75 protein-coding genes, 3 tRNA genes and 2 pseudogenes are annotated in these 96,468 nt (G+C 71.6%); 34 read left to right on the top strand and 46 right to left on the bottom strand.

Annotated features, from left to right (window positions below; translation table 11 throughout):
• From ACIGWZ_RS06395 to ACIGWZ_RS06405, 3 genes and pseudogenes are all read right to left on the bottom strand, one after another.
• Positions 1-684, bottom strand: a pseudogene (locus ACIGWZ_RS06395) (hypothetical protein); the annotation flags it as partial.
• A gap of 87 nt (positions 685-771) precedes the next feature.
• On the bottom strand, positions 772-2,697 hold the full coding sequence (locus ACIGWZ_RS06400) for a TIGR03960 family B12-binding radical SAM protein (RefSeq protein WP_400061413.1): 1,926 nt from the start codon (positions 2,695-2,697) through the stop codon (positions 772-774).
• Between the two features lie 79 nt (positions 2,698-2,776).
• Positions 2,777-4,372, bottom strand: a complete 1,596-nt coding sequence (locus tag ACIGWZ_RS06405; RefSeq protein WP_400061415.1) for a CHAD domain-containing protein — start codon at positions 4,370-4,372, stop codon at positions 2,777-2,779.
• A gap of 168 nt (positions 4,373-4,540) precedes the next feature.
• On the opposite strand from ACIGWZ_RS06405, the gene ACIGWZ_RS06410 reads away from it, so the two are divergent.
• Positions 4,541-5,029 carry an ATP-binding protein gene (locus ACIGWZ_RS06410; RefSeq protein WP_400061416.1) on the top strand — a complete coding sequence of 163 codons (489 nt, stop codon included), beginning with the start codon at positions 4,541-4,543 and terminating at the stop codon, positions 5,027-5,029.
• On the opposite strand, the gene ACIGWZ_RS06415 is transcribed toward ACIGWZ_RS06410, so the two are convergent.
• From ACIGWZ_RS06415 to ACIGWZ_RS06460, 10 genes are all read right to left on the bottom strand, one after another.
• Entirely contained in the window at positions 5,026-5,316 is a 291-nt protein-coding gene (locus ACIGWZ_RS06415) for a hypothetical protein (RefSeq protein ID WP_400061418.1), read from the bottom strand. The two genes, ACIGWZ_RS06410 and ACIGWZ_RS06415, sit on opposite strands and share 4 nt — an antisense overlap.
• A 58-nt stretch (positions 5,317-5,374) precedes the next feature.
• Positions 5,375-6,586, bottom strand: coding sequence for a rod shape-determining protein RodA (rodA, locus tag ACIGWZ_RS06420; RefSeq protein ID WP_400061420.1), 1,212 nt, complete (start codon positions 6,584-6,586; stop codon positions 5,375-5,377).
• Positions 6,583-8,727, bottom strand: a complete 2,145-nt coding sequence (gene mrdA, locus ACIGWZ_RS06425) for a penicillin-binding protein 2 (protein ID WP_400061422.1) — start codon at positions 8,725-8,727, stop codon at positions 6,583-6,585. The genes rodA and mrdA overlap by 4 nt, the downstream gene beginning before the upstream one ends.
• A gap of 110 nt (positions 8,728-8,837) precedes the next feature.
• Positions 8,838-9,548: a rod shape-determining protein MreD gene (gene mreD, locus ACIGWZ_RS06430; RefSeq protein WP_400061424.1), complete on the bottom strand. Its 711-nt coding sequence runs from the start codon at positions 9,546-9,548 to the stop codon at positions 8,838-8,840.
• 3 nt (positions 9,549-9,551) lie between these two features.
• Positions 9,552-10,490 carry a rod shape-determining protein MreC gene (mreC, locus tag ACIGWZ_RS06435; protein ID WP_400061426.1) on the bottom strand — a complete coding sequence of 313 codons (939 nt, stop codon included), beginning with the start codon at positions 10,488-10,490 and terminating at the stop codon, positions 9,552-9,554.
• A 290-nt stretch (positions 10,491-10,780) separates the two neighbouring features.
• The gene (locus ACIGWZ_RS06440; protein WP_003985182.1) at positions 10,781-11,800 is read right to left on the bottom strand and encodes a rod shape-determining protein; all 1,020 of its coding nucleotides are present in this window, start codon (positions 11,798-11,800) and stop codon (positions 10,781-10,783) included.
• A gap of 294 nt (positions 11,801-12,094) precedes the next feature.
• Positions 12,095-12,508: a nucleoside-diphosphate kinase gene (gene ndk, locus ACIGWZ_RS06445; protein WP_400061428.1), complete on the bottom strand. Its 414-nt coding sequence runs from the start codon at positions 12,506-12,508 to the stop codon at positions 12,095-12,097.
• Between the two features lie 106 nt (positions 12,509-12,614).
• Complete coding sequence (locus tag ACIGWZ_RS06450) at positions 12,615-12,956, bottom strand: DUF4233 domain-containing protein (protein ID WP_400061430.1); 342 nt, start codon at positions 12,954-12,956, stop codon at positions 12,615-12,617.
• A 2-nt stretch (positions 12,957-12,958) separates the two neighbouring features.
• The gene (locus ACIGWZ_RS06455; RefSeq protein ID WP_400061432.1) at positions 12,959-14,488 is read right to left on the bottom strand and encodes a bifunctional folylpolyglutamate synthase/dihydrofolate synthase; all 1,530 of its coding nucleotides are present in this window, start codon (positions 14,486-14,488) and stop codon (positions 12,959-12,961) included.
• Positions 14,489-14,570: 82 nt separating this feature from the next.
• Positions 14,571-16,025 carry a peptidoglycan D,D-transpeptidase FtsI family protein gene (locus tag ACIGWZ_RS06460; protein WP_400061434.1) on the bottom strand — a complete coding sequence of 485 codons (1,455 nt, stop codon included), beginning with the start codon at positions 16,023-16,025 and terminating at the stop codon, positions 14,571-14,573.
• A gap of 306 nt (positions 16,026-16,331) precedes the next feature.
• Between ACIGWZ_RS06460 and ACIGWZ_RS06465 the strand changes: the two genes are divergently transcribed.
• Positions 16,332-17,507, top strand: a complete 1,176-nt coding sequence (locus ACIGWZ_RS06465) for a hypothetical protein (protein ID WP_400062015.1) — start codon at positions 16,332-16,334, stop codon at positions 17,505-17,507.
• On the opposite strand, the gene ACIGWZ_RS06470 is transcribed toward ACIGWZ_RS06465, so the two are convergent.
• The gene (locus ACIGWZ_RS06470; protein ID WP_400061435.1) at positions 17,473-20,094 is read right to left on the bottom strand and encodes a valine--tRNA ligase; all 2,622 of its coding nucleotides are present in this window, start codon (positions 20,092-20,094) and stop codon (positions 17,473-17,475) included. The two genes, ACIGWZ_RS06465 and ACIGWZ_RS06470, sit on opposite strands and share 35 nt — an antisense overlap.
• A 163-nt stretch (positions 20,095-20,257) precedes the next feature.
• On the opposite strand from ACIGWZ_RS06470, the gene ACIGWZ_RS06475 reads away from it, so the two are divergent.
• Together ACIGWZ_RS06475 and ACIGWZ_RS06480 are read left to right on the top strand one after the other, a co-directional pair.
• On the top strand, positions 20,258-21,208 hold the full coding sequence (locus ACIGWZ_RS06475) for a hypothetical protein (RefSeq protein WP_400061437.1): 951 nt from the start codon (positions 20,258-20,260) through the stop codon (positions 21,206-21,208).
• A gap of 201 nt (positions 21,209-21,409) precedes the next feature.
• Complete coding sequence (locus ACIGWZ_RS06480; RefSeq protein ID WP_400061439.1) at positions 21,410-21,691, top strand: hypothetical protein; 282 nt, start codon at positions 21,410-21,412, stop codon at positions 21,689-21,691.
• A gap of 78 nt (positions 21,692-21,769) precedes the next feature.
• On the opposite strand, the gene clpX is transcribed toward ACIGWZ_RS06480, so the two are convergent.
• From clpX to ACIGWZ_RS06505, 5 genes are all read right to left on the bottom strand, one after another.
• Complete coding sequence (clpX, locus tag ACIGWZ_RS06485) at positions 21,770-23,053, bottom strand: ATP-dependent Clp protease ATP-binding subunit ClpX (RefSeq protein ID WP_400061441.1); 1,284 nt, start codon at positions 23,051-23,053, stop codon at positions 21,770-21,772.
• Between the two features lie 169 nt (positions 23,054-23,222).
• Positions 23,223-23,900: an ATP-dependent Clp protease proteolytic subunit gene (locus ACIGWZ_RS06490; protein WP_400062017.1), complete on the bottom strand. Its 678-nt coding sequence runs from the start codon at positions 23,898-23,900 to the stop codon at positions 23,223-23,225.
• Positions 23,901-23,966: 66 nt separating this feature from the next.
• Positions 23,967-24,569 carry an ATP-dependent Clp protease proteolytic subunit gene (locus ACIGWZ_RS06495; RefSeq protein ID WP_400062019.1) on the bottom strand — a complete coding sequence of 201 codons (603 nt, stop codon included), beginning with the start codon at positions 24,567-24,569 and terminating at the stop codon, positions 23,967-23,969.
• 308 nt (positions 24,570-24,877) lie between these two features.
• A complete protein-coding gene (gene tig / locus ACIGWZ_RS06500; protein WP_400061443.1) occupies positions 24,878-26,266 on the bottom strand; it encodes a trigger factor in 1,389 nt (462 codons plus the stop codon).
• Between the two features lie 240 nt (positions 26,267-26,506).
• A tRNA-Pro gene (locus ACIGWZ_RS06505) sits at positions 26,507-26,583 on the bottom strand.
• A 148-nt stretch (positions 26,584-26,731) separates the two neighbouring features.
• Between ACIGWZ_RS06505 and ACIGWZ_RS06510 the strand changes: the two genes are divergently transcribed.
• A tRNA-Gly gene (locus ACIGWZ_RS06510) sits at positions 26,732-26,802 on the top strand.
• Positions 26,803-26,868: 66 nt separating this feature from the next.
• A complete protein-coding gene (locus ACIGWZ_RS06515) occupies positions 26,869-27,249 on the top strand; it encodes an arsenate reductase family protein (protein ID WP_400061445.1) in 381 nt (126 codons plus the stop codon).
• Here the strand turns inward: ACIGWZ_RS06515 and ACIGWZ_RS06520 are convergent.
• Positions 27,246-27,440, bottom strand: a complete 195-nt coding sequence (locus ACIGWZ_RS06520) for a hypothetical protein (protein ID WP_400061447.1) — start codon at positions 27,438-27,440, stop codon at positions 27,246-27,248. The genes ACIGWZ_RS06515 and ACIGWZ_RS06520 overlap by 4 nt on opposite strands.
• A 729-nt stretch (positions 27,441-28,169) precedes the next feature.
• Here ACIGWZ_RS06520 and ACIGWZ_RS06525 point away from each other — a divergent pair.
• The gene (locus tag ACIGWZ_RS06525) at positions 28,170-29,297 is read left to right on the top strand and encodes an acyltransferase family protein (protein WP_400061449.1); all 1,128 of its coding nucleotides are present in this window, start codon (positions 28,170-28,172) and stop codon (positions 29,295-29,297) included.
• A gap of 351 nt (positions 29,298-29,648) precedes the next feature.
• Here ACIGWZ_RS06525 and ACIGWZ_RS06530 read toward each other — a convergent pair whose 3' ends face one another.
• From ACIGWZ_RS06530 to ACIGWZ_RS06545, 4 genes are all read right to left on the bottom strand, one after another.
• Positions 29,649-30,536: a DUF1963 domain-containing protein gene (locus ACIGWZ_RS06530; RefSeq protein WP_400061451.1), complete on the bottom strand. Its 888-nt coding sequence runs from the start codon at positions 30,534-30,536 to the stop codon at positions 29,649-29,651.
• 32 nt (positions 30,537-30,568) lie between these two features.
• Positions 30,569-31,675, bottom strand: coding sequence for a PP2C family protein-serine/threonine phosphatase (locus ACIGWZ_RS06535; RefSeq protein WP_400061453.1), 1,107 nt, complete (start codon positions 31,673-31,675; stop codon positions 30,569-30,571).
• Between the two features lie 349 nt (positions 31,676-32,024).
• On the bottom strand, positions 32,025-32,843 hold the full coding sequence (locus ACIGWZ_RS06540; protein ID WP_400061455.1) for an Fpg/Nei family DNA glycosylase: 819 nt from the start codon (positions 32,841-32,843) through the stop codon (positions 32,025-32,027).
• 130 nt (positions 32,844-32,973) lie between these two features.
• Entirely contained in the window at positions 32,974-33,459 is a 486-nt protein-coding gene (locus ACIGWZ_RS06545; protein WP_400061457.1) for a ribose-5-phosphate isomerase, read from the bottom strand.
• 180 nt (positions 33,460-33,639) lie between these two features.
• Between ACIGWZ_RS06545 and ACIGWZ_RS06550 the strand changes: the two genes are divergently transcribed.
• The gene (locus tag ACIGWZ_RS06550) at positions 33,640-35,139 is read left to right on the top strand and encodes an amino acid permease (RefSeq protein ID WP_400061459.1); all 1,500 of its coding nucleotides are present in this window, start codon (positions 33,640-33,642) and stop codon (positions 35,137-35,139) included.
• Between the two features lie 64 nt (positions 35,140-35,203).
• On the opposite strand, the gene ACIGWZ_RS06555 is transcribed toward ACIGWZ_RS06550, so the two are convergent.
• The gene (locus tag ACIGWZ_RS06555) at positions 35,204-35,797 is read right to left on the bottom strand and encodes a biotin transporter BioY (RefSeq protein ID WP_400061461.1); all 594 of its coding nucleotides are present in this window, start codon (positions 35,795-35,797) and stop codon (positions 35,204-35,206) included.
• 340 nt (positions 35,798-36,137) lie between these two features.
• Between ACIGWZ_RS06555 and ACIGWZ_RS06560 the strand changes: the two genes are divergently transcribed.
• The 3 genes from ACIGWZ_RS06560 to ACIGWZ_RS06570 all read left to right on the top strand — a co-directional run bounded on the left by ACIGWZ_RS06560 (position 36,138) and on the right by ACIGWZ_RS06570 (position 40,070).
• Entirely contained in the window at positions 36,138-37,550 is a 1,413-nt protein-coding gene (locus tag ACIGWZ_RS06560; protein WP_400061463.1) for an amino acid permease, read from the top strand.
• A 270-nt stretch (positions 37,551-37,820) separates the two neighbouring features.
• The gene (locus tag ACIGWZ_RS06565) at positions 37,821-39,251 is read left to right on the top strand and encodes an amino acid permease (RefSeq protein WP_400061465.1); all 1,431 of its coding nucleotides are present in this window, start codon (positions 37,821-37,823) and stop codon (positions 39,249-39,251) included.
• Positions 39,252-39,428: 177 nt separating this feature from the next.
• Positions 39,429-40,070 (top strand): superoxide dismutase, encoded by a 642-nt coding sequence (locus tag ACIGWZ_RS06570; RefSeq protein ID WP_400061466.1) that lies wholly within the window; start codon positions 39,429-39,431, stop codon positions 40,068-40,070.
• A 118-nt stretch (positions 40,071-40,188) separates the two neighbouring features.
• On the opposite strand, the gene ACIGWZ_RS06575 is transcribed toward ACIGWZ_RS06570, so the two are convergent.
• Entirely contained in the window at positions 40,189-40,833 is a 645-nt protein-coding gene (locus ACIGWZ_RS06575; RefSeq protein ID WP_400061468.1) for a DsbA family protein, read from the bottom strand.
• Between the two features lie 122 nt (positions 40,834-40,955).
• Between ACIGWZ_RS06575 and pepN (ACIGWZ_RS06580) the strand changes: the two genes are divergently transcribed.
• The gene (gene pepN, locus ACIGWZ_RS06580; protein WP_400061469.1) at positions 40,956-43,544 is read left to right on the top strand and encodes an aminopeptidase N; all 2,589 of its coding nucleotides are present in this window, start codon (positions 40,956-40,958) and stop codon (positions 43,542-43,544) included.
• 124 nt (positions 43,545-43,668) lie between these two features.
• Positions 43,669-44,691, top strand: a complete 1,023-nt coding sequence (locus ACIGWZ_RS06585) for a hypothetical protein (RefSeq protein ID WP_400061471.1) — start codon at positions 43,669-43,671, stop codon at positions 44,689-44,691.
• Positions 44,692-44,760: 69 nt separating this feature from the next.
• On the opposite strand, the gene ACIGWZ_RS06590 is transcribed toward ACIGWZ_RS06585, so the two are convergent.
• The gene (locus ACIGWZ_RS06590; protein ID WP_400061473.1) at positions 44,761-46,509 is read right to left on the bottom strand and encodes a TIGR03767 family metallophosphoesterase; all 1,749 of its coding nucleotides are present in this window, start codon (positions 46,507-46,509) and stop codon (positions 44,761-44,763) included.
• 536 nt (positions 46,510-47,045) lie between these two features.
• On the opposite strand from ACIGWZ_RS06590, the gene ACIGWZ_RS06595 reads away from it, so the two are divergent.
• Positions 47,046-48,077 (top strand): aspartate-semialdehyde dehydrogenase, encoded by a 1,032-nt coding sequence (locus tag ACIGWZ_RS06595; RefSeq protein ID WP_400061475.1) that lies wholly within the window; start codon positions 47,046-47,048, stop codon positions 48,075-48,077.
• An 81-nt stretch (positions 48,078-48,158) separates the two neighbouring features.
• Here the strand turns inward: ACIGWZ_RS06595 and ACIGWZ_RS06600 are convergent, their stop codons facing one another.
• Positions 48,159-48,692, bottom strand: coding sequence for a DUF1203 domain-containing protein (locus ACIGWZ_RS06600; RefSeq protein WP_400061477.1), 534 nt, complete (start codon positions 48,690-48,692; stop codon positions 48,159-48,161).
• Between the two features lie 243 nt (positions 48,693-48,935).
• Here ACIGWZ_RS06600 and pepN (ACIGWZ_RS06605) point away from each other — a divergent pair, with 243 nt between their 5' ends.
• The gene (gene pepN, locus ACIGWZ_RS06605; protein WP_400061479.1) at positions 48,936-51,509 is read left to right on the top strand and encodes an aminopeptidase N; all 2,574 of its coding nucleotides are present in this window, start codon (positions 48,936-48,938) and stop codon (positions 51,507-51,509) included.
• Positions 51,510-51,770: 261 nt separating this feature from the next.
• Here pepN (ACIGWZ_RS06605) and alc read toward each other — a convergent pair whose 3' ends face one another.
• The 7 genes from alc to ACIGWZ_RS06640 all read right to left on the bottom strand — a co-directional run bounded on the left by alc (position 51,771) and on the right by ACIGWZ_RS06640 (position 59,096).
• On the bottom strand, positions 51,771-52,916 hold the full coding sequence (gene alc, locus ACIGWZ_RS06610) for an allantoicase (protein WP_400061480.1): 1,146 nt from the start codon (positions 52,914-52,916) through the stop codon (positions 51,771-51,773).
• 162 nt (positions 52,917-53,078) lie between these two features.
• Positions 53,079-54,035, bottom strand: a complete 957-nt coding sequence (locus tag ACIGWZ_RS06615; RefSeq protein ID WP_400061482.1) for a LysR family transcriptional regulator — start codon at positions 54,033-54,035, stop codon at positions 53,079-53,081.
• Between the two features lie 23 nt (positions 54,036-54,058).
• Complete coding sequence (locus ACIGWZ_RS06620; protein WP_400061484.1) at positions 54,059-54,994, bottom strand: DMT family transporter; 936 nt, start codon at positions 54,992-54,994, stop codon at positions 54,059-54,061.
• 119 nt (positions 54,995-55,113) lie between these two features.
• Positions 55,114-56,091 (bottom strand): acyl-ACP desaturase, encoded by a 978-nt coding sequence (locus ACIGWZ_RS06625; RefSeq protein WP_400061486.1) that lies wholly within the window; start codon positions 56,089-56,091, stop codon positions 55,114-55,116.
• 275 nt (positions 56,092-56,366) lie between these two features.
• A complete protein-coding gene (locus ACIGWZ_RS06630; protein WP_400061488.1) occupies positions 56,367-56,618 on the bottom strand; it encodes a hypothetical protein in 252 nt (83 codons plus the stop codon).
• Between the two features lie 60 nt (positions 56,619-56,678).
• Positions 56,679-58,820, bottom strand: a complete 2,142-nt coding sequence (gene malQ / locus ACIGWZ_RS06635) for a 4-alpha-glucanotransferase (protein WP_400061490.1) — start codon at positions 58,818-58,820, stop codon at positions 56,679-56,681.
• 6 nt (positions 58,821-58,826) lie between these two features.
• On the bottom strand, positions 58,827-59,096 hold the full coding sequence (locus ACIGWZ_RS06640) for a hypothetical protein (RefSeq protein WP_400061491.1): 270 nt from the start codon (positions 59,094-59,096) through the stop codon (positions 58,827-58,829).
• Positions 59,097-59,593: 497 nt separating this feature from the next.
• On the opposite strand from ACIGWZ_RS06640, the gene ACIGWZ_RS06645 reads away from it, so the two are divergent.
• On the top strand, positions 59,594-62,548 hold the full coding sequence (locus tag ACIGWZ_RS06645; RefSeq protein ID WP_400061493.1) for a beta-N-acetylglucosaminidase domain-containing protein: 2,955 nt from the start codon (positions 59,594-59,596) through the stop codon (positions 62,546-62,548).
• Between the two features lie 80 nt (positions 62,549-62,628).
• On the opposite strand, the gene ACIGWZ_RS06650 is transcribed toward ACIGWZ_RS06645, so the two are convergent.
• Positions 62,629-63,165 carry an HNH endonuclease gene (locus tag ACIGWZ_RS06650; RefSeq protein WP_018088296.1) on the bottom strand — a complete coding sequence of 179 codons (537 nt, stop codon included), beginning with the start codon at positions 63,163-63,165 and terminating at the stop codon, positions 62,629-62,631.
• Between the two features lie 289 nt (positions 63,166-63,454).
• Between ACIGWZ_RS06650 and ACIGWZ_RS06655 the strand changes: the two genes are divergently transcribed.
• The 8 genes from ACIGWZ_RS06655 to ACIGWZ_RS06690 all read left to right on the top strand — a co-directional run bounded on the left by ACIGWZ_RS06655 (position 63,455) and on the right by ACIGWZ_RS06690 (position 71,870).
• Positions 63,455-64,540, top strand: a complete 1,086-nt coding sequence (locus tag ACIGWZ_RS06655) for a mechanosensitive ion channel family protein (protein ID WP_400061495.1) — start codon at positions 63,455-63,457, stop codon at positions 64,538-64,540.
• A gap of 150 nt (positions 64,541-64,690) precedes the next feature.
• The gene (locus ACIGWZ_RS06660; protein WP_400061497.1) at positions 64,691-64,825 is read left to right on the top strand and encodes a hypothetical protein; all 135 of its coding nucleotides are present in this window, start codon (positions 64,691-64,693) and stop codon (positions 64,823-64,825) included.
• 304 nt (positions 64,826-65,129) lie between these two features.
• Entirely contained in the window at positions 65,130-66,326 is a 1,197-nt protein-coding gene (locus ACIGWZ_RS06665) for an ROK family transcriptional regulator (protein WP_400061499.1), read from the top strand.
• 86 nt (positions 66,327-66,412) lie between these two features.
• On the top strand, positions 66,413-67,753 hold the full coding sequence (locus ACIGWZ_RS06670) for an ABC transporter substrate-binding protein (protein ID WP_400061501.1): 1,341 nt from the start codon (positions 66,413-66,415) through the stop codon (positions 67,751-67,753).
• A 12-nt stretch (positions 67,754-67,765) separates the two neighbouring features.
• Positions 67,766-68,728, top strand: a complete 963-nt coding sequence (locus tag ACIGWZ_RS06675; RefSeq protein ID WP_400061503.1) for a carbohydrate ABC transporter permease — start codon at positions 67,766-67,768, stop codon at positions 68,726-68,728.
• Positions 68,729-68,733: 5 nt separating this feature from the next.
• Complete coding sequence (locus ACIGWZ_RS06680) at positions 68,734-69,636, top strand: carbohydrate ABC transporter permease (protein WP_400061505.1); 903 nt, start codon at positions 68,734-68,736, stop codon at positions 69,634-69,636.
• A gap of 9 nt (positions 69,637-69,645) precedes the next feature.
• Positions 69,646-70,899, top strand: a complete 1,254-nt coding sequence (locus ACIGWZ_RS06685; protein WP_400061507.1) for a 6-phospho-beta-glucosidase — start codon at positions 69,646-69,648, stop codon at positions 70,897-70,899.
• Complete coding sequence (locus ACIGWZ_RS06690; RefSeq protein ID WP_400061508.1) at positions 70,890-71,870, top strand: N-acetylglucosamine kinase; 981 nt, start codon at positions 70,890-70,892, stop codon at positions 71,868-71,870. The genes ACIGWZ_RS06685 and ACIGWZ_RS06690 overlap by 10 nt, the downstream gene beginning before the upstream one ends.
• Positions 71,871-72,157: 287 nt before the next feature.
• Here ACIGWZ_RS06690 and ACIGWZ_RS06695 read toward each other — a convergent pair whose 3' ends face one another.
• The 3 genes from ACIGWZ_RS06695 to ACIGWZ_RS06705 form a co-directional block, all read right to left on the bottom strand.
• On the bottom strand, positions 72,158-72,406 hold the full coding sequence (locus tag ACIGWZ_RS06695; protein ID WP_400061510.1) for a hypothetical protein: 249 nt from the start codon (positions 72,404-72,406) through the stop codon (positions 72,158-72,160).
• Positions 72,407-72,582: 176 nt separating this feature from the next.
• Positions 72,583-72,930 (bottom strand): hypothetical protein, encoded by a 348-nt coding sequence (locus ACIGWZ_RS06700; protein ID WP_400061511.1) that lies wholly within the window; start codon positions 72,928-72,930, stop codon positions 72,583-72,585.
• A gap of 158 nt (positions 72,931-73,088) precedes the next feature.
• A complete protein-coding gene (locus ACIGWZ_RS06705; protein WP_400061513.1) occupies positions 73,089-73,796 on the bottom strand; it encodes a FadR/GntR family transcriptional regulator in 708 nt (235 codons plus the stop codon).
• Between the two features lie 538 nt (positions 73,797-74,334).
• Between ACIGWZ_RS06705 and ACIGWZ_RS06710 the strand changes: the two genes are divergently transcribed.
• From ACIGWZ_RS06710 to ACIGWZ_RS06745, 8 genes are all read left to right on the top strand, one after another.
• Positions 74,335-75,732, top strand: a complete 1,398-nt coding sequence (locus ACIGWZ_RS06710) for a hypothetical protein (protein ID WP_400061514.1) — start codon at positions 74,335-74,337, stop codon at positions 75,730-75,732.
• A 65-nt stretch (positions 75,733-75,797) separates the two neighbouring features.
• On the top strand, positions 75,798-76,790 hold the full coding sequence (locus ACIGWZ_RS06715) for a glutamate ABC transporter substrate-binding protein (protein ID WP_400062020.1): 993 nt from the start codon (positions 75,798-75,800) through the stop codon (positions 76,788-76,790).
• Positions 76,791-76,987: 197 nt separating this feature from the next.
• Positions 76,988-78,319 carry a hypothetical protein gene (locus ACIGWZ_RS06720; RefSeq protein WP_400061516.1) on the top strand — a complete coding sequence of 444 codons (1,332 nt, stop codon included), beginning with the start codon at positions 76,988-76,990 and terminating at the stop codon, positions 78,317-78,319.
• On the top strand, positions 78,316-80,856 hold the full coding sequence (locus ACIGWZ_RS06725) for a tetratricopeptide repeat protein (protein WP_400061518.1): 2,541 nt from the start codon (positions 78,316-78,318) through the stop codon (positions 80,854-80,856). The genes ACIGWZ_RS06720 and ACIGWZ_RS06725 overlap by 4 nt, the downstream gene beginning before the upstream one ends.
• A gap of 1 nt (position 80,857) precedes the next feature.
• Complete coding sequence (locus ACIGWZ_RS06730) at positions 80,858-82,231, top strand: PP2C family protein-serine/threonine phosphatase (RefSeq protein ID WP_400061520.1); 1,374 nt, start codon at positions 80,858-80,860, stop codon at positions 82,229-82,231.
• Positions 82,232-82,335: 104 nt separating this feature from the next.
• Positions 82,336-83,694: a VWA domain-containing protein gene (locus ACIGWZ_RS06735; protein ID WP_400061522.1), complete on the top strand. Its 1,359-nt coding sequence runs from the start codon at positions 82,336-82,338 to the stop codon at positions 83,692-83,694.
• A 49-nt stretch (positions 83,695-83,743) separates the two neighbouring features.
• Positions 83,744-85,306 (top strand): FHA domain-containing protein, encoded by a 1,563-nt coding sequence (locus ACIGWZ_RS06740; protein ID WP_400061523.1) that lies wholly within the window; start codon positions 83,744-83,746, stop codon positions 85,304-85,306.
• 127 nt (positions 85,307-85,433) lie between these two features.
• Complete coding sequence (locus tag ACIGWZ_RS06745) at positions 85,434-85,838, top strand: globin (RefSeq protein WP_400061525.1); 405 nt, start codon at positions 85,434-85,436, stop codon at positions 85,836-85,838.
• 117 nt (positions 85,839-85,955) lie between these two features.
• Here ACIGWZ_RS06745 and ACIGWZ_RS06750 read toward each other — a convergent pair whose 3' ends face one another.
• The 7 genes from ACIGWZ_RS06750 to ACIGWZ_RS06780 form a co-directional block, all read right to left on the bottom strand.
• Positions 85,956-86,690 carry a hypothetical protein gene (locus tag ACIGWZ_RS06750; protein WP_400061527.1) on the bottom strand — a complete coding sequence of 245 codons (735 nt, stop codon included), beginning with the start codon at positions 86,688-86,690 and terminating at the stop codon, positions 85,956-85,958.
• Positions 86,687-87,121, bottom strand: coding sequence for an acyl-CoA thioesterase (locus ACIGWZ_RS06755; RefSeq protein WP_400061529.1), 435 nt, complete (start codon positions 87,119-87,121; stop codon positions 86,687-86,689). The genes ACIGWZ_RS06750 and ACIGWZ_RS06755 overlap by 4 nt, the downstream gene beginning before the upstream one ends.
• 5 nt (positions 87,122-87,126) lie before the next feature.
• Complete coding sequence (gene ettA, locus ACIGWZ_RS06760) at positions 87,127-88,791, bottom strand: energy-dependent translational throttle protein EttA (RefSeq protein WP_400061531.1); 1,665 nt, start codon at positions 88,789-88,791, stop codon at positions 87,127-87,129.
• Between the two features lie 262 nt (positions 88,792-89,053).
• A complete protein-coding gene (locus ACIGWZ_RS06765; protein ID WP_400061533.1) occupies positions 89,054-90,439 on the bottom strand; it encodes an LAETG motif-containing sortase-dependent surface protein in 1,386 nt (461 codons plus the stop codon).
• 300 nt (positions 90,440-90,739) lie between these two features.
• Positions 90,740-91,216: a single-stranded DNA-binding protein gene (locus ACIGWZ_RS06770; RefSeq protein ID WP_400061535.1), complete on the bottom strand. Its 477-nt coding sequence runs from the start codon at positions 91,214-91,216 to the stop codon at positions 90,740-90,742.
• 165 nt (positions 91,217-91,381) lie between these two features.
• Positions 91,382-93,454: a GTPase gene (locus tag ACIGWZ_RS06775; RefSeq protein ID WP_400061537.1), complete on the bottom strand. Its 2,073-nt coding sequence runs from the start codon at positions 93,452-93,454 to the stop codon at positions 91,382-91,384.
• Positions 93,451-95,190 carry a dynamin family protein gene (locus ACIGWZ_RS06780; protein WP_400061540.1) on the bottom strand — a complete coding sequence of 580 codons (1,740 nt, stop codon included), beginning with the start codon at positions 95,188-95,190 and terminating at the stop codon, positions 93,451-93,453. The genes ACIGWZ_RS06775 and ACIGWZ_RS06780 overlap by 4 nt, the downstream gene beginning before the upstream one ends.
• Before the next feature lie 303 nt (positions 95,191-95,493).
• Here ACIGWZ_RS06780 and ACIGWZ_RS06785 point away from each other — a divergent pair.
• Positions 95,494-95,569: transfer RNA gene (locus ACIGWZ_RS06785), tRNA-Arg, on the top strand.
• A 600-nt stretch (positions 95,570-96,169) separates the two neighbouring features.
• A pseudogene (locus tag ACIGWZ_RS06790) lies at positions 96,170-96,468 on the top strand (hypothetical protein); the annotation flags it as partial.

Raw genomic sequence — 96,468 nt, forward strand, 5'->3', positions numbered from 1 at the left:
ACCACGGGCCAGCCACACGATCCCCCGGCCCACCGGCGCCAGCACCGCCGCGTACAGCCACCGGGCGGGCACCACGACCAGGTGGTGGACCAGCCACGCCAGCGCCGTTCCGGCCGCCCGCCCGAGCGGCGCCAGCACATGGCGCCACAGCGCCACCCAGGGCCACACGCACACCGCCATGCCCAGCCAGACCAGCGCCGCGCCCACACCACGGGCCAGCCACACGATCCCCCGGCCCACCGGCGCCAGCACCGCCGCGTACAGCCACCGGGCGGGCACCACGACCAGGTGGTGGACCAGCCACACCACCGGGAGGACGACGAGGTACCGCCACACCCAGGCGACCGGGACCACGACGAGGTACCGCCACACCCAGGCGACCGGGACCACGACGAGGTACCGCCACACCCAGGCGACCGGCGCCACGACCACGTACCGCCACACCCATACCGCCGGGACCGCGACCAGGTACCGCCACAGCCAGGCCAGCCCGCGCCCCAGGGGGCGCAGCACCGTGCGGTCCACGGCCCTGGCGCAGACGACCAGCGCGTCCCACACGATCCGCACCGGCACCACGAGCACCAGCACCACCACCCGCACGGGCAGTCGGACCACCGCGGTCAGACAGCCCTCGCCCGGCTCCTCGCGCGCCGGCACCCGCCGTTCCCCGTCCCTGGGCTCCATCCGGCCCTCCCCCTTGCCGTTTCGTATGTGCCTCGGCCCGGCCACCGCGCGCTGCGGGGCCGGGCCGAAATGGCGTACGGATGCTGGTTACTTGACGACCGTCAGCGGCAGCATCTTCTTGCCCGTGGGGCCGATCTGGATCTCGGTGTCCATCTGCGGGCAGACGCCGCAGTCGAAGCACGGGGTCCAGCGGCAGTCCTCGACCTCAGTCTCGTCGAGGGAATCCTGCCAGTCCTCCCAGAGCCAGTCCTTGTCGAGGCCGGAGTCGAGGTGGTCCCAGGGCAGGACCTCCTCGTAGGTGCGCTCGCGCGTGGTGTACCAGGCGACGTCCACGCCGAAGGCGGGCAACGTCTCCTCGGCGGCCTTCATCCAGCGGTCGTAACTGAAGTGCTCGCGCCAGCCGTCGAAGCGGCCGCCGCCCTCGTAGACGGCCCGGATGACCGAGCCGATGCGGCGGTCGCCGCGGGAGAGCAGGCCCTCGACGATGCCGGGCTTGCCGTCGTGGTAGCGGAAGCCGATGGAGCGGCCGTACTTCTTGTCGCCGCGGATCTTGTCGCGGAGCTTCTCCAGGCGGGCGTCGGTCTCCTCGGCGGAGAGCTGCGGGGCCCACTGGAAGGGGGTGTGCGGCTTGGGGACGAAGCCGCCGATGGAGACCGTGCAGCGGATGTCGTTCTGCCCGGAGACCTTGCGGCCCTCGGCGATGACCTTGACCGCCATGTCACCGATCTGGAGGACGTCCTCGTCGGTCTCGGTCGGCAGACCGCACATGAAGTACAGCTTCACCTGCCGCCAGCCGTTGCCGTAGGCCGTGGAGACGGTCCGGATCAGGTCCTCTTCGGAGACCATCTTGTTGATGACCTTGCGGATCCGCTCCGAGCCGCCCTCGGGCGCGAAGGTCAGGCCCGAGCGGCGGCCGTTGCGGGTCAGCTCGTTGGCAAGATCGATGTTGAACGCGTCGACACGGGTCGACGGCAGCGACAGGCCGATCTTGTCTTCCTCGTACCGGTCGGCGAGGCCCTTTGCGATGTCGCCGATCTCGGTGTGGTCCGCGGAGGACAGCGACAGCAGGCCGACCTCCTCGAATCCCGTGGCCTTCAGACCCTTGTCCACCATCTCGCCGATGCCGGTGATGCTTCGCTCCCGTACGGGACGCGTGATCATGCCGGCCTGGCAGAAGCGGCAGCCGCGGGTGCAGCCACGGAAGATCTCGACCGACATCCGCTCATGGACGGTCTCGGCCAGGGGGACGAGGGGCTGCTTGGGGTAGGGCCACTCGTCGAGGTCCATGACGGTGTGCTTGGACACCCGCCACGGGACGCCGGAGCGGTTGGGTACGACGCGGGAGATGCGGCCGTCGGCCAGGTACTCGACGTCGTAGAACTTGGGGACGTAGACGCTGCCGGTCTTCGCGAGACGGAAGAGCAGCTCGTCGCGGCCGCCGGGGCGGCCCTCGTTCTTCCAGGCGCGGATGATCTCGGTGATCTCCAGCACCGCCTGCTCGCCGTCGCCGACGACCGCGCAGTCCAGGAAGTCCGCGATCGGCTCCGGGTTGAAGGCGGCGTGGCCGCCCGCGAGGATCAGCGGGTGGTCCTCGGTGCGGTCCTTGGCCTCCAGCGGGATGCCGGAGAGGTCCAGGGCGGTGAGCAGGTTGGTGTAGCCCAACTCGGTGGAGAAGGAGACGCCGAGGACGTCGAAGGCGCTCACCGGGCGGTGGGCGTCGACGGTGAACTGCGGGACGTTGTGCTCGCGCATCAGCGCCTCGAGGTCCGGCCACACGCTGTACGTGCGCTCGGCGAGGACGCCCTCCTGCTCGTTGAGGACCTCGTAGAGGATCATGACGCCCTGGTTGGGCAGCCCGACCTCGTACGCGTCGGGGTACATGAGCGCCCAGCGCACGTCGCACTCCGACCAGGGCTTGACGGTGGAATTCAGCTCACCGCCGACGTACTGGATGGGCTTCTGCACATGCGGGAGCAGGGCCTCGAGCTGTGGGAAGACCGATTCGGCAGACATCTCGACGAACTTTCGTGAGCTGACAAGGGCGATTCTCAAGCGTAACCCGGCCGAGGGCACCCCCCGGACGGCCTGCGCCCTACCAGCCGGACGGCGGCGCCGCCTTCGCCCACACTCCGGGCAGTTCGCGCTCCCGCTCCGCCGCCAGGGCCTCCTCGCGCCCGTAGAGCAGGCCGAAGGTGAAACCGCCCTCGCCGGCCCGCTGGGCCTGGGTCGCCAGTTCGCGCAGGGCGCCGCGGGCGACCACGCTGTCCTGGTGGTCGCCGAGCAGCTGCTGCACCCGCTTGGTTCGCTTGGTGAACTTTTGTGCGGGCTTGCCGAGCACGGGGCGGGCCGCCTCCGTCGCGTACCGCAACCGCTTGGCCGCCTTGCGCGCGGCGTGCAGCGCCTCGTCCCGGCCGGGCCCGGCCGGTGCCTGAAGCGCGGCCTCGACCCGGTCGGCCAGCCGCGCGTAGTCCTTCCGTACGGCCTTCACCAGCACCTCCGGCGCCGGCCGGGTGGCGGCCGGACGCAGCGGCGGATCGGCCAGCAGGGCCTCCAGGCTCCGCAGCAGCTCCAGATAGCGCTCGCCGTCCAGGACGGCGAGCACCTCCCGCCGCGAGCCCAGACGACGCCGCTGCGACCAGATGCGCAGCCGGGCGGACACCGGGCCGAGCCGCAGCGTCCGGGGCAGCCGCGCCAGCGCGCCGCTCAGCCGTGCGGTGAGCACCTCACGGTCCCGGTCCACCCCCAACTCCGCGGCCAGCCACTGGAGTTCGAGGCCGAGGGGCCGGGTGGCGGCCCGGTCGAGGACCTGGGTGTACGAGCGGAAGGTGCTGCGCAGGCGGCGGGTGGCGACCCGCATCTGGTGCACGGAGTCGGGCAGGTCGCGGCGTACGGCCGGGTCGAGCGCGATGAGCGCCCGCACCTGTTCGCGGGCGTACCGCAGGACGACGTCACCGGCGGTGTGCGCCTTCTTGCCGGACCGCCTGCCGGGCTTGCCGGGCTTGCCCGAGCGCTTGTCGCGCTTGCCGTGCTCGTCGCGCGTGCCGTCCACGCCGGGCTCGCGGGGCGCGCTCCCCGCGGCCGTCTCGTCCGTCTCGGCCAGCGCCCGCGCCAGCTTCGACGCCGCCGCGGCCGGCCGCACGCCGGCCGCGGCCAGCACCCCGCCGACCTCGTCCAGGAACGCGGCACCGCCCCCGCTCTCCCCCGTCAGCTCCACCTCGATCTCGTGCCAGGCGGCCTCGGCGCCGGTCCGGTCGGCCCGGGTCGCCCGCACCGCGTCGACCGCGAGCTCGGCGAGCACCGTGCCGTCGGCGTCCTGGAGCAGCCGCACCGTGCGCCGCGTCCGCAGCCGGACGACGGGCGCCAGCTCGCGGCCGAGCGTCCGCGACCGTACGAGCGCCGTCAGCTCCGGCGGCGGGGCGTCGGAGAGCGGCGTCCGCACCTCGTCCCGGACCCCGAGCGCAACCGGCAGCTTCAGATGCCAGCCCGCATCCTCACCGCCGGTACGCCGGCGCAGCGTGATACCGGCCGCGGCCAGCCTCTGCTCGGCGGTGTCGTAGTACGTGGCGTCCAGGTCCACCACGCCCCGCTCGACCACGGCCGCGACCCGCTCCACCGCGGTCAGGTCGGGCAGCTCCGTCTGGTCGGTGGCCTCGTACTTCCGCTCGATCTCCCGCACGGTGTCCGCCATGCATCGAATCTAGTCATCCGGCCCAGGGGCGACCACCCTGCCGACGGCGCCTCCGGGGGCACCGGAGGCACTGGCGCGCACAACCGGCGGTGACTTACGGTGTGTTACCGGACGTCCACGCCGGGTGGCGCCAGGCGTTCGCTCGGCCCTCCGGGGAGGGAGACACTCGTGCAGCCCCCCACCGTCCCGGCCGTCGTCTCGACACCCGGCCGCATCCCACCCGGCGGCCGCCCCCATCTGCTGACCATGCCCAGCAGCCCCGTCGCCCCCAGGCTCGCCCGCGACTTCGTGCGCCCCGTACTGCGCCGTACCCGGCTGCACCCCCTGCTGGAGACCGCGGCGCTGCTCACCTCCGAAGCGGTCACCCGCTCCCATCTGTGCACCCCCGGGACGGCCGACATCCTGCTGCGGGTGCTGACCGCGCCGCACGGTCTGCACATCAGCGTCCATGACGCGGCCGCCGGGCCCGTACGGGTCCCCGCGGCACCCCGGGCGGACGAGGACGCCGACCTCGGGCTGCTGCTGCTCACCCGGCTCGCCGATCACTGGGGCACGACCCCGTTCGCGGGGCCGCCGCGGTCCGGGTCGCTGTGGTTCGAGCTGTACGCCGAGGGGGCCGGGGCAGGCGCGCCGGCCCCCTCGGCGCCGCGCCGCTAGGACGGGCCCCGGGCGTCCAGTCGTTGCAGGATCGCCAGGAGTTCCTCCGGCGGCTCGATCGCGAGCGTGCGGCTCTCCTCGTCGACCGCGGTCAGCGAGGTCAGGGTGCCGCCGCGCCACCAGTACAGCCACGGGGAGACGGAGTCATCGGAAGTGTCTTCGTAGGCGCCGAGGCCGAATTCCGCGAGGGCGTTGGCGGCGGTGACCGCATGGTGGTCGGTGATCGGGTGCGCGAGGTTGGTCCGTCCGGCCGCCCGCAGGGCGTCCAGGCGAACCGGCCACGTCACTGTCGGTGAGCAGGCGGATGGCGTCGGGCAGGTCGAAGGCGAGGGCCTCGACCAGCCCTCAGCCGGCCGACACCGGGCGCTGCACCCGGATCGACTGCAGCAGCCCTATGGCGATCCATACGGCGAACATCGACGTGCCGCCGTAGGAGACGAAGGGCAGCGGGAGGCCGGTGACGGGCATGATGCCGAGGGTCATGCCGATGTTCTCGAAGGCCTGGAAGGAGAACCAGGCGATGATCCCGGCGGCGACGATGGTGCCGTACAGCTCGGAGGTTTCGCGGGCGATCCGGCAGGCGCGCCACAGGACGACACCCAGCAGGAAGATGATCATGCCCGCGCCGAGGAAGCCGAGTTCCTCGCCGGCAACGGTGAAGATGAAGTCCGTCTGCTGCTCGGGGACGAACTGGCCGGTGGTCTGGCTGCCGTGGAAGAGGCCGGAGCCGGTCAGTCCGCCGCCGCCGATGGCGATCCGTGCCTGGTTGGTGTTGTAGCCGACGCCGGCCGGGTCGAGGCTGGGGTTGGCGAAGGCGGCGAAGCGGGCGATCTGGTAGTCGTCGAGCAGGCCGAGCTGCCAGATGGCGAGGCAGCCGACGACGCCGGTGCCGAGCAGGCCGAGGATCCAGCGGTTGGAGGCTCCGGAGGAGAGCAGGACGCCGAGGATGATGGCGCCCAGGACCATGACCGAGCCGAGGTCGGGCATCAGGAGGATGACGCCGACGGGGATCGCCGCCAGGCCGAGGGCCTGGACGACGGTGCGGTGGTCGGGGTGCGGGCGGTCGCCGGCGTCGACCCGGGCCGCGAGGATCACCGCCATGCCGAGCGTGATGGTGATCTTCGCGAACTCGGCCGGCTGGAGGGAGAAGCCGCCGGGGATCGCCAGCCAGGAGCGCGAGCCGTTGATGGTGGCGCCGAGCGGCGTCAGGACGAGCAGCGCGAGGATGACCGACATGCCGTAGAGGACGGGGATGGCGCCGCGCAGGGTGCGGTGGCCGAGCCAGATGGTGGCTGCGGCCAGCGCCAGGCCGATACCGGTGTTGAGGAGGTGGTGCAGGAGGAAGAAGTACTCGTCGCCGTGGTTGAGCTCGGTGCGGTTACGGGTGGCCGAGAAGACCAGCACCGCACCCATCATGGACAGCGCCACACAGGCCAGCAGCAGCACCCAGTCGAGCTTGCGCACCAGCGAGTCGCGCGCGGTGAGCTTGCCCCAGGTGCCGAGTTCGGGGCTGTAGCGGCGGATGGAGAACGTCCGGGACGTATGGCTGGTCGTCACTGAGGCTCCCCCGATGCGGACGACGACGGCTTCGGCGGGACGTACGGCTTGATGGCCTGGGCCTCGATCGTGCCGTCGTCCTCGATCGTGGGCAGCTTGGCCTCCGGCTTCGGGAGCAACGCGGCCTTCGGGTCGATGGCGCCCTCGTCGCTGACGCCGTAGAGGGCGTTGTAGATCTTGCGTACGGCCGGACCCGAGGCGCCGGAGCCCGTACCGCCCTGGGAGATCGTCATCACGATCGTGTAGTCCTTGGTGTACGTGGCGAACCAGGACGTCGTCTGCTTGCCGTAGACCTCGGCGGTACCGGTCTTGGCGTGCATCGGGATCTTGTCCTGCGGCCAGCCGCCGAACCGCCAGGCGGCGGTGCCGCGGGTGGCGACGCCGGCGAGGGCGCTGTCGATCTGCCGGAGCGTCTTGCGGCTGTCGGGCAGCTTGCCGTGCGACACGGGCTCGATCTCGCGTACGTGCTTGCCGTCGGGGCTGACGACGGCCTTGCCGACGGTCGGGTTGTAGAGGGTGCCGCCGTTGGAGAGGGCACCGTAGATGGTGGCCATCTGGATCGGGGTGACGAGGGTGTCGCCCTGGCCGATGGAGTAGTTGACCGAGTCACCGGCGCGCATCTTCATGCCGGATTCGCAGTTCTCCTTGGCGATCTTGGAGACATAGTCGTCGGCGTTCTTGCCCTGCGCGCACCAGCCGTCCTTGTTGGCCTTCCAGTAGTCCTTCTTCCACTGGCGGTCCGGGATCCGGCCCCTGACCTCGTTGGGGAGGTCGATGCCGGTCTCCTTGCCGAGGCCGAACTGGTGGGCCGTCCGGTAGAACCAGTCCGCGGGGTCGCTCTTGGGCCGGTTGCCGCCGTCCTTCTGCCACTGCTGGTAGGCCAGCCCGTAGAAGACGGTGTCGCAGGAGACCTCCAGCGCGCGGCCCAGGCTGATCGGCCCGAAGTTCTCCGACTCGAAGTTCTTGAAGGTCTGGCCGCCGATGTTCATGGCGCTGGTGCAGGGGTAGTGGCCGTCGAACGGGTAGCCGGCGTTGACCGCGGCCGTGGTGGAGATGACCTTGAAGATGGAGCCGGGGGCGGCCTGGCCCTGGATGGCGCGGTTGAGCAGCGGGTAGTTGGACTTCTTGCCCGTCAGATGGGCGTAGTCCTTGCCGGAGATGCCGCCGACCCAGGCGTTGGGGTCGTAGGCGGGGCTGGAGGCCATCGCCACCACCCGGCCGGTCTTGGCCTCCATGACGACCGCGGCGCCCGAGTCCGCCTTGTAGTTGGTGCCGGTGTTCTTGTCGACCTCTTTGCGGGCGTCCTTCATCGCCTGGTCCAGCTCTTTTTCGGTGACGGCCTGGACGCGGGCGTCGATGCTGGTGATGACGTTGGCGCCGGGGATCTGCGGGTCGCTCTTGGCCTTGCCGATGACCCGGCCGAGGTTGTCGACCTCGTAGCGGGTGACGCCGGCCTTGCCGCGCAGATCGCTGTCGTACGTCCGCTCCAGCCCGGAGCGGCCGATCTGGTCGGAGCGCAGCAGCGGCGAGCGGCTGTTCTTGGCCTTGTTGATCTCGGCATCGGTGACCGGCGAGAGATAGCCGAGGACCTGGGCGGTGTTGGCGTTGCCAGGGGCGGCGTAGCGGCGTACCGCGGTGGGCTCGGCGCTGATGCCGGGGAAGTCCTCGCTGCGCTCGCGGATCTGGAGGGCCTGCTGGGTGGTGGCCTCGTCCGTGATCGGGATCGGCTGGTACGGGGAGCCGTTCCAGCAGGGCTGCGGGGTCTTGGCGTCGCAGAGCCGGACCTTGTTGCGGATCTCGCGCTCGGACATCCCCAGCACCTTGGAGAGCCGGCCGAGCACGGCCTTGCCGTCGTCCTTCATCTTCAGCAGGTCGGTGCGGCTGGCGGAGACGACCAGCCGGGTCTGGTTGTCGGCCAGCGGCACACCGCGCGCGTCGAGGATGGCGCCACGGGTGGCGGGCTCGACGACCTGCTGGACGTGGTTGGACTTGGCCTCGTTGGCGTACTCCTGGCCGTTGCGGATCTGGAGGTACCAGAGCCGGCCGCCGAGGGTGAGCAGCAGCGAGAAGACCAGGATCTGGATCGCGATGAGACGGACCGTGACCCGGGAGGTCCGGCCGGTCTCAGGGATGTTACTCATGGCGCGCAGCGCCTCCTTGAGGGGTGGTGGCCGGGCGACGGGAGGGCTTGCTCACAGCGCCCCCACTGTCTGTCCGATGGTCGCCCGCGCCCCTGCGGTACGTGCGCCGCTCACGGCCGCTTGACCCCCTTGAGGCGGTCCGCCTTGCCGCGGGAGGGCATGCTGAGCAGCCCGCCGCGCTGGCCGCCGATCCGGCCGGCCTTCTTCAGGCCGCCACGGCTGGACTTGAAGCCCGTGCCGGTGCTCAGCCAGCCGTAGGCGGGGTCGCGGCTGCCCGCCGAACCGCCCTTGCCGCCCGAACCGTCGGCGGCCAGCGGATCGTTCTCCGTTCTGCGCGCGACGGCCATCACCAGCGGGACGATGAACGGGGCGAGCAGCAGGTCGTAGAGGGTGGCGCTGAGCAGCAGCCCCACGAGGCCGACGTGCCGGGCCGCGGTGTCGCCGACCAGCGCGCCGACGCCCGCGTACATCAGCGTCGAGCCGATGGCGGCGCCGATGACGACCATCAGGGGGACGGTCGCCGAGCGGTGCTGGCCGGAGTCGGGCTTGGTCAGGCCCGCGGCATAGCCGATGACGCAGAGCACCAGCGCGTACCGGCCGATGGCGTGGTCGGAGGGCGGCGCGAGATCGGCGAGCAGCCCGGCGCCGAAGCCGACCAGGCAGCCGCCGACGTGACCGTAGACCAGTGCGAGGGCGAGGACGACCAGCAGCAGCAGGTCCGGTACCGCGCCGGGCAGTTGGAGGCGGGCCAGGACTCCGACCTGGACGACCAGGGCGACGACCACCAGCGGGGTCGCGAGCAGGATCCGGTTGATGCGCATCGGTCAGCTCCTGGAGGGGTCGTCGTCGCTCGCGGTGGGGGTGGCCGTGACGGTGACCGTCGGCGCCGGCTTCGGCTTGGCCGGTTTGGCCGGCAGGACGGTGTCGCGCGGGTCCTGGCGGGGCGGCTGGACGACCACGCCGACGACGTCGAGCTGGGAGAAGGCGACGTAGGGGCGGACCTGGAGGGTGCGGGTCAGATCGCCGTTGGACGGCTCGACCTTGACGATCTGGCCGACCGGAACGCCGGGCACGAACGGCTTGTCGGCGCTGGAGCCGAAGGTGACCAGGCGGTCGCCCTTCTTGACCGCGGCCTTGCCGTTGAGCAGCTGGACGCGCAGCGAGCGGCCGCCCTGACCGTTGGCGAAGCCGATCTCGTTGGTCTTCTCCATCCGGGTGCCGACGGTGAAGTCGGGGTCGTTGGCCAGCAGCACGGTGGCGGTGTCGGCGCCGACGGTGGTGACCCGGCCGACCAGACCGTCTCCGTTGAGGACCGTCATGTCGCGGGCGATGCCGTCGCGGCTGCCGGCGTCGATGGTGACGGTCCAGGAGAAGCCCTGAGCGGCGCCGATGGCGATGACCTGGGCGCCCTTGATGCCGTACTGGCCGGTGCCGGCGGTCTTGAGAATCTTGTCGAGCTGGGTGGCGCGGCTGCGGTTGCGGTCGGAGGAGCCGAGCTTGGCCTTGAGGGCGGCGTTCTCCTGCTCCAGGCGGGCGATGCGGTTGTGCCGTTCCCCGGAGTCCCGTACGGCGCCGACGGCGTTGCCGACCGGGCTGACGACGTGTGCGACGCCGTTCTCGACCGGTCCGAAGACGGAGGCGGCGGCTTGCCGGGCACCATCGAGCGGGGACTGTTCACCGCCGCGGATATCGACCGTGATCAGCGCGAACGCGATCGCGACCAGCAGCACCAGCAGCAGCCGGCTCTCTCGTGTGTCCCTCACGTGCGGCGGCCGTGTCCTTCCTCGTAGGACCGGCCGGCTGCGGGCCCGCGCCGGTCTCGTTCGGGAGTTGAGCGTTGTGCCTTTATGAGCGGTGCCAGCCGATGAAGCGTCAGCGCACCGTGCCTGTGGAGATGCAGCGCCCGTACGGAGTCATCGGCCGTACGGACGTGTTGCACCTGTCGTGCCTGTATATCAACGATTCAGCGGATGAATCGGGTACTGCGGGTGTGGCGCCGGCCCCGCGGCGCCCCGTACGGCGCGCCGCGGACGGGGCCGGGCCCCAGGACGTCCTACCTGCGCGGCTGGGAGTCGAGGACCTGCTGCAGCGCCTCGAACTCCTCGACGCACTTGCCGGAACCGAGCGCGACGGAGTCGAGCGGGTCCTCGGCGATGTGGATGGGCATGCCGGTCTCGCGGCGCAGCCGCTCGTCGAGGCCGCGGAGCAGGGCGCCGCCTCCGGTGAGCACGATGCCGCGGTCCATGACGTCTCCGGACAGCTCCGGCGGGCACTTGTCGAGGGTCGTCTTGACCGCGTCGACGATGGAGTTGACCGGCTCCTCGATGGCCTTGCGGACCTCTGCGGCCGAGATGACCACGGTCTTGGGCAGGCCGGAGACCAGGTCGCGGCCGCGGATCTCGGTGTGTTCGTCCTGCTCGAGGTCGTAGGCCGAACCGATGGTGATCTTGATGCTCTCGGCGGTGCGCTCGCCCAGCAGAAGGCTGTACTCCTTCTTGATGTGCTGGATGATCGCGTTGTCGAGCTCGTCGCCGGCCACCCGGATGGACTGGGCCGTGACGATCCCGCCGAGCGAGATGACCGCGACCTCGGTCGTACCGCCGCCGATGTCCACGACCATGTTGCCGGTGGCCTCGTGGACCGGCAGGCCGGAGCCGATCGCCGCGGCCATCGGCTCCTCGATGATGTGGACCTGGCGCGCGCCGGCCTGGGTCGAGGCCTCGATGACGGCGCGGCGCTCAACTCCGGTGATCCCGGAGGGAACGCACACGACCACCCTCGGGCGGGCCAGATAGCGCCGCTTGTGGATCTTCAGGATGAAGTAGCGGAGCATCCGCTCGGTGATCTCGAAGTCGGCGATCACGCCGTCCTTGAGGGGGCGTACGGCGACGATGTTGCCGGGCGTGCGCCCGATCATCTTCTTCGCCTCGGCGCCCACTGCGAGGATGCCGCCGGTGTTGGTGTTGATGGCCACGACCGACGGCTCGTTGAGGACGATGCCGCGGCCCCTGACGTACACCAGCGTGTTGGCGGTCCCGAGGTCGACAGCCATGTCACGGCCGATGAACGACATGTTGTTCCCCATGAGGATACGTCTGGCCTTCCCAACTGGAGCGAATGCTTACTTGAGGTCGGCAGGAGGTGATGCGCTGAATAACGCGGAAGCTCCATCGTAGTCTCGTCGTGCCACCCACTCGAACACGGTGGAGCCTTGCGCGCCATTGTCAGCCGTACACGCACCCGCCCCCCTTAATGGTGACGTCGTGTCGCGGGGATGCGTTCCCCCGATCGAGTCGCATATGCCAAGGGGCGACCGATGATTCCATCGGTCGCCCCTGGTCACAAGGGTTATGGGCCTGACGTTGTGTCAGGAAATCCCGGGGAAGAAAATCTTGATCTCGCGCTCCGCGGACTCTTCGGAATCCGAGGCGTGGATCAGATTCTCTCGGGTGATCGTGCCAAAGTCCCCACGAATGGACCCACTCGGTGCGGCAATCGGGTCAGTCGGCCCGGCCAGCGCGCGCACGCCCTCGATGACCCGCTCCCCCTCGACGACGAGCGAGACCACCGGTCCGGAGGACATGAACCCCACCAGCGGCTCGTAGAACGGCTTGCCCACGTGCTCGGCGTAGTGCTGCTCGAGGAGCTCACGGTCCAGGGTGCGCAGCTCCAGCGCGGCGATCGTCCAGCCGGCCTTCTTCTCGATCCGGCCGATGATCTCGCCGACCAGACCACGTCGGACGGCGTCGGGCTTGAGAAGAACGAGCGTGCGCTGGCTCACGAAGGGGCTCCCTGTATACGTACAAACGGTCAGCGGGTGCACCGAGGCTACATGGCGTGTCCGACGGACAACGCCTGCCCCCGCCTTCCTCCTCACCCACTACGGCTCAGCCGGCCGCAGGCGTCTCCGCCCAGCGGGCCTTCGCCTCGTCGATCTTGCGTCCGAAGTGCACCGAGGCCCACCACAGCGCCGCGAACAGCACGCCCAGGAAGAACATCGTCGGAATGACGAAGCCGCTGGCGATCAGGGCGATCTGCAGCGCCCAGCCGAGCTGGACCCCGCCGGGACGGGTCAGCATTCCGCACAGCAGGACGCTCAGCAGCATCGCGATTCCGCTGACCATCCAGACCGTTGCCGTCGGCAGATCGCTGAGCTGCATGGCCACCAGCCCGGCGAAACCGATCACAAAGAATTCACCGATCAGCGTGCTCGCACACAGGGTCCGCATCGTCAGCTCCTCCCCAGCAGCAGTCGGGCCTCGCCGACCGTGATCACGGAGCCGGTCACCAGCACACCCGCACCGGAGAACTCGCCCTCTTCCTCGGCGAGGGTGATGGCCGCCTCCAGCGCGTCGTCGAGACGCGGCTCGACGACGACCCGCTCGGCGCCGAACACCTCGACGGCGACCGCCGCCAGGTCATCGGGGTCCATCGCGCGATGGCTGGAGTTACGGGTCACCACGACCTCGGCGAAGATCGGCTCGAACGCCTCCAGGAAGCCCCGTACGTCCTTGTCCGCGCTGGCGCCGACGACGCCCACCAAACGGCTGAAACCGAACGCCTCGGTGACCCCCTCGGCCGCCGCCAGCGCGCCCGCGGGGTTGTGCGCCGCATCCAGGACGACGGTCGGGCTGCGCCGTACGACCTCCATCCGGCCCGGCGAGGTGACCGCGGCGAACGCGGAGCGGACGGTGTCGATGTCGAGCGTCCGGGCGTGGTCCGAGCCGACGCCGAAGAACGCCTCCACCGCGGCGAGCGCCACCGCGGCGTTGTGCGCCTGGTGGGCGCCGTACAGCGGCAGGAAGATCTCCGGGTACTCGCCGCCCAGCCCGCGCAGCGTCAGCATCTGGCCGCCGACCGCGACCTCCCGGGAGAGCACGCCGAACTCCATGCCCTCACGGGCGACCGTGGCATCGACCTCGACCGCGCGCTTGAGCATCACCGACGCCGCGTCCACCGGCTGCTGGGCCAGCACGACCGTGGCGTCCTTCTTGATGATCCCGGACTTCTCACCGGCGATCTGCTCGGGCGTCTCGCCCAGCCGGTCGGTGTGGTCCAGCGAGATCGGGGTGATCACGGCGACATCGCCGTCGATGACGTTCGTCGCGTCCCAGGTGCCGCCCATGCCGACCTCGACGACCGCGACGTCCACCGGGGCGTCCGCGAAGGCGGCGAACGCCATCGCCGTCAGCACCTCGAAGAACGACAGGCGGTACTCCTGCTGGGAGTCGGTCATCTCCACGTACGGCGCGATGTCGCGGTAGGTCTCGATGAACCGCTCGGCCTCGATCGGGGCCCCGTCCAGGCTGATCCGCTCGGTGACCGACTGGACGTGCGGGCTGGTGTAGCGGCCGGTACGCAGCTCGAACGCGCCCAGCAGAGCCTCGATCATGCGGGCCGTGCTGGTCTTGCCGTTGGTGCCGGTGATGTGGATGGCGGGATAGGCGCGCTGCGGCGAGCCCAGAATGTCCAGCAGCGCCACGATCCGCTGGACCGACGGGTCGAGCTTCGTCTCGCCCCAGCGGCCGGCCAGCTCGTCCTCGACGGCGCGCAGCGCGCGGTCGACCTCGGGGTCGGCGGGCCGGGCGGGAACGCCGTCGCCTTGCGGCGGCCCGGCCTGCGCGCGCAGCGTCCGGCTGCCGGCCTCGATCACCGCCAGGTCGGGGTCGCGGTTCGTCTCGGCCTCGACCAGCTCCTCGAAGCCGTCGGCCGGGTCGGGGGTGGTCGGGTCGGGGTCGTCGTTTCGGGGGCGCTCGCTCACGAAGACAAGTCTACGAGGCACCTCCGACAGCGCTCGCGCCGCGCCGCCCCCGCCGCATTCGCCCAGGGCAGCCCCCCTTCCCCTAGGAGAGCGCAGCCTTCATCATGGCGCGGGCCACCGGCGCGGCGAGCCCGTTGCCGGAGACCTCGTTGCGCGCCGCATGCCCGTCCTCGACCATCACGGCGACCGCCACCTGCTGCCCCGCGTCGTTCTTCGCGTACGAGACAAACCACGCATAAGGCGTACCGCTGTTGTCGACACCGTGCTGGGCGGTACCGGTCTTGCCGCCGACGGTCAGTCCGTCGATCTTCGCGCCGGATCCGGTGCCTTTGTCCACGACCGTCCGCATCGCCGACCGCAGCTGCTCCGCCGTGTGTGCGGACATCGCCCTGCCGCCGCCGTACGTCTTCGGGCCGTACTGCTGGACGGTGTTGCCGCCGCCGTCGGTCAGCTTGTCGACCAGCCGCGGGGTCTTCAGCTCGCCCCCGTTGGCGATGGCCGAGGAGACCATCGCCATCTGCAGGGGCGTCGCCTGATCGTTGAACTGGCCGATCCCCGACAGCGCGGTCCCCGCCGCGTCCATGTCCCTGGGGTAGACGCTCTTGGCGGCCCGCACCGGGACGTCCACCTTCCCGTCGTTGAAGCCGAACTTCTCGGCCTGCGCCGCGACCTTGTCCTGGCCCAGATCGGCGGCGATCTTCGCGAAGACGGTGTTGCAGGAGTACTGGAGCGCGGTGCGCAGGGTGGCGTTCTTGCAGGGGGCGGAGGCGTTCTCGTTGGTGAGCTCGGTGCGGGTGTGGGGCAGGGTGTACGGGTCGGGGCTGTCGGTGGGCTCGTCCACCGAGGAGTACAGGCCGTTCTCCAGGGCGGCCGCGGCCACCACCAGCTTGAAGGTCGAGCCGGGCGGCAAAGCCTGGCGCAGCGCGCGGTTCACATTGGGCTCGTCGCCGTCCTCGGACATCGCCTTCCAGGCCTTCTGATCCGCGCTGCCGGAGCCGGCGAACTTCCCCGGGTCGTACGAGGGCGTGCTGACCATGCCCAGGATCCGCCCCGTCGCCGGGTCCAGGGCGACGGCCGCGCCCTTCTTGTCCCCCAGCGCCCGGGACCCCGCCTTCTGCACCTTGGAGTCGATGGTGGTGGCCACATCGCCGCCCTTGGCCCGCGTGTGCAGCACCGCGTCGGCGGGGTTCTGCAGCCGGCTGTCGGATCCGTCCAGGAGGTCGCCGTACAGGCTCTCCAGCTGGTTGCTGCCGAAGATCTGCGAGGTGAAACCGGTCACCGGCGCGTACAGCGGGCCGTCCTTGTAGGTCCGCTTGTACTTCAGCGTGGCGGAGGTGGCGGCCGATCCGGTCACCGGCTCCCCGTCGACGAGGATGTTGCCGAGCGGCGCCGCGTACTTGCCGATCGCCACCCGGGGATTGTGCGGATCGTCCATGTAGTCGCTGGCCCGTGCGCCCTGGATCCAGGTGACCCAGCCCATCAGCGCGAGTATCAGGGCGAGGCAGAAGACCGAGGCCCGGCGCAGGGGCTTGTTCATGGGGCGCGGCTCCTCGTTACGGGACGTGCGGTGCGGTGCGGTGCGGTACGGCCGGAGCGAACTCCGGCATTCCGGTCCACGGTGCCTCGCGTTCATGAGAGGGCCATGAGAGCGCCATGAAAGCGCCGCGAGCGCGGCCCTCACCCGCCGAACCCGCCGGTCCGCGGCCGGTACCGGCCGGTCCGGGACAACTGTCCGCGGCGTTTCTCCCTCTTCCACGGCGGGACGGGTGCGCACCTCGCGCGCCACCTTGCACACCGACCGGAAGGCAGGAGCTGAAGACGGGTGCCGGCAATCAGTCAGCGGATGCATTTGGTGCTGCTCACCGCCTGGACCGTCCTGTGGTTCCTCGTCGTCGAACCGCACGGCGGCTTCTCCTGGCACTATCTGCGCACCGGCGGCGCGCTCCTTTACCAAGGCACCTCGGGCGACGGCACCGGCGGGCTCAACCTCTACGCCCACCACCCCGAGCTCCAGATGGGCCCGCTCAGCTTTCTGACCGCCGGCCTGTTCAACCCGTTCCCGGAGGCCCTCGGCCAGTTCCTCGCCGCGGCCCTGATGTCGCTGCTCGGCCTGGTCATCGTCGTCCTCGCGGGCCGCAGCGCGGCCCACCACTTCCTGGGCACCGGCACCAACCACCAGCGGCTGCGGCAGCGCGTCCTGATCGCCGGGCTGGCCTTCATCCCCATGTGGATCGAGGTCGCGGTCCGCTTCGGGCACCTCGACGACGTCCTCGCCCTGTTCTTCACCACCCTCGCGGTACGGTCGGTGACCCGCGGCAACGCCGCCCTGACCGGCGCCTTCCTGGCCCTCGCGATGGATTCCAAACCCACCGCCCTGGCCTTCCTCCCCCTGCTCCTCGCGCTGCCGAGGGAGAAGTGGCTGCGGGCGGGCCTGTGGTGCGCGGGCCTGGTCGCCGTCGCCTGGCTGCCCTTCTTCGTCGGCGATCCCCAGTCCTTCGCCGCCGCGAAGTTCGCCATCCCCAACCATCCGGCGTCCGCGCTGCGCTGGCTGGGCGTCGGCGACCCGGAGACCCCCTCCTGGGACCGCCCCGCCCAGGCCGCCCTCGGCCTCGCGCTCGGCGCACTGGCCGTCTGGCGCGGCCGCTGGGCGGCCGTCGTCCTGCTCGGCGCCAATGCCCGGATAGTCCTGGACCCCAGCGTCTACACGTACTACACCGCGTCCGTGCTGCTCGGCACCCTGCTCTGGGACGTCATCGGCCAGCGCCGCCTGGTCCCCTGGTGGAGCTGGCTGGCGCTGCTCATCCTCTACGGCAGCGTCTTCGCGGTCCCCGACGACTCCGCCCGCGGTCTGATCCGGCTGGCCTTCGTGGCCGTGTCGACGGGGTACGTCCTGCTCTGGCCGGTACGCGAACGGGGCGGCCGGGGGCGGGGACGCCGCAGGCCCCCCGCCCGTACGGACGAGGGGCCTGCGCGGACGACCGGTGCTACGCCTTGGGCAGAGCCGCCAGCTGCGCCGTGATCCGGACGATGTCCGCCTCCGCGGTCTCCAGGCGGCCGCGGATCTTGTCCACGACCTTCTCCGGCGCCTTGGCGAGGAAGGCCTCGTTGCCGAGCTTGCCGTTGGCCTGCGCCTTCTCCTTCTCCGCCGCCGCGAGGTCCTTCGTCAGCCGCTTGCGCTCGGCTTCGATGTCGATCGCACCGGACAGGTCAAGGGCGACCGTGGCCCCCGCGACCGGCAGCGACGCGGTGGCGCTGAAGTCGTCACCGGCCGGCTGGAGCCGCAGCAGCGAACGCATCGCGGCTTCGTGCGCCGCCAGCGCCGTCCCTGAGAGTTCCACCCGGGCGGGGACCTTCTGGCCGGGCTGCAGTCCCTGGTCGGAACGGAACCGGCGGACCTCGGTCACCACCTGCTGGACGAGCCCGATCTCCTTCTCCGCCGCCGCGTCCCGGAAGCCGGAGTCGGCCGGCCACTCGGCGATCACCAGCGACTCGCCGCCGGTCAGCGTCGTCCACAGCGTCTCGGTGACGAACGGGACGATCGGGTGCAGCAGCCGCAGCGTGACGTCCAGGACCTCACCCAGCACCCGGCGCGAGGCATCGGCGGCCGGTCCGCCCGCCATGAACGTCGTCTTCGACAGCTCGACGTACCAGTCGAAGACCTCGTCCCACGCGAAGTGGAAGAGGGTGTCCGACAGCTTCGCGAACTGGTAGTCGTCGTAGTAGGCATCCACCTCGGCGACGACGGAGTTCAGCCGCGAGAGGATCCACCGGTCGGTCGCCGACAGCTGCTCGGCGGGCGGCAGTTCACCCTCCACCGTCGCGCCGTTCATCAGCGCGAACCGCGTGGCGTTCCAGATCTTGTTGGCGAAGTTACGGGACCCCTGGACCCAGTCCTCGCCGATCGGGACGTCGACACCGGGGTTGGCGCCGCGGGCGAGGGTGAAGCGGACGGCGTCCGAACCGTACGCGTCCATCCAGTCCAGCGGATTGACGGCGTTGCCGAACGACTTGGACATCTTCTTGCCGAACTGGTCACGGACCATGCCGTGCAGCGCGATGGTGTGGAACGGCGGGGTGCCGTCCATCGCGTACAGCCCGAACATCATCATCCGCGCGACCCAGAAGAACAGGATGTCGTAGCCGGTGACCAGGACGGAGTTCGGGTAGAACTTCTCGACGCTCGGGGTCCGCTCGGGCCAGCCCAGCGTGGAGAAGGGCCACAGGCCCGACGAGAACCAGGTGTCGAGGACGTCGGTGTCCTGGTGCCAGCCCTCGCCGGTGGGCGCCTCGTCATCGGGGCCGACGCAGACGACCTCGCCGTTCGGCCCGTACCAGACCGGAATCCGGTGACCCCACCACAGCTGCCGCGAAATGCACCAGTCGTGAAGGTTGTCCACCCAGCCGAAGTACCGCGACTCCATCTCCTTCGGATGAATCGCGACCTTGCCGTCCCGCACCGCGTCCCCCGCGGCCTTCGCCAGCGGGCCGACCTTGACCCACCACTGCATCGACAGCCGCGGCTCGATGGTGGTCTTGCAGCGCGAGCAGTGGCCGACGGAGTGGGTGTACGGACGCTTCTCGGAAACGATCCGGCCCTCGGCGCGCAGCGCGCCGACGATCGCGGAGCGGGCCTCGAAGCGGTCCAGCCCTTGGAACGGGCCGTGCGCCGTGATGACGCCGCGCTCGTCGAGGACGGCGAGGTTGGCGAGGCCGTGCCGCCGCCCGATCTCGAAGTCGTTGGGGTCGTGGGCCGGGGTGACCTTGACGGCACCCGTACCGAACTCCGGGTCGACGTGCTCGTCCGCGACAACCGGGATCCGGCGGCCGGTCAGCGGCAGCTCGATCTCGGTGCCGACGAGATGGGCGTACCGCTCGTCCTCCGGGTGAACGGCGACGGCGGTGTCACCGAGCATCGTCTCGGCACGGGTCGTGGCGACGACGATGGACGCGTCCCCCTCCCCGTACCGGATGGAGACCAGCTCGCCGTCGTCGTCCTGATACTCCACCTCGATGTCCGAGATGGCGGTCAGACAGCGCGGGCACCAGTTGATGATGCGCTCGGCGCGGTAGATCAGCTCGTCGTCGTAGAGCCGCTTGAAGATGGTCTGGACGGCCTTGGACAGCCCCTCGTCCATGGTGAAGCGCTCACGCGACCAGGCAACGCCATCGCCCAGCCGCCGCATCTGGCCGGAGATCTGCCCGCCGGACTCGGCCTTCCACTGCCAGACCCGCTCGACGAACGCCTCACGCCCGAGGTCGTGCCGCGAGACGCCCTCCTTGGCGAGCTCCCGCTCGACGACGTTCTGCGTGGCGATACCGGCGTGGTCCATGCCCGGCTGCCACAGCGTCTCGTACCCCTGCATCCGCTTGCGGCGGGTCAGCGCGTCGATCAGCGTGTGCTCGAAGGCGTGCCCCAGGTGCAGGGAGCCCGTGACGTTCGGCGGCGGGATGACGACGGTGTACGGCGGCTTCTCGCTCTTCTCGTCCGCCTCGAAGTAGCCCCGTTCTACCCAGCGCTCGTACAGCGGCCCCTCTACATCGGCCGGCGTGTACTGAGTCGGCAGTTCGGGGGCGCTGTGGTTGCTCTGCTGAGTGTTCTCGGTCACGACGGACAGTGTACGGGCGGGTATGTAGCAGCTTCGAATCGGTTTCGCCCCCGGGGCACCGACCGTCGGCGGCGTCGTACAGGATGTGTGCAGCGCATAAAAATCAGATGCGGGCAGCACGCCACGGTCGGCTGCCAACAGTTGTTACGAGGGGAACCGCTCCATGAGCTACAACCAGCCGCCTCCCGGTCCGTACGGCCAGCAGCCGCAGCAGCCCGGCCCGTACGGCCAGCCGCAGCAGCCGCCGGTCCCGCAGCCCGGTTACGGCTACCCGCAGCAGGGCGGCCAGGTGCCCCCGCAGCAGCCCGGCTACGGCTACCCCCAGCAGGGCCAGGCCCCGCAGCCCGGCTACGGCTACCCCCAGCAGGCCCAGCAGCCCGGCCCGTACGGCCAGCAGCAGACCCCGTACGGCGCGATCCCCCAGGGCCCGCCGGAGAGCGGTGGCAGCGGCAAGAAGATCGGCCTGATCATCGGCGCGGTGGCCGTGGTGGCGGCGATCGGTGTGGGGGCTTACTTCGTGTTCGGGTCGAGCGGCGGCGGGGATGTGAAGCCGTACGAGATCGCGCTGCCGAACTCGCTGCTGAACGGGGAGTTCAACCGGCCGGGTGGCTACCCCAGCAATCCCACCGACGTCTCCGGCAACAAGGAGGCCAAGGCCATGGGGATGACTCAGGGCAAGGCCGTGGCGAGCCAGTACACGAACACCGCCAAGGCGACGCTGTCCGTGAACGGCTTCTACGGAAAGGTCGCCGACCCGGAAGGTGCCGTTGACCAGCTCTTCGCCAAGAACGAAGAGAACATGAAGACGAAGATGGGCACCTCCACCGACGGCTCCAAGTTCGAAACCGTCGACGATCCGGAGTCGTTCTCGCCGGACGGCTTCGACGGCGCCACGCTGAAGTGCGCGAAGTACAAGGTCTCGGGCAAGGAGAAGGGCGTGGAAATGTCCTTCGAGCTCACCAACTGCGTCTGGGGCGACAGCAGCGCGATCGGCTCGGTCACCTTCATCCCCGGAATCGGGCCCACGGGTGTCACCGAGAAGGCCGCCGAAGGCGATGCCGCGGCCGAGAAGACCGCCAAGATCCGCCAGGAAGTCCGCAAGGAGAAGAAGTAGCACTCCCCTAGCAGCTGACTGACCGCGCAGGGCCCTCGGCGGACTTCCCGCCGAGGGCCCTTGGCGTGCTCCGTCCCCTGAACGACGATTTCGGCGGAACATTGGCCAGAACCTCACGGATGCCGTGAAGCGGGACGCATGGGCCGGTAGCTTGATCGGCGATCGGCCGGCGAGGCCGGCTTCCAACCTGGGGGAATTGACATGCGCAAGGCAGTACGCCGCTTGGCGGCAGCCACCGGAGTGCTGGTGGCAGGGGCCGCGCTTCCGCTCGTCGTCACCGCGCCGGCCCAGGCCGCCACCAAGCAATGCACGTCCTACCTGGCCGGCAAGGGCTACATCGTGGGACCGAAGGTGCGCGCCGCCTGCGCCTACGCCGCAGATATCAACAACGGGCCTGAGCGCACCATGATTTGCACGGGGAAGCTGCACAACATCGGCGTCACTTTCCAGCACGGCTCGGAAGCCTGCGGCCGCGCCGTCTGAGCTGAACAAACCCTGACGACACGGAACCGCCCGGCAGCTCCCAGCTGCCGGGCGGTTCGCGTTGGCGTCCTGTGAGGCCTACGCACTCTTCTCGTGCGGCTCGCCCGACTCCCCGCGACTGCGCGGCACCAACGTCGGGTTCACATTCGAGTGAACGACGTCCTCCGTGATGACGACTCGGGCGACGTCCTTGCGGGACGGGACCTCGTACATGGCCGAGGACAGGACCTCTTCCATGATCGCGCGCAGGCCGCGCGCGCCCGTGCCACGCAGGATCGCCTGGTCGGCGATGGCCTCCAGCGCCGGGCGGTCGAAGTCCAGCTCGACGCCGTCGAGTTCGAAGAGGCGCTTGTACTGCTTGACGAGGGCGTTGCGCGGCTCGACCAGGATCTGCAGCAGGGCCTCGCGGTCGAGGTTGTGGACGGAGGTGAGGACCGGGAGACGGCCGATGAACTCGGGGATCATCCCGAATTTGACCAGGTCCTCCGGCATGACCTCCTGGAGCTGGTCCTTGGACTCGATCTCGCGCTTGGAGCGGATCGTGGCGCCGAAACCGATGCCCTTGGCGCCGGACCGGGACTCGATGATCTTCTCCAGGCCGGCGAAGGCGCCGCCCACGATGAACAGGACGTTCGTCGTGTCGATCTGGATGAATTCCTGGTGAGGGTGCTTACGGCCACCCTGCGGCGGGACGGAGGCCGTGGTGCCTTCGAGGATCTTGAGGAGGGCCTGCTGGACGCCCTCGCCGGAGACGTCCCGCGTGATCGAGGGGTTTTCGCTCTTGCGGGCGACCTTGTCGATCTCGTCGATGTAGATGATGCCGGTCTCGGCCTTCTTGATGTCGAAGTCCGCGGCCTGGATCAGCTTGAGGAGGATGTTCTCGACGTCCTCGCCGACATAGCCGGCCTCCGTCAGCGCCGTGGCGTCGGCGAACGCGAAGGGAACGTTGAGCATCCGGGCCAGCGTCTGCGCCAGCAACGTCTTGCCGGAGCCGGTGGGGCCGAGCAGCAGGATGTTGGACTTGGCGAGCTCGATGCCCTCGTCCCCGCGGCCACCGCCGTTCTCGCCTGCCTGTACCCGCTTGTAGTGGTTGTAGACGGCGACCGAGAGCGCCTTCTTGGCGGGGTCCTGACCGACCACATAGCCGTTGAGGAACTCGTAGATCTCCCGGGGCTTGGGAAGCTCTTCCCAGCGCACCTCGGAGGTCTCGGCGAGCTCCTCCTCGATGATTTCGTTGCAGAGGTCGATGCACTCGTCGCAGATGTACACACCAGGTCCCGCGATGAGCTTCTTCACCTGCTTCTGGCTCTTTCCGCAGAATGAGCACTTGAGCAGGTCGCCGCCGTCACCGATGCGTGCCACGAGGTGCTTCCCCTTCGCCTGGGATCCGCATTGCTCCACGGACCCGGGTGCTTGCCTATCGACGGTACCTTGCCGGGCCCCCTGTACGGGCCCCCCTTGGACCGACTCGGTTCACTCGGTCCCGACCCAATCCAAGGGGGCAACGCTCCGGCTCACTTAGCGAAGACCGCTAGCCGATCGACACGGACGACTTCCGCGTCGACACGATCTGGTCGACCAGACCGTACGCCAGCGACTCCTCGGCGGTCAGGATCTTGTCGCGCTCGATATCGTCGCGGATCTTCTCGATCGGCGTGGAGGAGTGCTTGGCCAGCAGGTCCTCCAGCTGCGAACGCATCCGCAGGATCTCGTTGGCGGCGATCTCCAGGTCGGAGACCTGACCGCGGCCGGTCTCGCTGTACGGCTGGTGGATCAGGACGCGGGCGTTGGGCAGCGCCATGCGCTTGCCGGGCGTGCCGGCGGCGAGCAGCACCGCGGCGGCCGAGGCGGCCTGGCCCATGCAGACCGTCTGGATGTCCGGCTTCACGAACTGCATGGTGTCGTAGATGGCCGTGAGCGCCGTGAAGGAGCCGCCGGGCGAGTTGATGTAGATGGAGATGTCCCGGTCCGGGTCCATCGACTCCAGGCACAGCAGCTGCGCCATGACGTCGTTGGCCGAGGCGTCGTCGATCTGCACGCCGAGGAAGATCACGCGCTCCTCGAAGAGCTTCGCGTACGGGTCGTACTCGCGCACGCCCTGCGAGGTGCGCTCGACGAAGCGCGGGACGATGTAGCGGGACTCGGCACGCGGGCCGGAAAACTCGGACGACGCGCCCTGGTAGAGGCCGCTGCCGGGGAAGTTGTTCATCGTGGTGTTCACCATCCTGGTGGCGATCAAGTGGGCTGGGGTGGCTGTGGGCGAGTGGTACGGGGCTCAGGCCCCGGTGCCGCCCCCGCCCGGAACGCCGGCGGCGGAGGTCATCACGTCGTCGATCAGGCCGTACTCCTTGGCCTCATCGGCGGAGAACCAGCGGTCGCGGTCCGAGTCGTGGGTGATGCGCTCGACGGTCTGACCGGTGTGGAAGGAGGTCAGCTCCGCCATCCGCTTCTTGGTGTGCAGCAGCCGCTCGGCGTGGATCTTGATGTCCGTGGCGGAGCCGGCGAGGCCCGCGGAGGGCTGGTGGATGAGGATCTCGGCGTTCGGCAGCGCGAAGCGCTTGCCCGGGGTGCCGGCGCTCAGCAGGAACTGGCCCATGGAGGCGGCCAGGCCCATCGCGATCGTCACCACGTCGTTCTTGATGTACTGCATGGTGTCGTAGATCGCGAGGCCGGCCGAGATCGAACCACCCGGGGAGTTGATGTAGAGGAAGATGTCCTTGTCCGGGTCCGCGGCCAGGAGAAGCAGCTGCGCGGTGATCTTGTTGGCGATGTCGTCGTCGACCGGCTGGCCGAGGAAGATGATCCGCTCGTCGAGCAGCCGGTTGTAGACCTGGTCGCCGAGGCCACCGAAGGTCGGCTCAGCGGCGGCGGAAGGCATCGGGATCGTCACGTGTCCACCTGCTCGTTGTCGGACGGTTCGCGACCGTCTCAGCGTCGTCTGCCGGGGCGCGGGGATCTGCGCCGTGTCGTGTGCTCGGCGCGCTTTCAGGGACTCCCCTGCCCTCGTATCTACGGACCCTAACGCGCAGGTCGGACAACGCCATCCCGCATTGAGAACTGTTCGCTGTGAGCGCAGGCTCACCGGTCCGGTATGACTTCCGTACGGCTTCGGGACGACTGCGGGCCCGAACACGCGGACGTGCGTGTTCGGGCCCGTGGTCAGGAATGCCGTGGGACGGCGGAAGCTCAGGCCTCGGGCTTCTCGTCGGCGGCGGCCTCGTCGGCGCCCTCGGCGGCCGCGACGACCTCCTCGGCGGTCTCGTCCTCGTCATCGAGCTCGATGACCTCGCCGTTGGTGTCCTTGACCGTGGCGGCCTCGACAACCACCGCGAGCGCCTTGCCGCGGGCGACCTCGCCGACGAGCATCGGCACCTGGCCACCCTCGACGACGGCCTGGGCGAACTGGTCGGGGGACATGCCGGAGGACTGCGCGCGGCGCATGAGGTGCTCGGTGAGCTCCTCCTGGCTGACGTTCAGCTTCTCCTTGTTGACCAGCTCATCGAGGATGAACTGGGTCTTGATGCCCTTCTCCGCCTGCTCCTTGGTCTCGGCGTCGAACTCTTCCCGGGTCTTGCCCTGGATCTCCAGGTACTTGTCCAGGTCGAGGCCCATCTGGCCGAGCTGGTGGTGCTCCAGGTTGTGCGTGCGGGTCTGGACCTCGTCCGCGAGCAGCTTCTCCGGCATCGGCACCTCGACGAGCTTGAGCAGCTCGTCCAGGACCTTCTCCTGCGCCTGGGTGGCCTGGTCGTACGTCTTCATCTGCGCGAGGCGCTTGCGGCTGTCCGCCTTGAGCTCCTCGAGGGTGTCGAACTCGCTGGCCAGCTGCGCGAACTCGTCGTCCAGCTCGGGCAGTTCGCGCGACTTGACCTCGGTGACCTCGACCTTGACCTCGGCCTCCTTGCCCTCGGCGGAACCGCCCTTGAGCTCGGAGGTGAAGGTGGCCTCGCCGCCGGCCTCGAGGCCCTTGACGGCGTCGTCGATGCCGTCGAGGAGCTCACCGGAGCCGACGGTGTAGGTGACGCCCTGGGCGACGCCGTCCTCCAGGACCTCGCCGTCCACCTTGGCCTCGAGGTTCACGGTCAGGACGTCGCCGTCCTGGGCGGCCCGCTCGACCGGGGTGGTCGAGGCGAAGCGCTCGCGCAGCTGCTCGACGGACTTGTCGACGTCCTCGTCCGACACCTCGACGGCGTCGACCTCGACCTCGATGCCGGAGTAGTCCGGGATCTCGAGGGCCGGGCGGATGTCGACCTCGGCGGTGAAGGCCAGCACCTCGCCGTCCTTCAGCTCGGTGATGTCGACCTCGGGCTGGCCGAGGACGTTCAGCTCACCCTCGTTGACCGCCTCGGTGTAGAACTTCGGGAGCGCGTCGTTGACGGCCTCCTCCAGCACGGCACCGCGGCCGAACCGCTGGTCGATGACGCGCGCAGGGATCTTGCCCTTGCGGAAGCCCTTCACCGAGACCTGCTGGTTGATCTTCTTGTACGCCGCGTCGAGGCTGGGCTTGAGCTCCTCGAAGGGCACCTCGACAGTGAGCCGAACCCGGGTCGGGTTCAGGGTCTCCACGGCGCTCTTCACGGTTCGGTCTCCTTGGGGGCTGACTTCTGGGGTTTTGCCTGAGATCTTCCGAGCCCGCTCATTCGGGGCCCGGCCGATCGCGCCCGGATACAGAGACACACGGGCACGCAGCTTGCATAGTAACCGCAGGGAGGATGACGCCCACAATGCGATCTTGAATGGCTCGCCGATGGCCCGCCGTCTCGCGGGCGCGCTGCCGTGGGGCCGAAGGTTCTGACCGAAGGTTCGGCTGGATGATGCTGGTCGGGGTGGCCGGATTCGAACCGACGACCTTCCGCTCCCAAAGCGGACGCGCTACCAAGCTGCGCCACACCCCGTCGGTGCGAGACGTAGGGTACATGGCTGCAGCCCGTAACGGCTGCCGGTTAACGGGATACCGGATCCCGCCGGCATTCGGTGTGCGGCGGACCGTCCTGACCCGCTACGATGCACATCGTGCCGCGGTCCGACGACCGGTCGGCGCATGCGGGCGTAGCTCAATGGTAGAGCCCCAGTCTTCCAAACTGGCTACGCGGGTTCGATTCCCGTCGCCCGCTCGGAACGAAGAACCCCAGGTCAGGCGGCCTGGGGTTCTTTGCGTTCCACGACCTAAGGTGACCGGCATGGAGATCTGGATCAATCCCGCGTGTTCCAAGTGCCGTTCCGCCGTGAACATCCTCGACGAGGAGGGCGCGCAGTACACCGTGCGCCGCTACCTGGAGGAACCGCCGACCGCGGACGAGCTCCGCGCCGTGCTGGAGCGGCTGGGCCTGGAGCCCTGGGACATCACCCGGACCCAGGAGGCCGAGGCCAAGGAGCTGGGGGTCGGGTCCTGGGAGCGTACGGACGCCGAGCGTGGGCGGTGGATCGAGGCGCTGGCCGCGCATCCCCGGCTGATTCAGCGGCCGATCATCACCGCGGACGACGGGTCGGCGCTGGTGGGACGCAGCGAGGAGGCCGTACGTGACGCGCTGGCGCGGACCGGAGGCGGAGAGCCCGCCTAGAAGGTGATGTGGTTGATGGTGTCCGCGAGGGAGTTGAGGAACCGGTTGATCGACGGCGCCATCCCCGTGGAGGCGAGGAAGAAGCCGAAGAGTATGGCGATGATCGCCGGACCGGCCTTGATCGCCTTCTGTCTGACCAGTACGACGAGGATGATCCCCAACAGCAGCACCACTGACAGTGAAAGAGCCACAACAGATCACACCCTTGGTCGGAACGCCTCACCGGCCCGGGAGCACGCCGCGCACACCCCCTGACCCCATCGTGCCATCAACTCCTTTCCCAGCGCAGGCGGGTGACGAATCATCGGCCAACGCTTTGCCCGATTCCTTCCCCTGCCCGCGACGGGGTCCGGCCAGGGGGGACGAGGTCTCGTCGCCAGGACGGCGACCGGGCGCGGCCGGACGGCGGGCGGCGCGACGTCCGGTCGGTTTTCGGACAGTTTCCGGGCGGGGCCCGGACGATGTCCGGGCGCGGGGGAATTCAGAGACGGTCGTTATGGACCCCGGCATCGGCAATTCACCCTGATCATTTCTACGGCTCCGGTTCCAGGCGCGACCCGGACATCGCTCCCGGCGCCGGTACCGACACCCGACCGGTAAGCGACGCGATGAATTCCTCATTCATGGCGTGCATCACGGCGGCCCTTCCAGCATTACTGGCATATCGCTAAGAAAGTGGACATTCCTTCTGGGTCGTCCGCTGGGGACATCGTCCGTTTTGGGGTGTCGAATCGTGATACGTCATGGCGTGCAGGCGGCGGTTATTGGAGGGGCGGCACGGGGCCCGGTGGGGCTCTGCGAGAAATCTCACGGGTGATTGCGGGCTTTATCCGCGACGTATGTGCGGCCGCACCTGGGGAAATACCGAATATCGCCGGAGCGGTTTTACGCATTAGCCGTGCGCCGCTATCGTGCCTCAGATGTTTCCCGCTGCCCCCACATCGCGACGCGAGCTCCCTCCGGCCACGGAGGCGGCCGCCACGGAGGACAGACCGGCACCGTCGCCGGCGCCCAAGACCGGCCGGGACCCGTTTTTCGACAACGCGAAGTACCTGGCCATCGTGCTGGTGGCGATGGGGCACGCCTGGGAGCCGCTGACCGACGGCAGCCGCGCCGCCGAGGCGCTGTACATGACCGTCTACACCTTCCACATGCCGGCGTTCATCATCATCTCCGGCTACTTCTCGCGCAGTTTCGACATGCGCAAGGACCGGCTGCAGCGGCTGGTCACCGGGGTCGCGGTCCCGTACATCCTCTTCGAGACGGCCTATGCCTTCTTCAAGCGCTGGGCGGACGACGACCCGGGGCATCCGATCAGCCTGCTGGATCCCTGGTTCCTGACGTGGTTCCTGGTGGCGCTGTTCATCTGGCGGCTGACCACGCCGCTGTGGAAGATCGTGCGCTGGCCGATCCCGCTGGCGCTGGCCATCGCCGTGCTCGCGTCCGTCTCCCCGGACATCGGTGACGATCTGGACCTTCAGCGGGTGCTGCAGTTCCTTCCGTTCTTCGTCCTGGGGCTGAATCTGCGGCCCGAGCACTTCAAGCTGGTGCAGCGGCGGTGGGTGCGGATCGCCTCGGTACCGGCCTTCGCGGCCGCGGTGGTGATGGCCTACTGGGCGGCGCCCCGGATGACCTCGGCGTGGTTCTACCACCGGGACAGCGCCCAGGAGTTGGGCACCACCTGGTGGATCGGCGTGATCATGACGCTGGCCCTCTTCGGCTGCTCACTGGTGCTGACGGCCTGCTTCTACGCCTGGGTGCCGCGGCGGACGATGTGGTTCACGGTGCTGGGCGCGGGGACGCTGTACGGCTATCTGCTGCACGGCTTCCTGGCCAAGGGCTCGCGGTTCTGGGGCTGGTTCGACGACTTCGCGTGGCTGCACACGCCGCTCGGCGAGATCGCGGTCACGCTGATCGCGGCGGCGGTCGTCACGGCGCTGTGCACGCCGCCCGTGCAGCGGGCCTTCCGGTGGGCGATGGATCCCAGGATGGCCTGGGCCTTCAAGAAGGACCCCGCGGATACGGCGCGGGCGCGGACGGGAGCCTAGCGGGGGCGTCCCCGAGGGGACGGTCGAACAGGTCCCCTAAGGGTCACGAGCGCCCCCTCGGGGCCACAACGAGGCGGGGGCGGGGGGTATTCCCGTGTGGAGCGGGCGGCCCCGGCCGTGCGGAGCGGACGGCCCGGTTCGTGCGGGGCGGACGGCCCGGTCGTGTACGGCGGACGCCCCTGTCGTGTGCGGTGGGACGGCCCGGTCGTGCGGCGGGCGGTACTTTTCGGGGAGGGCGGAGGGCACATTCGGGGTGGCGGCGGGTGGCTTGCAGCCGCAACCCACGGCCAACGGTCAGCGACCAACGACCCACGGGCCAACCGCCAACCGCCAACCGCCAACCGCCAACCGCTAGAAGCATTCCTCCAGGGCCACGGTCTGGGTCCAGTCGCCTTCCCTCAGCGCCTTGGCGGGCAGGACGAAGTGGAGATAGCTGCCGTCGCCGCACATGTCGTAGTGGCCGATGGTGATGATGTGGCGGTACGGCTCGTCGGCCGAGAGGTCCTTGAGGGGGCTGGTGCAGCCCTCCAGGTGGGGCCAGCCGAAGGCCTGGTCGGGCGAGAAGTGGACGCCGTCGTAGGCGTAGAGGCCCTGTTCCTGCTCGCAGTACGCCTTCCAGGCAGCGCCGAGGCGGTCCGACAGCAGCCAGCCGGGCGACGACCGGTAGTAGGTCAGCCAGTCGTCCGTCTCGGGCTCCTCGGAGTAGTCCAGCGTGTCCAGCACCGGGTCGTAGTCGACCCCGAACGGTGACGGGAGGGTCACCACCGGGACGGCGTACAGGTCCGTACGCGGGAAGAGTGAGGCCGGGGCGGGGGCTTCGACCGTCACCGCGCGGGCGGGGTCGGCGGGGATGATCCGGCAGCGGCGCGGATCCTCGAGACCGGTGTGGCGGGCCGCCTCGGGCATCTCCCCGCGCTGTGGATGGTCCTCGAAAGAGAAGATGTTCAGCAGGCCGCCCCCGCTCGGCGGGCGTTCGTCGCCGAGCCACGGGCCGAGTGCATCGACGTCCAGGACGGCGAAGAGACTCAGCGGCGCGCCCTCGCACTCCGGCCACGGGGTGCCGGGATCCAGCAGGGCCGGGCCGCCCCAGCGGGTGTGGCCGGCCGGGGCGATGCCGTCCTGGACCGGGCGGAGCCCGAAGCCGGGTCTGGCCAGTGCGGCCATCTGTGTCCCGAGGTGCTCCCCCAGGTGTGCCACGCAGAGTGCGCGCACCTTCGCCACTTCGTCCCCGTAGTCCATACGGTCATCAAAGCAGGCGTCGGGCGGATCTTTCAGGCGTCCCGGCAGATCAGGAGAAGGGCGCGGTCGTCGTTGACGTCCTTGGCGACGGCCTCGATCAGGTGCCAGGCGGCGCCGGCGAAGCCGCTGGTGACGTAGCGGTCGGCCTCGCCGGTGAGGCGGTCGATGCCCTCGGCGATGTCGCGGTCGCTGGCCTCGACGAGGCCGTCGGTGAAGAGCATGAGGACGTCGCCGGGGCGGAGCGTGCCCTTGACCGGGTCGAAGTGGGCGCCGTCGTAGACGCCGAGCAGCGGTCCCTCGCCCGACTTCTCCTCCCAGCGGCCGGAGCCCGCGCTGAGCTGGAGGGCGGGCAGATGGCCCGCGGAGAGGAGTTCGTAGTCGCCGGACTCCAGGTCGAGGACGAGATGGATGGAGGTGGCGAAGCCCTCGTCCCAGTCCTGTCGGAGGAGGTAGCCGTTGGCGGCGGGGAGGAAGCCGTGCGGCGGGAGCGAGCCGAGGAGGCCGCCGAAGGCGCCGGAGAGGAGGAGGGCGCGGGAGGCGGCGTCCATGCCCTTGCCGGAGACGTCGGTCAGGACGACTTCGAGGATGGTGCCGCCGTGGGTGCGCGAGGCGACGACGAAGTCGCCGGAGAAGGACTGGCCGCCGGCCGGGCGCAGCGCCATCTCGTGGTGCCAGCCCGGTGGCAGTTTGGGCAGTGCGCTCTGTACGCGGATCCGTTCGCGCAGGTCGAAGAGCATCGTGCCGCCGCGCCGCCAGGGCACCCCGACCCGGCTGCGGAACTGCGCGATGAGCAGGCCGAAGAATCCGACGGCGGCCACGACCAGGACGGTGCCGGGGGTGATCCGGTCCGGTCCCTCGTCGTACGGGCCGAAGAGCGCGGATTCGACGACCAGGGCGGCGGCGGAGGCGCTGTAGAGGACGAGGAGGTTGGCGGGGCGGAGGAGGAGGCCGCCGGCGATGACGGGGAGGACCAGGGCGGTGGGGGCGAGCCATTCGGGGTGCCAGAGGGTGCCCGCGGCGATGGCGGGGATGGCGAGGAGCAGGGCGGCCAGCGCGAACCGGTCGGAGCCGTCGCCGCGGAAGTAGTCGACCCCGGCCTTGCGCATGCCGATGCGGGCCCGGTGCAGGCCTTTGTGCATCCGGGCCGTCAGTGGTTCCGTTCGGGGTTCCGTTCCCGGGCCGCTCGTCATTGCTCTGGGACTTTATCCACCCGTTCGGCGGTGCGTCGATTCGCCGCACGTCACCCCCGGGAATTGCCGGGAAACAGCGTTCGAAATGCGGTCGCGCGGCCGGGGAGTGTCCTGCTGGGAGGGGCGTGGGTGGTGGCGGCGGAGCGAGCGGGGTTGCGTGCCGGTGGAGGGGGCGCGGCGCGCGCGGCGCGGACGTACCGAGTGCCGGTGGAGGGGGTGCTGGGCGACCGCGCACGGTGCTCCGTACGGGATCGTCCGGACGGGGTGCGGACGGAAAGGGCCCGGCGGCTCGCCGTGGTCAGGCGCCCGTCGTCGGCTGGCAGCCGGGGCACCAGAAGAGGTTGCGGGCGGCGAGTTCCGCGGTGCGGATCTCGGTGTCGCAGATGTGGCAGTGCTGGTTCGCGCGGCGGTAGACGTAGACCTCGCCGCCGTGGTCGTCCACCCTCGGCGGGCGGCCCATGGCCTCCGGCATGTGTTCGGGGCGGACGGTGTCGATCCGGTTGTTCCGTACGCCCTCGCGCATCAGGGCGGCCAGGTCCCGCCAGATCGCGTCCCAGGCGCGGCGGGTGAGGTCGCGGCCCGGGAGGTAGGGGTCGATGCGGTGGCGGAAGAGGACCTCCGCGCGGTAGACGTTGCCCACGCCCGCGATGATCTTCTGGTCCAGGAGCAGGGCCGCGATGGTGGTGCGGCTGCGGGTGATGCGCTGCCAGGCCCGGCCGGGGTCGTCGTCGGGCCGGAGGGGGTCGGGGCCCAACCGGTCGTGTATCGCCTGCTTTTCGGGGGTGGTGATCAGCGCGCAGGTGGTGGGGCCGCGGAGATCCGCGTAGCCGGTGGGGGTCGCCAGGCGGAGCCGGACCGTGTCGGTGGGGGGTGGTGCGGGGGCGGCGCCGAAGCCGAGCTTGCCGAAGAGGCCGAGGTGGATGTGGACCCAGCCGGTCTCGGCGAAGCCGAGGAAGAGGTGCTTTCCGTGGGCCTCTGTGGTGGTCAGCGCCTGGTTGTCGAGGAGGGCCGCGCTGTCGGAGAACTTGCCCTGGGGGCTGGTTGCCCGGACCCGTTGTCCCAGGAAGCGGTCCGCGTAGTCCTGGGCCAGGCGGTGGATGGTGTGGCCCTCTGGCACGGTTCTCCTCCGGAGGGGTCTCTCCGTACGTGGTGGGTGCGGTCGCGCGGCGCGGGGCGTTCGGGTGCGGCGCCGGGCCCGTACGGCTTCGCCGCCACGGCCCGGCGCCTCCCGTGGGTGGAGGGGAAAGCTACTGCTGCGGGTGGTGCGCCGGGATGGCGGGGAGGTCGCCGGTGGTCTCGTAGGCCGAGAGCATGTCGATGCGGCGGGTGTGGCGTTCCTCGCCGGAGTACGGGGTGTTGAGGAAGACGTCGATGAAGCTCGTGGCCTCGTCCCGGGTGTGCATGCGGCCGCCGACGGAGATGACGTTGGCGTTGTTGTGCTCGCGGCCCAGCTTGGCGGTTTCCTCGCTCCAGGCCAGCGCGGCCCGTACGCCCTTGACCTTGTTGGCGGCGATCTGCTCGCCGTTGCCGGAGCCACCGATCACGATGCCGAGGCTCTCCGGGTCGGCGGCGGTCCGCTCCGCGGCGCGGAGGCAGAACGGCGGGTAGTCGTCCTGGGCGTCGTAGATGTGGGGGCCGCAGTCGACGGGGTCGTGGCCGTGGGCCTTGAGCCACTCGACGAGGTGGTTCTTGAGTTCGAAGCCGGCATGGTCGGAGCCGAGGTACACGCGCATGCGACGAGTGTGACACGGGCGTTCCGGGGCAGGCTCTGCCGGGTCATCTGCGGTGCGTCGCCTGGGAGGCGGCCGGCCAGTGTTTCACGCAACGATCCCGCGCCAGACCTTCCAATCGATGGGTTAACGCGGTTCTAATGCTCTGGTTCCAATCCGTGAACCACTCAAGGGACGGTGCATATGAGCGCGCACCCTCCCCCTGGCTCGCCACGAGCAGGGGGCACCTCCACCACCGAAGCGGTCCCTCCTACCGGCCAACCCGGCGGCGGACCCACCGGGGGGCAGTCGCAGGACGGGCTGCAGGCAGGACTGAAGAACCGCCACTTGTCGATGATTGCGATCGGCGGTGTGATCGGTGCGGGGCTGTTCGTCGGCTCCGGCGCCGGCATCGCGGCCGCCGGGCCCGGCATTCTGCTCTCCTACGCGCTGACCGGGCTGCTGGTCGTGCTGGTGATGCGGATGCTCGGCGAAATGGCCGCGGCGTCCCCGATGTCCGGGTCGTTCTCCGCGTACGCCGACCGGGCGCTGGGCCGCTGGGCCGGCTTCACGATCGGCTGGCTGTACTGGTTCTTCTGGTCGGTGGTGCTGGCCGTCGAGGCGACCGCCGCGGCCGCGATCCTGACCGGCTGGGTCCCGGCCGTCCCGCAGTGGGCCTGGGCGCTGCTGGTGATGATCGTGCTGACCGGAACGAATCTGGTGTCGGTCGGCTCGTTCGGTGAATTCGAGTTCTGGTTCGCCGGGATCAAGGTCGTGGCGATCGTTGTCTTCCTCGTCGTCGGCGCGCTGGCGATATTCGGGCTGCCGCCGGGTGATCACGCGGTGGGCCTGTCGAATCTGACCGGGCACGGCGGATTCCTGCCGCACGGTCCGGGCGCGATTCTCTCCGGCATGCTGCTGGTGGTCTTCTCGTTCATGGGCAGTGAGATCGTCACGCTGGCGGCCAGCGAATCGCCGAATCCGGTGCAGGCCGTGCGGAAGGCCGTCAACAGCGTCATCTGGCGGATCGCGATCTTCTACATCGGCTCGATCGGGGTGATCGTGACGCTGCTGCCGTGGAACGACGCGGCGGTGCTCAAGAGCCCGTACGTGGCGGTGCTGAAGTCGCTGGACATTCCGTATGCGGGCACCGTCATGGACGTGGTGGTGCTGACCGCGGTGCTGTCGTGTCTGAACTCCGGGCTGTACACCGCCTCGCGCATGGCGTTCTCGCTCGGCGAGCGGGGGGATGCGCCGAAGTCGTTCGCGACGGTCAACCGGGGCGGCGTTCCGGCGGTCGCCATTTACGCCTCGGTGGCCTTCGGATTCATTGCGACGATCTTCAGCTATACGTCGAAGGACACCATTTTCCAGTTCCTGCTGAATTCGTCGGGTGCCGTCGCGCTGTTCGTGTGGCTGGTCATCTGCTTCTCGCAGCTGCGGATGCGGCGGGTCATCGAGCGGGAGTCCCCGGAGCGCCTGACGGTGCGGATGTGGCTGTATCCGTGGCTGACGTACGCGACGATCGGGCTGATCGTGTTCGTCGTGGGCTATATGTTCTACGCCCCGGACGGCCGGGAGCAGATGGTGCTGTCGGTGGTCGCGGCGGTCGTGGTGCTGGCCGTGGGGCTGGTGCTGGACCGGCGGCGGCCCCGGGAGACGGCCGAGGGCGCCGTCGCCGGGACGCGGCCCGCGGACCGGTAGAGCGCGTTACGGGCCCCGCCTCACCCTGTGGTGAGTGCGGGGCCCGTCGGCGTCTGCGCTGGGGTCAGCGGCGGTTGGCCAGCTTCCAGGCGGCCGGCAGGGCGCCCATGGCCAGCGCGGCCTTGAGGGCGTCGCCGAGCAGGAACGGGACGAGCCCGACGGCCACGGCCCGGCCGAAGGGCATGCCGGTGCTCAGGGCGAGGTAGGGGACGCCGACGCCGTAGATCAGGGCCGTACCGGCGGCCATGGTGGCGGCCGTGCGCAGGACCCCGCGGTCGCCGCCGCGACGGGCCAGGGCGCCCACGGCCGTGGCGGCGAGCAGCATGCCCAGGATGTAGCCGAAGGTGGCGCCGCCCGCGCCCGAGGCGCCGCCCGCGAACCACGGCAGGCCCGCCATGCCGGCCAGGGCGTACAGCGCGAGGGAGAGCAGGCCGCGGCCCGCGCCGAGCGAGGCGCCGACCAGGAGGGCGGCGAAGGTCTGGCCGGTGACCGGGACCGGGGAGCCGGGGACCGGGACGGCGATCTGCGCCGCGATGCCGGTGAGCGCGGCGCCGCCGACGACCAGCGCGGCGTCGCGGACGCGGGCGCGGGAGGCGGTGGCGGCGGGCAGCAGGTCGGCCAGGACCGCACCGGGACGGGGGAAGGCTGCAGTGCTCATCGGGGCTCCGCGGGGTGAGGGGGTGTGGGACAGGTGGGACGCGTCGACGTTAGCCGAGGCGGCCGGTGGCGATCATCGTGTGGCGGTGACAAAGCCGTACCGGCCCGCTTGGAGAGTTCTGCCCAACGCCCAGGATGGCCAGACCTGTTGGGGCGACGGCCGTCTTCGCAGGTCACGTGATGCTCATCACGGCCGCTGCCGCGGCGGGACGCCGGTTTTGTGGTAGCGCGCGGCGGGCGGGGAAACTGGGGCCCGCCCCGCAATGACCTGTGGGGTTCCACCAAAGCGGGCCGTCGCAGTATCCCTTCGACGCACCGCGCCCTTGCGAGAGTACGAGCCCATGCGCGACGCAACGACCCCTACGGGTACCGCACCGCTCGGTGCGGGTGCCGGCGAACGAGAGCCGCTGAACGGCGGGCTCAAGCAGCGCCATCTGACCATGCTGGGCCTGGGCGGGGTGATCGGCGCGGGGCTGTTCGTGGGCTCCGGCGCGGGGATCGCGGTGGCCGGGCCCGGGATCGTGCTGTCGTATCTGATCGCGGGCGCGCTGGCGATGCTGGTGATGCGGATGCTCGGGGAGATGTCGGCGGCGATGCCGGCCTCGGGCGCGTTCTCGGTGCATGCGGAGCGGGCGCTGGGGCGCTGGGCGGGCTTCAGCGTCGGCTGGCTGTACTGGTTTCTGCTGGTCGTGGTGCTCGCCGTGGAGGCGACCGGCGCGGCGGGGATCGCCAACGGGTGGGCGCCCGGCGTTCCGCAGTGGGCCTGGGTGCTGATCTTCATGGTCGTGTTCACGGCGGCCAACCTGGCGGCGGTGAAGAACTTCGGTGAGTTCGAGTTCTGGTTCGCGGCGCTGAAGGTCACGGCGATCGTGCTGTTCCTGGGCTTGAGTCTGCTGGCGGTGTTCGGGGTGCTGCCGGACACGGATCCGGTGGGCATGGCGAACCTCACGGGGCAGGGCGGTTTCCTGCCGCACGGCTGGTCCGGCGTCGTCTCCGGCGTGCTGGCCGTGGTGTTCGCCTTCGGCGGGCTGGAGGTCGTCACCATCGCGGCCGCCGAGTCGGACGACCCGGCGCGTGCGGTGGGGCGGGCGGTGCGCAGCGCGGTCTGGCGGATCCTCTTCTTCTACGTGGGCTCGATGCTGCTCATCGTGACGCTGCTGCCGTGGTCGGCGATGCGGCCGGGGACGAGTCCGTATGTGGCGGTGCTGGACGCCATCGGCGTGCCCGGAGCCGGGCAGATCATGAACATCGTCGTCTTCGTGGCGCTGCTGTCCGCCCTGAACGCCAATCTGTACGGGTCGTCGCGGATGGTGTTCTCGCTCGCCGAGCGGGGGGAGGCGCCGCGTGCGCTGCTGAAGGTGTCGGGGGGCGGGGTGCCGCGGCGGGCCGTGCTGGCCTCGGTCGCCTTCGGGTTCGTTTCCGTCCTGCTGAATCTGAAGTGGCCGGATTCGGTCTTCCTCTACATGCTCAATGCGGTGGGCGCGGTGCTGCTGTTCGTCTGGGGGCTGATCGCCGTCTCCCAGCTGCGGCTGCGTCCGCGTATCGAACGCGAGGCGCCCGGAGGGCTGACGCTGCGTATGTGGGGGTTCCCGTGGCTGACCTGGGTGGCGCTGGTGGCGATGGGCGGCGTGCTGGTGCTGATGCTGACCGACGCCGCGGCGCGGCCGCAGCTGCTGTGGTCGGCCGGAGCGACGGCGGCGGTGCTGGCCGTGGCCGGCGTGCGGGAGCTGCGGGCGCGGCGCGCGCGGGGCTGACGCCCGCGCGGGAGGCGGCGCGGTCGTCCCGGCGGCCCCGGAGAGCCGAGACGGGGGTCACTACAGGTGCCAACTGACGACGAAACGACCACGGTCGGTCACGATCTCGTCTGAATAGCGAACATTCGCTGCGCGACTGTTGCCCTGAGCGGACACCGGCACTCAAACTGAGCGCGTTTCACCGCAGGACCCCTGGAGTTGAGCCGTCGGCGGCCCCGGGAGAACGCAGTATCGCCCCGCTTCGCTCTCACATACTGGGACAGGTACGACATGAATCGGACACCCTCGTCCGCCACGCCGCTGCGCGAGCAGACCGACGCGGTCCAGGGCGCCGGCCAGGACGGCGGCCCCTCGCTGTCCAACGGCCTCAAGCAGCGCCACCTTTCGATGATCGCCCTGGGCGGCGTGATCGGCGCCGGCCTGTTCGTCGGCTCCCGCGAGGGCATCGCCGCCGCGGGCCCCTCGATCGTGCTGGCCTATGCGGTCTCCGGCGCGCTGGTCATGCTGATCATGCGGATGCTCGGCGAGATGGCCGCGGCCAATCCGGCCTCCGGCTCCTTCTCCGTGCACGCCGGGCGCTCCATAGGCCCGTGGGCCGGCTTCACGGCGGGCTGGATGTTCACCGCGCTGCTGTGTGTGGCGGTGGCCGCCGAGGCGCTGGGCGCCGCGGGCATCATGGTCCAGTGGTTCCCGGCCACCGAGCCGTGGATGTGGGTGCTGCTGTTCATGGCGATCTTCACCGCCACGAACCTGGCGGCGGTCAGCAACTTCGGTGAGTTCGAGTTCTGGTTCGCCGCGCTGAAGGTCGTCGCGATCGCCGTCTTCCTGATCCTGGGTCTGCTCGCCATCTTCGGCGTGCTGCCGGGAACCGAGGCGCCGGGCACCGCGCATCTGACCGGTGACGGCGGGTTCCTGCCGCATGGCGCGGACGGCCTGATGGTCGGCCTGCTGGCCTCGGTGTTCGCGTACGGCGGGCTGGAGACGGTGACCATCGCGGCGGCCGAGTCCAAGGACCCGGTGCGCGGGGTCGCCAGCGCGGTGCGCACCGCGATGTGGCGGATCGCCCTCTTCTACGTCGGCTCGATGGCCATCATCGTCACGGTCATCCCCTGGAGCGCCCCTTCGATCGCCAAGAGCGGTCCCTACGTCGCCGTCCTGGACTACCTCGAGATCCCGGCGGCCGGCCAGATCATGAACGTCGTCATCCTGGTCGCGCTGCTCTCCGCGGTGAACGCCAACCTCTACGGCTCCTCCCGGATGGCGTACTCGCTCATCTCCCGCGGTCAGGGCCCGGCCTTCCTCGGCAAGGTCAGCGGCGGCGTGCCGCGCCGCGCCGTGCTGATGTGCTCCGCCTTCGGGTTCCTCGCGGTCCTCTTCAGCTTCCTGTGGCCCGACACGCTCTTCAAGTGGCTGCTGAACATGGTCGGCGCGGCCGTCCTGGTGGTGTGGGCCTTCATCGCGGTGGCGCAGCTGCGGATGCGGCGCCAGCTGGAGCGCGAGGCGCCGGAGAAGCTCGTGGTGAAGATGTGGGCCTTCCCGGCCCTGACGATCGTGGCGCTGGTGGGCATCGTCGGCGTACTGCTGCTGATGCTGCGGGACGAGAACCAGCGCATCCAGCTGCTGTTCACCGGCGGCTTCGGTGTGGTGCTGGCCGTGATCGGGCTGGTGCGGCAGCGGACGGCCGCCAGGAGCGCGAAGTAGCGCGCCGGCGGACACCCCTGTGAGGCGGGGCGGGATCTCCTACGGAGGTCCCGCCCCGCCTCCGTCTTTGGGACCAGGCCGGTCCCCGCACCCGGCCCGTGATCACTCCTGCTGCTAGCGTGCTGTTGCACATCACTTGCAACTACTGCATTAACGCAGCTTGGAGGCGGGATCGGCATGGCGACCTACACACTTCCGGAACTCCCCTACGACTACGCGGCGCTGGCCCCGGTCATCAGCCCCGAGATCATCGAGCTGCACCACGACAAGCACCACGCGGCGTATGTGAAGGGCGCCAACGACACGCTCGAGCAGCTTGCCGAGGCGCGCGACAAGGAAGCCTGGGGCAACATCAACGGCCTGGAGAAGAACCTCGCGTTCCATCTCTCCGGGCACATCCTGCACAGCATCTACTGGCACAACATGACCGGCGACGGCGGCGGCGAGCCGGACGAGAAGGACGGCGTGGGCGAGCTGGCCGATGCCCTCGCGGAGAGCTTCGGCTCGTACGCCGGGTTCAAGGCGCAGCTGACCAAGGCCGCGGCCACCACCCAGGGTTCCGGCTGGGGCGTGCTCGCCTACGAGCCGGTGACCGGGCGGCTGATCGTGGAGCAGATCTACGACCACCAGGGCAACGTCGGCCAGGGCTCGGTGCCGATCCTGGTCTTCGACGCCTGGGAGCACGCCTTCTACCTCCAGTACAAGAACCAGAAGGTCGACTTCATCGAGGCGATGTGGCAGGTCGTCAACTGGCAGGACGTGGCCAAGCGGTACGCGTCCGCGAAGCAGCGCGCGAACAACCTGCTGCTGGCGCCGTGACGGCCTAGCGGCCACCGGTCGTCCTGCCTCGTGATCGTCTTCTCAACCTTCACCCGGCAGGCGGAATGAGCGAAGCCCCCGCGAGGACAGGACTCGCGGGGGCTTCGTGTGGCCTGCCTCAGTCGAAGATCGGCCCCTGCGTCCGGGTCCGCTTGATCTCGTAGAAGCCGGGGATGGACGCCACCATCAGCGTGCCGTCCCAGAGCTTGGCGGCCTCCTCGCCCTTGGGGGCGGGGGTGACGACCGGGCCGAAGAAGGCGATCTGGTCGCCGTCGGAGCCGGGGACGGCGATGACAGGGGTGCCGACCTCCTGGCCGACGAGGTCGATGCCCGCTTTGTGGGAGGCGCGCAGCTGCGCGTCGTAGGTGTCCTTGTCGGCGTACTCGATCAGGTCGGCGGGCAGGCCGGCGTCCTCGAGGGCGGCCGCGAGGGACTCGCGGGTGATCCCCTCGCCCGCGTTGTGGAAGCGGGTGCCGAGCGCGGTGTAGAGCTTGCCGACGACCTCGTCGCCGTGCAGCTGCTGTGCGGCGATCACCACCCGGACCGGCCCCCAGGCCTTGCCGCCGGGGCGCATGTTCTCCGCGTACTCCTCGGGCAGCTCGTCCAGCCTGTTCTCGTTGAGAACGGCCAGGCTCATCACATGCCAGCGCACCTCGACCGGGCGCACCTTCTCCACCTCCAGCATCCAGCGGGAGGTCATCCACGCCCACGGGCACAGCGGGTCGAACCAGAAGTCTGCGGGCGTCTTCTCGGTCTGGGACACGGGATCTCCTCTTGCGAAGCTGTGCGGCGGTGTTCCGGGGACTTGCGCACGGTTCAACAACCCCGCACCGTGCCATGATTCCCAGTGTTCGATATTCGAGACGAGGACGAGGGAGTCACGTCGTGCCAGGTGAAAATCTGTCCCGGGACGAGGCCCGCACACGGGGCCAGCTGCTGAGTGTCGACGGGTACGACGTGGCGCTGGATGTCCGCTCAGCGGTGCAGCGCGGCGAGGCCGCCGCCACCTTCCGCTCCCGGACGACCCTCCGCTTCCGCTGCGCCGAGCCCGGCGCGGCGACGTTCGCGGATCTGATCGCCCCCTCCGTCACCTCCGTCACCCTCAACGGCCGCGAACTGGACCCGGCCGCGGTCTTCGACGGCACCCGGATCGCGCTCGAGGACCTGGCCGCCGAGAACACCCTGGTCGTCGATGCGCAGTGCGCCTACAGCCGCACCGGCGAGGGGCTGCACCGGTTCGTCGACCCCGAGGACGGCGAGGTCTACCTCTATACGCAGTACGAGCCGGCCGACGCCCGCCGGGTCTTCGCGAACTTCGAACAGCCGGACCTGAAAGCCCCGTTCAGCTTCGAGGTGACCGCCCCCGAGGGATGGGTGGTGCTCAGCAACGGCGCCGAGGAGGGCGAGCCCCGGGAAGGCCGCCACCGGTTCGCGACGACCCGGCCGATCTCGACGTACATCACGGCCGTGATCGCCGGCCCGTACCACTACGTCGCCGACAGCTACCGCCGCACCTTCGAGGACGGCAGCGAGCTGGAGATCCCGCTGGGCGCGCTGTGCCGCAAGGGACTGGCGCGGCATTTCGACGCGGACGACGTCTTCACCGTCACCAAGCAGGGCCTGGACTTCTTCCACGACCACTTCGACTACCCGTACCCGTTCGGGAAGTACGACCAGGCCTTCGTGCCGGAGTACAACCTCGGCGCGATGGAGAACCCGGGGTGCGTGACCTTCCGGGAGGAATTCATTTTCCGGGGGAAGGTGACCGAGGCGGCATACGAGGGCCGGGCGAACGTCATCCTGCACGAGATGGCGCACATGTGGTTCGGCGACCTGGTGACCATGCAGTGGTGGGACGACCTGTGGCTCAAGGAGTCCTTCGCGGACTTCATGGGGGCGTTCTCGCTGGTGGAGGCCACCCGCTTCGAGAACGGCTGGATCACCTTCGCCAACCGGCGCAAGTCGTGGGCCTATCGCGCCGATCAGCTGCCGTCCACCCATCCGGTCACCGCGGACATCCGTGACCTGGAGGACGCCAAGCTGAACTTCGACGGCATCACGTACGCCAAGGGCGCCTCGGTGCTCAAGCAGCTGGTGGCGTATGCGGGGCAGGAGGCGTTCCTCGAGGGCGCGCGGCGCTACTTCAAGCGGCATGCCTACGGCAACACCCGGCTGGCGGATCTGCTGGCGGTGCTGGAGGAGACCTCGGGGCGGGACATGGCCGCCTGGTCCCGGGAGTGGCTGGAGACGGCGGGGGTCAACTCCCTCACCCCTCAGGCCACTTACGACGCCCAGGGCCGGATCACGGAGCTGAGCATCTTCCAGGAGGCCCCGGAGTCGCACCCGCAGCTGCGGCCGCACCGGGTCGCGGTGGGCCTGTACCGGCGGCGGGACGACGACGGCGCGCTGGTGCGCTACGCCCGCACCGAGGTGGATGTCGCCGGGCCCCGTACGGCCGTCACGGAGCTGGCCGGGGCCGAGCGTCCCGAGCTGATCCTGGTCAACGACGACGATCTGACGTACTGCAAGATCCGGTTCGACGCGGACTCGCTGGCCACCCTGCGGGCCCGGCTCGGCGACCTCGTCGACCCGCTGGCACGGGCCCTGTGCTGGGCCGCGCTGTGGGGCCTGACCCGCGACGGCCTGATGCCGGCCCGCGACTATCTGGACCTGGTGCTGCGCTTCGCGGGCCAGGAGACCGAGATCGGCGTGCTGCAGTCGCTGCACGCCCAGGCCCGTGCGGCGCTGGAGCTCTACTCCGCTCCCGAGCGCCGCGAAATCGCCGCCCGGGAGCTGGCCGAGGGCGCGCTGCGCGAGCTGCGGCTCGCCGGGCCGGGCAGCGGGCATCAGCTGGCTTGGGCCCGGCACTTCGCGTCGATCGCCTCCAGCCCCGCCGATCTCCAGCTGCTGCGCGGCCTGCTGGACGGCACGGCGAAGATCGACGGCCTGGAGGTGGACCAGGAGCTGCGCTGGACGTTCCTGGAGCCGCTGGCCTCGCACGGCGCCGCGGACGAGGCCGTCATCGACGCCGAGCTGGCCCGCGACGACACCGCCTCGGGCAAGCGCCACCAGATCCGCTGCCTGGCCGCCCGGCCGTCCGCCGAGGTCAAGGCGCGGGCGTGGGCCGATGTCGTCGGCTCCGACGCCCTGTCGAACGCCCTGGTGGAGGCCACCATCAGCGGGTTCGCGCAGTTCGGGCAGCGGGAGCTGCTGGCGCCGTACGCGCCGCGCTACTTCGAGGCGATCGAGCGGGTGTGGCGGGAGCGGTCCATCGAGATCGCGATGTCGGTGGTGCGGGGGCTGTTCCCGTCCTGGCTGGTGGCGCGGTCCACGCTGGACGCCGTGGACGCCTGGCTGGCCGGGCACGCGGATGCGGCGCCGGCGCTGCGCCGGATCGTCTCCGAGGAGCGGGACGATCTTGCCCGGGCGCTGCGTGCACAGGCTTGTGACGAGGCGGCCGGCCCGAAGCCGTAACCCCCGCCCCGACCAGCCCTTCTCGGCAGTCGAACGCCCGTACTTTAGGACAGGGTTGTCCGGTTTGTGGTACGGGCGTGTAACAGCGGTTAGCGGGCGGAGCGGGTGCGGGAATGGCCGGGTCATGAACCACGACACCCCGCTCTCCCCGCTCCCCCTCCGCCACCTCACCGACGCCCGGTGCCGGGTGCTGACCGCCCCTCAGCTGCGCGAGCACGGCGTGCTGCCCGCGGAGACCACCGAACGGTGCCGGCCCGGCGGCCCCTGGCAGCAGATCCTGCCCGGGGTGTATCTGCTGCACCCGGGACCGCCCACCAGCGAGGAACGGCTGCACGCGGTGCTGCTGTACGCCCGCCACCGGGCGCCGACCGTGCCCCGCCAGGGCGGCGGACAGCCCGACGCCCCGGCCGCGATGATCACCGGGCTGGCGGCGCTCGCCCTGCACGGGTTCACCACCGCTCCCCCGCTGCTCGCCCTCGACCGCATCGAGGTGCTGGTCGCCCGCACCCGGCGGCTGCGCTCGACCGGCTTCGCCCGGATCGTCCGGGCGGTGGAGATGCCGGTGCCGCTGGACGTCACCGGTGTCCCGACCGCGCCGGTCCCGCGCGCGCTCGCGGACGCGGTCGCCGAGCTCACCGACGCGTTCTCGGTGCGCCGGCTGCTGACCGAGGCGGTACGCGGCGGGCACTGTGAAACGGCCGCCCTGGTGCGGGAGCTCGGCCGGGCGCGGCTGCTGACCCGGCCGCATGTGGTGGACGCGGTGGACACCCTGATGGCCGAGGGCCGGGCGCTGGCCGAGCAGCGGCTGTACGCCATGGTGCACAACCACGGCCTGCCCGACCCGCTCTGGAACGTCGATCTGCGGCTGCCGGGCGGGCCCCACCTGGGCGGCGTGGACGCGTACTGGCCGGAGCACTCGGTGGCCTTGGAGATCGACACCCGCGCCCCGCGCCCCGACGAGGACCCGCTGCACGCTCCGTACGACCACAAGCGCGAGCACCTGGAGCGGCTGGGCATCACGGTGGTGCGCTGCCTGCCGCGCGCCCTGCGCGACGCCCCCGGCCAGCAGGCCACGGTGGTGCGCACGGCCCTGATGGCGGCCGTCGACCGGGAGCCGAGCGCGTATGTGGTGGTGCTGCCCCGTTGACGGGTTCCCGGCCGGCCTCTCACCGCACCCCGCAACGGCTCCTGCCCCGGTCCACCGCGCCGTACGGTGCTAGGAGCGCCTCAGGAGCAGCTCGACGTTGCGGTCCCGGGCCGTGCCCGCCAGGTCCGTACGGGCCTCGGGCGCGTTGAACGACAGCTCCCGGTAGAGGGCCGCCAGCCCCGTCTGGGAGAGGTCGGTGAAGTCCGTACGGTGCGGGGCCGCCGACTCGACCAGGGTCGTGAACAGCGACAGCGTGCCGTCGTGGTTGTCCACCAGCTCGATGACCCGGGCCAGCTGCGGGAAGTCGATGTGCGAGGCGGTGGATATCTCCCAGAAGCTGCCGTGCGGGGTGATGTCGTTCTTGTGGCTGTGGCCGTTGATCCAGCCGACGACGCCGGGGTGGGCGGCCAGCAGCTCGACCAGCTCCGCACCGCCGTGCCGCTGCTCGTGCGGCCGGGCCGGGTCGGGACGGGTGTTGTTCATGGTCTTGCCGGTGTGGTGGCTGAAGACCAGGACGTGGCGGCCCTCGCCCTTCTCCTCCTCCGTCAGCACCCGCTTGAGCCAGCGGAGCTGGCCGTCGCCGATCGAGCCGGTGTAGTGCCCGCCGGGGTCGGTGGTGTCCAGGCTGATGCCCAGGACGTGGTCGGAGACGGGGAAGGTGTAGTAGAGCCGGTCCTCGGCGAGATGGGCGGCGGTGTAGCCGTGGCCGTGCGGGCCGGGGCCGGTGCGGGCCGGGTCGAGGTGGGCCTTGAGGTACTCGGCGCGGGTGAAGGGGGCGCGCCGCTCGTCGGGGGTGACCGGGCGGGCCTTCCTGGCATGCGCCTTCAGCAGCCGCTTGAAGTCCTCCCCCTTGGGGTCGAGGTCGTTCTTCACCGCCTTCCACACCTTCGCGGCCTCGGCGGCGGGCAGCGTCTCCAGCTTGCGGCCGCCGGTGGCTATCTCGCGCCAGAAGGGGTCGCCCGGTGCATAGCAGCCGCCGGGCAGCGAGTCGTGGTTGCCGACCGTGGAGTACCAGGGAAGGCGCAGGCCCGGGCTGTTGACCGTGCGGATCGCGGCGTCGAGGAACCCCTCCAGCCGCGGGAACCCGAGCTTCTTGTCGGCGTCGCGCAGGGCGCTGTCCGGCTGCCAGTACAGCGTCAGCCCGCTGTCCTGGACGCCCTCGTAGCGGCGCGGGTTCCCGGAGTTCGGGGTGATCCGGCCGCCGCTCATGGCCGTCAGGAACCACTCCAGCTCCAGCTTGGAGTTGTTGTCGGTGTTGTCCCCGGTGGTCATCACGAAGGACAGCGGGGCGCCGGTGGCGGGACCGCCCGGCAGCGCGTTGACCCGCTCGATCAGCGAGATCACCCCGGCGACGGAGAGCGCCTCCTGCGGCCGCCAGGCGCTCGCGGTCTCGGCGCGAAGGTACTCGTAGCGCAGCGGGCTCTGGACGTCGACCAGATGCAGGTCGGTGAACTGGACGAAGGACGCCAGCGCGGTACGCCGCTTGTCGCGCCCGCCGTGGGCGCCGGCCAGCTCGGCGCGGACGACCCGGTCCCAGGCGGGGCCGTCGGCGAGGCGGCGGTAGCCGGAGGTGCCGCGCGGGGTGGCGACGCCGCCGAGGGTGGTGCCCCGGGTGTACGGCAGGTGCGGGACGGCGGGGGCGTCGACCGGGACGGGTGCGGCGGGGGCCGGGCCCGGGGCGACGGTGGCGGCCGCGGCGGGCCGGTCGCCGCCCGGGCCGAGGGTGAGCCCGAGCCCGGTGGCGGCGCCGAGGGCACCGGTGGCGGCCAGGAAGGTACGGCGGTCGAGAGTGGCGGCGGCGGACCGTATACGGGACATGCGCGGACTCCCCGAGTGCGAACGCGAAGGCGGCCGGGCAGCACAACTGCCCTGTCACCTGGGATCGTTGGCATCGGGGATGACCTGCGAGTGAACGGCACCGCAACGCCGTTTGCCCATCACCGCACAGGGATCACGGCGCAATCGGACGGCCATCGTCCGCTGCCCCCGGGGGCGGGCGGCGGTCACCGGCCGTTCATCTGGCGGGGTAGCGGCCGGCGCCCCGGGAGAGGCGCGCGCCCGCCGCCCGCGCCCCGGACGCTCCGGCTCCGCCGCCCGTGCCGCACTCCGGGATCACAGGTGAACCGGACGGGAGCCGGAGTGAAGCCGGACGGGAATCAGGTGATAATCAGGAGGATCATCCCGCCGATCCCGATTTATTCCGGATGCCCCGTGTGCCCCGTCCGGTCCCCTCGACAGTGCTCCACGGAATGGAACGGATTGGACAAGGCGACGGGTGTCACACACATGATGGGAGCACTACTGAGCAGGTGTTCCCAGCAGACATCTCCATCAGGTCGGAAAGAAGGAGTCCCATGAGGATCGGAATCGTCGGAGCCACCGGACAGGTCGGCGGCGTGATGCGGGGCATTCTCGCCGAGCGGAACTTCCCGGTCGAGCAGCTGCGCCTGTTCGCTTCGGCCCGGTCCGCGGGACGCACGCTGCCCTGGCAGGACACCGAGATCACGATCGAGGACGCGGCCACCGCCGACTACTCGGGCCTGGACATCGTGCTCTTCTCCGCCGGTGGCGCCACCTCCAAGGCGCTCGCGGAGAAGGTCGCCGACGCCGGCCCGGTAGTGATCGACAACTCCTCGGCCTGGCGCCGTGACCCCGAGGTCCCGCTCGTCGTCGCCGAGGTGAACCCGCAGGCGATCACGGACCGTCCCAAGGGCATCATCGCCAACCCGAACTGCACGACGATGGCCGCGATGCCGGTGCTGCGTCCGCTGCACGACGAGGCCGGCCTGGTCGCGCTGGTCGTCGCCACCTACCAGGCGGTGTCCGGCAGCGGACTGGCCGGTGTGGCGGAGCTGGACGGGCAGGCCCGCAAGGTCATCGACCAGGACGCCACCAAGCTGGTGCACGACGGCGCCGCGGTGGAGTTCCCCCAGCCCGACACCTACGTCGCCCCGATCGCCTTCAATGTGCTGCCGATGGCCGGCTCCCTCGTCGACGACGGTCTGAACGAGACCGACGAGGAGCAGAAGCTCCGCAACGAGAGCCGCAAGATCCTGGAGATCCCGGACCTGAAGGTGTCCGGCACCTGCGTCCGGGTCCCCGTCTTCACCGGCCACTCCCTCCAGGTCAACGCCCGCTTCGCGCGTCCGCTGAGCCCCGCCCGCGCCCAGGAGCTGCTGGCCGGCGCCCCCGGCGTCACCCTCTCCGACGTGCCGACCCCGCTCGAGGCGGCCGGCCAGGACGCGTCCTTCGTGGGCCGCATCCGCCCGGACGAGACCGCCGAGAACGGCCTGTCGCTGTTCGTCTCCAACGACAACCTCCGCAAGGGCGCGGCGCTGAACGCCGTCCAGATCGCGGAGCTGGTCGCCGCGGAGCTGCGCGGCTGAGCCGTCTTTGCGGCTGACCGCCGCCCGCCACGGTGCCCGTACGGAGTCCTCGTACGGGCACCGCCGTTTTCCGGGCCCGTCTCAGGGGCGCCGCACCTCGAACTGGAAGCAGCCGTACTCGACCGCGCGGACGTGCACCAGCGCCACCTCCGGGTCGGCGAACGCCTCGTCGATGACGGCGTCGAACTTCTTGTGCGCTTCCTGCGGGATCTCGAAGAACCGCCCGTCGGCGATCTCCCCCCGGGCGTTGTAGCTGCGGACCGTGCGCAGCGCGCCCACCTCCGCGAACGGGTACCCACTCGCGGCGGCGTCCGGCCCGGCGCACTCCTCTGCGTGGATGAACACCGGCCCGAGCTCCTCGTACGCCCCGGGGTCGGCCCCGGTGGCCGCCGCCCAGCGCCGCAGCGGGGCGTACGCGACCAGCGCGACCCGCTCGCCGGGCTCGATGCTCCGCAGACAGCAGCGCAGCGGAGCGCCGACGCAGTCCAGGGGAACGCAGTCCTCACGGGCGGTGAAGGGCTGGAGCGGACGGCCGGCGTCGTCGGTGTCCTGGAGTTCTTTGAGGACGGCCGGGGGGATGGGGACGGGCGTGTAGCGGGGGATGTGCTTGATCATGTATCCAGCCTGAGGCTTCGGCCCGCCCGGCGCTGGCGGGATTCGGACGGCACGATCGGCCACTGCCGGGCAGCGCCGGATGCCGGCGCAGCGCCACGGGAGATGTCGCCACGCCTCGGCGGTCGGCCCGTGCCGGGTGGCCATGGGGCCGCCACCTCAAATACCACCCCTCATCCCTCCAGGTGAGCGTGGAAGGATGGCCGAAGAGTCCGATGCGATGACGAATGCGAAGGAGATGGCCGGGTGCCTGGCACGAATCTGACCCGCGACGAGGCGCAGCAGCGGGCGCAGCTGCTGAGCGTGGAGGCGTACGAGATCGATCTCGACCTCTCCGGTGCGCAAGAGGGAGGCACGTACCGGTCCGTGACGACGGTGCGCTTCGAGGCGGCCGAGGCGGGCGCGGAGACGTTCATCGATCTGGTGGCGCCCGCCGTGCACGAGGTCGTGCTCAACGGCGAAGCGCTCGATGCGGCCGAGGTGTTCAAGGACTCGCGGATCGCGCTGGCGGGACTGCGGGCCGGCCGTAACGAACTGACGGTCACGGCGGAGTGCGCGTACACCAACACCGGCGAGGGGCTGCACCGGTTCGTCGACCCGGTGGACCAGCAGGCCTATCTCTACACGCAGTTCGAGGTGCCGGACGCGCGCCGGGTGTTCGCCTCGTTCGAGCAGCCCGATCTGAAGGCGACGTTCCAGTTCACCGTGAAGGCGCCCGTGGGGTGGACGGTGATCTCCAACTCGCCGACGCCGGAGCCGGGCGGCGCCGACGGGACCGTGTGGCGCTTCGAGCCGACGCCGCGGATCTCCACGTACATCACGGCGCTGATCGCCGGGCCGTACCACAGCGTGCACAGCACGTACGAGGAGGACGGGCGGTCGGTGCCGCTGGGCATCTACTGCCGTCCGTCGCTGGCCGAGCACCTGGATGCGGAGGCGATCTTCGAGGTCACCCGGCAGGGCTTCGCGTGGTTCCAGGAGAAGTTCGACTACGCCTACCCGTTCGCGAAGTACGACCAGCTCTTCGTGCCGGAGTTCAACGCCGGCGCGATGGAGAACGCGGGCGCGGTGACCATCCGCGACCAGTACGTCTTCCGCTCGAAGGTGACGGACGCGGCGTACGAGGTGCGGGCGGAGACGATCCTGCACGAGCTGGCGCACATGTGGTTCGGCGACCTGGTCACCATGGAGTGGTGGAACGACCTGTGGCTGAACGAGTCGTTCGCCACCTACACCTCGATCGCCTGCCAGGCCTATGCGCCGGGCTCGAAGTGGCCGCACTCGTGGACGACGTTCGCCAACTCCATGAAGACCTGGGCGTACCGGCAGGACCAGCTGCCGTCCACCCACCCGATCATGGCCGAGATCCGCGACCTCGACGACGTACTGGTCAACTTCGACGGCATCACGTACGCCAAGGGGGCCTCGGTCCTCAAGCAGCTGGTGGCGTACGTCGGCATGGACGAGTTCTTCCAGGGCGTGCAGGCCTATTTCAAGGCGCATGCGTACGGCAACACCCGGCTGAGCGACCTGCTGGGCGCGCTGGAGAAGACCTCCGGCCGCGACCTGAAGACCTGGTCGAAGAAGTGGCTGGAGACGGCGGGGATCAACATCCTGCGGCCGGAGATCGAGGTGGCTGCCGACGGTGCCGTCACCTCGTTCGCGGTGCGGCAGGAGGCCCCGGCGCTGCCGGCCGGCGCGAAGGGCGAGCCCGTACTGCGGCCGCACCGGATCGCGATCGGCTGCTACGACCTCGAGGACGGCAAGCTCGTCCGCACCAGCCGGATCGAGCTGGACGTCGACGGTGAGCTGACCGAGGTGCCGCAGTTGGTGGGCGCGGCGCGGCCGGCCGTCGTCCTCCTCAACGACGACGACCTGTCGTACGCCAAGGTCCGCCTGGACGAGGAGTCGCTGCGGGTCGTCACCGAGCACCTCGGCGACTTCACCGAGTCGCTGCCGCGCGCGCTGTCGTGGGCGTCGGCATGGGACATGACGCGGGACGCCGAACTGCCCACCCGCGACTATCTGGCGCTGGTGATGTCCGGCATCGGCAAGGAGTCGGACATCGGCGTCGTCCAGTCGCTGCACCGTCAGGTGAAGCTGGCGCTGGACCTGTACGCGGCCCCCGCCTGGCGCGAGACGGGCCTGGCGAGCTGGACCGAGTTCGCCCTGGAGCAGCTGAAGTCCGCCGCGCCCGGCAGCGACCACCAGCTGGCCTGGGCCCGCGCGTTCGCCGCCTCGGCCCGTACGAGCGACCAGCTCGGCCTGCTGGAGGGCCTGCTGGACGGCACCGACACGGTGGCGGGGCTGGCGGTGGACACCGAGCTGCGGTGGTCGCTGCTGCAGCGGCTGGCGGCCACCGGGCGCGCGGACGACAAGGCCATCGCGGCGGAGCTGGAGCGGGACAAGACCTCGGCGGGCGAGCGGCATGCGGCCACGGCCCGCGCGGCCCGGCCCACGGCGGAGGCCAAGACGGAGGCCTGGGCCTCGGTGGTGGAGTCCGACACGCTCCCCAATGCCGTCCAGGAGGCCGTCATCGGCGGCTTCGTCCAGACCGATCAGCGGGAGCTGCTGGCGCCCTACACCGCGAAGTACTTCGACGCGGTGAAGAGCGTGTGGGACGCGCGCAGCCACGAGATGGCGCAGCAGATCGCGGTCGGGCTCTACCCGGCGCTCCAGGTCTCCCAGGAGACCCTGGACGCCACGGACGCCTGGCTGGCCTCGGCCGCGCCGACCCCGGCCCTGCGCCGCCTGGTGACCGAGTCCCGCTCGGGCATCGAGCGGGCCCTGAAGGCGCAGGCGGCGGACGCGGCCGCCTGATCGTCCCGCATCGGGGTTTCCGCCGTCACGGAGACCGCCGGCTCCGGCCGTGCGGTGCTCTCCGTGGCGGCGGAATGTCTTTTCCCGGCGGTGGGCGGAGACCGCATGCGCGGGGCGCGCGTGGGAACGCCCGGCGGACGGGCGCCAGTTGCGTTGCCGTCTGCCGGGCGTGTCGGGGGTCCCCCTGCTCCTCGGGCGCCCGGGGGAGGGTGTTCGCCGGGCCCCGTCCCCTCCGCGGGGCCCGGCGAAAGCGGGTGCGGCTCAGCCGTTGAGCTCGTCGAAGCGGCGGCCGAGTCCGGCCCGGCCGGCTTCGGTGAGGGTGCCGTGGACGCGCATCCGGGCGAGGCCGCCGTCGGGGAAGACGTCGAGCCGTACATGGGTGGCGGTGACGGTCTCGGGCAGCTTGAAGCGGTGCGGGGTGTCCGGCTGGAGCTTCGTCTTCGGCAGGATCTCGAACCACGAGGACGCGTCGGCGGGGTCGCCGTTGCAGCCGCTCAGGGCCGCCCAGCCGGCCGAGTTGCCCTTCAGATACGCGGTGTCGATCTCGACGGCGCGGATCTCGCCCTGCGCGGCGAGACGGAAGCGGACCCAGTCGTTGGTGCCCTTGACCCGGCGGCGGCGGTTCTCCCAGCCGTCGTCCATCTTGCGGGAGAGGTCGGGCTGGATGATCTGAGTGGGCGAGGAGTAGAAGCGGTCGGAGGCGTCCTCGACGGTGCCGCCGTGCATGACGGAGGCCAGGTCGAGGGTGCCGAGCACGTCCAGCCACTCCGGGTCCGGTACGACCTCGCCGTAGACCCTCAGGCGGGCTATGCCGCCGTCGGGGTGCTGCTTGAGCCGCAGGTGGGTGAAGCGGCGCTCGGCGGTGACCTCGAAGCCGTTGGCGGCGTGGCCGCGGACGGGAGTGCGCGGGACCAGCTCCTCCCACTTCACACCGTCGGCCAGGAGGTCGTCGGGGCTGGGGCTGCCGGGCAGCGACGTCGCCTCGACGGTGACCTGCTGGGGGTAGTTGCCGCGGAAGTGGGCGGTGTCGACGATGACGCCGCGGATCACGCCGGGGGCGGCGAGGCGGATCAGCGCCCAGTCGTGCTCGTCGTCGGTCGGGAAGGGGTGGTCGCCGTCGGCGCCGCGGCGGCGCCGGGTCTCCCAGCCGTCCATGATCTTGCCCTTGTGGCCGAAGTGCTCGGGGTCGAAGACCGCCGGATCCGGCTTCAGCAGGTTCTCGCGCTCGGCGAAGAACTCGTCGTTCGCGGCGATGACCCCGGCACCGAAGCGGCGGTCGGCGAGGTCGACCAGCGAGGTGAAGGGGAAGTCCCCGCCGCGGTAGTCGGCGTAGGGGTCGCCGCCGCCGTACGGGTCGGCGTCGTTGGCGTGCGGATCGGTGGAGTCGGCGGCCGGGGTGGCGGTCATCGTTGCCCTTCGGTGGGGAGGGGGTGCGCGGACCGCTCCACGGTCGCAGAGCCGGAACCCCCAGGTCCATCGAAAGTTCTTGAGGATTGTCTTCAGCAGGACTGAACGGTTCAGGGGTTTCGAAGGGCCGCGCGGCTTCCGGGCGGGAACGCTTCGGGGGATTCAGGAAGGGTGGCGGGTGGCCTCGCCCGGCGCCTGGGCGGCCGCGGCCTGGCGGAGGGCGGCCAGCACCCGGGCGAGCCCCGGCGCCCCTTCCGAGCCCCGCCGGGCGGCCGCCACCACATGGCGGCGCGGCTGGTCCGCGTGCAGCACCCGCAGCGCGACGCCGGTGCCGCCCCGCTCGCCGCGGGAACCGGGCCCGCCCGCCATCGCCATCCGGGGCACCAGCGCCACCCCCATCCCCGCCGCGACCATCGCCAGGATCGCCCCCCAGTCCGCGGCGGCATGCGCCTGCTCGGGCACGAACCCGGCGCTCTCGCACGCGGTGAGGGTGATCTGCGACCAGGGGCCGCTGCTGCCGAAGATCCAGGGCTCGTTCGCCAGATCCGCCAGCCGCAGCCCCGGTTCGGCGGCCAGCGGATGACCGGCCGGCAGCGCCACGTCCAGCGGATCGGCCAGCAGCGAGACCCGGCTGAACCTGGGGTCGCGCGGGGTGGGCGCGTGCGCGGCCAGCGACAGCGCGAGATCGACGCTCCCCTCGGCGAGCAGCTCGTAGGCGGCCTCGGCCTCCGCCTCCCGTACGACCACGGACAGGCCCGGATGCGTACGGCGCAGCTCCTGCACGGCGGGCACCACCAGCGCGGGGACGGCCGTGGAGAACGCGCCGACCCGCACCTGCCCGGCCTCGCCCCGGAGGTAGCCCAGGAGTTCCGCGTCCGCCCGCTCGAGCTGGGCGAAGACGGCCTCCGCGTGGCGCAGCACCAGCTGCGCGGCGTCGGTCAGCCGCACCCGCCGCCCGTGCGCCTCCAGGAGCGTGACCCCGAGCTGCTTGGCGAGGCCGGTGAGCTGCTGCGAGACCGCCGAGGGCGTCATGTGCAACGCCTCGGCGGTCGCGGTGACCGTGCCCAGCTCTTGGAGTGTGCGCAGGATACGCAGCTTTTTGATGTCCCAGTCGGCCATGCGGGCAGCGTATGCGTACCCGGTCAGCGCCTGCTCCCGGCGCCGAGCGCGACCCCCGCGACGATCAGGATCATGCAGACCGCCTGGACGGCGCCGACCGCCTCGCCGAGCGCCACGAAGGACAGCAGCGCGACGCAGACCGGCTGGAGGTAGTAGACGACCCCGGCGCGCGTGGCACCCACCAGGGCGATGGCCCGGTTCCAGGTGAAGTAGGCGACGGCGGAGGAGAAGATCCCGATGTACAGGAGCGGGCCGACGGTCCCGGCGGTGGGCTCGAAGCCGCCCTGGAGGGCGAGGCTGACGCCGTACGCGGGGGCCAGCATCGCCGCCCCCAGGGCGAAGGTCATGAACAGGAACGGCAGGCCGCCGATCCCCTCGGGGCGGCGGCGCAGCAGCGCGCTGTAGCCGGCGAAGGTGGCGGTGGCGGCCACCATCCACAGGTCCCCGGGGGCGAAGTCCAGCCGCAGTACGGCGGCCGGTGAGCCCTTGCCGACCAGGGTCACCACGCCCGCCAGGGCGAGCGCCATGCCGGCGATCCGCCGTGCGCCGAGCTTCTCGCCGCCCCGGGCGAACAGGGCGATCATGGCCGGTGAGGCGGCCGCGATCATGGCCATGTTGGTGGCGGAAGTGCTGCGCCCCGCCTGGTAGATGAGGGTGTTGAAGAGGGTGACGCCGAGCAGCGCGGCCAGCGCCAGGAATCCGAGGTGCCGGCGGATGGCCGGCCACTGGCGGCGGACCTGGGGCAGGGCGAGCGGGGCGACCGCGAGCAGCGCGATGATCCAGCGCCAGAAGGCGGTCTGGACGGGCGGCACGGTGTCGTGCAGGGCGCGGGCGATGACGAAGTTGCCGGACCAGATGACGGTCGCCGCCAGGGCGAGCGCCAGGCCCTGCGCGGACGGCGGCCGGCCTTCTTGCATCGCTGCGGTGCGGTGGGCGCGGACCCTCTCCAGGACTGCCACGGTTTCCTCTCCCTCGGTGGTGTGCGGGATCCACCGTGGCAGCCCATCAAGCATTAGGTCCAGCGAATAATTCCGCCCTATTCATTCAGTTCAACTGAACGATCGCCGGTCCGGGAAGGTCAGGACGCCTTGGCGGCCCGCCGGGCCTGGATGGCCGCCTGGCGCTCGTCGAACTTCCGCGCCTGTCCGTCCAGGCCGTCCATGTACAGCCCCAGCTCCTCCTGGGCGCGCAGCCCGGCGGGGCCGAGGCCGCCGATCTCCAGCACCTTGAGGAAGCGCAGCACGGGCTGCAGCACGTCGTCGTGGTGGATGCGCAGGTTGTAGATCCCGCCGATGGCCATCCGGGCGGCGGCGCGCTCGAAGCCGGGCATGCCGTGGCCGGGCATCCGGAAGCCGGTGACGACGTCGCGTACGGCGCACATGGTCTGGTCGGGGGCCATCTCGAAGGCCGCGCCGAGCAGGTTGCGGTAGAAGACCATGTGGAGGTTCTCGTCGGTGGCGATCCGGGCGAGCATCCGGTCGCAGACGGGGTCGCCGGAGTGGTGGCCGGTGTTGCGGTGCGAGATGCGGGTGGCCAGCTCCTGGAAGGCGACGTACGCCACCGAGTGCAGCATGCTGTGCGAGTTGTCGGACTCGAAGCCCTCCGACATGTGCGCCATCCGGAAGCGCTCCAGCTCGACCGGGTCGACGGCGCGGCTGGTGAGCAGGTAGTCGCGCATCACGATGCCGTGCCGGCCCTCCTCCGCGGTCCAGCGGTGCACCCAGGTGCCCCAGGCGCCGTCGCGGCCGAAGAGCGTGGCGATCTCGTGGTGGTAGCTGGGGAGGTTGTCCTCGGTCAGGAGGTTGACCACCAGCGCGATCCGGCCGATGTCGGTGACCTTGGACTGCTCGGGGGCCCAGGCCTCGCCGCCCATCACGCCGTCGAAGTTCCGGCCGTCGCTCCACGGCACGTACTCGTGCGGCATCCATTCCTTGGCGACCTTCAGGTGCCGGTTGAGCTCCTTCTCCACGACCTCTTCGAGCGCGTAGAGGAGCTGGGCGTCGGTCCAGGCGGCCTGGCCGCGCTCTCCGGCATGGCGGGCGGGGGCGATGGTCACGGGGAACTCCGGGGGACGACGAAACCTACGGGACCGTAGGCGGGGACCTACGGAGCCGTAGGTTACGTCATCGTAGGTTTGGTTCAGTTAAGGACCTCCCTCGCGCAAACCACCCGAAAACAGCTCGATTACCTCCCTGCAACCCCTTTTTCACCTGCGGAAACGCCATCAGACGGGCCGGGCGGCGTCAGATACGACGAAGGGCGCCCACCGGTTCGGATGAACCGGTGGGCGCCCTGAAGACGTCATGGGCGCCTGCCGCGGCGCCCCGGGCGTCAGCCCTCGGACTTGGCCTGCTTGCGGGACTTGTCGCCGGCCATGACCAGCCCGGCGATGACCAGGAAGAGCACGATGGGCGCGGCGACATAGAGGCCGAGCGTCTCGATCACGTTCAGGCCCGGACCCGGGTCGTCACCGTCGTCCGGGATGGCCACCGCGAACGCGGGGGACGACATCAGCAGCATCAGCGCGGTGCCGGCCGTGATGGTTCCGGCGCGCAGGGCATTCTTCTTGACCTCGTTGCTCACGAACTCAACGTAGCGGACGCCCCGCAGCCCCGCGCGTCCGGGGTGGCGCAGGCGTCGCCCTCAGCGGGCCGGGCCCCCGCCGCGCCGACGGCCCGTCCCGTTCACCGGTGCCAGTTCCCGCATCAACGCATGCAGCCGGGGCGATGCGGCCAGCTCTTCCAGGGTCTGCGGGCGGCCGTCGGGGCCCGCGATCGGCAGCCGCCAGTTCGGGTACTCGTCCCACGTTCCGGGGAGGTTCTGCGGGCGCCGGTCCCCCACCGCGTCCGGGAGCCACACCCCGACCAGCCGCGCGGGGGTGCGCAGCAGGAAGCGGTGGACGGCCCGGACCGCCGCCTCCTCATCGGCCGGCCCCTCGGGCAGCAGACCGTGGTGCGTCAACTCACCCAGCCACTCGGCGAGTTCGTTCCTGGCGCGGAGGCGTTCGTCCTCCGGCGGCCCGGCGAGCAGCCCGAGCCGTTCGTGCAGCGCGACGTCCTCGCCGGTCAGCCGGGCGGCGGTGGTCGGCAGGTCGTGGGTGGTGACGGTGGCCAGACAGCTCTCGCGCCATTCGCCGGGGGTGAGGATGCGGGCCCGGCCCGTACCGCCGCCGTCCGCGGCCGCCTGCTCCCGGTAGTCCCGCTCGAACCACAGCACCGACGTGCCCAGCACCCCCCGCTCGGCCAGCCCGTCCCGTACGCCCGGCTCGACGGTCCCCAGGTCCTCCCCGATCACGGCGGCGCCCGCCCGGTGCGCCTCCAGGGCCAGCAGTGACAGCATCGCCTCGCTGTCGTAGCGGACGTAGGCGCCCTCCGTCGGCGGCCGGCCCTCCGGCACCCACCACAGCCGGAACAGGCCCATGACGTGGTCGATGCGCAGCGCCCCGGCGTGCCGCAGCAGGCCGCGCAGCAGATCGCGGTACGGGGCGTAGCCGGACGCGGCCAGCACGTCGGGGCGCCAGGGCGGCAGGCCCCAGTCCTGGCCGCGGGCGTTGAAGGCGTCGGGCGGCGCGCCGATGGACATGCCGACGGCGAAGGCGTCCCGCTGCGCCCAGGTGTCGGCTCCGGCGGGGTGGACGCCGACGGCGAGGTCGTGGACGAGGCCGATGTCCATCCCGGCGTCCCGCGCGGCGTGCTGCGCGGCGGCCAGCTGCTGGTCGGTGAGCCAGGCGAGGCGGCAGTGGAAGTCGATGCGGTCCAGGAGCCGGGCGCGCAGCCGGGCGGTGCCCGCCGAGCGGGGGTCGCGCAGTTCGGCGGGCCAGGCGTGCCAGTCGGGGCCGTGCCGCTCGGCGAGGGCGCACCAGGTGGCGTGGTCCTCCAGCGGCGCGCCCTGCTCGGCGAGGAAGTCGCAGTAGGCCGCGCGGCGGCCCGGCGAGAGCGGGACCGCGTACAGCAGCTCCAGGGCCTCCCGCTTCAGGTCCCAGACGGCGTCCCGGTCGATCAGCGCGCCGCGCTCGAGGACGTCCTCGCGCAGCGCATCGGCCCGGGCGGCCAGCTCGTCGGCGCGCGAGCGCGCGGCGCCGGACAGCTGGGCGTACTCCGGGATGTGCGCGATCCGCAGATGGACCGGGTCGGGGAAGCGGCGCGAGGAGGGGCGGTAGGGGGACGGGTCGGTGGGCGGGCCGGGGACGGCCGCGTGCAGCGGGTTGAGCTGGACGAAGCCGGTGCCCAGCGTGCGCCCCGACCAGGCGGCGAGGTCGGCGAGGTCCCCGAGGTCGCCCATGCCCCAGGAGCGGCGGGAGAGCAGGGAGTAGAGCTGGACCATGAAGCCGTGGCTGCGGCCGGGCGGGGCGGGGACCCGGTCGGGGGCGACGATCAGCCGGGCGCGGGCGGTGCGGCCGTCGGGGGTGCGCGCATGGAGGGTGTGGACCCCCAGGGGGAGGTCAGGAGGCAGCGCCGGGGGGCCGGCAGCCGCCGGATCCTCGGGCCCGGCGTCCGTGGCCGGGCCGTCCTCGGGCGCCACCCGCAGGACGGTGCCCTCGGGCAGGCCGCCGAGGTCGGGCGGCCGGCCGGGGCGGGCGACGACGGTGCCGGGGAGCAGGCGGCGGCCCGCTCCGTCCTCGTACGCGGCCAGGGCGGCGCGTACGGCGTCGGGCGTCGAGGCATCGACCCCTAAGGCGGCGAGCACGGCGACGAGGGTGTCGTCGCCGATGTGGAGGGTGGTGCCCGGCGAGGGTTCGTAGCACGTGGCGATGCCGTGCAGCCGGGCGAGCCGGGCGCGGCCCATGGGTCCTCAGACCTCCATGGACTCCGTGCCCAGGCCGGTGGCCGTCGGCTCGCTGGTCAGCGGCAGCTCGGCGGAGATCGGGACCTCGCTGGTCAGCGGCGCGGCGTCGGCGAGCGGCGGCTCGCTGGTGAGCGGCGGCTCGGCGAAGCTGAGGGATCCGGAACCGTCCAGACCCGCGTCGGGGTCGGTGACGCCGTCGAAAACGTCGGGCTCCATCGGCGCGTCGCCCGGTTTGGCGGACAGCGCATCAAGCAGAAGCTGAGCGGATGCGGCCACGAGGGCCTCCCGTTCATCGGTAATGGGACAGGTCTGCCCTACCCACTCGATACGATCGCAGACGCTTTTCCACACTAAACGTGACTCAGCTCACAGCGCATCCGCAGGCGATTTCACGGCTGGGGCGTTCGAGTGACGCAGAGAGCCCCGACAAAACGGGCACCGGCACGGAAGTTCTGCGGCACGGGGCCGCGGCCGACCCCCGGACCCCGCCGCCCGGAGAGGGCGAAACCGGTACGACCCGGCCCTCACCGGACGTCCTCCCCCGCACTCCTGCGGAGCAGGGGGACCCCCACCGCCCCGTTGACACCCTTGGCGACACAATGGTGGGCTCCAAGCCGAAGGCCTGTTTGAGCGGGCGTCGGTGGCACACAGGGGGGCCGGTGCACACCGGCGCGCAGATGACGGGACGAGGAGCGGCCGTGCAGGTCCGGGGCGTGTGGGGCGTCGGAAGAATCGGTAGGGGAAACGGGAACGGCGCGGGCGCCCGCGCGCGCGTGGCGGGGACCACCGCGCTGGCCGCCGCGGTCATCTCGGGGCTGCTCGGCGGGGCACCCAGCGCCCAGGCGGCGCCCGCGGACCCGTCCATCGGCACCCCCGACCGGCCGGACCGGCCGGCGGACGCGGGCCCTCCGCCCGCCGTGTGGCCGCGCCCCCAGTCGATGCGGGAGCTGTCCGCCGCCGTGCCGCTGGGCGGCGAGGCGGCGCTGGTGGCGGCGCCGGACACCGACCCCTACGCGCTGGACGCGGTGCGCGTCCTGCTGCGGGACGCGGGCATACGGAAGGTGCGCGAGGTGGCGCCCGGCGAGCGGCTGCCCGCCGCCGGACCGGTGATCCACGTCGGCGGAGCGTCGGCCGCGGACGCGCTGAAGGCGCTGAAGGCACCCGCCCGCGGGGATCTGCCCGCCGGCGGCTACCGCCTCGCCGTCGGCCAGGTCTCCGGCCGCGACACCGTCGCGCTGGACGGCGTCGGCCCGGACGGCCTCTTCCACGCCGCGCAGACGCTGCGCCAGCTGGTGACCGAGGGATCGGACGGCGGCCGGCAGCTGGCCTCGGTCGTCGTACGGGACTGGCCCGGCACGGCGGTCCGGGGCACCACCGAGGGGTTCTTCGGGCAGCCCTGGAGCCAGGCGCAGCGGCTCGCCCAGCTCGACTTCATGGGCCGCACCAAACAGAACCGCTACCTCTACGCGCCGGGCGACGACCCCTACCGCCAGGCCCGGTGGCGCGACCCCTACCCGGCCGGGCAGCGCGCCGACTTCCGGGCGCTGGCCGAGCGGGCCCGCGCCAACCACGTCACGCTGGGCTGGGCGGTCGCCCCCGGCCAGGCGATGTGCATGTCGTCCGAGGAGGACCTGCGGGCGCTGCGGCGCAAGGTGGACGCGATGTGGGCGCTGGGGGTGCGCTCCTTCCAGCTGCAGTTCCAGGACATCAGCTACAGCGAGTGGCACTGCGACGCGGACGAGGAGGCCTTCGGCTCGGGCCCCGAGGCCGCCGCCAAGGCGCAGGCCAGGGTCGCGGGCGCGCTCGCCGACCATCTCGCCGAGCGCCATCCGCACGCCGCGCCGCTGTCGGTGATGCCGACCGAGTACTACCAGAACGGCTCCACGGCCTACCGCAAGGCGCTGGCCGGCGCGCTCGGCGACCGCGTCGAGATCGCCTGGACCGGCGTCGGAGTGATCCCGCGCACCATCACCGGCGGCGAACTCTCCACCGCCCGCCAGGTGTTCGGCCGCCCGCTGGTCACCATGGACAACTACCCGGTCAACGACTACGCGCAGGACCGGATCTTCCTCGGCCCCTACACCGGCCGGGAACCGGCGGTGGCCACCGGCTCCGCGGCGCTCCTCGCCAACGCCATGCAACAGCCGATGGCGTCCCGTATCCCGCTCTTCACAGCCGCCGACTACGCCTGGAACCCGCGCGCCTACCGCCCCTCGGAATCCTGGGACGCGGCCGTCGACGACCTGGCGGGCGGCGACCGGCAGGCCCGTGCCGCGCTGCGCGCACTCGCCGGGAACGATGCCTCCTCCGTCCTCGGAGCCGACGAGTCCGCCTATCTGCGGCCCCTCATGGACCGCTTCTGGAAGGCCCGCAAGACCGCCGTCGACCACGGCCGGCCCGGCAAGGACGCGGACCTCGGCGAGGCGGCCGGGGCGCTGCGGGCCGCATTCCGCACCATGAGCACCGCGTCGCGGCACCTGAATCCGGACCTGGCGGCCGAAGTGGGGCCCTGGGCCGAGCAGTTGGGCCGCTACGGCCGGGCGGGCGAGGCGGCCGTGGAGACCCTGATGGCGCAGGCGCGGGGCGACGGCGACGCCGCCTGGAGCGCCCAGCGCACCACCCAGCGGCTGCGCAAGGAGATCCGGCAGAGCCCGGCGACGGTCGGCAAGGGCGTGCTCGCGCCGTTCCTCGAACGGTCGCTGACCGAGGCCGACGCCTGGGCCGGAGTGCGCCCCGATGCCCCCCGGCCCACCGAGGGCGCCGACCCCACCTCCCTGACCGTCCCCTTCGGGCGGGCCCGCCCGCTCACCGCGGTCACCGCGCTGACCGAGCCGGGCCGCTCGGCGGACGCCGTCTCCCTGGAGGCCCACGTCCCCGGCGAGGGCTGGCGCCGCCTGGACCGGCTCTCCGCCACCGGCTGGACCGAGTCCCGCACCCCCGGGCTGCGCGCCGACGCCGTGCGGCTGTCCTGGCCCGGGACCGCCGCCGCGCCCTCCGTCCACGCCGTCACCCCGTGGTTCGGCGACACCCCGGCCGCCGGTCTGGAACTGTCCCGCACGGAGTCGGACGCGCAGACGGGCGGCCGGGCCACGGTGGACGCCCGCATCTTCTCCCGTCGCCCCGGCGCCGTGCGGGAGAAGCTGACGGTCGAGGCGCCCCACGGCTTCACCGTGCACGCGCCGCGGCAGGTCATCGCCCCGCGCGGCGGCACGGCCACGGTCCGTATCGCGGTCGACGTCCCCCGGAACGCCCCGTCCGGCTCGTACGAGATCCCCGTCGGCTACGCCGGCCGGCAACGGACGCTGACCGTACGGGTCTATCCGCCCACCGGCGGCCCGGACCTGGCGCGCGGCGCCGCGGCCACGTCCTCCGGGGACGAGACCGCCGCGTTCCCCGCTTCGGCGGCCACCGACGGCGACCCCGGCACCCGCTGGTCCTCCCGCCCCGAGGACGGCGCCTGGCTGCAGTTCCCGCTGCCGCGCCCCACCCGCCTGGGGCAGGTCGTCCTGCACTGGCAGGACGCCCACGCCGCCCGCTACCGCATCCAGGTCTCACCGGACGGCCGCACCTGGCGGACCGCGGCCGTGGTCGGGGACGGCACGGGCGGCCGCGAGTCCGTACGGATGGACGCCGAGGACACCCGCTACGTCCGCATCCAGGGGGAGAAGCGGGCGACCCGTTTCGGGTACTCGCTGTGGTCGGTGGAGGCCTACGCGGTGCGCGAGTGACCGAGGCGCGCGCGTAGCCCGGGCGCACGAGTGGCCGCGGCCCATGGCGGGGCGCGGCCACTCGAACAAAAGACCCGGATCTAGGCCGATACGGCGTCGATCCGGGCCAGCGCGTCGTCCGCGCCGTACGGCTGCAAATAAGGCAGCCAGCGCGGATCGCGATGACCGGTGCCGATGATCCGCCAGGCCAGCCCGGACGGCGGGGCGGGCTGATGGCGCAGCCGCCAGCCGATCTCGGCGACATGGCGGTCGGCCTTGACGTGATTGCAGCGGCGGCACGCGGCGACCACGTTTTCCCAGGTGTGCTGACCTCCCCGGCTGCGCGGGATGACGTGGTCGACGCTGGTTGCGACGCCACCGCAGTACATACAGCGCCCGCCGTCACGGGCGAACAGCGCCCGGCGGGTCAGGGGCACGGGGCCACGAAAGGGCACCCGCACAAACCGCTTCAAGCGGACCACGCTCGGAGCCGGTATCACGCGGGTTGCGCTGTGCATCAGGGCGCCGGATTCCTCAAGGCTGACAGCCTTCTCATTGAGTACGAGGATGAGCGCGCGGCGGAGCGGTACGACGCCGAGCGGCTCGTACGACGCGTTGAGGACCAGGACATGCGGCACGGGTGCCTCCTTGTACGCCGGCGGCGCGTGGCTCGCGCCGGGACGATCTCCCCCAGTGTCCCCCGGTGCCTGGTCGGAGCGCCACCATGACCGAGTAACGGGTCGGAGGTGTTTTCCACCACAGCTCCGCACTTCCCTCCAGATGGGGCTCTTTCCAGCCATCCCGGGACCCTCCCGACTCGAACAGGGGCACGGACCGCACGCGTTGCCCCGTTAGTGTGGTTGGTCTGCCCGGTCCGCGGGGTCCCGCCGAGGCCCGGGTCTGCTGTCCCTCACGGAAGGTTCTGCTGTGTACTGGTCCGCTTCGACGGCCGCCTCCGCGCCCCTGCGCGCCGCGACACCCGGCGCAACCGGTTCCGCCTCGCTCGACGAGGCCACCCAGAAGGCCACCAACGCCGCCGGCTGGGTGGAGGAGAACTGGGGGACGTGGGTCGCGTCCGGCCTGCAGATCCTGCTGATCATCGTGATCGCGGTGGTGTTGCGGCATGTGATCCGCCGCACCATCACCAAGCTCATCGAGCGGATGAACCGCACCGCGGCCGCCGCGCAGGGCACCGCCCTCGGCGGCCTGCTCGTCAACGCCGAACGCCGCCGCCAGCGCTCCGAGGCCATCGGCTCGGTCCTGCGCAGCGTCGCCTCCTTCGTGATCATGGGCACGGCGGCCCTGACGGTGCTCTCCGTGCTGAACATCAACCTGGCGCCGCTGCTGGCGAGCGCCGGTGTGGCCGGTGTGGCGATCGGTTTCGGCGCCCGCAACCTCGTCACCGACTTCCTCTCCGGCGTCTTCATGATCCTCGAGGACCAGTACGGCGTCGGCGACGAGATCGACGCGGGCGTGGCCACCGGTACGGTCATCGAGGTCGGCCTGCGGGTCACCAAGCTGCGCGGCCCCAACGGCGCCATCTGGTACATCCGCAACGGCGAGGTCAAGCGGATCGGCAACCTCAGCCAGGGCTGGTCGACGGCCAGTGTGGACGTGGTGGTCGCCGCCGACCAGGATCTGCGCCGCGCCCGGGACACCATCACCGCCGCCGGCGAGGCGATGTCCAAGGCCGAGCCCTGGAACGAACTGCTGTGGGAGCCGGTCGAGGTGCTGGGCCTGAGCGAGGTCCACCTCGACACCGTCACCATCGGGGTGTCGGCCAAGACCATGCCCGGCAAGGCCGTCGGCATCGAACGCGAACTGCGCTGGCGCATCAAGCACGCCCTCGACGACGCCGGCATCCACCTCGCCCCCCGTCCGGCCCCCGAGGAGGAAGAGGAGGAGCCGGCCGACCCGACCGCCGCCATGGCCGCGCCGTCGGCGCTCAACAATCCCCTCTCCCCGCAGTCGGTGGCCGCGGAGCCGCTGTCGGGGCCGAAGATGGGGAAGTAGGCGGACGGTCCCGCACCCCCCTCCGTCGATGTGACCCACGCCACATCAACTCCTGTCATACGCCCGGCTCCCCCGGGCCGTGTCCCAGGTGTCGGCACCGACGATCCGTATCGGCGCCCGCAACACCTCGACGGAGAAGGAGACTTCGCCATGAAGATCCGCCATCGCGTGGCCACGGGGGCCGTCGCTTTTCTTCTGCCGACCGGCGCCGCGGCGGCCCTGACCGGCGCCGCCACCTGCAGCGGCGGCACCGGAGTGGGCGGCGTGAACCGGGAAGCGAACTGAGCGAAGGCATGCGAGCAGGGCCCGGAGGAGAGCCGGGAACGGGGCCGCGGGGTCCGACCAACTCCGCGGCACCTTGGGGGGCTTGCTCGCACACGGGGGGGCGCACCGGCTGTCGGCCGGTGCGCTTTGTCGTTTCACCGGGCGCCCGCGCGCGCCCGAACTCACCCCGTTGAACCCATTGACGAGCCCCTGAGGCGCGACCTACCTTCCTTTTCGTCGATTGGAAGGTTTCCTAACAGAGGCTCGGCGGTGGTCGGCAGGGGCCGACGGTGGCCGCTGCCGTCGGAGAACGGGGTGGACGGTCATGGCCGCAGCAGGGCAGGGAGCACACGGGACCCCCGGCACGCCGCGGGTGCTGCGGGCGATGAACGACCGGGCCGCGCTCGACCTGCTCGTGTCCCAGGGGCCGCTGACCCGGACCCGGATCGGGGAGCTGACCGGACTGTCGAAGCCGACCGCCTCTCAGCTGCTGGCCCGGCTGGAGGCGGCCGGACTGGTGCGGACGACCGGAAACGTGACCGGGCGGCCGGGGCCGAACGCCCAGCTGTACGAGGTCAATCCGGTGGCCGCGCACGTCGCCGCGCTGGCCGTGGACCAGCTGGGCATCACCGCGGCCGTCGCCGACATCACCGGCCGGGTGCTCGGCGAGGTACGGGTGGGCACCGATGCGGTCGACGAGGGCGCGGAGAACCGGACGGCGCGGCTGGTGGCGACGGCCGTGGACGGGGCCCTGGCCAAGGCCGGACTGGGACGGCAGCAGCTGCACGGGGCGGTGATCGGCACACCCGGCGCGCTGGACCCGGAGACCGGCGAACTGCGCTATGCGCCGCATCTGCCGGGCTGGCACTCGCGGGCCCTGAAGGACGAGCTGGCGGAAGTGCTGGGGACCCCGATCATCATCGAGAACGACGTGAACCTGGCGGCCGTCGCCGAGCAGTACGACGGCGCGGCGCAGGACTTCGACGACTTCGTGCTGGTCTGGGTCGACGAAGGGGTCGGCGCCGCCATCGTGCTCGGCGGGCAGCTGCTGCGCGGCGCCACCGGGGGCGCGGGCGAGATCGGGTACATGCCGCTGCCCGGGGCGCCGCTGTCCCGGGGCGGCGACCGCAGCGCCGCGCAGCCGGATGCCGGTGGCGGGTTCCAGCAGCTGGTCGGCTCGCCGAGCGTCGTGGCGCTGGCGCGGGAGTACGGCGCGCCGGGGACCCGTACGGTCGAGGAGGCGCTGGCGCGCGACGACGTACGGGCGGAGGTGGCCAGGCGGCTGGCCACCGGGCTGGCGGCGGTGGTCGCGGTGGTCGACCCGCGGCTGGTGGTGCTCTCCGGCGAGGTCCCGCAGGCCGGCGGGGAGGACCTGCGGGCGCGGGTCGAGGAGGAATTCACCGGGCTGGCGCTGCCGCGGCCGGAGCTGCGGATCAGCGACATCGGGGGAAACCCGATTCTCATCGGCGCGCTGCGGACGGCGCTCGCCGAGGCGCGTGATGCGGTCTTCGACACCGGGTGATTCCTTACCGGGTGGCTCACCGCCCGGTGGCTCACCGCGCGGCTTCCTTCGCTTCCCAACTCCCCCAGCCGTAAAGGAAATCCGCCATGCCGCACTCATCCCTGCGCGTCCGGTTCTCCGTGGCACTGGCCGGTGCCGGGCTGTTCCTCTCCGGATGCGCCAATCCGAGTACCGGCAGCGACCGTGACGATCCGACGCGACCGGTCACGCTGACGTTCTGGCACGGATGGTCCCAGCCGGGCGAAGTGAAGGCCATCGACGACAGCATCGCCCGGTTCGAGAAACTGCACCCCAACATCACGGTGAAGAGCGTCTCCAATGTCACCGACGAAACCGTGAACCAGGCGCTGCGGGCCGGCGGGGACGAGGCGCCGGATGTCGTGTCGTCGTTCACCACCAGCAATGTGGGGCAGTACTGCTCATCGGGGATGTGGGTGGATCTCGACCCCTTCCTGCGCAAGACCGGGGTGGACAAGAAGAAGGTCTTCCCCCAGCCCTTCCTCGACTACACGAGCTACGAGGGAAAGCAGTGCGCCCTGCCGCTGCTCGCCGATTCCTACGGGCTGTACTACAACAAGGACGCCTTCAGGAAGGCCGGGATCGCGCGGCCCCCGCGGACGATGTCGGAGCTGAAACGGGACGCCGCGAAGCTCACCGAACGGACCGCGGACGGTTCCTACAAAAGAGTGGGCTTCATGCCCGATTTCCGGCTCTACCAGAACAGCCCGGACCGGATGTTCGCGCAGTGGGGGCCGACGTACTTCGACCGGCACGGAAAGGCGCGGCTGGCCAGGGACCCGCGGACGAAGAAATTCTTCGCCACCGCTCGGGCGCTGATCGAGGCGCAGGGCGGCTACCCGGCGCTGGAGAGGTTCCGTACCCGGTTCGGCGACGAGATGTCCTCGCAGAACGCCTTTCTGAAGCAGAAGCTGGCGATGCATCTGGACGGCGAATGGCGGGGGCTGATGCTCAAGGACCAAAAGGCCCCCTTCGCTTGGGGTACGGCGCCGATGCCGGTACCGGACGACCAGGCGGACACCTACGGCCGGGGCTATCTGACGGGCACCGTCGCGGGGATCGCCCACGGCAGCCGGCATCAGAACGCGGCGTGGGAGCTGGTGAAATTCCTGACCGCGGACACGGACCAGGTGGTGCGGTTCGCCAATGCGATCCACAACGTGCCGTCGACGAAGGCGGCGCTGGAGTCGCCGAAGCTGGACACCGATCCGACGTTCCGTACGTTCCTCGATATCGCCCGGAATCCGCACAGCGCCGCGATTCCGCCGTCCAACAACGGCGCTCAGTACATCGTCACGCTGCAGGACTTCTCCTACGACGTCGAGGCCGGAAAGGTCCGCGATCTGGACGAGGGCCTGCGCAGGCTCGATGCGCAGATCGACGCCGACAACCTTCAGTCCGAGAACTGACGGAGAGCCGCCATGGCAATCACCCCCGCACCCGCACCCGCACCCGCACTGCGGCGTAAGCGGAACCGCGAGCGACTGCGCACCCTCGGCTTTCTCTCGCCCTGGCTGGTCGGCTTCTCGGTCTTCTTCGGCTATCCGCTGATCGCCACCGTCTATTTCTCCTTCATGCACTACAACCAGATCGAGCCGCCGGATTTCGTGGGGCTGCAGAACTGGAAATACGTGCTGACGCAGATGCCGCTGTTCGGCCCCGCCCTGGCCAACACGCTGTGGCTGGTGAGCGTGATGGTCGCCCTGCGGGTCGTCTTCGGGCTGGGCATCGGGATACTCGTCACCAAGATAAAATCGGGTGCCGGATTCTTCCGTACGGCGTTCTATCTGCCGTATCTGGCGCCCCCGGTGGCCGCGACCGTGGCGTTCGTCTTCCTGCTCAACCCCGGCACCGGCCCCGTCAACGAGATCCTCGGCGCGGTCGGCATCCCGGCGCCCTCCTGGTTCAACGACCCGCACTGGGCCAAACCGTCGCTGGTCCTGCTGTCCCTGTGGGGCATCGGCGACCTGATGGTGATCTTCATGGCGGCGCTGCTGGACGTTCCCAGGGAACAGTACGAGGCCGCGGAGCTGGACGGTGCGGGCGTCTGGGGGAAGTTCCGGTACGTCACCTGGCCCTCGATCACCCCGATCGTGATGTTCGCGGTGGTCACCGGCGTCGTGCAGACCATGCAGTACTACACGCAGGCCCTGGTCGCCGGAAAGCTCGCCTCCGGCGTCTCCATCAGCCCCGGCACCGTCATCCAGCCCGGCTACCCGGACCACTCCACCCTGACCGTCCCCCAGCTCGTCTACTCCCTCGGCTTCCAGAACTTCAACACCGGCGCGGCGTGCGTGCTCTCCCTCGTGCTCTTCGTCATCGCGATGGCCGTCACCACCCTGCTGATGCGCAAGCGCGCCGGCCTGCTCCCGGCGGAGGACTGAACGCCATGACCACGACACTGAGCGCCCCCAGCACCCCGGCCCCCACGCGCACCACCGGCCGCGGCCCGGCCGCCCGCGCCCGCCGCACCCGGATACTGCACTGGATCGCCGTACACGCCGTGGGCGTCGCCGCCGCCCTCTTCTTCGTCCTGCCCTTCGTCTTCGTCTTCCTGACCTCCGTGATGGGCGACGACCAGGCGATGAGCGGCGAGCTGTGGCCGACGCGGTGGCACTGGTCCAACTACCTCACGGTCTTCCGCACCCCCGGCTTCCTGGACTGGTGGCGGAACTCTCTGATGTACGCGGGCCTGGGCACCCTCTTCACGGTGTGCTCGGCCGTTCCGGTCGCCTACGCCCTGGCCAAGTTCCGCTTCCGCGGCCGCCGCACGGCCATGATCCTCGTCATCTCGACGATGATGCTGCCGCCCCAGGTCGTCGTCATCCCCATGTACCTGGTCTGGGCCCAGCAGCTCCATCTGTCCGGGTCGCTCTGGCCGCTGATCATCCCGATGGCCTTCGGCGACGCCTACTCCATCTTCCTGCTGCGCCAGTTCCTCCTCACCATCCCCCGCGAGTACATCGAATCCGCCAAGGTCGACGGCTGCGGCGAACTGCGCACCCTGCTGCGCATCGTCGTGCCGATGGCCCGGCCCGGCATCGCCGCCGTGGCCCTCTTCCAGTTCTTCTCCTGCTGGAACGACTACTTCGGCCCGCAGATCTACGCGGCACAGAACCCCGCCTCCTGGACGCTCTCCTACGGCCTGGAGTCGTTCAAGAGCGCCCACAGCGTCAACTGGAACCTCACCATGGCCGCGACGCTGCTGGTCATGGCGCCGGTCATCCTCGTTTTCTTCTTCGCACAGAAGGCCTTCGTCGAAGGCGTCACGCTCACCGGAGTGAAGGGCTGATCCAGACACATGAAGCTCGCAGTGGTCGGCGGAGGATCGACCTACACCCCCGAACTCATCGACGGCTTCGCACGGTTGCGCCGGACGCTGCCCGTGGACGAACTCGTCCTCATCGACCCGGCCGCCGACCGGCTGGAGCTGGTGGGCGGCCTGGCCCGGCGGATCTTCGCCAAACAGGGCCACGGGGGCCGGATCTCCTGGACCGACGACCTCGACGCCGGCGTCGACGGCGCCGATGCCGTACTCCTGCAACTGCGCGTCGGCGGGCAGGACACCCGCAACCAGGACGAGACCTGGCCGCTGGAGTGCGGCTGCGTCGGCCAGGAGACCACCGGGGCGGGCGGGCTCGCCAAGGCGCTGCGCACCGTCCCCGTCGTCCTCGACATCGCCGAACGCGTACGGCGCCGCAACCCCGGCGCCTGGATCGTGGACTTCACCAACCCCGTCGGCATCGTGACGCGCGCGCTGCTCACCCACGGCCACAAGGCCGTCGGCCTGTGCAACGTCGCGATCGGCTTCCAGCGGAAGTTCGCGAAACTGCTGGGCGTGGCCCCGGAGGAGGTCGAGCTGGAACACGTCGGCCTCAACCACCTCACCTGGGAGCGGGCCGTACGCGTCGGCGGCGAGGACGTCCTGCCCGGGCTGCTCGCCGAACACGGCGACGCCGTCGCCGACGACCTGCACATGCCGCGCTCCCTGCTGGACCGCCTCGGCGTCGTCCCCTCCTACTACCTCCGCTACTACTACCAACACGACGCGGTCGTACGGGAGTTGCGCAGCAAACCCTCCCGGGCTGCGGAGGTCGCGGCCATCGAGCGGCGGCTGCTGGACATGTACGGCGATCCCGCCCTCGACGAGAAGCCGGAGCTGCTGAGCAAGCGCGGCGGCGCGTACTACTCGGAAGCGGCGGTGGCGCTGACCTCCTCGCTGCTGCGCGACACCGGCGACGTCCAGATCGTCAACGCCCTCAACCGCGGCACCCTTCCCTTCCTCCCCGACGACGCGGTGATCGAAGTGCCTGCGGTGGTGAGCGGGACGGGCGCGGCGCCGCTTCCCGTACGCCCCCTGGAACCGCTGTACACCGGGCTCATCGGCCATGTCACCGCGTACGAACGGCTCGCCTTGGAGGCGGCGCTGAAGGGCGGACGGGACCGGGTCTTCGCCGCCCTCCTCGCCCACCCCCTCATCGGCCAGACCGACCGCGCCGACCGGCTCACCGACGAACTGATCGCACACAACCGGGAGCACCTCACGTGGGCCTGACCGGCACGGCGCTCGCCATCGACGCGGGCAACAGCAAGACGGACGTGGCCCTGGTGGCGACGGACGGCAGGGTCCTGGGGACCGCCCGGGGCGGCGGTTTCCAGCCACCTGTGGTGGGCACCGGGCGAGCGGTGGACGTCTGCGCGCCGCTGATCGCCGCCGCCCTGGCCCAGGCCGGGACGACGGGACCCGTCGATCACCTCTCCGCGTACCTCGCCAACGCCGACCTCCCCGCCGAGGAGGCCGCCCTGACCGCGGAGATCGCCGGCCGCGGCTGGGCGCACACAGTGACCGTCGGCAACGACACCTTCGCCCTGCTACGGGCCGGACTGCCGGACGCCGGGGAACGGGTGGGGGTCGCAGTGGTGTGCGGCGCGGGCATCAACGCCGTCGGGGTCGGCCGCGACGGCGCCACCGCCCGCTTCCCCTCCCTCGGACGGCTCTCCGGCGACTGGGGCGGCGGCGGCCATCTCGCCGAGGAGGCTCTGTGGTTCGCGGCTCGCGCCGAGGACGGCCGCGGCGAACCGAGCGACCTGGCACGCGCGCTCCCCGCCCATTTCGGCCTGGCCACCATGCAGGAACTGATCGAGGCGCTCCACCTGCGGGTCATCCCCGACCGCCGGCGCCTCGAACTCACACCGCTGCTGTTCGGCGTCGCCGCCGCCGGCGACCCCGTCGCCCGCACCCTCGTGGCCCGCCAGGCGGAGGAAGTCGTCCTCCTGGCCACGGTCGCCCTGAACCGCCTGGACCTGCTCGGCGAGCCCACCCCGGTCGTCCTCGGCGGCGGCGTCCTGGCGGCCCGCCACCCGCTGCTCCACGACCGGATCATCCAACTCCTGGCGGAACGCGCACCGAAGGCCGTACCCCGAGTGATGACGGCACCGCCGGTCCTGGGCGCGGCCCTGCATGCGCTGGACCGCGCGGGGGCGGGAGCGGCGGCGTACCAGCGGCTTCGGGCGACCTGGGCCTAGGTGGTGTCCGCAAAGTCCCGTCGTCCGCCCGGAGGGCGGGGCTGGCGGCGTCTGGTGCGTGCGATCGCAAGGCGGAGGGTCGTCCTCGTAGCGGGCTACGTGGACGATCCCGACAACGCAGCGAGCGTGCGTGCCAGGCGCCGCGAGCCAGGCGGGACTTTGCGGACACCACCTAGCGGCGCCTCTCCCGGATCCACGCCGGAGTGCCCATCGGGTTTGCCGGCGGTGCCGCCCGGGTGCCCCGCCGCGCGCCTGGTCTCCCGTGGCGCGCGGCGAGGCGTGGGTGATCAGCGAAAGCTGGTGGAACCGAGGACGCCGTTGCCCGCGCCACCGAAGCCGCTGTCGGCGCCGCCGAAGCCGCTGCCGGCACCACCGAGCATGTCGCCGGGCATGCCACCGCCCCACATGTTGTCCGCGACGGTGCCGCCCCTCGATCCGGGGGTGTTCCCCTCGTCGTCCGCTGCGGCCATGCCCGCGCTGCCGAGTACGGCGGTGGAGACCAGGAGGGCGGTCGCGAGGAGAGTTCGGATAGGCATGCGTTGCTCCGTTCTTTGGGGATACGTGAGTTCACGGTCAGCAGAGACATGCACGAGGGCTCTTTCCGCTACGCCCTATCGAGCCGAAATGCACCCGATGGACGGGTAGCCCGCCCTGCGGCGCCCGGCGACCCCACCCCGACCGCTCCCCGCCCCCAGCCCTCACCTCCCGCTCCTCACCCGCCCATCACCCGCCCCCAGCCCACCTGAACGCTGTGGCCGCGGCGCGTTTCCGTGCGGCTTCCCGGGGCGAGCACGATGTCGGTGATCGGGGTGAGGGTGGGGCCGCGACGGGGGACGTGGTCGCGTTCCGTGACGACCGTGACGTGGTGGTCGGTGTCGTTGATGACGAGGGTGGGCGTGCCGTCCGGTGGGTGGTCGATCGGGTAGTGGCCGATGGGGTCGATGTAAGTGATGGCGCCGATGGTGAGAAATCCGCTGGCCGGCGGGGCGTGGCCGGGGGCGGCGGCGCCGGTTGCCGTCGCGGCGGCGAGGGGCCTGAGGAGTTGCGCTATGCGTCGCACGAGGGGCCTCCGATGCTCCGGGCGCGGCGTGAGCCGCTCCGGTCGCTGACTCGACGAATCATCTTCGTTACTTAGAGTAGTCAAGGTAAGTCGCGTCGGGTAGCGGCGCGCGGGAGCGAAACGGGGGGCGTGCGAGGGGAGGTGCGCGCCTCGGCCGGTCAGTCGTCGAGCGGCAGGGCGAGATCCCGTACGTGCCCGGCGAGCAGGAGGACCGCTGCGTCCACGGCCGCCTGGGGATCCTGGGCGCGGATGGCGTCGGCGAGACGGGAATGGGGGTCGGTCGGGGCCGCGGTGGCGGTGTCGAGGCAGGCGGCGCGGCGCAGTTCCTCGCGGAGGGCGGCACTGAGGGACCGGTAGATGTCGGCGAGCACGGGGTTGGCGCCGGCCTCGGCGACCAGGATGTGGAACTCGGCGTCGGCGGCGGTGAAGGCGTCGCTGTCGTGGGCGGTGAGGGCGGCGCTGCGGCGGGCCAGCGCGGCCTCGATCCCGGCGAGTTGGGCGTCCGTGCGGTGCTTGGCGGCCTGGCGCGCGGCGATGACGTCGAGGCCTTGGCGGACCTGGGTGACGTGGCTGAGTTCGGCGCGTTCCAGGCGGCGGCGGAGGGCGACCGCGCTGTCGTCGTCGGAGATCACGAAGGTGCCGTCGCCCTGACGGGGTTCGAGGAGTCCGGAGTGGACGAGCGAGCGGACGGCTTCACGTACCGAGGCGCGGCTGACGCCGAGGGTCTCGGAGAGCGCGCTTTCGGGCGGGATGCGGCTGCCCACCGGCCAGATGCCCGTCACGATCTGGCCGCGGATCTCGTCGGTCGCGGTCTCCACCAGCGACACCCTGCCCTTGCGCACCGCTTCCACTCGATCACTCTCCATGAGGCAGGTCCGAGATGACGGGCCAGAGGTGGCAGGTCTCCGGTCACGGGCGGCAGGTCGCGGGCCGCGAGAGGCCGCGGGTGCGGTGTACCTGATGCCGGTGCTCCCGTACCGGTGTTCCGATGTCGGGTGTCCGGCCGTGTCGGAAGCAACTGTAGTGCCGGACGGAGGGCGGCGGAGCGGGGAGGCCGGAGGGGAACCGACTGCGCGGTACCGGCGTCCGGCAGGTGGGGAGGGGCGGGACCGGGCGGCCGGGAAGGCGGGGAAGCCCCGACGCCGGGGAGCGCGGGAGTCAGGGGGCCGGAAGGGCCGGGGAGTGGGAGGCGGTATGCGTCGCGATCCGCACAAGATCGGGTCAATCGCGGTGTGGTGGTCGGCGGGTGCGGACATACTGCTGCCCGTGCACCCGTCCTCGTGAGCGCTCTCACCGGCGCTTCCCGCGAGGGCCGGGGTCGGCGACGACGGAGGGGGAGGTTCTGTGTCGTCAGGAGAGTCCGCTGAAGCGGACGCAGGGGCAGCTCCGCCCGTATCGGCTGCATTGGCCGCACCGGCCGCACCGAGCGCTGACGCCGGCGGGGGGTCGGTGCCCGGGGCCCGGCGCCGTACGGCATGGGCCGACGGGCTGGACGAGCTGCGGGCCGCGGCGGTGACCGAGCCGGGCCGGCTGCGGGTGATCGGTGCCGCGCTCGCTCTGCTGGTGCTGGTGTTCGGCGGGGTCACGGCCTGGCAGGTGTCCGACCGGGCGGCGGCCGCGGACGACGTGGTGGAGCGCAGTCAGCCGCTGAGTGCGGATGCGGCGGACATCTACCGGTCGCTGGCGGATGCGAACACGACGGCCGCCGGGGGGTTCCTGGCCGGCGGGGAGGAGAGCCGGGCGACCCGTGACCGGTACACCGACGATCTTGCGACAGCGGCGCAGCTGCTGGTCAGGGCGTCGGCGAACACCCGGGGATCGGATCGGGCCGATGCACAGATAGCCAAGCTCAACAGCGGACTGCCGCGGTATGCGGGACTGGTCGAGACGGCGCGGACGAACAACCGGCAGGGGCTGCCGCTGGGCGGCGCGTATCTGCGGTACGCCAACGACCGGATGCGCAAGGAACTTCTGCCCGCCGCCCGCGCGTTGTACGACGCGGAGAACGACCGGCTGGCGGCGGACTACGACGCGGCGCAGGCCCGGCCGTGGTTCGCGCTGGCGGCCGGGGTGCTGGCCATCGGGGCACTGGGATGGGCGCAGCGGCGGAACTACCGGCGGACGAACCGGGTTTTCAACCGGGGGCTGGTGGCGGCGACGGCGGCATCGGTCGCCGTGCTGATGTGGCTGGTGGCGGGGCATGTGATGGCGAGGTCGGGGCTGAGTGACTCGTACGAACGTGGGGCGCGCTCGCTGCGGGTGCTCAATGAGGCGCGGATCGATTCGCTGCGGGCGCGCGGGGACGAGAATCTGACGCTGGTGGCGCGGGGGGCGGTGCTGACCGGGGACCAGAAGGACTTCTACGAGGCCGGGTTCCGTACGGGGATGAGGGACCTGGTGGGTGCGGGGACGAGCGGGGCCGCGTCGGGCGGCAGCAGGCTGGGGGCGGCGCGGGCGCTGGCGGACGACGAGGCGGGGCGGCGGCCGGTGCGGGATGCGCTGGCGGACGTTCGGCAGTGGCAGGCGCGGCATGCCGAGGCCCGGGCGGCGGACGTCAAGGGTGATTACGACCGGGCGCTGGCCAAGGTGATCGGCGGGGACCGGCCCACCCGGGAGTCCTTCGACCGGGTGGATGCCGCATTGCGGCGGGCGCTGGCGCATGAGCAGACGGAGTTCCGGGCGGCGGCGGACGGCGGGCGGGCGGCGCTCGGCGGTCTGGCGGCGGGGGCCGCGGTGCTGGCGGTCCTGGGTGCGGTGGGTGCGGTGCTGGGTATCGGGCGCAGGTTGTCGGAGTACCGGTGAGGGGGCCTGGTGAGGGGGACATGAGGCCTGGCGACGAGGGCCGGAGGAGACGCGCGCGGGTCTTGGTGAACCTGCGTGCCGCGCTGGCGCCGGTCGCGGCGGGGGTAGGGGTGATGGCGGCGGCCGCGGTGGTGCTGGTGCCCGCCTTGGGCGGTGCTGCGCTGGAGGCCGGGCCGACGGACAAGGGGGCCGTCGTGCAGCGGGCGGCGGGCGGCGGGACGTCGCATGCGGTGGCGGCCGGGGCGGGGTGCACGGCGGGGAATGCGGCGGAGAGCCTGCGGCCGTCGGCGGGCGAGGGGCCGGCGGTGGCGCGGATCAGGAAGAAGGGCCAGCTGGTCGTGGGGGTGGACCAGAACACCTACCGCTGGGGGTATCGCGATCCCGGCACGGGCCGGCTGGAGGGCTTCGACATCGATCTGGCGCGGGCGATCGCGAAGGACATCCTGGGGCCGGACGCCAAAGTCGTCTTCCAGGCGGTACCGACCAATCAGCGGATCCCGGCGCTGGAGAGGCGCACGGTGGACATGGTGGTGCGGACGATGACGATCAACTGCGCGCGCAAGGAGCAGGTGGCGTTCTCGACGGCGTACTTCCAGGGCGGGCAGCAGGTGCTGGCGCCCAGGAGGTCCACGGTGACCGCGTTCGACGATTCGCTGCGGGGCAGGCGGGTGTGTACGGCGGCGGGTTCGACGGGGGAGGCGGAGCTGAGGAAGCAGCGGCACGGCGCGACAGTGGTGACGGTGCCCAATCAGCTCGACTGTCTGGTGCGGCTGCAGCTCGGTCAGGCGGACGCGGTGGTGACGGACAATGCGCTGGCCGCGGCGCAGGCGGCGCAGGATCCGACGGTGGAGCTGAAGGGCAGGCCGTTCACCGATGAGCCGTACGGCGTGGCGATGAACAAGGACGACACGGATCTGGTGCGGCGGGTCAACAAGGTGCTGGACGACTACCGCGGCGGCGGAAGTGCCGACAGTCCCTGGATGCGGTCGTACCGGAGGTGGCTGCGGGCGGATCTGCCGGGGATATCGGGGCCGCCGGCGCCGGAGTACAGCGACTGAGGCGCGGTGCGGGCGGTGGCGGGCGCGCGGTGCGGGACGAAGCGGCGCGGCGCGCGGCCGGTGCGGCGGGGCGGGCGATCGTCCCAAGAAGCGGTGGTTGCCGTCACTATGGGGGGAAGGGAGGGGAGGGAGCAGTCCACAGAGCGGTCCAGGCGCGCCAACCGCCGTGCGCCGTATGCGTATTGGAGAGGTGATCGATGGGGGTCCCTGGGCCCTGCCCCGGTTCCACGGGGAGGCATCCTGCCCCGGTGCTGGACCGGGAGGAGGTGGATCGCGCCCTGGCGCGGCTCGGTGCCGAGTACGAGGCGATAGAGACATCGCTGCTCGCGTTGCAGGATCATGCGGGCCGCCGGCTGCTGGAGGGCGCCGATCTGTCCGGCACCACCAAGGAGCGCTGGGCCGTCACGGAGCGGTCCATCACGGTCCTGTGGTCGCATTTCGATACCTATACGGCGGCGTTGACGCAGGCGCGGGAGCTGCGGGCGCGGCGCCGCTGGCCGGCCCCCGAGGATCTGGTGGAGCTGTCGGAGCTGCTGTACGGCGGGGTGACGGTGCCCGGGCAGGCCGCGGCGGGCGACGGTCCGGACCGCCCGGGTGAGTGGTTCACCCTGGAGGAGCTCGTCGCGCGGATCAACGGCCTGTACGCGCGGTCGCTCGATGTGATCGTCGCCGCCGATGCGGTGTGGTCGGCGCTGCCGGCCCGGATAGATCTTCTCTCGGCCGAGCTGCGGCGGACGCGTTCGCTGGCGCACTCGGTGGGGGTCCGCCCCGGTGAGCATCCGGCGGGCGACGACCTGGAGCGGATCACGGACGAACTGGCGCGGCTGCGCGGCCAGGTGATCGCCGATCCGCTGGCGTTCTGGGTGTCGTCGTCGACGGGGAGTTCCGCGCCCGGTGGCGGCCGTCCGGACACCGGGCGCTACGACCGTGCGGCGCGCGCCCTGGAGGACGTGCGGCGGGAGATCGAGGCGGTGCTGGACGTCCGGCAGGACGCGGAGCGGCGGCTGATGCAGCTGCGCGATGTGCTGTCCCGGGCCGATCGCACGCTGACCGAGGCGCGGCAGGCGCGCGGCGAGGTGCTGGCGAAGATCGCGGCGTCCGAGGTGCCGGCGGTGAGCGGCCCGTCGACGGCGCTGCACGAGCAGTTGGCGGCGGCCGCGGACTATCGCAGGCGGGCGCAGTGGCACCGGCTGTCGCCGCTGCTGGACAGTCTGGAGGAGCGGGCGGAGGACGAACTGCACCGCGCCCGTGAGTCGTTGACGGCGGTGACCGCTCCGCTGGCCGTGCGGGCCGAGCTGCGCGGACGGCTGGACGCGTACAAGGCGAAGGTCGCCCGGCACGGCATGACCGGGGATCCGCTGCTGCAGGAGCGGTACGACGCGGCCCGCCGGATGCTGTGGAGCGCGCCGTGCGATCTGCGGGCGGCCGAGCAGGCGGTGTGGCGTTATCAGCAGGCGGCGGCCGAGGCGCTGGTGCCGGAGCAGCCCGGCCGCGGGCCGGACGGGCCGGACGGTAGGGGGGACGTGTGACGGAGGGGGCCGACGACCGCTGCCAGCGGCCGGACTGCGGGGGGAGGTACGAGGACGTCGGCGGCGGCGAGCTGTACTGCGATGTCTGCGGGCTGGCCCCGGTGGTGTCGGCGGACGGGCTGCTGTCGTCACCGCCCACGGGGCTGACCGGGCGGGTGCCGGTGGCCGGGGGCGGCTCGTCGCGCGGGTCCGGTGCGGAGTCCGGTGGTTCGGGCCGGGCGGCCGCCGCGCCCGGTGCCTCCGGCGCCGGTACGTCCGCCTCGGTCCGTGGTGACGAGGACGCGGACGAGGGCGGCGAGGCGACGCGGAGCATGCCGGCGCCGGCCGCCTCGGTGTCGGTGCGCAGTTCGGGCGCCGGTGCGGGCTCCGGGGCGTCGGGGGCATCGGGGTCGGCCCGCGGCCGGCTGGGCGCGGGCCTGGTGTCGATGCCGCAGGTGCCGCGGCCCGATCCGGGCACCGCCGTGCTGGAGCGGCCGGAGGTCCCGGAGCGCAAGCGGTTCTGCAGCCGGGGCGACTGCGGGGCGCCGGTGGGGCGGGCGCGGGACGGGCATCCGGGCCGTACGGAGGGGTTCTGCACCAAGTGCGGCCATCCGTACAGTTTTTCGCCCAAGCTGCGTCCCGGCGCCGTGGTGCACGGCCAGTACGAGGTCGTGGGGTGTCTGGCGCACGGCGGGCTGGGCTGGATCTATCTCGCCATCGACCGGGCCGTCGCCGACCGGTGGGTGGTGCTCAAGGGCCTGCTGGACACCGGCGACGAGGAGGCGCTGGCGGTCGCGGTGTCCGAGCGGCGGTTCCTCGCCGAGATCGAGCACGCCAACATCGTGCGGATCTACAACTTCGTGGAGCATCTCGACCGGGCGACGGGCAGCCTGGACGGCTATATCGTCATGGAGTACGTCGGCGGGAAGTCGCTCAAGGACATCGCCAACGAGCGGCGCACGCCCCAGGGCCGGCGCGATCCGCTGCCGGTGGAGCAGGCCTGCGCCTACGGCATCGAGGCGCTGGCGGCGCTCGGCGATCTGCACCGCCGCAACCTCCTGTACTGCGACTTCAAGGTCGACAACGCCATCCAGCAGCAGGACCAGCTCAAGCTGATCGACATGGGCGCGGTGCGCCGGATGGACGACGACCGCAGCCCGATCTACGGCACGATCGGCTACCAGGCGCCGGAGATAGCCGAGCTGGGCCCGTCGGTGGCCTCCGATCTCTACACCGTCGCCCGCACGCTGGCCGTTCTCACCTTCGACTTCCAGGGCTATACGAACGTCTTCGCAGACTGTCTCCCGGACCCGGACCACATCGAGGTGTTCCGCACCTACGAGTCCTTCTACCGGCTGCTGGTGCGGGCCACCGACCCGGACCGGGCGCGCCGCTTCGCGTCCGCGGAGGAGATGGCCGAGCAGCTGACGGGCGTGCTGCGGGAGGTGGTGGCGCTCCAGTCGGGCGAGCAGCGGCCGGCGCCCTCGCAGCTGTTCGGGCCGGAACTGCGCGTGGTGGACACGGAGTTGGTGGCGGCGGAGGGGGAGGGTTCGCTGCTGGGTGCGCGGGGCGCGGCGCCCGCCGGCCGGGCCGTGGCGCCCGGCCGGCCCGTGCTGCGGCCCCTGGACACCGCCGGTGCCGCCCTCGCGCTGCCGGTGCCGCGGGTGGATCCGGCCGACCCCAACGCCGGTTTCCTGGCGGGCCTGCTGACCGTCGCCCCGGCCGAGCTGCTGCCCGCGCTGCGCTCGGCGCCCGGTGACTCGCTGGAGCTGCGGCTGCGCGAGCTGCGTGCCCGCCTGGAGACGGGGGACGGCCCGGCTGCGCGGGGGCTGCTGAGCGCGCTCGCGGCGGAGCCGGGTGCGCGGTGGGGCGGCGACTGGCGGCTGGTGTGGAACCGGGGGCTGGTGTCGCTGGCCGGCGGGGACCGCGAGGGCGCCGCGCTGTCGTTCGACGCGGTCTACGACGCCTTTCCCGGCGAGCCGGCGCCGAAGCTGGCGCTCGCCGTCAGCGCGGAGCTGCTGGGGCAGTGGGAGACCGCCGCGGAGTACTACCGCCTGGTGTGGACGGCCGATCACGGCTATGTCAGCGCGGCGTTCGGGCTGGGCCGGGTGCGGCTGGCGGCGGGGGACCGCGGCGGCGCGGTCGAGGCGCTGGAGTCGGTACCGGAGTCGTCCATTCACTGGACGGCGGCGCGGATCGCGGCGGTCCGCGCCCGGCTGCGGCAGCGGCCGCCGCAGGACGCGCTGCTCGACGATCTTCGGGCGGCCGCGCAACAAGTCGCGGGGCTGGCGGAATTCGGACTGGACGCCGGGCGCCGCGAACAACTGGTCACCGAGGTACTGGGCAGCGCCCTGGACTGGGTACTCTCCGGTAGCCACGGTGCCCCGCCCGACGGTGGACAGCGGCCGCCGCTGCTCGGCTGCGCGCTGGACGAGCGCGGCCTGCGGTTCGGGCTGGAGAGGTCGTACCGCCTGCTGGCGCGGCTGGCGCAGCGTGGCGAGGAAAGGATCGAGCTGGTGGAACGGGCCAACCGCTTCCGCCCCAGGACGTGGGTGTGACATGGGTGTGACTGGGCCGTCCCGCTGCCGGAGCTGCGCGGAGCCGCTCGACGCGGGGGACAATTTCTGCGGACGGTGCGGCGCGGACCAAGTGGTGCCCGCCGCTTCGGGGTACGCGGCGGTGCCGCCGCCGCCCTCGTACGCGCCGACGGTCGGGGTACCGCACGAGGGGCCGGCCGGGCCGCCGCCGCCGGATCCGACGACGCGGATTCCGTACGAGGAGATCGCGGGTACGGGCGATCCCGGTGCGGAGGGGCCGCGTCCGGGCGACCCCGGCGCGCAGCCCGTCGATCCCCGTGTCGCCGGGTACGAGGTGGTGGCCGATGCCGCGGCGGGGGCCGCCGGAGCGGCGCAGGCCCCCGTAGCGGTGCAGGCTCCCGTTGAGGCACCCGGCGATGCCACCGGGACCGAGGGCGCCCCCGGGGCCCCCGAGCCGTCGTCCGAGGGTCCCGCCGACACCCTCCACCTCTGCGCGTCCTGTCATGCGGGCGCCGTGGACGCCGACGGCTTCTGCGACCACTGCGGCCGCGCCCGGCCGCGCGATCGCGACCACATGGAACGGGAGCTGGCGGGCTTCGCGGCCGTCAGCGACCGCGGGCACCGCCACCACCGCAACGAGGACTTCTTCGCCGTGCGCGCCACGGCCCTGCCCGACGGTTCGCCCGCCCTGGTCGCGGTGGTCTGCGACGGCGTCTCCTCGGCGACCCGGCCGGACGAGGCGTCCCAGGCGGCGTCCGAGACCGCGGGCGAGGCGCTGCTGGCGTCGCTGCCGCGCGGTACGCACCCCCAGCAGGCGATGCACGACGCCATCATGGCGGCCTCCGCGGCGGTCGACGCGCTGGCCGACGACCCGTCCCTCGCACACGATGAGCACCGTCAGCAGAACGCCCCGGCCTGCACGTTCGTCGGCTCGGTGATCGGCGGCGGGCTGCTGACCGTCGGCTGGGTCGGCGACAGCCGCGCGTACTGGATCCCCGACGACCGCGCCGCGCCCCCGGCCCGGCTCACCGAGGACGACTCCTGGGCCGCGCAGATGGTCGCCAACAACCTGATGTCCGAGGCGGAGGCCAACGCCGACGAGCGGGCGCACGCCATCACGGGATGGCTCGGCGCGGACGCGTACGAGGTCGAGCCGCACACCGTGACGTTCAAACCGGACGGTCCCGGCGTGGTGGTGGTGTGCACGGACGGGCTGTGGAACTACGCCGAGTCCGCCGCGCAGATGGCCTCGGTGCTGCCCGTCGATGCGCCCACCAGGCCGCTGCATGCCGCTCGGACGCTGGTCGGGTACGCCCTCGACGGCGGGGGCCACGACAACGTAACGGTGGCGGTGGTGCCGTTCCCCGCGCCGTCGGTGCGGGCAGGATCGGCCTGACCGTCCGCAACCCGACGTATCGGATGCGGCGGCCGGAACACGGGCAAGGCGCGCACCGGCCGGAAATGCCGCGGCGGACGGAAGAGAGGGAACGGGCGGAACGGATGGCCCACTTCGCCAAGTCGTATGTGCCGCAGTTCTCCGCCGAGGTGCACCAGAACCCGTATCTCCCCGTGGGTGGTCGGGAGGTGAACGCCATCGTCGCCGTGACCGCCACCGGGGGCGGGACCACCGGCGGCCGGCCGATGGTTGCCGGCGGGCCGGGCGGCCGGGGGGCCGGCGTGGTGATCATGGTCGACTGCTCCGGGTCGATGGACCGTCCGCCGGCGAAGTTACGGGGCGCCCGGGAGGCGACGGCCGCGGCCGTCGACACGGTGCGCGACGGGGTGGCCTTCGCGGTGGTGGCCGGCACGCACCGCGCCGCCGAGATCTACCCGGGCGGCGGCCGGCTGGCGGTCGCCGACGCGGTCACCCGCGCGCAGGCCAAGGACGCGCTGCGGCGGCTGAACGCCGGCGGCGGCACGGCGATCGGCAGTTGGCTGCGGCTGGCCGGAAAGCTGCTGTCGTCCGCGGAGCTCGGCATCCGGCACGGCATCCTGCTCACCGACGGCCGCAACGAGCACGAAGCGCCGGGGGATCTGCGGGCCGCGCTGGACGACTGCTTCGGGTCCTTCACCTGTGATGCGCGCGGCGTCGGCACGGACTGGGAGGTGAAAGAGGTCACCGCCATCGCCTCGGCGCTGCTGGGGAGCGCCGATATCGTCGCCGATCCGGCCGATCTGACCGCCGACTTCACGCGGATGATGCAGAACGCGATGAGCAAGGAAGTCGCCGATGTCGGACTGCGGGTGCGGACGCCGCGGGGCGCGGAGATCGTAGGGGTGAAGCAGGTGGCGCCGACCGTGGTGGATCTGACCGGGCGGCGTACGGAATCGGGGCCGCGGTCGGGGGACTATCCGACCGGTTCATGGGGCAATGAGTCCCGGGATTACCACGTTTGCGTGCGGGTTCCGGATGCCGGAATCGGCCGGGAAATGCTGGCGGCGCGGGTCTCATTGATCATTTCCACGCCGGACGGCGGGCCGCCGCGGACCCTGTCGCAGGGGCTGGTGCGGGCCGTGTGGACGGCCGATCCGGCCGCCTCGACGGCGATCGATCCGCAGGTCGCGCACTACACAGGACAGGCGGAACTGGCGCAAGTCATTCAGCAGGGGCTCGATGCCCGCAAATCCGGCGACCGGGACCGTGCCACCGCGAAATTGGGCCGCGCCGTACAGCTGGCGAACGCCTCGGGAAATGCGGGCACTGCGAAACTCCTTGCGAAGGTGGTGGACGTCGTCGATGCGGCGACCGGTACTGTGCGACTGAAGGCGAAGGTGGCCGACGCGGACGAGATGACCCTCGAAACGCGCTCGACAAAAACCGTTCGCGTGACAAAACAGCCGAAGAAAAACCGCGACTAGTACCAAGCAGTACCAGCGAAAGAAAAGGTACGGAGGGGGAAGAACCGACATGCCGACCTGCCCGAACGGACACCAGTCGGTGGCCGAAGACTGGTGCGAGGTGTGCGGCCACCGGATGGCGGGTGCTGTCCCGCCGCCGCCCTCCCTGCCCGCGGGGTTCCTGAACACGCCGCCCAGCCAGCCCACCGGCCAGCCCGGCCCGCCGCCGCCCCAGCAGCAGGGCCCGCCGCCGGGCCACCCCGGCCCGCCGCCCGGCATGCCCGGCCCCGGTATGCCCGACCTCGGCCAGCCCGGCCCCGGCCCTCAAGGCGGCCAGGGCGGCTACGGCTTCCCGCCGCCGGCGCCCGGCCCGGGTCCCGGCCCCCAGGGCGGCCAGGGCGGATACGGCTTCCCGCCGCCCGCACCGCAGCAGCCGTTCGAGCAGCAGTCACCGCCGCCCGAGCCGTGCCCGCAGTGCGGTACGCCGCGCGCCGCGAACGCGCCGTTCTGTGAGAACTGCCGCTACAACTTCCTGACCCATTCGTCGATGTCCTCGACGTCCTACGCCCCGCCGCCCGGCATGCCCGGCCCCGGCGCCGAGGGCGGTTACGGCTTCCCGCCGCCGGCGCCCGGCCCGGGCCCCCAGGGCGGCCAGGGCGGATACGGCTTCCCGCCGCCCGCACCGCAGCAGCCGTTCGAGCAGCAGTCACCGCCGCCGTTTCAGCAGCAGTCGCCGCCGCCGTTCGAGCAGCAGCAGCCCGGCCCGTACGACCCGCAGCAGCCACCCCAGCAGGGCCCGCCGCCCGGCATGCCCGGTCCCGGCGGCTTCCCCGGCCAGCCCGGCCCGCCGCCCGGTATGCCCGGCCCCGGCCCGGCCGTCGGTCAGCCCGGTCCCCCGCCGCCGCATCAGGGCGACGACTGGACGCTGAACCCACCGGGCGCGCAGCAGGCCGCCGCGCCGCCGATGGCACCGCCGGCGCCCGGACCCGGCCCGCAGGCCCCGTTCGAGCAGCAGCCGCCCGCGCCGTTCCCGCCGCAGCAGCCGGGTCCCTACGAGCCGCAGCAGCCCGCGCCGTACGAGCAGCAGTCGCCGCCGCCGTTCGAACAGCAGCAGCCCGGCCCGTACGACCCGCAGCAGCCACCCCAGCAGGGCCCGCCGCCCGAGCAGCAGTGGAACGGCGGCCCGGGTCCCGCGGCGCCGCCGCAGGGTCCGCCGCCGGTCGTCGGTGACGGCTGGGTGGTGGCCATCGCGCCGGATCGCGAATACTTCATGGCGATGATGGGCCGCAGCGGCCCGGAGGCGGCCGGGCTCAACCTGCCCGCGTACTCCCCCGAGCAGGTGCTCCCGCTCGCCAACGGCCAGATCGCGATCGGCCGACGCCGCAACAGCACCGGCGAGGCCCCGGACGTCGATCTGGGCCGTCCGCCGGAGGACCCGGGCGTCTCGCACCAGCACGCGCTGCTGGTGCAGCAGCAGGACGGCAGCTGGGCGGTGGTGGACCAGAACTCCACCAACGGCACGACCGTCAACCTCGCCGAGGACCCGATCCAGCCGTATGTGCCGGTGCCGCTGCACGACGGCGACCGGGTGCACGTGGGGGCCTGGACGACGCTGACCGTACGCCGGGGCTAGCAGCCCGCTGCGTGGCCGCCCCGGGCAGGAGCCGTTGCGGGGTGCGGTCGGCGGCTCCGAGCATGGCCTTCCCGAGGGGCGTGACCGTTCCGGTCACGCCCCTCGCCACGTCTGACACCATGGACGGGTGAACAAGATTCCACGCGGCACGCTTCAGGAGCAGACCTTCTACGAACAGGTCGGTGGCGAACAGACCTTCCGTCGGCTGGTGCACCGCTTCTACCAGGGTGTCGCCGAGGATCCGCTGCTGCGGCCGATGTACCCGGAGGAGGACCTGGGTCCGGCCGAGGAGCGGCTCGCGCTGTTCCTGATGCAGTACTGGGGCGGCCCCCGCACGTACAGCGACGGCCGCGGCCACCCCCGGCTGCGGATGCGGCACGCCCCGTTCACCGTCGACCGGGCCGCGCACGACGCCTGGCTGCGGCACATGCGCGATGCCGTCGACTCCCTCGGCCTCGCCGAGGACCACGAGACGACGCTGTGGAACTACCTCACCTACGCGGCCGCCTCGATGATCAACGCGGCGGACTGACGACCGGCCGGACCGGCGACCGACGGACCGGCGACGGGCTCACGGAGGGCTCGCAGAGGGCGAGTTGCCCCCTCAGGCCGGATCGGATCGGATCAGGCCGGATCGGATCGGGCCGGATCAGACCGGAGTGACCGTGATCCCCGACAGCCCCGTCAGCCCGGTCGGGCCACCGGTCCGTACGGCGATCGACCCGTAGGGCGTGCTCAGCCGCAGCCAGCCGGCCGCGGCCAGCAGGGACAGAGTCTGGTGCTCGGGCTGCGGTGCGTGGGAGCGGTGCGCGGCGCCGCCGGCGAAGGCGGCCGAGCGCGCGGGGCGGAGGAAGCCCAGCGACTGGGCGGCATGCGCGGCCCGCAGCGGCAGGTGGGTGTCCCCCAGGGTCCGCGACCAGATTTCCCGGCCGATCCGGTCGCGCTCGGTGCGGGTGCGGTGCTGCGGGGGCAGCTCCGCGTCGCGGGTGCGGAATTCGGCGACCGCGCCGGCCACCGCGCGCAGCAGGGCCTCGGGCGCCGGCAGCCCCGGCACCCGCCGCCAGCCGCTGCGGGGCGGCAGCAGCCCGGCCCACGGCGGGCCGGTGACGGCGGCGGGCACGGTCAGTACGCCCTCCGCCGACGCCCCGACGCCCTCGAGGAGTTCACCGGCCGAGACGGTGACGTCCAGGGTGATGTCCTCGTCGGCGAGCCGTGCCGTACGGATGGCCAGTACCTCGAAGGACGGCGGGCGGCCGAAGACGGCGAGCGCCCCGCCGCGGGCCTGGAGCCGTACCGCGGCCGCACGGTCGTAATGGATCAGCCGGCCCAGGAAGGCGGCGAGATCCGCCGCCTCCCCGGAATCGGCCAGAGGCAGTGCCGTCATCGTGCGACGGCCCCCTCCTGATACGACGCGTCGTCCAGGTACTCCTTGAGGATCGCCTTCTCCTCCGCGGTGATGCGGCGCGGGCGCTCCTTGGCGAAGTCGAACGGCACGACGACGGTCGAGGCCCTCAGGAAGAGGGTCTCTTCGTCCTTGACCTCGTACGCGATCGTCATCGACGCGGCACTGATCTTCGTCACCCACAGCTCGATGGACACCGGGGCGTGCCGGTGCACCAGCTGCCGTACGTAGTCGATCTCGTGCCGGGCGACCACCGATCCGCCCGTGAACGACGGGCTGCCGTCCCCCGGCACCAGCCGGCGCATGAAGTCGATCCGCGCCTCTTCGAGGTAGCGGACGAACACCGCGTTGTTGACATGGCCGAACGCGTCCATGTCCGACCAGCGCAGGGGGCAGGAGTAGAGGTGTCGCACGACGCTCAGCCCCGGGTCAGCTTCTTGTACGTCGCGCGGTGCGGACGGGCCGCGTCCGCACCGAGGCGCTCGATCTTGTTCTTCTCGTACGACTCGAAGTTGCCCTCGAACCAGAACCACTTGGAGTCGCCCTCGTACGCCAGGATGTGCGTGGCGACGCGGTCGAGGAACCAGCGGTCGTGGGAGACGACCACGGCGCAGCCGGGGAACTCCAGCAGCGCGTTCTCCAGCGAGGACAGGGTCTCGACGTCGAGGTCGTTGGTCGGCTCGTCGAGGAGCAGCAGGTTGCCGCCCTGCTTGAGGGTGAGCGCCAGGTTGAGGCGGTTGCGCTCACCACCGGAGAGGACCCCGGCCGGCTTCTGCTGGTCCGGGCCCTTGAAGCCGAAGGCGCTCACATACGCGCGCGAGGGCATCTCGACCTGGCCGACGTTGATGTAGTCCAGCTCGTCGGAGACCACGGCCCACAGGGTCTTCTTGGGGTCGATGTTCTCGCGGCTCTGGTCGACGTAGGAGATCTTGACGGTGTCGCCGACCTTGATGTCGCCGGAGTCCGGGGTCTCCAGGCCCTGGAGCATCTTGAACAGCGTGGTCTTGCCGGCGCCGTTCGGGCCGATGACGCCGACGATGCCGTTGCGGGGCAGGGTGAAGCTCAGGTCGTCGATGAGGACCTTCTCGCCGAAGGCCTTGTTGAGCTTCTCGACCTCGACGACGACATTGCCCAGGCGCGGGCCCGGCGGGATCTGGATCTCCTCGAAGTCCAGCTTCCGCATCTTGTCGGCCTCGGCGGCCATTTCCTCGTAACGGGCCAGTCGCGACTTGGACTTGGCCTGCCGCCCCTTGGCGTTGGAGCGGACCCACTCCAGCTCTTCCTTGAGCCGCTTGGCGCGCTTGGCGTCCTTCTGGCCCTCGACCTTGAGACGGGCCTGCTTGGTCTCGAGGTACTTGGAGTAGTTGCCCTCGTAGCCGTGCAGGCGGCCGCGGTCGACCTCGCAGATCCACTCGGCGACGTGGTCGAGGAAGTACCGGTCGTGGGTGACGGCGACGACGGTGCCGGGGTACTTCGCGAGGTGCTGCTCCAGCCACTGCACGGACTCGGCGTCCAGGTGGTTGGTGGGCTCGTCGAGCAGCAGCAGGTCGGGGGACTCCAGCAGCAGCTTGCACAGCGCGACGCGGCGGCGCTCACCACCGGAGAGGTTGGTGACCGGCCAGTCGCCGGGCGGGCAGCCGAGCGCGTCCATGGCCTGCTCGAGCTGGGTGTCCAGGTCCCACGCGTTGGCGTGGTCGAGGTCCTCCTGGAGCTTGCCCATCTCCTCCATCAGCGCATCGCTGTAGTCGGTCGCCATCAGCTCGGCGACCTCGTTGAAGCGGTGCAGCTTGCCCATGATCTCGGCGGCGCCGTCCTGCACGTTCTGCAGCACGGTCTTGGACTCGTCCAGCGGCGGCTCCTGCAGGAGCATGCCGACGGTGTAGCCCGGGGAGAGGAACGCGTCACCGTTCGACGGCTGCTCGAGACCGGCCATGATCTTCAGCACCGTGGACTTACCGGCGCCGTTGGGACCCACGACACCGATCTTCGCGCCCGGCAGGAAGCTCAGCGTCACGTCATCGAGGATGACCTTGTCGCCGTGCGCCTTGCGCGTCTTGCGCATCGTGTAGATGTACTCAGCCAAGAGAAACCGTCCGGCAGGTTTGGATCTTCAGGATCTATCAGGTCTGTTTGCAGGTCCGCCGCCTGGGCCATGGTGCGGCGTGGCCGCGCGAGGGCAGATACACCCATCTTGCCGTACGGCCGGGCCCGGAAGGAAACGAGTACGCCCGCGGCCCCGGAGCGTGAGGACGCTCCGGGGCCGCGGGGTGCCCGGGCGGCTACCGTCCGCTTACGGCGTGCGGGGACGGTGGCCGCCGGGCGTTACCGCTCGGTGACGGTGTGCGTCACTGGGCGCCGGCCTTCTTCTTACGGAGGAAGAACACCGCGCCGCCGCCGACCAGGACCAGGGCGACCGCGACGCCCGCGATCATCGGGGTGGCGTTGCTGGAGCCGGTCTCGGCGAGGTCGGTGCCGTGGCCGCCGGTGGTGCCGCCCGAGGCGGGGGTGGGCTTCGGGGAGGGCGAGCCGCCGCCGCTGCCGGCGGTCTTGCAGTCCAGGACCCCGGAGAAGGTCTTCTTGAAGCCGCCCGCACCGGTGATGGTGATCTCGTAGGGCTGGTCCTCGGCCACGGGGACGGTCACGGTCTGCGACTTGCCCGGGGCGACCTCGTAGTCCTTGCCCGAGAGCTGGAAGCGGAACGCCTCATCGCCCTTGTTGCTCGCCGTGACGTCGACGCCGCCCTTGGAGCAGTTCTTCTCGGCGGTGATCGCCGGGATGGCGCCCTGCTTCTTCCAGGAGACCGTGGCGGCCGCGGAGACCGTCGACTCGCTGGAGCCGGCCAGGATCTGCGTCTGGCTCTTGGCGTGCTCGCCGATGCCGGTGAAGGCGCGGCCGACCGGGACCTTGGTGGCGGCCTGGGCGGTCAGCGAGGTGCTGCCGTCGGCGGCGCCCTTGGGCACGTCGAAGAACAGCTGGGTGCCATCGGCGGCGCTGGTGACGGGCTTGCCGTCCTTGCCGACGACCTTCACACCGGCCGGCAGGTCGGCGGCGGGGGAGATCGTGACGCTGTCGGCGTTGGTGTGCACGGTGACCGGGCCGAGCTTGCTGCCGGACTTGCCGGAGACGGCCGGCGGGTCCAGGGTCAGCGAGGCCTTGGGCTCGGCGAGGTTCTGCGCGCTCTTCTCGAGGTAGTCGGCGAGCTTCTCGGCCGCCGGGTCGGCCGCGTCGACCTTCACATGGTCGGAGAAGCGCCAGATCGCGACCTGGGTGCCGGCCGCGGCGGTGTTCTCGGTGAGGTTCCCCGCGTGGGCCTTGGCGGCGAGCGCGGCCAGGTCGTTCACCTGGGGGTACGAGTTCTGCAGAATCCAGCGGATCTTGCCGGCGTCCGCGTTGTTGTGCAGCGACGAGGCGCTCCAGGGCACTTCCTGGTACTTCGCCTGCTGCTGGGTCGGGTTGTGGATGTCGATGCAGTACGTCTGCAGCGTGCCGCCGTTGTCGACCGACATCTCGAAGAGCCCCGCACCGACGCGCTGGTCGCGCCCGTCGGCGTGCACGATCGCCTGGTCGAAGGTCTTCAGACCGCCGAGCGTCGCGGTGGCGCCTCCCTGCGCGGGGGGCGTGTCATCCGCCGCGGCGGTTCCCGCGGTGGCTATCGCACCCGCCGCGAGCAGGCCGGAGGCCACGACCGCAGCGGCAAGACGGGCTGCGCCCCGCCTTTTCATCGCAAGCATGAATTTCCCCTCTGGGCGAGGCGGGCGAATGGGGGAAGGTGCCTCGCCGGAAAGATGCCGAAGGACTCAACAGCTGAACTCATCAGCCCCCGTGAGTACTCGTCGGATCCTATGGAGCAGGCGCATCACGGTCCCCAGGAATGGCATCCCATAAGCGATCCGAATCACAATCGTTACCGACACCAGGCATCCTCGCCTTGCACTATCGATAAATCCCCGGGACTTATCGGGGCAGGGAGGGGCAAGTGAGGGCGCGGACGGCGCCGGTGACGCTTCTTGTGCGATAGCACTGGCGCTTTCTCAGGCGGACGATTCCTGGAAGGGTTCGGGCACTTCGGGAGCCGGGCCGTCTCCCGGAAGCTCCTTCGGCGCCCCGTGCCGTGGTGGCACCGGGTCCGTACGCGCCCGGGTGACCCGGCGGAAGGCGGCGGTGCCGCGGGCCAGATCGTGGCCGATCGCGACGGCGTCGACCTCCGCCGAGAACCAGCGCTGTCCGCCCCGCTCGGGCGGCTGCTCCCCTTCCCGCACACGCAACCTGCCCTGCACCACGAGCGGTTCGCCGACCGCGACGGACGCGGCGACATTGTCGGCGAGGCCGCGCCAGGACCGGACGGTGAAGAAACTCGTTTCCCCGTCCGTCCAGCATTCCCGCGTCCGGTCGTAGCGCCGGACCGTCGTCGCCAGCCGGAACCTCGCCACCGGCACCCCGGCCGTCGTCAGCCGGTGCTCCACCGCCGTCGCGGCATTTCCCACCAGCGTCACCATCGTGTCGTTCACCGGAACCGCCTCCCCCGTCCGTTCCACGCTCTCCCGCGCTCACCGCGCTCTTCCGCGCTCTCACCGGCGCGTTGAACCCATGCTGCACGGAATCGGCGGGCGCCGCGGCGGGCTGTGGACGACCGGCCGACTGTGGACAACTCGGCCACCCGGGAGGGGGACCCGCTATGCGCCCGACGCCACCGCGTACTGCTCACGCACCTCGCGATAGCGCAACAGCTCTGCCGCGACCGGCTCCAGGACCCTGGCCCGGCCGCAACCGGCCGCCGCGCTCCGCAGCCGCCGCTCGGCCTCCTGCCCGTAGCGCCGGGCCGGGCCGCGCGCCGCCACCCGGCACAGCCACGCCAGCGCCGGGCCGCCCACCGATCCGGTGACCGCGGGCAGCAGCGCGGAGAACCATGCCTCGGGATCGACCACACCGGCCGCCACCCCCAGCAGCGACAGCACACCGACGACCTGCAGAACGAGCAGCAGCCCCTGGAGCGCGGCGGCCACCGTCCACCACCGCGGCCGACCGGCCGGCCCGCCCCGCAGGGACTGCTCGGCGTCGGCCGTCACCCTGTCCAGCGCCTGCGGCAGGCCCGCCGCGCCCCGGTCCGCCGCCTCGCGCACCGCATGGGCCCAGGGCGCCGGCAGCCCGTGCGCCGCCTCGCCCGCCACGGTCCGTACGGCCTGCTCCACCACCGGCCGCGCCGCCGCCCGGCCGTCCGCCTGTTCCCCGGCGTACGGCCCGGCCGCCACCGCTTGCCACTGCCGGCCCTGCCCGGCCACCGAGGGATGGGCAACGCCCGTGGTGACCGGCTGCTGTCGGCCTCTCCCCTCCCTCTCCTCCCTCCGCTCCCGCCTGCGCAACCGGGACCAGGGGGAGCCGCAGGCCCGTTCCGCGTGCCGCAGCCAGTCGCGTTCCACCGCGCGCCCGGTGGCGACCGCGCCGACCGCGTCCGCCAGCCGGTCCTCGAATTCCGCGCGGGCCCGTTCCGTCAGCGCGACCCGGCTCTGCGTCACGTACATCGACCGCAGCCGCTCGGCCGCCGCGTCCACATCCGCCGCCAGCCGCCGGTCGGCGGCGCCCCGCTCCGCGACGAACTGGCCCAACGCGTCCCGCAGTTCCGCCACCCCGCCGCCGGTCGCGGCGGACAGGGCGAGCACCGCCGCACCGGGCTCCCCGTGCTCGCCGAGGGCCAGCCCGTCCTCGTCCAGCAGCCGCCGCAGATCGTCCACCACCTGGTCCGCGGCGTCCCCGGGCAGCCGGTCCACCTGGTTGAGAACGACGAACATGACCTCGGCGTAGCCCGCCAGCGGCCGCAGATACCGTTCGTGCAGCACGGCGTCCGCGTACTTCTCCGGGTCCACCACCCAGATGACCGCGTCCACCAGCTCCAGCATCCGGTCCACCTGGGCGCGGTTCTCGGTGTCCGAGGAGTCGTGGTCGGGCAGGTCGAGCAGGATCAGCCCGCCCAGCTCGGGGGTGCCGTCCAGCGCCAGGTTGCGCCGCCATCCGGGCACGCCCAGGCGGTCCAGCAGACCCTCGGCGCCCGGCGGCCCGCCCGGCCAGACGCAGGCCACCGCCTCCGAAGTCGTCGGCCGGCGCGCCCCGACCTGCGAACGGTTCGCCCCCACCAGCGCGTTGAACAGCGACGACTTACCGCTCCCGGTGGCCCCGGCGATGGCGACCACGGTGTGCTCCCCGGAGAGCCGGTAGCGCTCCCCCGCCGCATCCAGCACCCGCCCCGCCTCGTCCAGGGTCTCCCCGTCGAGCCGGGCCCTCGACAAAGCGATCAGCTCCCGCAGGGCGTCGAGCCGGGCCCGCAGCTCGGCCGTCCGGGCGCCCCGGGCCCGCTCCGCCACCCGCGCGTACGCGCCGCTCCGCGCGCCGCCCACCGCTCCGCGCGCCGGTCCCTCCCCCGGCCCGCCCGCCCGCCCCGTATCCGCCGCCACCTCCGCGGCCAGGGCGAAGTCCAGGTCCGCACCGGCATCCGCGGCCGCCTCTGCGGCCGCCGGCCGGCCGGCGCCCCGTGCGGGGTCCGCCGCGCGCGGCGGCTCGACGCGCGGCCCGGCGGACGATCCCTCGCGCGGCCCGAACACCCGCCGCCGCGCCCCCGTCCGGACGCCTTCGCCGCCCTGCACCCGCCGCGCGATCAGCCCGTCGTCCCAAGCGCCACGGGCCCCCTCGACACCAACGCCGGCCTCTCCCGCACCCCCTGCCCCACCCTCCGCACCCTCCTCGGATTCCCTCACCCCGACACCACCCTCTCCGACTCCGACTCCCGCACTCTCGCCTTCTCCCTCTGCAATACGGACAGCGCGGCGATCAGTTCGGCCTGCTGGTCGGGCGGCACGGCCAGCCGGTCCAGAGGCGCCAGCCGCCGCTCTCGCTCGCCGTCCAGGGCCCGCTCCAGGTACGTCACCAGCAGCCGGCTGCCGCGGTCGCACAGCCGCAGCGCAGCCTGGGCGCCGAGCAGTTCGGCGAGGTTCTCGCCCGCCGTACGGGCGCGCCGGCCGCCGAGCAGCGCCGTGGCCAGCAGTGCGGCCGACTCCTCCGGCTCCACGGATCCCGCCCGTTCGCCGCCCGGTCCACCGCGCGCCTCGCCCCGTTCCTCCTCGGCCAGTTCCTCCAGGCAGCGCCGCCAGCGCCGGACGATCACGCCGAGCCGTTCGCCCGCTCCGCCGCCGCCCGCGGGATCCGGCGCCGCGAGCTCCCGCGCCGCCGGATCCCGCCGCCACGCCTCCGCGGCCCGCTCGTCCGCCTCCTCGACGGCGCAGGCCAGCAGGGACGTCAGCCCCTGCGTCAGCGCGTCCAGCAACTCCTCCGGCCGCCCGCCGGCCCCGTGGTCACGCCAGTGCGCCCGCGCGTCCCCGGCCAGCACCTCACCGGCCGCGACCTCCCGCCGTACCCGCTCCGCGGCCCGCTCGTACGCCTCCTCGACCCGGCCGGTCAGCCGCAGCGCCGCGGCATGCTGGGCGGCGGCCGCGGCGGCCAGCGCGGGCAGCCGGCTGCGCAGCGAGGCGATCACGCCGGAGGCCGTGCGGTCGGCGGCGCAGGTGCGGGCGAGGGGGTCCTGGGCGTGCCGCTCCAGCCAGTCCCGCAGGGCGGCGACCGCCGTGGCCGGCAGCAATCCGCTGCCGCCGCCGGCCGATTCGGGCAGTTCGGGAATGGTGAACCGGGGGACGTGGCCGAGCCCGGCGTGATGGAGGAGTTCGGCGTAGCGCGCGGAGATGTCGGTGACGATCTGATGGGGCACCCGGTCCAGCACCGTCACCAGCGTGACGTCGTACTCCTTGGCCGTGCGCAGCAGATGCCAGGGGACCGCGTCCGCGTACCGCGCGGCCGTGGTGACCAGCACCCACACATCGGCCGCGCAGATCAGCTCCGCGGCCAGCTCCCGGTTCCGGGCGACCAGCGAATCGATGTCGGGCGCGTCCAGCAGCGCCAGCCCGCTGGGCAGCGCCGGATCCGTCTCGATCCGCACGGTCGGCATCCCGTGCTCGCCCGCGGCCCCTTCGGCGCCGTACCCGCCCGCCGCGTCCTCGTAGTCGTACGCGCCCTCCCCCTGCGTCCTGCGCGGCGCCCCGCTGCCCTCTCCGCCGTCCTGACCGGGCACCCACACCCGGGTGAGCTGCGGCAGCACCCGCTGCCCGGCGAACCAGCGGTGGTCGTCGGGATGGCAGACCAGGACCGGGGTACGCGTCGTCGGCCGCAGCACCCCCGCCTCCGAGACCCGCCGCCCGACCAGCGAATTGACCAGCGTCGACTTCCCCGCCCCGGTGGACCCGCCGATCACGGCGAGCAGCGGGGCCTGGGGCGAACGCAGGCGGGGAATCACATAGTCGTCGAGCTGGGCGAGCAGTTCGGCCCGGTTGCGTCGGGCGCGGACGGCGCCCCGCAGCGGCAGTGGAAAGCGTGCGGCGTCGACGCGGTCGCGCAGTACGGACAGTGCGTCGATGAGCCGGGGTCGTACGTCCAAGGTCGCCACATGTGCAGAATGCCCAATTTCGTTGGGTTTTTGAAGCGTATAGCCCTGTGTGCGCGCCGTAAGAACCCCCACAGAACGGGACGAGTAACCCATGAGACGATCGAGACGGCTGAGGCGCAGGCATAACGAGTGCACAACACCCGCCGCACGGGATACCAAAAGCGGTGCAGGATTCGTACCTGCCTGCGATTATCGGGATCGCTTCACCGAACCTCCACAACGTGCCACGGAGGTGAAGCAACCGGTACGAGGCACCCGGACCCCTATCCTTGTCCGCGGTCCGTGATCCACGTCCACCGCCCGGCCCCCGTAGCTCAGTGGATAGAGCAGGTGCCTTCTAAGCACTTGGCCGCAGGTTCGAGTCCTGCCGGGGGCGCCAGCGCAGACCCTCCCTTTGGGAGGGTCTTTTTGCTGGTCGGGGCGCTGGTACCGGAGGTGGGCGAGGGTGCGGAAGGGCTGGGGCGGGTGGCGTTCGAGGTCGGCGGCGATCTCCCGCCCCGCGAGTCGGCCCGTGGTCGGCGATGGCGGCATCGAGATCCTGGTCGACCGGCTGGTCGGGGAGTCGGCGGAGACCGGGGCCGGGCAAGTGGTCGATCTGCGAGGCCGGTTCGCGTGCGTCTTTTCTGCAGGGGTGGCCTGCGAGCCGTTCGGGGGCCGGGACGCCGTGTGGGAGCGGACGTGGCGTGTCATCGGCGTCGCCCTGGACGTGCCGCGGCCCCCGAGCGGGCCGACGCCGGTGTCGGCGATCCGCCGGACCGGAACGGGCCCTGGTCGCGGCCGAGCGCGGCGAGCCGGGATCGGGGCGGGGGGCCCGGGCCGACCTGCCCGTCCGCGGATATCGTGACGGGCCGGAGAGGCGGTGCCGGCCCGGCGGGCCGGGCGACGAGGGGGTGCGGTGAGCGAGGGGCGGGACGGTTGGATACGGGTTCCCGTCGGGGCCGAGGCGGGGCGGTGGGACACCCGGGGGCGCTGCCGGCGGGTGCTGTTCGTCGTGCACAACGTGACGTCGGCGACCCGGCTGCTGGACGTGGTGCCGCTGTTCCACGACGACCTGCGGGTGCAGATGCTGGCGACCTGTACGGGCTCGTCGCCGTTCCAGGCCGGGGTGGCGGAACTACTGGCCGGAGTCGGCGTACCGCTGCTGCCGTGGGCGCAGGCGCTGCGGACACCGGTGGACCTGGCCATCGCGGCGAGCTTCGGCGGTCAACTGCATTGCCTTCAGGGGAAGTTGGCCGTGCTTTCGCATGGCGTTGGATACAATAAGACGCTTGCCGTGCC

The organism is Streptomyces sp. NPDC053427 (assembly GCF_044544985.1).
In the GTDB taxonomy this organism is placed as follows: Bacteria; Actinomycetota; Actinomycetes; order Streptomycetales; family Streptomycetaceae; genus Streptomyces.

Excerpts from the sequence above, each read along its gene's own strand:
- ACIGWZ_RS06400 (WP_400061413.1), bottom strand. The coding sequence starts at position 2,697 with ATGTCTGCCGAATCGGTCTTCCCACAGCTCGAGGCCCTGCTCCCGCAT.
- ACIGWZ_RS06405 (WP_400061415.1), bottom strand. The coding sequence starts at position 4,372 with ATGGCGGACACCGTGCGGGAGATCGAGCGGAAGTACGAGGCCACCGAC.
- mrdA (WP_400061422.1), bottom strand. The coding sequence starts at position 8,727 with ATGAGTAACATCCCTGAGACCGGCCGGACCTCCCGGGTCACGGTCCGT.
- mreD (WP_400061424.1), bottom strand. The coding sequence starts at position 9,548 with ATGCGCATCAACCGGATCCTGCTCGCGACCCCGCTGGTGGTCGTCGCC.
- ACIGWZ_RS06440 (WP_003985182.1), bottom strand. The coding sequence starts at position 11,800 with ATGTCGTTCATCGGCCGTGACATGGCTGTCGACCTCGGGACCGCCAAC.
- ACIGWZ_RS06450 (WP_400061430.1), bottom strand. The coding sequence starts at position 12,956 with ATGCGGACCCTGTGTGCGAGCACGCTGATCGGTGAATTCTTTGTGATC.
- ACIGWZ_RS06460 (WP_400061434.1), bottom strand. The coding sequence starts at position 16,025 with ATGAACAAGCCCCTGCGCCGGGCCTCGGTCTTCTGCCTCGCCCTGATA.
- ACIGWZ_RS06465 (WP_400062015.1), top strand. The coding sequence starts at position 16,332 with ATGCATTTGGTGCTGCTCACCGCCTGGACCGTCCTGTGGTTCCTCGTC.
- ACIGWZ_RS06475 (WP_400061437.1), top strand. The coding sequence starts at position 20,258 with ATGAGCTACAACCAGCCGCCTCCCGGTCCGTACGGCCAGCAGCCGCAG.
- ACIGWZ_RS06480 (WP_400061439.1), top strand. The coding sequence starts at position 21,410 with ATGCGCAAGGCAGTACGCCGCTTGGCGGCAGCCACCGGAGTGCTGGTG.
- ACIGWZ_RS06490 (WP_400062017.1), bottom strand. The coding sequence starts at position 23,900 with ATGAACAACTTCCCCGGCAGCGGCCTCTACCAGGGCGCGTCGTCCGAG.
- ACIGWZ_RS06495 (WP_400062019.1), bottom strand. The coding sequence starts at position 24,569 with ATGCCTTCCGCCGCCGCTGAGCCGACCTTCGGTGGCCTCGGCGACCAG.
- ACIGWZ_RS06515 (WP_400061445.1), top strand. The coding sequence starts at position 26,869 with ATGGAGATCTGGATCAATCCCGCGTGTTCCAAGTGCCGTTCCGCCGTG.
- ACIGWZ_RS06525 (WP_400061449.1), top strand. The coding sequence starts at position 28,170 with ATGTTTCCCGCTGCCCCCACATCGCGACGCGAGCTCCCTCCGGCCACG.
- ACIGWZ_RS06530 (WP_400061451.1), bottom strand. The coding sequence starts at position 30,536 with ATGGACTACGGGGACGAAGTGGCGAAGGTGCGCGCACTCTGCGTGGCA.
- ACIGWZ_RS06535 (WP_400061453.1), bottom strand. The coding sequence starts at position 31,675 with ATGCACAAAGGCCTGCACCGGGCCCGCATCGGCATGCGCAAGGCCGGG.
- ACIGWZ_RS06545 (WP_400061457.1), bottom strand. The coding sequence starts at position 33,459 with ATGCGCGTGTACCTCGGCTCCGACCATGCCGGCTTCGAACTCAAGAAC.
- ACIGWZ_RS06550 (WP_400061459.1), top strand. The coding sequence starts at position 33,640 with ATGAGCGCGCACCCTCCCCCTGGCTCGCCACGAGCAGGGGGCACCTCC.
- ACIGWZ_RS06555 (WP_400061461.1), bottom strand. The coding sequence starts at position 35,797 with ATGAGCACTGCAGCCTTCCCCCGTCCCGGTGCGGTCCTGGCCGACCTG.
- ACIGWZ_RS06560 (WP_400061463.1), top strand. The coding sequence starts at position 36,138 with ATGCGCGACGCAACGACCCCTACGGGTACCGCACCGCTCGGTGCGGGT.
- ACIGWZ_RS06565 (WP_400061465.1), top strand. The coding sequence starts at position 37,821 with ATGAATCGGACACCCTCGTCCGCCACGCCGCTGCGCGAGCAGACCGAC.
- ACIGWZ_RS06570 (WP_400061466.1), top strand. The coding sequence starts at position 39,429 with ATGGCGACCTACACACTTCCGGAACTCCCCTACGACTACGCGGCGCTG.
- ACIGWZ_RS06585 (WP_400061471.1), top strand. The coding sequence starts at position 43,669 with ATGAACCACGACACCCCGCTCTCCCCGCTCCCCCTCCGCCACCTCACC.
- ACIGWZ_RS06590 (WP_400061473.1), bottom strand. The coding sequence starts at position 46,509 with ATGTCCCGTATACGGTCCGCCGCCGCCACTCTCGACCGCCGTACCTTC.
- ACIGWZ_RS06595 (WP_400061475.1), top strand. The coding sequence starts at position 47,046 with ATGAGGATCGGAATCGTCGGAGCCACCGGACAGGTCGGCGGCGTGATG.
- ACIGWZ_RS06600 (WP_400061477.1), bottom strand. The coding sequence starts at position 48,692 with ATGATCAAGCACATCCCCCGCTACACGCCCGTCCCCATCCCCCCGGCC.
- alc (WP_400061480.1), bottom strand. The coding sequence starts at position 52,916 with ATGACCGCCACCCCGGCCGCCGACTCCACCGATCCGCACGCCAACGAC.
- ACIGWZ_RS06615 (WP_400061482.1), bottom strand. The coding sequence starts at position 54,035 with ATGGCCGACTGGGACATCAAAAAGCTGCGTATCCTGCGCACACTCCAA.
- malQ (WP_400061490.1), bottom strand. The coding sequence starts at position 58,820 with ATGGGCCGCGCCCGGCTCGCCCGGCTGCACGGCATCGCCACGTGCTAC.
- ACIGWZ_RS06660 (WP_400061497.1), top strand. The coding sequence starts at position 64,691 with ATGAAGATCCGCCATCGCGTGGCCACGGGGGCCGTCGCTTTTCTTCTG.
- ACIGWZ_RS06665 (WP_400061499.1), top strand. The coding sequence starts at position 65,130 with ATGGCCGCAGCAGGGCAGGGAGCACACGGGACCCCCGGCACGCCGCGG.
- ACIGWZ_RS06670 (WP_400061501.1), top strand. The coding sequence starts at position 66,413 with ATGCCGCACTCATCCCTGCGCGTCCGGTTCTCCGTGGCACTGGCCGGT.
- ACIGWZ_RS06675 (WP_400061503.1), top strand. The coding sequence starts at position 67,766 with ATGGCAATCACCCCCGCACCCGCACCCGCACCCGCACTGCGGCGTAAG.
- ACIGWZ_RS06680 (WP_400061505.1), top strand. The coding sequence starts at position 68,734 with ATGACCACGACACTGAGCGCCCCCAGCACCCCGGCCCCCACGCGCACC.
- ACIGWZ_RS06685 (WP_400061507.1), top strand. The coding sequence starts at position 69,646 with ATGAAGCTCGCAGTGGTCGGCGGAGGATCGACCTACACCCCCGAACTC.
- ACIGWZ_RS06695 (WP_400061510.1), bottom strand. The coding sequence starts at position 72,406 with ATGCCTATCCGAACTCTCCTCGCGACCGCCCTCCTGGTCTCCACCGCC.
- ACIGWZ_RS06705 (WP_400061513.1), bottom strand. The coding sequence starts at position 73,796 with ATGGAGAGTGATCGAGTGGAAGCGGTGCGCAAGGGCAGGGTGTCGCTG.
- ACIGWZ_RS06720 (WP_400061516.1), top strand. The coding sequence starts at position 76,988 with ATGGGGGTCCCTGGGCCCTGCCCCGGTTCCACGGGGAGGCATCCTGCC.
- ACIGWZ_RS06730 (WP_400061520.1), top strand. The coding sequence starts at position 80,858 with ATGGGTGTGACTGGGCCGTCCCGCTGCCGGAGCTGCGCGGAGCCGCTC.
- ACIGWZ_RS06735 (WP_400061522.1), top strand. The coding sequence starts at position 82,336 with ATGGCCCACTTCGCCAAGTCGTATGTGCCGCAGTTCTCCGCCGAGGTG.
- ACIGWZ_RS06740 (WP_400061523.1), top strand. The coding sequence starts at position 83,744 with ATGCCGACCTGCCCGAACGGACACCAGTCGGTGGCCGAAGACTGGTGC.
- ACIGWZ_RS06750 (WP_400061527.1), bottom strand. The coding sequence starts at position 86,690 with ATGACGGCACTGCCTCTGGCCGATTCCGGGGAGGCGGCGGATCTCGCC.
- ACIGWZ_RS06765 (WP_400061533.1), bottom strand. The coding sequence starts at position 90,439 with ATGCTTGCGATGAAAAGGCGGGGCGCAGCCCGTCTTGCCGCTGCGGTC.